Here is a 111,122-nt window from a genome sequence, read left to right as displayed (position 1 = left end):
ATTCTCGGACACGAAACTCACACAGACACTGGACTTCTACCTGGGGACCCAACCAACGGGTCTGCCAACTACCAAGGACACTCGGCTGCGGCCTTCGAGTCAGGCCCATCAACCTTGCCCCGCCTGACCATTACGTACACAACAGACGCCGTCATAACGCTTCAGAACATCGAGAGCGCTCCGCCTGAGTACATCTACAAAGTCAGCCGCAAAGACGGCTCATACATCGGCATATGGCCTGACGTGGTGGATGATCTGATGTTCACTCAGGCGATCAACACACCAGGAACGACTACGACAGTTCGACTATCACGCTCTGCCAACAACATGATCGAGACTCGCGACACGCTGGTCGACCACACAGGAGATCCCTACACGGACTCAACTGGCGATCCATATGTCGTTGTCGGCCGCACGTCGAACACCGTCGGACCGGATACCGATGTCGACTATGGGCTTATCGTCACGGTCGAGAAGGTCTATGGCGGCTTTGACTTCCTCGTAGACCAGAACGGTGAACAGTACGTAGATGAGAGTGGCGAACCCTACGTTGTGTCGACGGGTGCACCGCTGGGCCGGGTCGTCTTCACCGGCGAAATCTTGGACTACGAAGCTGTTTACGGAGACAACGAGGGGATCACGGTGACGCTGGCATCAGACGGTATCGAACTGACCACGGGTGAGCTGATCAAGTCAGGAACCGCAACGACCGTTACCTACGCCTCAACGTCCATCGAGGGCATCTGGAAGTCGATCCTCGACACGAACCCAGGTCGGATGGGCTATACGGCGGCGACAGTCGACAACACGGGTGTCACGATCACCTCGAAATTCCAGAACAACACGAAGCTTGAAGGGATGAAAAGCATCTTCGACCAAACGGATGCAGGCTGGTACTGGTACGGCCACGTAGGGGAGCGGCTGACCTACCTGAAGAAACACAACACCACTGCCGACCATGTTTTCGTCATGGGTGTGCACATCGGTGAGATCAAGGTGAAGAAGTCAGGCGAGAACCTGCGAAATCGGATCATCTTTGTGGGTGGCGAGAAGACAGATGGAACGGTGCTTTACAAAGTGTGGGAAGACACGGCTTCGATCGCACAGTACGGGCTGCATACCTATCGGATCACCGATCGTCGCTACACACTGGAAACCTCGGCCAAGCGTTACGCGGACAAAGTCATGTCCCGCTATGCACAGCCGATCTACACCTCGGAGATTGTCATACCATCGGCTGTCTACGACATTGAGACAGTGCAGCTTGGTCAAACGGTTGGTGTCAGTAATGCGGGCAACTTCATAGATGCGCTAGTGCTTCCGATCGTGAACCGGCAGTACACACCTTCTGGAGTGACGTTGCAGCTTGGAGAAGTACTCGAAGACCAGCGGTCCATCGTGGCGGATATCGATGAGTCATTGTCAAACGAGCAGTATCAAAACTTACCGATCGCGCCGACGTAACATGTTATATTGAGGGAAAGAAGGACAACTGAATATGGTAAAACAGATCATAGCTGGAGAAGACAAAGCGATTGCGGCTGCAAATGACCGCGTGCTTATTCGCGATACTACTGCAAACGTTGATAAAGACACTAGCGTCGCTGGTCTCGCTCCCGGAATTGCGACTACAATTCATCAATCGATCTCGCTAGGTCGAACATTCTATAAAGGCTATAGTAGCGTTTCGCAGGGTGGTTCGTCGGCAACGCCAGCTCTCTTGACCTTTCCGGCAGGTTTCACGGGTAGTCAGACTATAACGACTACAGGCAAGGACCTTGTGATCCATGCGTCCATAGCGGGTTACATGGCTACCAGTTCAGCAACCGGCGGTTTCGGGGTTCGGGTCAATGGAGTGTTCTATACGCTCTACGATATAACGTCTACGACTCTCATAAGCGAACCGGGCTTTGTGATTATCAAGGGCTCAACCCTTCCGGCAGGTACATACACAATCGAGTTCATGTCTTATGGATCGGGATCAGTGGCGCACATCGTGCTGGCTTTTAACTCAGCAACCCTGCTCGCTTATGAACTATTAACGGTGACTGCATAGTCATGGGTCGTCAGCTTGTACAACCAAACTATGACATAAACGAGAAAGCCGGCATGTGCTTGTCCTTCTCTCGCCGCGTCTTTGGTGCAGGGATCGTCGAGGCAACCGCTTGGGATGGCTGGAGTAAGGCCCAGTTTAGACACTTTGACCGGGACTTTCCGGCTGGCCTTGCAGTGCCTGTGTGGTTCGACTGGTGGGGGCAACTGCCTGGCGACAAGCAAAAGTACCAGTACGGCCACGTCGCGATCCGCGCAGCCGATGGAAAGGTCTGGTCATCTCCGCTGAGCGGTGTTGGCCGAACTTGGTTCAATACGGTAGACGAGCTTGTGCGCGCTTTCGGTAATGGTATGCGATATGTCGGATGGTCCGAAGATATATCTCGAGTTAAAGTAGTGGACCTTAAAGGAGTAGAGATGGAGAAGATTACCAAAGAGCTAGAGAATACGATGTCTTTTCTTGCGACCGGTGACTACCCTGGCGTGGGTTACGACTATCGGTTTACCGATCAGCCTATGACGCAAACAGTCATGAATCAGTTCGTGAACTTTTGGTTGGAGGCGAGTAGGAATTCCGGATTGGCCTCTCGCTTGAGGGCGTCGGAGGAAACGATTAGTGCGCTGCTGGCAGCAGGCGCAAATCGTGATACCGATTCGTCGAAATCAGAGTCAGAAGCGAAACTTGCAAACTTAAGGGGTGCGTTGAAGGACGTAATGACGGATTAACCGAATGGCGGATCGGAATGTTTCAGCCCAGTTGCTCAGTAAATTCTCGGATGATGTTTCTTCCCTGAAGACTGATGTCGCTGTTACCAAGCGCGACGTGGCCGAGACAAAGGAAGACGTCAGTGAAATCAAGACCAGCATCCAGGCAATCATGAACGGCTATGTGCCGACAACCCTGTACCTCGCCGATAAGGAAGCTGCGGAGCGAGTGCAGAACGATCTGACCGACCGACTGGTAGCGGTGGAAGGGCTGCTCGCGAAGTCTAAGCCGGGCATTGACCTGAGTAACGGGATCGTCCGACAGGTTCTCAACGCGTTTGTCATCGGCCTCGTCGGGGTCGTCCTCTACTACTTATATGCAAACCAGGGGGGTCAAAGATGAAGCTAACAACGAAGGAGACCATCTACTTCAAGTTGAGAGCGTTCAACCAGATTGCTGGTGCACTCGTCCTCATCGTGCTCGTCGGGTCCATGGTCGGTTTCGCGGTACGTGCAAACGAGGATGTCGCAACCTATAAGTCTCTTGCTGTGTCGCCTGTCGAAGCGCACGTGGGAAGCGAAGTGACGTATGTCTTCGACTGGTGCAAACACCTCGACCGGGTCGGAGACGTCACACGGGACTGGGTGCGGGTCAAGCGCGACAGCGGCAAGTGGGTAGACGACAAGTCATACGTTCCCATCTCGATATCAGGATCGTCCCGCGTTGGATCGGGGCCAGGGTGTTACGCGTCGAAGCCTAGGGGGATTCCAGCACCAACTGTGCCAGGCCACTACCTACTGCGGATACGTGGTGAGTATCCACGGGTGTACGGAGTAGACCCAAGCCGTGACGTCATAGACAGCAACGTCGTCGAGATCAGGTGATCGACGCGAACTAACAAACGAAGGAGACATATGGAATATCTATCAGCAGCAGCGCTGCAAGCAGGAGCAGTCGTACTATTGGTTCAGCAAATCTTGAAGCTTGAGATCGTCCCAGGATCGTGGGCAAACAAGTATCCGGTTCCTGTGAACTTGGTTCTCAGCGTCGTTGCGACGCTTGGCATCGTACGACCGGTCTTGAGCTGGGAGAACGTGCCGGAACTGCTTGTTCAAGTTGGGACCGTCGCTGTGATAGCCGCGATCGCTTACAACCAACTCGTGAAGAAGTGGCTGAAGCCGGTCGAAGGCCCGAACATGTAGCTTGCCGTATAAAGCATTTTGAAGAGCGCCTGACATGTCGTCGGGCGCTTTTGTGATGATCGACCCACATGAAAATCTTAGGTAAGTTGTATGGGCAGTCTTAACGTGGTTACTATGCGGTATCAGTCTTAATCTCAGCCATGGAAGGTTCTAACGTAATGGCGCGCAAAACCATAATCCAGCTTGTTGACGACATCGACGAGACGATGATCGCGGACGGTGAGGGTGAGTCCGTCGAGTTCAGCCTCAACGGCGCGACGTACAAATTGGACCTTACAAACGAGCACGTCGAAGAACTGCATGAGCAGTTGGCCTACTGGATCGAACACGCTGAGAGGGTCTCGGGACCCGGCAAGCGTAAGTCGCGTGGTGGCGGCAAGAAGGCAACATCTACGGGCACTGCGAATGTTGATCCCGGTGTCGTTCGTACGTGGGCCGCTGACAACGACATCGAAGTTTCGAGCCGCGGTCGGATACCGGCTTCGGTCGTCGAGCAGTACCTCGCTGCAAACTAAACCGCTCGTACTAGCAAGGAGTTTCACGTGGCACGGAAAGTAACGCAGCTCGTCGAAATCGTTGACGATCTTGACGGCAAGCCGATCGATGAAGGCATGGACCAGTCGGTCGAGTTCAGCTACGGCGGCAAGGATTACATCATCGATCTGCGCCCGACGAACGCCGAGAAGTTGGACAAGTTGATCAAGCCGTACGTCGAAGCCGCTGCTGAGGTCGGCAAGTCAACGCGACGCGGCAAGGCGTCGGCGAGTGGGTCGGGAACGCGTGCCCCCAGTGGGTCGGGACGGTCTAAAGAAGAGCTTCAGGCCGTTCGCGATTGGGCCAAGGGGCAGGGCATCGAGGTGTCGCCTCGTGGCCGCGTCAAGGCGGAGATCCTTCAGAAGTTTGACGAGGCGCACAAGTAAGTTGTTCACCTAAAAGTGGTTGTGGCTGATTAACTTTTACCCGACCCGACCACTTCTCCGGTGGTTTTACCCCACCCTACTTTTTTACAACGTTTGACAGGGGTGGGGGGAGTGACCACAGGCAGGGTAGGGGAGTCGGCCTTAGGTGTTGACCGCTTTAGTTGGTGAACTCCCGGGTAGTGGGGGAGTGTGGTCGCCACCCCCACCCATACACGTGAGACCCCCGCACCATGAAGGTCGGTGCGGGGGTCTCGTTAGTGACGGCGCGGTGTTCTACTTGAGCGTGCCGAGATGGTCGGAGAAGACGTCCGACATGTTCCCAACTTCCGCCAGTGCATCCCGCAAGATCTCGCGGATCTTCGAGTGCGAATCTGCCACGTGGGATCGTGCGCTACCCGCAGTTCTAATCACGTCATCGTCGTCTACGTCATCCCGCATCCGCTCGTACTTGATGCTCGCGATGTCACGCTCGGCATCCTCCAAAGCTTGGAGTACATCACGTGCGGCGTCCTGCAGAAGTCGTATGTCCTGGACTGCTTCATCGACTCTGCCCTGCCACACCGTCTGCCCGTAGTTGTCACTCATCACTGCCTCCAAGTTGAGTCTTCGTCGGGAATCGGGATCTCACTCTGCGGTGCTCGTGGAGCCCGCTGTCTACTAGTCCGCCTGCGTTCCTCGGTCTCGCTCCGAATGCCGATCGCCGGGCGACCGTACTTGCCACGACTTTTGAACTCGAGAATCGACGCGGTATTAAGTCCTGGTTCCGGTTCCGGTGGCTTGAGCGCGGCGAACGTCATCGGGCTGCTCTCACCAACCATCTTCGCGATCCCGTGATACGACGGCAGTCTTGATACGTCCGACTCTGAGACCACACCACGACCGAGTTGTTGCGCCCACAAGGAAGCTTCGCGACCTTCCGCCTTGAACACGACCTGGGTCCGTGCGTTCTGTAGAACGGTGTTCTGCAAGTCGCTGCTGATAGTTGGACGCGTGAGGTACTGGGTCGCCAGCACGACACCGAACTTCAACGCACGCCCGCGTGCCAGGATGTCAGCAAGAGTGCTTTGACCGGCGACTACCTGGAACTCGTCGACGAATAGGATGTTCGGCTTGTGTAGATCGTCACCGTTCTCTGCCAGAACTTGGGCGGATCTCCACAGCGCAGTGCTCAGTAGGTTGCCGAGCATCTTCGCGCTCTCGGGCGGCATCCCGCCGAAGCTCACAAGCACAACCTTGTGCTCAAGCAGAAGGTCTTTCAGTTTCACTGTGCTCTTGGTCTGTCCCAACAGGTTTCTGACCCCAGTGTCGTCGGTTAGCTGCCATATCTTGTTTAGTACGGTTTCGGCTTTTCGGTTCCAGTCGGAAGCGCCTTTATGTTTCGGATCAGTCGCGCCTGGGTTTCGACTCCAGAAGTCTCGGACGTCAGGATCGACGACACGCTCAATAAGATGCCTTTGCCAATTACGCTCATCGTCATTGCGCGGACTGAGCAATGCCGCAAGGTCGATGAGCGTGTGACCCCCGACTTCCAGAAGTGTCTTCAGTCCATATTTGAACAGCTCGCGGAAGTTGACCTGCTCCATGATCGTCGGGTACATCGATGCGAACGTATCCATGACGATGTCGATAGCCGCCGAACCCAGGTCTTGGTCGAGCAGGTTGATCGAGACAGCCGACGAAGAGTCGCCAGCTGGATTAATCAAGACCACGTCATCCCACCGGGATCTTGGCATGTTGTTGAGCACTCGGTAATACAGACGCTCTGACGAAATGTCGGTCCCTGCATCGAACACGATTACTCCAAGTCCCGCTTCCGCAAGCTGGAGAACACCGTTGGCCATGAAGCTTGTCTTACCGGTTCCTGATCCACCGGTCATCGCGACGTGGTAGGAGGCCCAGTCGAGGCCTAGTGCTATCGGTCGACGTCGGCCTGGAACGTCACTGTGACCAAATACCCAACCTTCACGTGCTACCGATTCTGTGGCTGGGAATCGACGTGCTGCACCCTGCCTAAGGCCGGGGATCGCAGGATCACCGATGGGCCACGCGAGAAGAGCTGTCATCTCGCTTACCGTGAAGAGATTGCCGAGTTTGGTGGTCGGGGTGCTACGGCGGTTGATCTCGGTAATGTCGCGCACCGGCTGCGCGTAAAGGTTGTTCGGGCCATTCTCGCTTTGGAGTGCACGAACGACCATCGCCACAAGTTGTTCGGCACGCTGTGGATCTGCAGCCACCGCTCCAACTCGACCGACCGCGACAAAGGACTGTTCAGGCGGATGGCTTCGCTTGGGCTGGTCTGGTGCTGTCGCGCCGGTGAGGAGGGCTCGTAGAAAAGACGGGGCTTCTGCGCGTGTCGCGCCTGGATGTTTGTCGACATCGGAGTGAGTCACTATCCACTGCAACGTAACGCGCTCTGCTGGATGGTCGGTCTGGATTGCTTTCAGGATTTTGGTCGAGTAGTCCTGTGTTCCACTGATGCGAAGTGAAGCAAGCGGATCAGTCGTGTAGATCCTCACCCCGAACGAGTAGGTCGGATCGTCCTCGTCTGGTGCAGGGTTCACCTCAATTCCCGGGATATGACCGTCGAGTTGCCCTTCGAGGAATTCGTTGTCGTATCCTGGGAAACCGACGCGGTGGGCAATTCCTCTCGCTGTACCGATGGTCTCGAAGACAACGGTCGGTCGACCCATTCCCTTCGGTCCACCTGTGGCAAGCGCACCATCTAATGCGTTGAGGAAAGCCTTCGGTCGGTCTTCTGTTAGGCCAGTGGGAAAGACGATGTCGAAGTAGGTGCGGTTATTATCAGCCTTACGTTGGTTACTGCGCATGGAGTGCCTCCAGTAGAAGTACGTGGGGGTTCCGAGTGCAGATGCCAGAAGGAGGCAGATGAGAGTGGTATCCATCTGCCTCCAACTGTCGCATCATCGACCCGTTTTGACTAGGGTTTGAACTTTCGCGATTCTCGACTTGCTCGGAGCACACGCGGGATCAACAGGAAAAAAGCAAGTAGCGCGAGCAGTAAAAGCAGAGTCCCGATGTGCGCGGCGATCAGTGTGAGCAACATGTCCAGAACGGCCATTCCGATACACATCGCGAACACAATTGCGACGAGGAAGCCAACTGGGTTCTTGCTGAACTTCATTGTCAGCTCCCTAAAGAATCCCGACGAACTTGTCGTCGCTCTTGAGGATCTTGCAGCTTCCCTGCCGGTACAAGAACCCAGGAAGCTGGATGGCGATCTGCATCACGTTGCCCATCCACATGTTGACGTCACGCTTAGGTCGATCCAAGACCATCTCGCCATGAGTCCCGCCCGTAGGTCGAGGCTCCAGCGTGATTGTGATGGACCAGTAAGTTGTCACCCTGTTGCCTGCGGTGATGACGATCTTTCGGTCCGACAACGTGCTGATGTAGACATCCGCCGAGATTGGTGGACTGTCGAGATATTCGAGCGTCGGTCGACCCAGATCGTCGTGGAAGAGTTCTCGTAGACCTTCCATGATCAGCTGGGCGGTTTCATTGGGGTTGTAGTTAGAGTCGAAACTTGCAAGGAATGGAGAGCGAGCGCTTCGCACGGAAGCTCCCTTCGATCGATGAGACGTATATGGGGCAGATACCGCCCCGGCTCATCCACCTACACTCCGGAGTGAAAACCGGAGTGTAGGTGGATGTACGCCTGAACCTTGATGGACAGACCAAGTAACGGGCGGTCTGGACTACTGGTCGACGGCACGTCCTGCTCGTCGTCCGACGTCACGTATGCGTTCTTCTAAATCCCGCTTGCGCATTGCGGCTTGGAGATCTTGTTCAACCGCTCTTGCGATAGTGCGTCCGATCTCAATGTCCGCTTTTCGATCGATATTGTCTAGCGTGCCCTCGATCCGATGAGGACCTGTGGGCGATGAGATGAAAGCCCCTGCGCAAAAAATAACGATGGCTACCGCTGCTACAACAGCCAGCGTGATCATCAGCGGAGCCCTGGTCGATGGTTGGCCCTGAAGATCTGACCCTCGACTTGCAGCCAATCCAGAATCATCGCTTGCATAACGGCAAGCGTTTGAGGATCGCCGTTTGAGTACCGCTCAGCAATTGCATTGACTTCTGTGAAGCTAACCAAGGTTCCCTCGACTTGCTTTTGGCGAATCATGGCCTTGAGCGCGTCGAGCTTAGCGTTGGTTATCTCCTTGTAGGCCTCGACCTGAGCCGCCCTGTCAATGGCGTTCATCTTGCGGCCGGACGATGAGAGCGGCGACAACTGGCCGTACTTCTTGTATCGATCGTCATCGCCTGGTTCGATCTGACCATATGTGGTCGTGATGGACATTCTTCTTCTCCTTGATCTGGTCTTCTGACGGTAAAGAAGTTGGACGTGCGGTTCGCTGTAGAGTTGTCAATGTGCTTTGTCGATCTGGTTTCAAGTTGTCTCCGCGAGACAACAGCGTCGGCGGAAAAAATTGAAACCTTCGCGACAAGTAAAGACGTAGACCCTTGTGGTATCTCACGTTGAGATTAGATTTTTGCTACCACTTAGCCGTCTGCAATTACCATTGCATCGTGCGAAGAGTTCAGTCAATCGTTAAGCATGAAGTCGACATGTAACTCGGCATAGGTACATGTAAGCCATGGTTGCTACATGTCGATGTGGGTGTTTGAAGTGTCCATTGGCTGACTCTTACGCTAGTGTCTGAAACATCCACCAAGAAGGAGATGAGTAGAAGTGAACGTGAGTAGATTTGACCTGACCAAAGCTCTACAGGACCTTACGAAAGAGAGCGGAGCGACTTCCGAACGCGTCCTGCGTTTTCCGGTCTTGTTCGAGGGCTTGGGGGCAGAGGCAGCGGAGGACGTAATTGCAGAATTAAAGTCACAGTTGGTGGATATCCAGGACTTCGAACGGCGTATCGCCTTATCTAATGCGTTGGGGTTTGAAGGCCCGCCGGCCAAGACGCTTGAAGAGAGACGCTATCGGATACTGGGTAAGCGTGATGTCCCAGCAGTTCTCTCTATGAGTATGAGCACGTTGATCAAGCGTGAGCGAGACGCCCTGAAGATTCTCGTCGATGGTGTACTTGGTGAATTTACTCTTGAAGAAGTGGCCGTCACCGCCGCTGACGATGGGGAAGACGATACAAACATCGACTCCATCGAAAGAGTGCTGTCCATGTTCAACGATACTTCTATTTCAGATGAAAGCTTTCGAAAGCTGGTGGGGGAATCCGTGCGCCTATTGTTGGATAACGCAGAACGGCAAGCTTTGGGTTCTCGGCTTGGCGCAGCGGCAGTGAAGATGGTCCTCGGCGATGTAGTATTTTTGCAAGAACGGGATGCGTTCATGACAAGTCTCGTAAGTCAACTGACCACTCTGTGTGTGAATATGACCTTAGAAATGAATTCACTAGCCAAAATGGTCGACGCGCCAGACGAAGCAATTGCGGAAGAATACTTGTCTCATCGCAAGGATCGGAACGCCGCTCGATCTGAGATCTTAAATATTGTGAGCAACTACGCGGAGAATCACGAGGAGGTCCACGCTGGTTCTACAAAAATCCGAAACGAAAAGCTTTCATCTGAAGATCGGGGCAAACTTAATAAGATGGTAAAAGAGATGGGTGACGTCGACTAATGTATCCAAACAATCTGTATTAGATCGGGATCGAACCGCCACTTATCTTTGTACTTGGGATAGGTGTATCCGTCTACACGTGGTCGGCGGTGGATGATAACTTTATCAACAAGTGCAGCAAGCAGTTCGCGCTTCCAGTGCAGTTCAGAGCTGTCCCATTTAGACCTGAAGTCGACACGTGCACTGGAAGTGATGCGATCCGAGGTTTGCTGATCTATCGCTAGCTGGACGTTCTTCAGTTCAAGATCGACAGACGCCTTCATGCGCTCGAACTGTTCGCGGGTGAGAACGTGGTTAACGTAGTAGTCGTCCTGAACCTCTGTACTGCGCTGCTCTAGGACGCGCTGACGTTCGTGAAGATCGCGGGTGGTCGATGCTTCGTCTCTACTCGCTTCGCCTACTTCGGCAAGCTCAGGCGTGTCGAGGCGGATCATGATGCAATCAGTCAGGAGGTCGATGATCGGATCAACCATGCGCGACACCTTGCCGCATCCGTGCTGTCGCCCGGTTTGTGAGTCCTTCTTTCCGCAAGCGGCGGTTGTCTTGTAGCTACCGTCTCGTTGCTGCTTGGACTTGTGGAAAAGCTTCTGACCACACTCACCACAGAAGAGGTAGCCCTGTAGTAAGTGCTTACGAGTACGACCCGGATGAGTGGAGTTGCGCTTGCTCATTGCCATGGCATCGTTGAGCTGAGACCAAATGTCAGGAGGCAAGATGGCGGGGGATTCTGCTGGGTACTCAACGCCTTTGTGTAACACGATCCCAGCGTTGATCGGTCGCCTTAGCAGGTTCCTAATTTTAAGAGCGTTCCAGTCTGCTCCGTTCTGAGTGAGGATTCCTCGCTGATTTAGATCGATTGCGAGGGACCAGAAGGATGCGCCGTGGATGAAACGATCTGCTAGTTCACGAATAATCGCAGCTTCTACTTCTCGGATGCCCTCACGCTTTGGCTCGAAGCCATACGGACGCTGACCACCGAGGTAAGCGCCTGCCCTAGCCGCTTGTAGCTTTGCTGCACGTTGTCGCTCGATCATGTGCTCGACTTCGTGACGTGCGACAGCCCCGTAGATTCGCGCTCCCATGCGCCCGGTGGCTGTGGACAAGTCCACGGGTCCAGCCTGCACCGTCTCAACGCGCACATTGTGTGCCTCGCAAATCGTGATGAAGGATTCCAGCTCAGTAGGGGAGCGATGGATGCGGTCGGTGTGGATCGCCGCGATGACGCGCACCTCGCCGGACTTCATCAGTTCGAGCAGCTGTTCGTAGCCGGGACGCCGCTTACCGCTGTACGCCGATATGTCGTTGTCGGAGAATACGTGAGTGACGTTCCAGCCACGCCGTGCTGCCATCTCCTGACAGGCTTCAAGTTGTCGTTCGACCCCCAGGGCGCGACCGGCGTGATCGGCAGAGATGCGGACATAGATTGCCGCAGATTCGTTGTGTTGCAGTGGTTTTGGCTGATCTTGCATAGTCGTTACTCCATCTAAGTATGTCAAAGTGTGGAGTACTTTGCAATCGTTCGACGAATGTGCCGAGATGGGCGTGAAAGCATTGGAGGCGTTGCGAACTCCTCTCGAAGACGGTGAGATCAGAATTGCTCGAAGAGACGGCGTCGCACGCTATCCGGCTCGATTTCAGCTGATCCTCGCCGCCAATCCATGTCCGTGCGCACCTGCCAGAAATGCCGATTGCGTGTGTGCTCCCACTGCCCGCAGAAAATATCTCGGAAGGCTGTCAGGGCCACTGCTCGATCGGGTCGATCTGCGTATCGCCATGCAGACAGTGGCAACGGGAGCTCTGGCCGACGAGGTAGGCGAAACGACGGCGGAGGTGCGCGCCAGGGTGACTGGTGCACGCGATGCTGCAGCAGCACGATGGCGCGAGTACGGCTGGCGTACCAACGCCGAGGTGCCCGGACCCGCGCTGCGGCAGAAATTTCGGCTGGGGAACGAGGCGTTGCGTCCACTCGAACGGTCGTTGCGAAACGGCTCGCTGACTGCACGTGGTGCAGACCGTGCACTGCGAGTGTCGTGGACACTCTCCGATCTGGCCGGTGGCGACATGCCAGGTCTCGACGAGGTCGGTGCAGCTCTCGACTTTCGAGACAGGGGGATGATGTGAGCGCACACGATCCGCGGCGTCTTGCGTGGGCGTACCTGTCTCGGGTCGCCCAGGGCCCACACCGCGCTCTTCTCGACTTCGCCGCTGCGGCGGGGCCCGAGGAAGCGCGGACCGCCGTCATCGGAGGAGGTCTCGGCGAACGGCTTCAGGTTCGGTCCCACATCGACACCGCAGCAGTCGATCTCGACCTCGTAGCAACCATGGGGGGTCGGTTGGTGACGCCGGACGACGAGGAATGGCCGATGTGGCGGTTTCTGGCCTTCCACGGTGCTGGGATGCCCGACGGGTCGGATCGGTGTGCGCCCTGTGCGTTGTGGGTGCTCGGCAGCCGTCCGGTGGCCGAGCTGGTCGACCGGGCCGTCTCGATCGTGGGGACGCGGGCCGCCAGTGCTTACGGTGAACATGTGACGGCAGAAATCGCCGGCGACCTGGCGGTGGACGGCTGGACGATCGTGTCGGGGGCGGCCTTCGGCATCGATGCAGCCGCCCACCGCGCAGCGCTCGGGGTTTCCGGAACGACTGTTGCGGTCCTGGCGTGTGGTGTGGACCGCGCGTATCCGTCCGGTCACTCGAGGCTCCTGCAGAGGATCGCCGGCAGTGGTGCGGTCATCAGTGAGTACAGCCCAGGGACCACGCCCGCGAAACACAGATTTCTGGCACGCAACCGAGTCGTCGCTGCATTCGGATCCGCAGTGGTGGTGGTCGAAGCCGGATGGAGAAGCGGAGCACGAAATACTGCGGCTTGGGCGCACAAGCTCGGCAGGCCAGTCCTGGCTGTGCCTGGGCCGGTGACATCGGCGTCGTCCAAGGGTTGCCACAGAATGATCAGAGAGGGTGAAGCTCGTCTCGTCGCGGATGCACACGATGTGGTCTCGGAGGCAGGTCCCTCGGGTGAGGTAGGCGAAGGTCGGCCGTCGATGTTCCGTGACATCGACGCTCTGTCCGACAACGCCTTGCTCGTCTACGAGGCTCTCCCCGCCACCGGCGCGCGATCACCTCGGGAGCTGTCCGAATTGTCATCGGTGCCGTTGACCAAGGTGCGTTCGGTACTTCCACTGCTCGAGCTCGAAGGGTTCGTGGCCAGCGACGAGACTGGCTGGTTCCGAGTGGTCGCGTCGTGAACCGGATACGATGCAAGCGAACAACCCACGCTGACATTGACTTCTGGGAGCCCAGTTGGCAGTAGATGAGGGTCCGCAGGCTGGTGCAGACGGCCGCGCCGCACACCTGACCACTTGGTTCACTCTCGTGATCTCGGTGGCGGCAATTGTCTCGGCGTCCGTTGTCGGAGTGATCACGAACAGCCGGGCAAACGACACCGCCATCACGACGGCACGTATCAATGCCGAAAATTACGACCGGAACCAGACTCGGTCTTTTCTTCGTGCGCAGCGTCAAGACGCGTACTCCAGGTTCGATACCGCCGCACAGCGCATGTTCCTCACCCAGAAGGACCATCTCGACACTTTCCGGGCAGACGGTGACGCATCGGCTCGAGACTCGGCGTCGGATGCCGCACATGACGCAGTGGTCGAGTACTACTCCGTGGTTCCACAGGTCGAGATGCTGGCGTCGCCGGAAATGTACGACTTCGTGCACGCCCTCGAGGCGTCGTTGCGAGAGTATCTTTCGTTGGTTGCCGACACGATCGCCTCGCTCGAGGCCAATCCTGGACAGAACGTCGACGACGTTCTGTCTCTCGTTCAGCGGGAGCGCTATCCCGACTCGGCCATCGATCCGAACGACAGTGAACCGGGGTATGTATCAAGCGACTTCTTGGATATCGCTCGGCGGGATATGGGGAACACGGAGGGTTTCTGAGCTGAGCGGCCCACCACTGCAGTCGGGATGCCGGTAGCCTATTTAGGTAACACTTACTGGGTGGCATCCAGCTCACTCTCAGTCGTGACAGCTCGGAAAGGCTGAACTACGTGGCACGAAGCACAACAACGCTGACCGTCCTCCGGACCGAGGAACTGACGCCTCATATGCAACGGGTGTACCTCGGAGGTCCGGGGTTCGCGGACTTCCAACCGACGGAGTACACCGATTCGTACGTAAAGCTGATCTTCGGTTCCGGCGACGATGAGATCAAGCGCACCTACACGGTCCGATCCGTCGATGCCGCAGCACGAGAAATCGCCATCGACTTCGTCGTCCACGGGGACGAAGGGGTCGCCGGACCGTGGGCTGCACGCGTCGAGCCGGGCGAGGAGATCAGTATGTACGGGCCGTCGGGGGCCTACTCTCCGCGACCGGATGCGGACTGGCACTTGTTCGCCGGTGACGAGTCCGCTATCCCGGCAATTGCCGCCGCAGTCGAGTCACTTCCCGAGGATGCGATAGCGAAGGTGTTCATCGAGATCTCGGACCGCAAGGACGAGATATACCTCGAGACCCTCGCCGTCGTGGACGTTCACTGGATTCATCGTGGGGCGCCGTCCAACACGATCGGCGAGGACAAAGCAGGAGACAATGCGCCGTTGATCGCGGCCGTTCGCGAGACAGAATGGCTGCCGGGCCAAGCTCAGGTTTTCATTCACGGCGAGGCTCAGGCCGTGATGCACAACCTCCGTGGCTACATCCGAAAGGAACGAGGCGTTCCGGCGGAATGGGCGTCGATCTCGGGGTACTGGCGTCGTGGCCGGACGGAGGAGAACTTCCGAGTGTGGAAGCGTGAGCTCGCCGAAGCCGAATCGGTCTCCGGGGCCTGATCGATCCCATTCCGAGTGCCGGTGTCGGGCGCGTCAGGCTTGCCGTTGCGTGTGCCGCGGGCAAGGCTGTGTGCATGGTCGACGCGCTTGAACCCACCGTGACGGTGCATCTCGAGGACTACTCCGAGCACCTCACCCTGGGGCGCGGATTCTCGGCGCACACTGTCCGCGCGTACCTGCGGGACGCGGAGTCGTTGCTCCGGCATCTCGCGGATACGAATGGCTCGGCGAGCCTCGATGCGCTCGACCTGCGTGTCCTCCGATCATGGCTGGCCAAGCAGGCACGCGATGGGTCGGCGCGAACATCGATGGCGCGTCGAACGTCGTCGGCACGGACATTCACCGCGTGGCTGCAGCGGAGCGGGCGGATCGCCACCGATCCGTCGCTTCGGCTGTCGGCCCCGCGAGCTCGGCGGACGTTGCCCGGGGTACTGAAACAGAACCAGGCGGCGGAGGCGATGTCGTGGGCGGAGCTGGGGGCGCGAGAACTCGATCCGATTGCGGTGCGAGACCGACTCGTGGTGGAGATGCTGTACGCAACCGGGATACGGGTGAGTGAGCTGTGTGGCCTCGACGTCGACGATGTCGACACCGAGAGGCGCGTGGTGCGCGTCGTCGGAAAGGGTGACAAAGAGAGGTCCTCTCCGTACGGCGGTCCTGCCGCACAGGCTCTGGACGTCTGGACGACATTCGGCCGTCCGAAGTTGGTGTGTGATCGGTCGGGGTCGGCCTTGTTCCTGGGACGGCGGGGTGGGCGCCTCGACCCGAGGCAGGCTCGCACCGCTGTGCACGAGGTGCTTGCCTCTGTTCCAGGCGCCCCGGACCTCGGTCCGCACGGACTTCGTCACTCGGCGGCAACCCATCTTCTAGAAGGCGGCGCCGACCTCCGCGTGGTCCAGGAATTGCTCGGTCACTCCTCGCTGGCGACAACCCAGATCTACACCCATGTCTCCGTAGATCGTTTGCGCGCTGTGCACGACCGCGCACATCCGCGGGCATGACCCGTGCCACGTGCTGATTCGCCAGTGTTTGGTAGCGTCGTGGGAAACAAACCGCATGCGAAGAATTTTGGGCTTCACGGGGAGTGAAGTCGAAGTTCGTCGCCGAAATCCGGATACGGGGGGACCGTGGGCCGCGAGCATCCGCACGGAACGTCGGCCGCGTGGTCGATCCGTGCCCAGCCCGGCTCGACTCAGCCGTCGCGTCCGAGCACAACGCCCATCGAACCTGTCAGGAACACCGGAGCATCGATGAACGGTGACCGTCAGTCTCCGCCTTGGCAAACCCCGCGGGGAACCGATCGTCAGCCCCCGCCGCGGTACACGCCCCCGGCAGAGCCAGGTCCACCGCCACCGGCGGAAGAGTGGACACCGCCGTGGGCGAGCGGCCCCGCGCAGCAACACCTGAACGACCCTCGCTACCAGCCCACAAGCCAGGATCTAGCGCCCGACAGCTTGCTTCGACGACCGAAGCGCGCATCGACGTCCGGGTGGCGTCGTGGCGTGCACCGGCTCACCGGGGGAGTCATCAATCCTGGTGAGTCGACGGCGGAGGAGCGGTATCGCAATCAGGTCGAGCGGATTCGTCAACCGGTCCTCGGCGACTACCGGATAGCGTTTCTGTCACTCAAAGGCGGCGTCGGCAAGACCACGACGACTCTGGGGCTCGGTTCGACCTTCGCATCGCTCCGCGGTGACTGTGTCATCGCCGTCGATGCGAACCCCGATTTCGGCACGCTGGGCGAGCGGGTCCCGAATCAGACTTCGTCCACTGTCCGCGACTTGCTGGCAGACGCCGACAACATTCGCCGATATTCCGACATCAGGGCGCATACCTCGCAGGCGCCGAGCAGGCTGGAAGTGCTTGCCGGGGAGCGGGATCCGGCGGCGTCGGAAATGTTCGGCGAGCAGGACTATCGCGCAGTCATCGAAATGCTGCAGGTCTACTACAACCTGATCCTGACCGACTGCGGCACCGGCATCATGCACTCGGCGATGAACGGCGTGCTGCAGTTGGCCAATGCTCTGGTGCTTGTCTCGTCGCCCGCGGTGGACGGCGCGCGGAGCGCGGCCGCGACTCTGGACTGGCTGCAGCTGCACGGGTACGGACACCTGGTCGAGCGGACGGTGGTCGTCATCAGCTCCGTCCGTCCGGGTTCGTCGGCAGTCGACATGAATCTGCTCACGCAGCACTTCCTCGAGCGCTGCAGGGCCGTGCTCGTCGTGCCCTTCGACGAGCACTTGGCAGAAGGAGCAGTCGTGGATCTCGAACTGCTGCGACCGCAGACGAGGGCGGCGTTCGTCGAGCTGGCTGCCATGGTCGCCGACGATTTCCCCGCAGCCTCGGGGCGCCACTCCGGGGCGAGCTGGCGCTAGGTCAACTGGGAGTCAGCGGCTTGAGCCGAATGGGCGTCGTCCGCATCAACGCCAAAGGGTCGAGATAGGTTCGGTCGCGCCGGACGCCCCAGTGCAGGCACGGCGTGGCACATCCCGTGTGACCGGGAGTCAGGGTGCCGATGAGGTCGCCTGCTCGGACTCGTGAGCCCGGCGCGACCGACCCGACGACAGGTTCGTACGTCGTGCGTAGTCCGTTCGGATGGTCCACGGACACAACAGGTTTGGTTGCGACAATTCCGGCGAAGACCACGACGCCGTCGCCTGCGGCTCGAATGCCTTGACCCTCGCGGCCCGCCAGGTCGACCCCTCGGTGCCCGGGCAGCCACTCGTGCTCGGGTGGATCGAAGGGCCGTACGACGAGCGGCCTCGGTTCGAGCGGCCATACGAACGGCGTCTGGGCACGGGCTGGGGGCGCGAGCAGAATCGCGACAGCGAGCGCACCGCACAGGCATGTGACGAGAAATCTCATCGTCTCAGCATCCCCGTGGACGGTCCGATTTCTTCCGCTTGAATCCGATCTGTGGAGAAAGATCGGATTCATCCACACGCGGCCCGAGGTCTTGACGGATGGGCCTGGTTATGTGCTGGGGAAGCAACGTCGTACACTGTTGGAGCGACCTGTGCCTGCACAGGTCGACTTCGCGCGTCCGCGTAACTGTGTGCCCGTCTTCGGATGGTACCGCTCGGTGACCGGTTGCCGGCGGTCCCATGTGCAGCTCATGTGGGTCCGGCAATCAGCGGACGCCAGGGCAGGGGTCATACGACACCCTGTGTCAACCGGCAATCGAAAGCGAGTTATTCAGCTATGGCTGTAGTAACCATGAAGCAGCTGCTCGACAGCGGCACCCACTTCGGACACCAGACTCGTCGCTGGAACCCGAAGATGAAGCGGTTCATCTTCACCGACCGCAACGGCATCTACATCATCGACTTGCAGCAGACTCTGACCTTCATCGACAAGGCATACGAGTTCGTCAAGGAGACCGTCGCCCACGGTGGCACGGTTCTGTTCGTCGGCACCAAGAAGCAGGCGCAGGAGTCCATCGCCGCTGAGGCAACTCGCGTGGGAATGCCCTACGTGAACCAGCGCTGGCTCGGTGGCATGCTCACCAACTTCCAGACGGTCCACAAGCGTCTGCTCCGCCTCAAGGAGCTCGAGGCAATGGAGCAGACCGGCGGCTTCGAGGGACGCACCAAGAAGGAAATCCTCATGCTCACGCGTGAGATGACCAAGCTGGACCGCACCCTCGGTGGTATCCGCGACATGGCCAAGGTTCCGTCGGCCATCTGGATCGTCGACACCAACAAAGAGCACATCGCCGTCGGCGAAGCTCGCAAGCTGAAGATCCCGGTCATCGCGATCCTCGACACCAACTGCGACCCCGATGTCGTCGACTACCCGATCCCGGGTAACGACGATGCAATCCGTTCGGCTGCACTGCTGACAAAGGTTGTCGCATCAGCCGTCGCCGAGGGCGTCCAGGCTCGTGCGGGTCTCAACACCGCGTCCGACGCCAAGCCCGAGGTCGGCGCAGGCGAGCCGCTCGCCGAATGGGAGCTCGAACAGCTCGCACAGGCGTCACCCGCTGCCGAGGCCACCACGGAAGCAGCAGCAGAAGCTCCCGCCACGGAGGCTCCCGCAGCAGAGGCTCCCGCTGCAGAAGACGCACCCGCCGCGGAAGCACCAGCAACGCAGGCTTGATTCAGGGGGTCCCGACCGGAGTGAATCGATCCGGTCGGGACCTTTCTGCGGCACCGACCTTTTTGCATGCTTTGCCCACCCACAGCATTTTCAGGAGGCTCGCACACCATGGCGAATTACACTGCCGCTGACGTCAAGCGGCTCCGGGAGCTCACCGGCTCCGGAATGATGGACTGCAAGAACGCACTCGCCGAATCCGACGGTGACTTCGACAAGGCCGTCGAGCAGCTTCGCATCAAGGGCGCGAAGGACGTCGGCAAGCGAGCCGAGCGGTCCACCGCCGAAGGCCTCGTCGTCGCCAAGGGTGGCGTTCTGGTCGAAATCAATTCCGAGACCGACTTCGTGGCCAAGAACGAAGAGTTTCAGACCTTCGCCGATTCGGTCGCAGCAGTTGCAGCCGAGGGCAAGCCTGCCGACGTCGACGCTCTCAAGGCGCTCGACCTGAACGGCAAGACTGTCGACACCGCACTGCAGGAGCTCTCGGCGAAGATCGGCGAAAAGCTCGAGATTCGTCGTGTCGTGTCCTTCGACGGACCCGTCGCCACGTACCTGCACAAGCGCAGCGCAGACCTTCCGCCCGCAGTCGGCGTGCTCGTCGAGTACACCGGTGACGGCGAGGCGGCTGCCGAGGCTGCTCGTGGCGCAGCAATGCAGGTTGCAGCGCTGAAGGCCAAGTACGTCACTCGTGACGAGGTTCCCGAGGATGTCGTCGCTTCCGAGCGTCGAATCGCCGAGGAAACTGCTCGCGAGGAAGGCAAGCCCGAGCAGGCATTGCCGAAGATCATCGAAGGCCGCGTCAACGGCTTCTTCAAGGATGTCGTGCTGACCGAGCAGTCGTCGGTGCAGGATTCCAAGAAGACCGTCAAGGCAATTCTGGACGAAGCAGGCGTGAAGCTGACCCGTTTCGCTCGCTTCGAGGTCGGCGCGAGCTGATCGCCCGCTACTGACTGCTGTACAAGATGCCGCCCGTCCGACGCGAGTCGAACGGGCGGCATCTTGCGTGTCGCAGGCGGTGTCGTCTGCGACGGCGTCGATAAGGCAGGATAAGGGTACGGGTGCTCAGCGCGCCCATTAATCGTGCGCATTCGAGACGGCGAGAACCGAGGAGAGCAATGACCGATCCCGCCACCGACCGCCCCGGGTTCAAGCGAGTGATGCTCAAGCTGGGTGGTGAGATGTTCGGAGGAGGCCAGGTCGGCCTCGATCCCGATGTCGTCAACAACGTAGCCGAGCAGATCGCCGAGGTTGTTGCCACCGGTGTTCAGGTGGCTGTGGTCATCGGCGGCGGCAACTTCTTTCGCGGGGCAGAACTGCAGCAGCGAGGCATGGACCGTTCACGTTCCGATTACATGGGAATGCTCGGAACGGTCATGAACTGTCTCGCCCTGCAGGACTTCCTGGAGAAACAAGGCGTCGCAACACGCGTGCAGACAGCCATCACCATGGGGCAGGTTGCCGAGCCGTATCTCCCGCTGCGTGCGCGTCGACACCTGGAGAAGGGGCGCGTCGTCATCTTCGGCGCAGGCATGGGAATGCCGTACTTCTCCACCGACACCACCGCCGCTCAGCGTGCGCTCGAGATCGGGGCCGAGGTGCTGCTCATGGCCAAGGCAGTCGACGGCGTGTACTCGGCCGATCCCAGGGAAGACCCGAACGCGACCATGTACGACACCATCACCCATCGTCAGGTGATCGAGAAGGGTCTGAAGGTTGCCGATGCGACAGCATTCAGCCTCTGCATGGACAATCAGATGCCGATCATGGTGTTCAACCTGTTGACCCAGGGGAACATTGCTCGTGCAGTGGCAGGTGAAAGCATCGGAACCCTGGTCACATCGTGAGCATGACGAAGAAACGAACGAGGACACGCCGGTGACACCGGCACGGACGATGGAGGACAGATCGTGATCGACGAAGCGCTCTTCGACGCAGAAGAAAAAATGGAGAAGGCGGTCACCGTCGCACGCGACGACTTGTCGTCCATTCGAACGGGTCGAGCGAATCCCGGCATGTTCAACCGCATCGTCGTCGAGTACTACGGTGCTCTCACCCCGATCACCCAGCTCGCGAGCATCAACGTCCCAGAAGCTCGCCTCGTCGTCATCAAGCCGTACGAGGCATCGCAACTGGGCCCCATCGAGACTGCGATTCGCAATTCCGATCTGGGCGTCAACCCGACCAACGACGGCAACCTGATTCGTATCGGCGTGCCACAGTTGACGGAGGAGCGACGTCGTGAGTTCGTGAAGCAGGCCAAGGGTAAGGGTGAGGACGCGAAAGTCTCCATCCGCAACGTTCGGCGTAAGACGATGGAAGAGCTCAAGCGGATCCAGAAGGACGGCGAGGCAGGCGAAGACGAGGTGGTGCGGGCCGAGAACGAGCTCGACAAGACCACTGCGAAGTACACGGCTTCCGTCGACGAGCTCGTCAAGCGCAAGGAAGCCGACTTGATGGAGGTCTGATCCTCCTGCGTAACCGAGTATGAACATCAAGCAAGGAGACAGCGTCGTGGTGGGTTCGGAACGACCACTGGGGTCTGCCGCACCCGACCCATCGGCGCCCGACGGGTCGGCCACCGTGAAGTCACAGGGAAAAGCCGGGCGTAACTTGCCCGCGGCGATCGCTGTGGGCGCAGGCCTTGGCGTATCCCTCATCCTCATCATGGTGTTCGCGCCGATGGTGTGGATCGGTGTCGTCGCGGTCGCGCTCGCCGTGGCGACGTACGAGGTATCGAAACGGCTCCGTGAAGCAGGAGTGCTCGTCCCGCGCATTCCGTTGATCGTCGGCGGGCAAGCGATCATCTGGTCCGGGTGGCCGTGGGGAACCACCGGTGTATTGAGCGCCACCGCAGGCACTGTTCTGGTCTGCATGGTCTGGCTGCTGCTGCAGCAGGGTCTCGGCTCGGCACCGAAGAACTATCTACGCGAACTGGCAGTCACGATCATGGTCGCGTGTTGGCTGCCCCTGCTCGCGTCGTTCGCCGTGCTGATGGTTCTCGACGACAACGGAGCCGGCCGGGTCCTCGTCTTCCTGATCGCGGTCGTATGTTCCGACATCGGTGGGTATATCGCCGGTGTGCTGTTCGGGAAGCACCCGATGGCTCCGGCAATCAGTCCGAAGAAGTCCTGGGAGGGACTCGCCGGATCTTTGCTGTTCTGCATCATCGGGTGCTTGCTGACGGTCACCTTGATCCTCGAAGCGAACTCGCTGATCGGGATTCTTCTCGGCGTAGTCCTCGTCGTGACCGGAACTCTGGGGGATCTCATCGAATCCCAGGTCAAGCGCGATCTGCGGATCAAGGACATGGGGACACTGCTTCCCGGTCACGGCGGCATCATGGATCGCCTCGACTCGCTGCTCCCGTCGGCGTTCGTCGCCTGGTTGGTCTTCGCAATCCTGCTGTGAGCGACCCCCACACGATCCCGAGTCCGAACATCTGGCACTGGCCACGGGTGTACGAGGCGGAGAATCGCGCGCAGGATCCCGACGGACGAATTCCTCGCGTTCTACGAGCAGTCGCTCCGTACCAGGACAAGACCATCGTCGACGTGGGCTGTGGCACTGGGTTTCATCTCCCGGATTTCGCGGTGACAGCGGAGCGGGTGATCGGCGTCGAACCGCACGAGCCATTGCGACGAGGCGCACTGAGGAGGGTCGCCGAACTCGACAATGTCGAAGTCCTGGCAGGGCACGCCGAGTCGTTGCCTCTGCCCGACGAGTCGGTCGACGTCGTCCACGCGAGAACTGCCTACTTCTTCGGTGCCGGGTGTGGCCCTGGGATCACCGAGGCCATGCGAGTGCTCCGTCCGGGAGGCTGCTTGGTCGTGGTGGATCTGGACGTGTCCGCGTCACCGTACGGAGACTGGATGCGATTGGACTTACCGAAGTACAACTGCGAGGCAGTGGAGTCGTTCTTCGAAGCGCAGGGTTTCGATCTCGAGCGCGTCGATACCCGGTGGAGTTTCCCGAATCGTCCGACATTGCGCTCGGTACTGGGCATCGAGTTCACCGAACGCACAGCGGCCAGGGCTGCGCGGAGCATCCCTGGCCTCGAGATCGATGTGCGGTACCGAGTCCACTGGCGTCGTAAGCCACTGGGACTCGAACTGAATTGACCTAGTCTGCGTGAATCCCGAACACTTCGGCTGCCTCGCGGATCTTCAGCGCCTTCGCCAGTCGGGGGAGGTCACTGCCATCTTTGACGTGTGCGCCGTCTGCGCCCAAAGCGTCGACGACTTCGTCGGCCCAGGTCACATCACTCGGAGCGGGAGCGAGTTCACGGTTGACTGTCGGGGCCTGTTCGGTGTGCATGCACAACTTGCCCGTCATCCCCATCGACAGAGTCAACGCCGAGTCGCGAGCAAGGATGCTCTCGTTGGCGGTGAGGGTCGGCCCGTCGATCGGGCCGGGCAGGCGGGCTGCCCGGGACGAGACGACCAGACGTGAACGCGGGTATGCCATGGCGAGGGGCTCGTCGCTCATGCCGGTATCGCGACGAAAGTCGCCGCTGCCGAAGGCGAGTCGGAACGTCGAGTCGGCTCGAGCAATCTCCGGTGCCGCTTCGAGCCCGACGGCAGATTCGACGAGGGCGAGAATGCGGGTACCGGGCGCGAGGCGCGCTGCGGTGGCTTCCACCTGGCTCCCGCTTTCGGTCTTGGCCAGCATTACGCCGGCGAGGCCACGAAGCCCCGACAACGCCGCGAGATCGTCGGCCCAGAAACTGGTGGTCGCGTCGTTGATCCGAACCCATGCCGAGTTGCCGGCTTCGAGCCAGGCCACGACCGCGTCGCGAGCGGCGGGCTTTGCTTTGGGCGCGACGGCGTCCTCGATGTCGAGAATCACAGCGTCGACCTCTGATTCGACGGCCGCAGCAAAGGTGTCCGGCTTGGATGCCGGTACCAACAGCCACGAGCGTGCGCGCTCGGGCGCCACGCCGGATGTCACTGGGGTTTCCATGAAAGTGGTCACGTCAGGCTCCTAGCGGTGAGATCGGGCACGCCCCGAAGCATTATCGATTCAGTTCGACGACGCCAGCTTGTGTGCATAGTGTTCACCCCGGTCGGTGTCTACTTTCGCTTCGCCGCGCGTCGGATCTGCAGGATCCGCACCCCGCCCGCAAGTGCCATGACCAGTGCGCCCGCGATAGCAGCGAGAAGCATCCCGACCCCGAGTGGCAGCTCGAAGGTCCACACGAAGATGCTGACCGGGACCGAGTCCAGGTTCTGCAGAATGAAGATCAACAGAATGATCAGCACGATCGCGCCGACGACCAATCCCGTCCAGGTGGCAGCGGCTCTGGTGTGGGCGATGCCGTCCGGCGACGTCCCAGCGGGAGGCCTGGTGTCACGCACCGCTTCGGGATCCGGCGCACTGTGATCGCTGGAATCGGGCGTCGTGATCGCGGGCGGTGCCGAATCCTCGTAGGTCGCGGGAACCCCGGTGGGATCGGCGAACGAGTCGTCGCGCTTGTCGCCTGCTGGTGTTGACATTGTCTGATCCTTTCGCACGCGGGACTCGAATGCACGCGTATCCGTTGTCGATTCGGTTACCCTTCCGATTCGAACTGGAAACAGCCGGTGGACTTCGGGGACGGTTGCTCCTGAATAGGAGAGATCGCTCGATAGTGGGACACTGGACGCACTATGAGTGACTCCGCTACTGCACCCGACGCCACCGCCGATGACACCACGGCGGAGAACCCTGCGCCGAAGAGTCGACCGTCGCTGCCGCTGGTGTTCGCGGATCGTAAGCGCGGCATGCCGCCGCGCCACCTCGCGGACCTCGACCGCGACGGTTTGAAGGCCGCCGTCAAGGCGCTCGGACTGCCTGCATACCGCGCGGATCAGCTGGCACGCCACTACTACGGTCGGCTCGAAGCCGACACCACGAACATGACGGATCTGCCTGCTTCGGTGCGCGAGAAGGTGGGCGCGGATCTCTTCCCGACGCTATTGACGCCGATCAAGCATCTGGCCTGCGATGACGGAGACACCCGAAAGACGCTCTGGAAGGCCAACGACGGCACGTTGCTCGAGAGCGTCTTGATGCGGTACCCCGACCGCGCGACGTTGTGCATCTCGAGCCAGGCGGGGTGCGGGATGGCTTGCCCGTTCTGTGCCACTGGCCAGGGCGGCCTCGACCGCAATCTCACGACCGCCGAGATCGTCGATCAGGTCCGGTCTGCGGCTGCCGACATGCGTGACGGTGCGGTGGCTGGAGGCGAGGGCCGGTTGTCCAACGTCGTGTTCATGGGTATGGGGGAGCCGCTGGCGAACTACAAACGGGTCGTCGCCGCGGTCCGAAAGATCGTCTCTCCTGCGCCCGACGGGCTCGGTTTGTCGCAACGATCGGTCACGGTCTCGACGGTCGGGTTGGCTCCGGCGATCCGCAAACTTGCCGACGAAGGTCTGTCGGTCACGTTGGCCGTGTCTCTTCACACACCGGACGACGAGCTCCGCGACACCCTGGTTCCAGTGAACAACCGGTGGTCCATTGCGGAAGTTCTGTCTGCCGCACGGTACTACGCGGATCAGACCGGTCGACGGGTCTCGATCGAGTACGCCATGATCAAGAACGTCAACGATCAACCGTGGCGCGCGGACCTGCTCGGAAAGAAATTGCTCAAGGCGCTCGGGTCGCGCGTGCACGTGAACTTGATTCCGCTGAACCCGACTCCGGGGAGCGAATGGGACGCGAGCCCGAAGGACGTCGAGCGGGAGTTCGTCAGAAGAGTGATCGCGCAGGGAGTTACGTGCACCGTCCGCGACACTCGTGGGCAGGAGATCGCCGCAGCCTGCGGCCAGCTGGCAGCCGAGAACTGACCTGCTGCCAGCAGGTGGCTAGCGGGGTTTGCGGCGCACGATCACGTCGCGCACCACGAGGCCGACGAGCGCGACTGCGAAGCCGACGAGCCACAGATCTTCCACCAGGCCGGTGTGATTGCCGTGAATCATGAAGAGCAGGAACGCGGCGATGACGATCGCTGCCACGCGCATTGCCTTGTTCGATTCACCGCTCCATCCCCACTCGGCGGACGGCACCTCGGCGATGTCCTCGTGGGTGTACTCGACCGGGTCGTACGAAGCGGGGTTCAGCTCGGCTTGTGCCACCGGTCGATCCTCTCGGGTAGTTCTCGCGCCGTCGGCTCGGCGCGCACGTAGGTGAGGACAATATTTGCATACGACCGCCCGTCGTAGCCACCAGGGTCCACCGGTCGCCGGCGAATCGGGCGCAGAATGCCGATTGCTGGGAGACTGTCGTTTCGTGACCCCGGAACGACTGTCTCATCCTCCCGTCCCGTACCCGCGCGACATGGTCGGGTACGGTGCGACACCGCCGGATCCGAAGTGGCCGGGCGGCGCCCATGTCGCCCTCCAGTTCGTTCTCAACTACGAGGAGGGCTCGGAGAACAACGTTCTCGACGGTGACACGAAGTCCGAGACGTTCTTGTCCGAGATGGTCGGAGCGCAGGCCTTCCCGAACCGACACATGAGCATGGAGTCGCTGTACGAGTACGGCTCTCGTGCCGGTGTGTGGCGCGTCCTTCGCGCCTTCGAGCGTCGTGGCCTTCCGCTGACCGTGTTCGCCGTCGCGCGCGCGATGCAGCGAAATCCGGAGGCCGTCGCGGCGTTCGTCGAGCAGGGCCACGAAATCGCGAGCCACGGTCTGCGGTGGCTAAGCTACCAGCTCATCGACGAGCACGTCGAACGTGAACACATGGCCGAAGCGATGCAGATCCTGACCGATTTGACCGGCAGCGCACCCCGTGGCTGGTACACCGGTCGCGACTCGCCCAACACTCGCTCGCTGGTAGTCGAGCATGGTGGGTTTCTCTACGATTCCGATTCCTACGCCGACGACTTGCCGTATTGGACGCGTGTGGAGCGCGGATCGGAGACGGTCGATCATCTCGTCGTTCCCTACACGCTCGACACCAACGACATGCGGTTCTCCTCACCCGGCGGGTTCTCGACCGGTGACGAGTTCTTCGCGCACCTCCGGGATGCGTTCGACGTGCTGTACGCGGAGGGTGCGGCCGGCGCGCCGAAGATGCTGTCGATAGGGCTGCACTGCCGCCTGGTCGGTCGTCCGGCGCGCATCGCTGCGCTGGAGAGATTCCTGGATCATGTGCAGTCTCACGAGAAGGTCTGGATCGCCAGACGCGTCGACATCGCACGTCATTGGATCGACAACCATCCGCCGCAACGCGGTTAGGTACGGGCGAGGTGCTTCAGCGCAGCGATGTACCGGTCGGTGAAAACGCGCTGAACACCGCGTCCCACTGGTCCACCGATTTTGGTGAACCATCTGCCGGGGCGTGAGAACGCACGGATGTGGGCGTATACGACGGCATCGTCCTCGTCGAACGCACTGTCTCCGTCGAATTCGACGAGGAAGCACTCTTCGCCCTGCTCGGGGTGTCCGGCGAGCGTTCCGTATGCGAACCCGGCTCGGTGATCCTCGTCGATCACATAGACAACCTGGCACGGGATTCGTACCGGACCGAGTTTCAGGACCACAGTCGAATCGGCTTCGGCCGTCCGGGTGTCGGATTCGACGCGAAGTCCGGCTCGTCGGTGCATGTCCCAGTTCATCAAACCGGTCACTGCTGCCGCGTATGCCCCCCGGCCGGTTCCGATCGGGATGCGTCGATCGATGTGATGAAAGCCGTCGGGCAGCCGGCCTCGGGTAGCGCCCACATCGTCGTACGAGAGGTTCATGACATCCGAGCCTGCCACGTAGGGCGTACGCATAGGAGACTCTCAGGCTCGATCAGGAACAATGGATGCCGTGCCAGAGCCTCGAACACCTGCCGAGCCGTCGTCCCACTCTCCCAAGCGCGTTCTCCTGCTCGGCAGTACCGGATCGATCGGTACTCAAGCGCTCGACGTCATCGGTGCCAATCCCGACTTGTTCGAGGTGGTGGGACTGGCTGCGGGTGGCGGAAATATCGAACTGCTCCGCCGGCAGATCAGAGAAACCGGAGTCGACGCGGTGGCGGTGGCAGATTCCGCCGCGGGGGCCGAGCTGAACCATCCGAACACACTGACCGGCGATCGGGCCGTCACCGAGTTGGTGGAGTCGACTTCTGCCGACATCGTGTTGAACGCCCTTGTCGGATCCCGCGGCCTCGAGCCGACTCTCGCTGCGTTGAAGACCGGCGCGACGTTGGCCCTCGCCAACAAGGAGTCGCTGGTGGCAGGTGGTGAGCTCGTGATGGCTGCAGCGGCACCTGGGCAGATCGTCCCGGTCGACTCGGAGCATTCGGCGTTGGCTCAGTGCCTGCGGGGAGGGCGCGCCGAAGAGGTCGAGCGGCTGATCCTCACCGCGTCGGGCGGGCCGTTCCGCGGGTGGTCGGAGGTCGAGTTGAAATCGGTGACACCGGCGCAGGCAGCTGCCCATCCGACGTGGTCGATGGGCCCGATGAATACTCTCAACTCCGCGACCTTGGTGAACAAGGGCCTCGAACTCATCGAAACGCACCTGCTTTTCGGAGTGCCGTACGACCGAATCGACGTGACGGTGCACCGTCAGTCGATCGTGCATTCCATGGTCACGTTCTTCGACGGCTCCACCATCGCGCAGGCCAGCCCGCCGGACATGCGTTTACCTATCGCGCTGGCTCTCGGCTGGCCGAACAGAGTTCGCGATGCAGCACGAGCGATCGACTTCACCACGTCGTTCACCTGGGATTTCGAGCCTCTCGACGACCGAGTGTTCCCGGCGGTTCAACTCGCACGTGAGGCGGGTATTCTCGGCGGCTGCATGACCGCGGTGTACAACGCGTCGAACGAAGTGGCGGCGGAAGCGTTCCTCGCCGGACGGATCGACTTTCCGCAGATCGTGGACACTGTCAGGAAGGTCGTCGACGATGGCAGTGGTGAGTGGGTCGCTACCCCCACCAGCGTCGACGAAGTATTGGCAGCCGACTCCTGGGCTCGCCGCCAGGCCCGCACGCTCTTGAACCAGAAGGACTGAACCAACGATGGTGTTCGCATTCGGCGTCCTCCTCTTCGCACTGGGCATCACTGTGTCGATCGCTCTGCACGAGGCGGGGCACATGTGGACCGCCCGCGCCACCGGGATGAAGGTCCGACGGTTCTTCATCGGGTTCGGACCCAAGGTCTTTTCGTTCCGCAGGGGCGAGACCGAGTACGGATTGAAAGCGATTCCGGCGGGCGGTTTCTGTGACATCGCAGGTATGACGGCGATCGACGAACTCGCGCCCGACGAAATCGAGCGCGCGATGTATCGGCAGAAGACGTGGAAACGCCTCGTGGTCATGATGGGCGGCATCGGGATGAATTTCGTCCTGGGCTTTCTGCTGATCTTCATCCTTGCGATCGGGTGGGGATTGCCGAACCTCAATCCGCCGACCACAGCGCTCGTCGGCGAGATGCCCTGCGTCACGGCAACCCAGAACGACGATCTGACGTACCCCGAATGTTCCGGTCCGAGTCCCGCGTATGTGGCCGGGATACGCGAAGGTGACGTCATCGTTTCGGTGGACGGAACCGCGACCGCGGACTTCACCGACGTCGTGAAGGCCACCCAACCGCTCTCCGGCACAGTTGATTTCGTCGTCGAGCGTGATGGATCCGAGCTGACGTTCCCGGTTCAGGTTCAGCAGGTGCAGCGTTGGGTGTCCGACGGCACCGAGACCGGTCGTGAGTCGGCCACGGTGGGCGCAGTCGGTGTTCAGCTCGCTCAGTTCTATCCGACCCAGTACAACCCGCTTGCCGCGGTTCCGGCGTCGTTCGCGTTCACCGGGGACATGTTCGTCGAGACCGCGCACCGGCTGGTGCAGATGCCGAGCAAGGTTGCCGATCTCTGGACCTCCGTCACCGGCGGTGAGCGCGATCCGGAAACTCCGATCAGTGTCGTCGGCGCCAGTGTCATCGGCGGGCAGTTGGTCGAGCGGTCCATGTGGCCGGTCTTCGTCTTGCTGTTGGCGAGTCTGAACTTCTTCCTCGGCATCTTCAATCTGCTGCCTTTGCTGCCTCTCGACGGCGGCCACATGGCGGTCACTCTGTACGAGCGAATCCGCAACTTCTTCCGCCACAAGCGGGGGCTGCCCAACGGTGGACCGGTGGATTACATGAAGCTCATGCCGGTTACCTACGTGGTGATCGTGATCGGCGGCGCATACATGTTGCTCACGCTCACAGCGGACATCGTGAACCCGATCCAGTTGTTCTAAGTAGACTCACCTGTAGAGCTCAGGGAAGAAGGCAACGAAGTGACTGTGTCAGTCGGATTGGGAATGCCGGCGCCGCCGGTTCCCGTACTCGCACCTCGCCGTAAGACGCGTCAACTGCAGGTCGGATCTGTTGGAGTAGGCAGCGACCACCCCATTTCCGTGCAGTCGATGTGCACGACCAAGACCCATGACATCAATGCGACTTTGCAGCAGATCGCCGAGTTGACGGCGTCCGGTTGCGACATCGTTCGTGTGGCATGTCCCACACAGGATGATGCGGACGCACTGTCCATCATCGCCAAGAAGAGCCAGATCCCGGTCATCGCAGACATCCACTTCCAGCCCAAGTACATCTTCGCCGCGATCGATGCGGGCTGCGCTGCCGTCCGGGTGAATCCGGGCAACATCAAGGAATTCGACGGCCGAGTCAAAGAGGTCGCGAAGGCAGCCGGCGATGCGAACATCCCGATCCGTATCGGCGTCAACGCGGGTTCGCTCGACAAGCGGATGATGGACAAGTACGGCAAAGCGACCCCGGAAGCGCTCGTCGAATCGGCCCTCTGGGAGGCCGGTCTGTTCGAAGAACACGGTTTCGGCGACATCAAGATCTCCGTCAAGCACAACGACCCCGTCGTCATGGTCGCCGCGTACGAGCAGTTGGCCGCGCAGTGCGACTATCCGCTGCACCTCGGTGTCACCGAGGCGGGTCCGGCGTTTCAAGGCACCATCAAGTCCGCGGTGGCGTTCGGCGCCCTGCTCGCCCAGGGGATCGGCGACACTATTCGGGTGTCGTTGTCTGCGCCGCCGGCCGAGGAGATCAAAGTCGGTACGCAGATCTTGCAGTCGCTCAATCTACGACCGCGCAAGCTCGAGATCGTGTCGTGCCCGTCCTGTGGTCGAGCGCAGGTCGACGTGTACAAGCTGGCCGACGAAGTCACTGCGGGCCTCGAGGGCATGGAGATTCCGTTGCGCGTGGCGGTGATGGGCTGCGTCGTGAATGGACCAGGTGAAGCCCGCGATGCCGATATCGGTGTGGCATCGGGCAACGGCAAGGGTCAGATCTTCGTCAAGGGAAAAGTCATCAAGACCGTTCCCGAGGCGCAGATCGTGGAGACCTTGATCGAGGAAGCGATGCGCATTGCCGAGGAGTTCGACAATGATGAAGCAGCGGACGCCGGAACGCCGGTGATCACGGTCGGCTAGGCGCGAGGTGGGACCGAATGTCCCACCGATTCGGCTTCATCTGGCAATCTGTCTCGATGAGGGTGGATGCGGACAACGGTGGATGTGTTGGTAGGAGGTGACACGAGGTGCTCAAACTCCTCGGCGCCAAGCCACTGAGTAGCAAGGACACGGCCAATGTCCTCCGCGTGCTCGATGCCGACCCCATCGCTACGTGCATGATCGCCGCGCGTGTGCAGGAATTCGGTCTCGACCCGCGCGTGTTCCACGGTGAGATGTGGAGCCGTGGCGGTCCGGACGAGTCCCTGTGCTTCTACGGTGCCAACCTCGTGCCGCTACTCGGATCCGTCGATGATCTACGTTCCTTCGCCGATCGTGCGTGTCGTGGTCCGCGGATGTGTTCCTCGCTCGTCGGTCGCGCCGAGTTGACGCTGCCGTTGTGGGAGATGCTCGAAGCGGACTGGGGCGCTGCTCGGGAGCTTCGATGCGAGCAGCCTCTCCTTGCCACCTCGCAGGTGTCCGATCACCCGGCCGATCCCGGTGTTCGGCTCGTGCGCGCCGACGAACTCGACGTCTATCTGACCGCGGCCGTAGCGATGTTCATCGAGGAGGTCGGAGTCGACCCGCGGGCGAACGACGGCGGCCGTGGATATCGACGTCGAATCGCCGGACTCATCGCCGCAGGCCGCGCCTGGGCGCGGTTCGCGGACGGCCAGGTGATCTACAAGGCCGAAATCGGCTCACAATCAGCCACAGTCGGCCAGATTCAGGGGGTGTGGGTGCATCCTCTGTATCGAGGCCACGGACTCGGATCTGCAGGCACTGCTGCGGTGGCGAATGCGGTGGTTCGTTCCGGCCGCATCGCCAGTCTGTACGTCAACAGCTTCAACTACCCAGCCCGCAGGGCGTATGCGCGCATCGGCCTGAAACAGGTGGCGACATTCACGACGGTTCTTCTGGACTGAGTGCGATTCGCTCAGCGTTGTCGCGTCGTGGTCGAACTACGATGAGCGCGATGAGATTCTCGGATGTGCGGCTTTCTCGACGTGTGGCTTCCGCTGCAGTGGTCTGTGTGGTGCTCGTAGGTTCGGCGACCGCATGCACTCCGAGCCCGGATGGTCCCGAACCGGCGGCCCAGGCGTTCCTTGCGGCGTTCTCGGCTCGCGACATCGGCGCCGCGTCCGCAGACACCGATCGGCCCGATTCGGCGGCCACGGCACTGAACGACGTGTGGGAGGACCTGCAAGCGGAATCCCTCGATGCCAGAACGACTTCGGTGCGCGTCGACGGTGACACCGCGACGGTCGGATACAGCTATCAGTGGCACCTGCCGAAAGATCGCGTGTGGACGTACGACGGCGAGTTGCAGATGGGCCGGACCGACGGCCAATGGGGAGTTCGCTGGACATCGACGGATATTCATCCTGGTCTCGGTGATACACAGACGATGGCCCTTCGGTCGACGGCGCCGCCGCGAGCGAGGGTCAACGAACGCTCGGGAACCGACGTCCTCGTCCCCGGTGTGGTGCATCGCGTCAAGATCGACGCCGACGAGTCGGAAGACATCGTGGCATCTGCTACGGGTCTGGCGCGGATACTCGGCCGGTTCGACCAGACGATTTCCGCGCAGAGCATCGTCGAGTCTGCGACGTCGATCGACGGGGACTACCCGGTTGCGCTCCTGCGTGACGACGATTACCAGACCGTGGCGGCGTCGCTGTCGGGACTGTCCGGGGTGACGGTGTCGGACGAGTCGGATCTCATTGCGACCGATCGGACCTTCGCACCCGACCTCGTGTCGCAGGTCAAGAAGTCGGTGATCGACGAGGTGGACGGCACAGCGGGGTGGAGTGTCGTCACGGTCAACCGCAACGGTGTCGACATCGATGTCTTGACCGATACGCCTCCCGAGCCGGCACCGTCGTTCTCCATCACCCTCGATCGCAACATTCAGGTGGCCGCACAGAACGCGGTGAACGTACGCGCCGAGCAGGCAATGATGGTGGTGATCCAACCGTCGAGCGGTGCGGTTCTGGCGGTCGCGCAGAACGAGGAAGCCGATCGTGACGGACCTGTTGCCTCGGCTGGGTTGTATCCGCCGGGATCGACGTTCAAGATCATCACCGCGGGTGCAGCGATCTCGACCGGCCTCGCCGGGCCCGAGACCACCGTGCCGTGTCCGGGCCGAATCGTGATCGGCGAGCGGAGCATTCCCAACTACAACGAATTCGCCCTCGGCAACGTCTCCATGAGTACGGCATTCACCCGCTCGTGCAATACGTCCTTCGCGAAGCTGGCCAGCGAGATGCCCGCGGACGCATTGACGATCGCGGCGTCGCAGTTCGGTGTCGGTCCGGAGTACGGCGTCGTCGGTCTACCCACCGATTCGGGGTCGGTTCCACCGGCCGAGGAACTGGTTCAGCGGACCGAAGACGGTTTCGGTCAGGGCAAGGTCGTCGTGTCGACGTTTGGAATGGCGCTCGCCGCAGCAACGGTCGCCAACGGTTCGACCCCTGTGCCCACACTGATCGTCGGGCGGGAAACGACCATCGAAGGTGAGCACCCGGTCATCGACCCCGCGATGGTCGACGGACTTCGAGGAATGATGCGCTCGGTGGTCACCAGCGGTACGGCAGAGCGCATCGCGGACCAGGGCGAGGTGTACGGCAAGACGGGTGAAGCCGAAGTCGAAGGCGGATCCCACGCATGGTTCGTGGGGTATCGGGGCGATCTTGCGTTCGCGACCCTCGTGGTTCGTGGCGGAAGCTCCGACAACGCCGTCGCGGTGACGCGCGAGATGTTCGAGCAATTGCCCGAGGGGTACTAGGGCAACAGGCCGAGCTTGCGCACGGCGACGACGGCTTCGTGACGCGTCCGGGTCCCTGTCTTGTTCATGACGCTGCGTAGGTAGGACTTCACGGTTTCCGGTTTCAACGACAATCGTGCCGCAGCGTCGGCATTGGTACACCCCAGCGCGACCTGAGCCAGAACGTCCAGTTCGCGTGCCGACACGGCGATGGTGTCGTCGCCGATTGCCGGGCTGAGTGCGAGCGCTATCCGTTCCGACAGGCGCGTCAACTTCGACTGCAACACGGGATCGTCGGCCGAGCCGGTCAGCGCCCGAATCTCGGCGTGGACCTCCCGTAGTGCTTCCGTGGCGGCTGCCGAATCGACGCTGTCGGGCCGTGCGCCGAGGAGCCGCACTCGACGGTCCACTTCGTCTCTGATCGCGATCTCCTGCGAAAGGCGCCGCGACGCGCGGACCATCGCGTCTGCCACGCGGTCGCCGATCGGTCCACGTTCTCGTATCGCCGCATACATGACTGCTCGCGATGCACCTTCGACGACGACGGGTACAGCCAGCACGGACCGTAGGCCTTCACCGAGGACCGGTCGGTCGTAGTCGTGGGTGATGTACTGCGAGTTGCCATAGTCGCTGACTGCTGCTGGTCGACGCTGATCCATGACTCGGCCGCCGAGACCGGATCGACTCGGGATCATCAACCCCTGCAGACCGCGGGTCCTGGTGCCGTGCAACTCGCTCAAGTGCAGAGTGTGAGCCGTCACCTCACCGCCGAACACCACTGGTATACCTGAGGACTTCATCACCTCACGAAGTTCTGCGCGCAGCGCATCGCCATCGCGTGGTCGTAGTAGATCGGTGGGCGGCACGAGTCGACCCCTTCGTCGGTTCTGTGAGCTGAATCATAGCCGCGTGCACGCAGGCGGTGACGTCGCATGCACAGCGACTAACCTGATGACCATGTCTGTGACCGCCGAGAGCAAGCCCCGTCAGCCACTCGTGCCGGGCGTAGTGTCGCCCGTTCGGTCCGTGCCGAAGTCGATCGAGCGACCGGAGTATGCATGGAAGCCGACGGCGAACGAAGGCCACGAACCGTGGGTGCAGACGCCGGAAGTGATCGAGAAGATGCGTGTTGCCTCGAAGATCGCAGCGCGGGCGTTGCAGGAAGCGGGCCGCGCGGTGGCGCCTGGTGTGACGACCGACGAATTGGACCGCATCGCACACGAGTACATGGTCGACCACGGGGCATACCCGTCGACGCTCGGCTACAAAGGATTCCAGAAGTCGTGCTGCACATCGCTCAACGAGGTCATCTGCCACGGCATTCCCGACTCGACCGTCATCGAAGACGGTGACATCGTCAACATCGACGTCACCGCGTACATCGACGGCGTCCACGGTGACACCAACGCTACGTTCCTCGCGGGCAACGTATCCGAGGAAGCACGCCTACTCGTCGAACGAACGCACGAAGCCACGATGCGGGCGATCAAGGCCGTCAAACCCGGTCGCGCGTTGAGCGTGATCGGTCGAGTCATCGAGTCGTACGCGCACCGTTTCGGTTACGGAGTCGTCGAGGATTTCACCGGCCACGGTATCGGAACCACGTTCCACAACGGACTTGTCGTTCTGCACTACGACCAGCCGTCCGTCGAGACCGTCATCGAACCGGGAATGACGTTCACGATCGAACCCATGATCAACCTGGGAAAGATCGACGGCGAGATGTGGGACGACGGGTGGACCGTGGTTACCCGAGACCGCAAGTGGACTGCGCAGTTCGAGCACACCCTCGTCGTCACGGAAACGGGTAGCGAGATTCTGACACTGCCGTGAGCGGAGCCTGCGGAGTGAAGTGTAGAAGGCTGCCGTGAGCGAAGTCCGCGGAGCGTTGCTGGTTGCCGGGACGACGTCGGATGCAGGTAAGAGTGTTCTGGTGGCGGGTCTGTGCCGGTTGCTTGCCCGCCGGGGTGTGTCGGTTGCGCCGTTCAAGGCGCAGAACATGTCCAACAACTCGGTGGTCACCCTCGACGGAGGTGAGATCGGCCGTGCGCAGGCGATGCAGGCAAGAGCATGCGGTCTCGAACCCAGTGTGAGGTTCAATCCGGTCTTGTTGAAGCCGGGAAGCGACCGTACGTCGCAACTGGTGGTGCGCGGCCGTGCGGTCGCGCAGGTGTCTGCGACGAACTACATCGAGCATCGGCATACGCTGCGTGCCGTCGTCGCGGAGGAGTTGCACTCACTACGCGAGGACTACTCGGTCGTGATCTGCGAAGGGGCAGGGTCACCTGCAGAGATCAATTTGCGGTCGACCGATCTTGCCAACATGGGCCTGGCTACTGCCGCGTCGATACCGGTGTTGATAGTCGGAGACATCGATCGTGGGGGAGTGCTGGCGCATCTCTACGGAACGGTTGCCGTGCTGTCCCCGGAGGATCAGGCGTTGATCAAAGGGTTCGTGATCAACAAGTTTCGCGGCGATCCCTCCCTGTTGGCACCCGGACTCGAACAGCTCGAAAGCCTCACCGGCAGGCCGACGTTCGGCGTCGTTCCGTACTCCGAGGATTTGTGGATGGATGCCGAGGACTCGTTGGGGACTGTCGCGGATGCGCCGGTCGGTCGACCTGCCCGCCCGGTCGGGTCGCAGTGGTTGCGGGTGATTGCGATCCGCTTACCGCGGATCTCGAACACCACCGACGTCGAAGCTCTGGCATGTGAGCCAGGCGTGTCGGTGCACTGGGTCACCGGGCCGTCACGACTGACCGACGCCGACCTCGTGGTCGTGCCGGGGAGCAAGGCGACTCTGTCGGACCTGGACTGGCTTCGTCGCACCGGGCTTGCGGACGCGATCGTCGAGCGGGCACGGCAGGGGCGCCCCACGTTCGGGATCTGCGGCGGCTATCAAATGCTCGGGCGCTCGATCTCCGACGGAATCGAGTCGGACTCGGCCGAGGCCGAGGGCCTGGGACTTCTCGACCTTGTCATCGAATTCGCGCCGGACAAGGTCCTCGACAGCGTGGTCGGCTCGTCCCCGAGGTTTGCCGATGCGGACGTAGCCGGGTACGAGATTCACCACGGTCGCGTGGTCCACAACGGCGACGATCCGCTGCTGCGTTACTCCGACGGTCGTAACGAAGGCAGTGTTTCCGGTTCTGTTCTCGGCACGCATTGGCACGGTCTTCTCGAATCGGACGGGTTCCGACGGCACGTGTTGCGTTGGGCCGCGGACCGTTCCGGGCGTCTCGGATTCGCAGTCGCGCCCGGGGTGTCCGTGGCGGCGATGCGCGAGCAGCAACTCGATCTGCTGGCCGATCTTGTCGAGAACAACGTCGATGTCGACGCCGTGCTCGACGTGATCGAGCACGGCGTCGACTCGCATCGGGGTGTGCAGTAGCGTCGTATCCCATGGATTACAAGTTGCGAATCGGCGGACCGGATTCGCGGCATGCGGTGTTACTGCTGCCCGGCGTCGGCGACCCTCCGGACGTGTTCGACGCCGTGGTCGAGCGGTTGCACAACTCGGACCTGAAAACTGTTGCGGTGGAAGATGGTAGCGGCCTCGACCACGATGCGGTGCTCGAGATACTGAACGAAGTGGCGCTGCCGTGGGTGCATTTGGTCGGCAACCGGGAAGGTGCCGAGTTGGCATGGGGGTTGGCAGCACGAACCTTCGGCAAATTCGCGAGCCTCGTGGTGTGTGATCGGATGCATCCGGCCGTAGCCGACGACACAGGTACTGTGCTGGCTGCCGATTGCCCGCCCGTCGAATTGCCGACGACGTTGGTGATCGGTAGTTCACTGCGTCGCGCCGGGGCCGACAGCAGCGGGAGGCTTGTCTACGGGGACTTCCGCGTCGTTCAACTCGATGGGGTCGACAACATTCCGTCGGATGCCCCCGCCGCGCTTGCAACCGAGATAGTGCTGCGCACCAGTCCCTGGTAGCCCCCGTAGACAGTGTCAGATATCGAGCCCGAGTAGCGCGTTTTCGACGACCTCGGGCAGCCCGGGATGGATCCAGTACTGGCCATGCGCCATCTCGGTGACCGTCGTACCGAAACTCATCGCCTGGATCAGCGGCTGGATGACGGTGGGCGCCTGGGCGCCGATCACATGCGCGCCCAGAATTCTGCCGGTCCCCTTCTCGGCGACGATCTTGCAGAAGCCTTCCTGGTCTTCCATAGCCCAGCCGTAGGCGACGTCACCGTAATTCTGAACCTTCACGGAGGTATCGAATCCGGCTTCGCGCGCCTCGGCCTCGGTCAGCCCGACTGCGGCGATCTGAGGATGAGTGAACACCGCGGCGGGCACGAATCGATGGTCGAACGCGCGGAAGCTCGACGTGTCCTCCCACGCATGCTGCAGGAGGTTGTGCGAGACGACCCGAGCTTCGTGGTTCGCGACGTGTTTGAGCTGGTACTCCGAGGACACGTCGCCGATCGCGAAGACGCCGTCGGCAGTGGTGCGACCGAACTCGTCGACGACGATTCTGCCTTCGTCGTCCAGTTCGATTCCGGCCGCGTCGGCGCCGATACGGTCACCGTTCGGCTCGCGGCCGATCGCGACGAGCAAGGCGTCACCGAGCACCGCGGTCCCGTCGGGAAGTTCGAGTCCGACGAGACCATCCTTGGACACCGCCTCGGATTCTCCCGAGTTCAGATGAATTTCCCAGTTCTTCTGCGCTATCTCGGTGAATCGCGCCGATACATCGGTATCGAGCCCGCGCAGCAACGTGTCCTTCCGCGCCACGATCGATACTCTCGATCCGAGAGCACCGAATACGTGCGCGAATTCCGTTGCTATGTAGCCGGATCCGAGGATGACGAGATGCTCGGGTAGCTCGGAAAGGCGCATCACGTCGTCGTTGGTGTGGAACGGCACGCCCGATCGACGCACTTGCTCGGGAACCACGGGTCGCGAACCGGCGGCAACCACCACTTGGTCTGCTGTGATGACACGACCGGTGCCGGTGTCGATCGTCCGAGGTCCGGTGAACGTCGCGTGACCGGAGAACAGTGTCACGTTGGGACTGCCGCTCTCGCGGTAGCGCTTGCCGCCGGCAGCGATGGGATCGATGCGACCGAACACGCGATCGACGATGTCGGGCCATCGCACAGCGTCCAGCGTGGAGTCGACACCATAACGAGAAGAGTCGCGGATCGTCCGAGCCACTTCCGCGGCGTAGACGAACATCTTCGTCGGGATACAGCCGACATTGAGGCACGTGCCGCCGAACGGGGAACGCTCCTCGAGGAGCGCGATCTTCAGGTCGGCGAATCGGTCGTCGGCGATCGAGTTGCCCGAACCGGAGCCGATGATCGCGATATCGAAATGATCAGTGTCGAAATGGTCGGTGTCGTCATGGCTCATGAGATGGTTCCGATCTCGGAGTGGTCCTTGCCCGACTCATGTTCGATGTGCGCACTTCGGTACAGCCAGTCGAGCCATTCGTCCACTTCGTCGAAGGCACGTGTCCGTACCTCTTCACGGGAGAGAAACACGTCGTGGCGAGCGCCTTCGATGGGGACGATCGTGGTGCGGTCACCCAGACACCCGGCCCATCGCGCGATCTGCCGTACGTCGAGCACTGCGTCGGCGACATCGATCTCGGAGCTGTATTTGCGCGAGAAGTGTGTGACCTTCGAGCGCAGAATCAGCGATGGGATTCCGATGTCGAGACCGCGATGCAGCTTCGCGTGGCCGTGCCTGATTGCGCGGATCCACCCGAATGTGATCGGGAAACCCGACAGTGGCTTCCAGTCGAGGTTGTACTCCCACTCACCATGGTGGTCCTTGGAGAGGGACAGCCCGTACGTGTCCAGTCCTTGGCCAGGAACGGCCGTCTTGGACTTGACCCTGCCGATCACATCGATCGCGGCCGTGCCCACGCTGCGCACGGCCGCGGGGCCCTGCAGATCGAACCAGGGGCTGTTCAGAATCACACCGTCGATGCCGAGGCCGGCTGTCCCGCCTTCTCGACGATTGAGCCGGTCCAGCCACAGGGGCAGAATCAGTCCGCCGGTGGAGTGGGCCAGCAGTACGACGGAACCGTCCGTCGCCTCGCGAACCAATGCCAGCGCCCGGTTCAGTTCTTCGTCGTAGAACGCCAGATCGGTTACGAAGTGCGGAGTCTGACCCTCGCGCAGAGACCGGCCACACTTGCGCAGATCGAGTGCGTAGAAGGCAAAGCCGTCGGCCGCGAAGTGCTCGGCCAGGTGCTGTTGAAAGAAATAGTCGGTGAACCCGTGCACGTAGATCACCGCCCGGCCCGTCGATGCGGACTCGACGGGTTGGTACCGGACGAGGGTGGCCTCGACCTGCCCTTCTCCGTCCGGGTCTTCGCCCAGGTCGATAGTGGTCTGTTCGTAGCCGTCGCCGAGGACATCGGGCACCCAGGTAGTCACAGATCACAACTGTAGTGGGCACTGCCGGCGGCGCATCAGGAGCACAATCGAGGAAGCGCTTTTCGTGTGTGTCGGAATGGGTACATACGGGCGGGTAACGTAACCGCCACCTGAAGCAGATTTGCCAGAGAACTCACGGACAAGGAAGTCGATTCTCCAGTGTCGAATGAACAGCGGTCGAACGAAGAGCAGGTCAAGCAAGTGAAGACCGACGTGGTTCTCGTCGGCGCCGGGATCATGAGCGCCACCCTCGGCGCATTGCTGAAGCAGCTGGAGCCCGAATGGTCGATCGACGTGTACGAGCGACTCGATGCCGCAGCTGCCGAGAGCAGTGACGCATGGAACAACGCAGGTACCGGACACTCCGCGCTGTGTGAGTTGAACTACACCCCGCAGAACAAAGACGGGTCCGTCGACATTGCCAAGGCGCTCAACGTCAACGAGCAGTTTCAGGTCTCACGTCAGTTCTGGGCGCACAGCGTCGAGTCGGGAGTGCTCAGCGACCCCAAGAACTTCATCAACCCGATTCCACACGTCAGCTTCGTGCACGGCGAGTCCAATGCGAAGTACCTGCGCGCCCGCTACGACGCACTTGCCTCCAACCCGTTGTTCGAAGGCATGGAGTACATCGACAGTCCGGACGAGTTCACCAGGCGGCTCCCATTGATGGGCGCGGGGCGAGACTTCTCGGACCCGATCGCGCTCAACTGGAGTGATGCGGGAACCGACGTCGACTTCGGTGCCCTCACCCGTCAGCTGCTGAACTACATCTCCGGCTCCGGTAGCACCGTCCACTTCGGCAGCGACGTCAGGAACATCACCAAGCAGTCCGACGGCACGTGGAACCTCAAGATCGCCAACCTGCGGACCGGCACGAAGAAGACCGTCAACGCCAAGTTCGTCTTCGTCGGCGCAGGCGGCGGTGCGCTTCACCTGCTGCAGAAGTCCGGAATCAAGGAGATCAAGGGCTTCGGCGGCTTCCCGGTCAGCGGCGAATGGCTGCGGTGCACCAATCCTGATCTCATCTCGCAGCATTCGGCCAAGGTGTACGGCAAAGCGTCCGTCGGCGCCCCTCCGATGTCCGTTCCCCATCTCGACACCCGCGTCATCGGAGGCAAGGCCGGCTTGCTCTTCGGGCCGTACGCCGGATGGTCACCCAAGTTCCTCAAGCAGGGCAAGCTCACCGATCTACCCAGCTCGGTCAAGCCCGGAAACTTGATGTCGATGCTCGGCGTCGGTGTCACCGAGTTGGGATTGGTCAAGTACCTCGTCAGTGAGCTCGCGCAGTCCGAATCCGACCGTGTCGAGACACTTCGCGAGTTTGCGCCGAACGTGGTGGGCAAAGACTGGGAGCTCGTCACCGCCGGCCAGCGCGTGCAGGTGATCCGGAAGAAGGGCCGTGGTGGCGTCTTGGAGTTCGGGACGGCAGTCGTCAACGCGGCAGACGGCACCATCGCGGGTCTGCTCGGCGCGTCGCCCGGAGCCTCGACGGCCGTGCCGGCAATGCTCGACGTTCTGCAGCGTTGCTTCGGTGACAAGTACGCAGGATGGCAGCCGAAACTCGAGCAGATGGTTCCGTCGCTCGGCCGAAAGCTGGCCGAGGATCGGTCGCTGTTCCGCGAAATCTTCGACTGGACCTCGCAGAGGCTGGAGCTCGAACAGACCTCCCGATTCGCACAGCCCAGCGGCGTGTGATAGCAACAGCTGATGACTACGCAAGCTGCCGCCCTCAAGCGATCCTGGGCCTTGGACCTGTCCAACAACACCTTGTACGACCTGTTGAAGCTGCGTGTCGAGGTCTTCGTCGTCGAGCAGGCGTGCGCCTACCCTGAGCTCGATGGCCGCGATCTATTGACCGAAACACGGCATTTCTGGCTCGAACGCGACGGTGAGGTCGTATGCACCTTGCGTCTGTTGGAAGAGCACGACGACGGCGAGAAGGCGTTCCGAATCGGACGGCTGTGCACGCAGCGCTCCGCCCGCGGACAGGGCCACACGACGCGAATCCTGCGCGCCGCGCTCGCGGAGGTCGGTTCCTCGCCGTGTCGAATCAACGCGCAGAGCTACCTCGTCGACATGTACGCCAAGCACGGGTTCCTGCCCGACGGCGAGGAGGTACTCGAGGACGGCATCCCACACACGCCGATGCGCCGCGGCGGCGGTACGCCGTGGAGTGAGACGTAGATTCGAATCGGTAGAAGAACGACACCGGAGCTGGTGCGGGGAAGTCCTGTGCGAATCAGGCGCGGTCCCGCCACTGTGTAGGTGCCGGGCACACTGCTCGGCACCGAAGTCAGATCACCGCACAGCTTCGTAGTACGGCCCGTCTGTCCGGCGGGTCATTCATATCCGGCGGCGCGGAGTCCGTCGGGACGAAGGAGAACACAAGTGCAGCAGCCCGGCTATCCGTTCAGTGCGATCGTCGGTCAGGATCAGCTGCGCCTGTCCCTGGTCCTGTGCGCAGTTCACCCCGGTATCGGGGGAGTGCTCGTGCGCGGCGAAAAGGGCACTGCCAAGTCGACGGTGGTTCGAGCGCTCGCAGCGCTGCTGCCCGAGGTGGAAGACGACGGCGTCGTGCGGCCGGCCCGGCTGGTCGAACTCCCCGTCGGGGCGACCGAGGATCGCGTCGTCGGCTCGCTCGACCTGGAGAAAGTGCTGCGCGACGGTGAGCGCGCGTTCCAGCCCGGTTTGCTCGCCGCCGCGCACCGCGGAGTCCTGTACGTCGACGAAGTCAATCTGCTCCACGATCATCTCGTCGACGTGCTTCTCGACGCTGCCGCGATGGGCCGAGTGCACATCGAGCGCGACGGTGTATCCCACTCGCACCCGGCGCAGTTCGTTCTCGTCGGGACGATGAATCCAGAGGAGGGCGAATTGCGCCCCCAGCTCCTGGACCGGTTCGGACTCGCGGTCGACGTCAAAGCCTCGCGTGACGTCGACACTCGAATGGAGGTAGTTCGGCGGCGCCTGAACTACGAACGCAACCCGCAGGTGTTCGCGGCCGCATACTCGGCCGAGGACGCCGAGGTCGCCGATCGAATCCGTCGCGCGCGAGCCGTCGTCGACGATGTCGTGCTCGACGACACCGAACTGCGACGAATCGCGGCGCTCTGCGCGTCGTTCGACGTCGACGGTATGCGAGCTGATCTCGTGGTGGCTCGGACCGCTACCGCACATGCGGCGTGGCGCGGCTCGGCTGTGGTCGAGGAAGCCGATGTGCGCGTCGCTGCGGAACTTGCTCTGCCGCACCGACGTCGGCGTGATCCCTTCGACGAACCGGGGATCGACGACGGAGCACTGGACGAGAAGATGCGCGATGCCGCCGAGCAGGCCGACGCGCACCGCCCGGAACCCGACGCGCCCGACCCCGACACCGACCCCGACCCCGACCCCGACGACGATGGAGGCGGAGCTCAGGCTCCGGAATCGGGTGAGGAACCGAACTCGGACTCACCGCCGCACGGCGGCGGTTCGCGTGAACGGGAGGCGGCGGCACCGGGTGCGCAGTTTCGTGCCCGCACGATGGAGCTGACGGGTATCGGCGAGGGGGCCCCCGGGCGTAGGTCTCGCTCACGTTCGGCGCAGGGGCGTGCGGTTCGGCCGACGACGGAGCCCGGCAACGGCATCCACGTGATCGGGACACTCTTCGCGGCCGCGGAAGAACAGGTGAGCCGCGGGCGTACCTCGGGTCGTTTCAAGCTCGAACCGGCCGATCTCAGGGGTGCGTTGCGCGAGGGCCGCGAAGGCAACCTGATCGTCTTCGTCGTCGACGCGTCCGGGTCGATGGCCGCGCGTGATCGATTGTCCGCGGTCACCGGCGCTGTTCTCTCCCTGCTCAAGGATGCCTACCAACGCCGCGACAAGGTCGCGGTCATCACCGTTCGTGGACGCGATGCCGAGCTGGTGCTTCCACCCACGTCGAGCGTCGATGTGGCGGTCACGCGGCTTCGTCGAATGAAGACAGGCGGCAAATCGCCTCTTGCGCAGGGCTTCCTGAAAGCACGCGAGGTGGTGCTTCGTGAAAAGGTCCGCGATCCACTGCGGCGGGCGCTCGTAGTCGCCATGACGGATGGTCGCGCCACCGGCGGGATCGATCCCGTCGGGCGCGCACGCATTGCGGCCAACCGCGTGGCCGGCGACGGAATCGCATCGGTGGTCGTCGACTGCGAAACAGGTCTTGTGCGACTGGGTCTCGCCGCCGACTTCGCCAAGCATCTGGGGGCGGGATACGTCCGATTGGCCGATCTGTCGGCGGAGCAGGTCGCCGCAGTCGTCCGCGCGGCCGCGTGAGGAGCGGGTCATGCCACAGGGAGTCCCACTCGCAGGGTCGGTTCCGGAAGACGGACTGACAACACGCCAGCGGCGCAACCAGCCGGTTCTGGCGGTGCACACCGGGCCAGGCAAAGGAAAATCGACGGCAGCATTCGGCATGGCGCTTCGGGCCTGGAACCAGGGATTCGATGTCGGAGTCTTCCAGTTCGTGAAGAGCGCGAAGTGGAAGGTCGGCGAGGAAGCCACGTTCAAGATGCTCGGCGAACTGCACGAGTCCACCGGTACCGGTGGCGCCGTGGAGTGGCACAAGATGGGCGAAGGCTGGTCCTGGACGCGTAAGAAGGGTTCCGAGGTCGATCACGCCGCAGCGGCGGCCGACGGGTGGACCGAAATTGCTCGCCGGTTGTCGGAGGAGACCCACCGCTTCTACGTCCTGGACGAGTTCACCTACCCACTCAAGTGGGGATGGGTCGACGTCGACGAGGTCGTGGAAGTCCTGACGAACCGCCCGGGCAACCAGCACGTCGTCGTCACCGGGCGCGACGCGCCTCAGGCGCTGATCGACGCCGCCGATCTCGTTACCGAGATGACCAAGGTCAAGCACCCGATGGATGCGGGCCGCAAGGGTCAACGCGGCATCGAATGGTGACCGCCTCCGTTCCGGCAGTCGTCATCGCCGCTCCGGCATCCGGCAGCGGCAAGACGACGGTAGCCACCGGTCTGATGGGCGCCCTGCGCGCGGCCGGACGTCGGGTCGCCCCGTTCAAGGTAGGTCCGGACTACATCGATCCCGGCTACCACGCGCTGGCGACGGGACTACCCGGTCGCAATCTCGATGCCGTCATGGTCGGCGCACGGCGAATCGGACCGCTGTTCGGTCATGGCACCGCCGGGTGCGACATCGCGATCGTCGAAGGTGTCATGGGCCTGTTCGACGGAAAGATCGACATGTCGGGTGCCGCTGCCGCGTCTGCGGAAGGGTCGACGGCCGCCGTCGCTGCCATGCTCGGTGCGCCGGTCGTGCTCGTCGTGGACGCGCGCGGACACAGTCAGAGTCTGGCGGCGGTGCTGCACGGATTCTCGACGTTCGACTCGTCGGTCCGGATCGGCGGCGTCATCCTCAATCGAGTCGGGAGTCCTCGCCACGAGGAAGTACTTCGACAGGCCTGCGAACGTGTGGGAGTTCCGGTGCTCGGTTCACTTCCCCGGACGGCCGAACTCGCCGTTCCGTCACGCCATCTCGGGCTGATCACCGCACTCGAGCACGGCGGGCGCGCACGCAGTGCAGTCGATGCCATGGCTGAACTTGTCCGAACCCATGTCGACCTGGGTGCGATCGAGGCTCTGGCGCGTTCCGCGGTCACCGACACCGCGTGGGACGCGGAAGACGAAGTCGGCGGGCGTCACGACGGTTCGCCTGTCGTCGCGATTGCGGGCGGGCCTGCGTTCACGTTCGGATACGCCGAGCACGTCGAGTTGCTACGAGCGTCGGGGGCCGAGGTCGCAGTGTTCGACCCGCTCACCGATGCGCTGCCCGAGCACACTGCGGGAGTGGTGATTCCAGGCGGATTTCCCGAAGAGCACGCGGAGGCCCTTGCGGCGAACACTGCCTTGCTGAGTGGCGTGCGGGACGCTGCCTCCCGCGGCATTCCGATCCACGCCGAATGTGCCGGTCTGCTCTACCTGGCTCGGAACCTGGACGGGCACGCGATGGCCGGCGTGATCGACGCCGACGCTCGTTTCGGATCCGTTCTGACTCTCGGGTATCGCGACGCGGTCGCACTGGAGACTTCTGTGCTCTTCGAAGCAGGCCAACGGGTGACTGGCCACGAATTCCACCGAACGATGCTGGTCGACAGCGATGGTGCGCACAGTGCTCCGGCATGGGGATGGCGACGAACGGGTCCGGGCGCTGGCGTCGTTCGCGAAGGTTTCGTGCAGGGCGGCGTCCATGCGTCGTACCTGCACACCCACCCCGCCGGAAATCCTCGTTCGATCGGGCGATTCGTGAGTGCGTGCGCGCGCTATTGCAGCCTCGATGCCTGAACGGGTGGTGCTCGGCCTCGGTATGACGAGTTCGGCCACGTCGGGTGACTGCCTCGCCGTGTTCGACGAATTGTCGTCTCGGGACTGGGCGGTGGTTGCGGTCTCGACCCTCGAAGGGAAACAACCACAGGCGCAGTCGGTCGCCGACGCGCTCGGCGTCCCGTTGCACGTATGGTCGGCCGAGCGATTGAGTCGGGTGAACGTACCTCATCCCTCGGACCGAGCGCGGGCCGAAACAGGCACCTCCAGCGTCGCCGAGGCCGCGGCCATTCTCGCGAGCGGCGGCGGTGAGCTGATACTGGGTAAGACGAGTTCGCGAGGTGTGACGCTCGCCGTTGCTTGCGTCGTAGACTAGAACACGTTCTAATATTGCATGCGCTTCGGACTGGTCCTGTTCACCTCGGATCGTGGAATCACACCCGCCGCTGCCGCTGCTGCGGGTGAACGGCTCGGCTTCGCGTCGTTCTACGTTCCCGAGCACACCCACATCCCGGTCCGGCGCGAGGCCGCGCATCCTCAGACCGGTGATGCATCCTTGCCTGACGATCGCTACGCGAGAACCCTCGACCCCTGGGTGTCGCTGTCGACTGCGGCCGCAGTCACCTCGACCATCCGCCTCGGCACGGCCGTCGCCATTCCCGTCGAGCATGATCCGATCACGTTGGCGAAGTCGATCGCCTCGCTCGATCACCTCAGTGGCGGCAGGGTCAACTTCGGCGTCGGGTTCGGTTGGAACACTGACGAACTGGCCGATCACGGTGTCCCGGCGGGGCGTCGACGTACCATGCTGCGCGAGTATCTGGAAGCCATGCGTTCGTTGTGGTCGAACGAGGAAGCTCGGTATCACGGCGAGTTCGTGAACTTCGGTGCCAGTTGGGCGTGGCCGAAACCTGTTCAGGGCGGTGCGATTCCCACACTCGTCGGCGCAGCGGGAACAGACAAGAACTTCGCATGGATCGTGCGTTCGGCGGACGGCTGGATCACCACGCCGGGGGAGCGGGACATCGAGTCGAGGGTGTCCACACTGCACTGTCTGTGGGAGGAGGCCGGCCGCGACGGGAAGCCGCAGATCGTTGTGCTCGATTTCAAGCCCGACGATGCCAAACTCGACCGTTGGCGTGAGCTGGGCGTCACCGAAGTGGTGTATGGGATGCCCGACAAATCGGAGGACGAGGTTCTTGCGTATCTGGAGCGGCTTGCAGGCAAGCTGCTCGCACGTCTGTGACCACCGACAGTAGCGCGCCGGCCCTCGGTAGGGGCATCGTGTGAACAATGACGTCGTCCATGCCCTTGGTTCTCGGTCCGCTCGTGCGTTACGTCGGCGCACACGACGCAACGTTCTGGTTCGAGTTCGACGGGCCGGGAACAGTGCAGGTCACCACAGACGCGGGCGTCCACGCTGAAGCGCCGACGTGGGGAGTTCACGGGCACCACTACGCGCTCGTTGCGTTGACCGATCTGCCCGAAAACACCGCAATCACCTACGATGTGGCATTCGACGCTCAGGTGGTGTGGCCGGAGGCGGGCAAGACTGCCGCAATTCACACCATCGACCGCGACGGCCCGGTCACCTTCGCTTTCGGCTCGTGCCGACGCGGAGACAACTACGGTGACGAGTCACTGCAACGAATCGGTGCGGACGCGTTGGCCGGGCTCGGAACGAGAATGGCCCACCAGGATCCGAGCGAGTGGCCACAGGCCTTGCTGCTGCTCGGTGATCAGGTGTACGCCGACGACCCGTCACCGGAGATCATCGAGCGTGTGCGGGCGCGCAGGGCGTCGGGCGCCGGGCCGGCCAGCGCCCGTGGCACCGATGCGGAAGACGAGATCTGCGACTTCGAGGAGTACTCGTGGCTCTACCACGAGTCCTGGGGGGTCGAACCGGTACGAACGTTGCTGGCCAGCGTGCCCTCGTGCATGATCCTCGATGACCACGACCTGCGCGACGACTGGAACTCGTCGGCGTCGTGGCGCAGGGACATCGAGACGAGGCCGTGGTGGAAGGACCGAGTCGTCGGTGCCTTCTCGTCGTACTGGGTCTATCAGCATCTCGGTAACCTGTCGCCGGACGAACTTGCCAGTGACGGGTTGTACGAGGCAGTTCGCACGGCAGCGTCGGATTCCGATCGCGAAAGTGTGCTTGCCGACTTCTCGCTGCGCGTCGACGCCGTTCCCGACACCGGACGGTGGAGCTTCTACCGGGACTTCGGCGATACCCGTCTGGTCATGATCGACTCGCGTTGCTCACGGGAACTCGATCCGGCCAATCGCGCGATGGTCGACGACGTCGAGTGGGCATGGGTGCGGGAGCGAGCGCTGGAGGCATCGCCGCGGCACTTGCTTTTCGGCTCCTCGCTCCCGTACCTGATGCTCCCTGCGCTGCACCACCTCGAGCAGTGGAACGAGGCGGTGGCACAGGGGAGTTGGGGCAAGCGCGCGGCGAAAGTAGGGGAGAAGCTCCGCATCGAGCTCGATCTGGAACACTGGGCCGCCTTTGGAAAGTCGTTCGCGGACATGGCAACCCTGACGCGGGAATTGTCCCGGAGTGACACCGCACCGGCAACCATCATGTGGCTTTCGGGTGACGTGCATTGCTCGTACGTCGCCCGAGCGGAGTTCGGCGTCGGCGGGCAAGTGCCGGCGACATATCAGCTCACGATGTCACCGTTCCGCAATCCCCTGAACCTGCCGATCCGCGCCGTGAACCGTCTGGCGATCAAGAAGCCCGTCGCGTGGATGCTCGCTCGGCTCGCGCGGGCGGCGAAAGTGGCACCGCCGGACGTGACGTGGGGTGCCGAGGCGGGCCCATGGTTCGACAACGGAGTCATGCTGTTGACCACGGATGGCGATACCGCGCGTCTGCGCGTCGAGCACGCGCACGTCGACGCAGGGGGTACGCAGACACTGAACACCACTCATGCGATGACGCTGGCATAGATTCGTAGTTGTGGCCCACCTCGAATTGACCGACATCGACTACTTCCTGCCCGACGGCAGGCAGCTCCTCAGCGGGGTCGGTTTCCGCGTCGGTGACGGTGCGAAGACCGCACTGATCGGACCGAACGGAACCGGCAAGACCACGTTGACGCGGATCATCGCCGGCGACGTCTCGCCCGAAGACGGTGGCGTGACGCACTCCGGTGCCCTTGGGGTGATGCGGCAATTCGTCGGACAACTTCGCGACGATTCGACGGTTCTCGATCTGCTGCTGTCGGTGTCTGGACCTGCCGTTCGCAGGGCCGCGAGGGCTCTCGACGATGCCGAGAACGCGATGATCGAGACGGACGACGAGAAGACGCAGCTCAAATATGCAGCGGCACTGTCCGACTGGGGAGATGTCGGCGGCTACGACCTCGAGCCGTTCTGGGACAAGGTCACGATGTCCGCGCTCGGCACGCCGTTCGACTCGGCGAAGTGGCGTGCAGCGGCGACGCTGAGCGGCGGCGAACAAAAGCGTCTGGTGCTCGAAGCGTTGTTCGCCGGTAGCGATCAGCTCCTCCTGTTGGACGAGCCCGACAATTACCTGGACGTCCCGGGAAAGCGGTGGTTGGAGAAAACGATTCGTGAGTCGGACAAGTCTGTTCTGTTCATCAGTCACGACCGCGAATTGATTGCCAACGCTGCCACCCGAATCGTGACTCTCGAGCCGGGCATCAACGGCGCGACGTCGTGGGTGCACGGCGCTGGATTCGATACCTATTACGACGCGCGCGACGATCGGAACGCTCGCCTCGACGAACTGCGAAGACGATGGGACGAAGAGCGCGTGAAGCTCCGTGCGCTCGTGCTTCGTCTGCGTGAGAAGGCTAAGTTCAACGACGGTGTCGCGGCGCGCTACCACGCTGCCCAGACGCGCCTCGCTCGGTTCGAGGACGCGGGCCCACCTGAAGCAGTGCCGCTGAAGCAGAACGTGACCGTACGACTGCACGGAGGCCGGACTGCCAAGCGCGCACTCGTGTGTACCGGGCTCGAGATGACCGGCCTGATGAAGCCTTTCGACGCCGAGATCTGGTTCGGAGACCGTGTCGCCGTGCTCGGTTCCAACGGCTCGGGCAAGTCGCATTTTCTCCGCCTCCTCGCCTCGGGCGGTACCGATCCGGAACGCGAGCACGAGCCGGTCCAAGAACTCGCGCTCGCCCCGGTTCCGCACACCGGTACCGCTGTCCTCGGTGCCCGTGTTCGTCCTGGACTGTTCGCACAGACTCATACCCGTCCCGATCTGACCGGAAAGACCTTGCTCGACATCCTTCATCTCGGCAATGAGCACCGCGACGGGATGGGACGGGAAGCTGCAAGCCGAGCCCTCGACCGCTACGGCCTCTCGCGTGCCGCGGAACAGCTGTACGACAACCTCTCGGGTGGGCAGCAGGCTCGCGTGCAGATCCTTCTCCTCGAGCTCTCGGGAGCAACCTTGCTGTTGCTCGACGAGCCGACCGACAACCTCGACCTGTTGTCGGCTGATGCACTGCAGGATGCGATCGCTGCGTTCGAGGGGACCGTGATCGCGGTGACGCACGATCGGTGGTTCGCGCGCAGTTTCGAACGGTTTCTCGTATTCGGGTCCGATGGACGCGTCTACGAATCCGATGAGCCCGTATGGGACGAAACACGTGTAATGCGCGAGCGCAGCCTGCGGTAGCGTTTGCGCCGTGCATTCCCCTGACTCCGATCCGACCGACTCCGATCCGACCGACTCCGATGCGACCGATTCGCCCTATCTCGTCGGCCTGAATCTGTCGGGTAAGCGTGTCGTCGTGCTCGGTGGTGGCACGGTCGCGCAGCGACGCCTGCCGTTGTTGATCGGTTCCGGCGCGCTGGTGCACGTCATCACGAGGGAAGCAACGCCTGCTGTAGAGGCGATGGCTACCGGCGAGCAGGTGACGCTCGAGCTGCGCGACTATCGCAGCGGCGACCTGGACGGAGCGTGGTACGCGATCGCCTGCACCGACGAGGCGGACACCAACGCGGCCATCGTCGCCGAGGCCGCGCGTTCCAGAATCTTCTGCGTTCGCGCCGATGTCGCTCGCGATGGCACTGCAGTCACCCCCGCTTCGGCGGACTACGACGGACTGACGCTGGGTGTTCTCGCAGGAGGCGAGCATCGGCGATCGGCGGCCGTCCGCAATGCAGTCTTGGAAGCGCTGCAGTCAGGTGTGATCACCGATACTGCCCATGTTCCGCACACCGGCGTCGCCCTTGTCGGTGGAGGCCCCGGTGACCCGGATCTGATCACCGTGCGCGGCAGGCGACTGCTTGCCTACGCCGACGTGGTCGTCACCGATCGTCTCGCGCCACCCGAACTGCTCGCTGAGCTGGGACCGCACGTCGAGGTGATCGATGCGTCCAAGATTCCCTACGGGCGCGCCATGGCTCAGGAGGCGATCAATCAAGCGCTCATCGACCGCGCGCGGGCAGGAAAGTTCGTCGTTCGACTCAAGGGCGGCGACCCGTACGTGTTCGGCCGTGGGTACGAGGAGCTCGAGGCCCTGACCGACGCCGGGATTGCAGTGACGGTGGTGCCTGGAATCACGAGTGCGATCTCGGTACCGTCCGCCGCGGGCGTCCCTGTGACCCATCGCGGTGTCACTCACGAGTTCGTCGTGGTGAGCGGGCACGTCGCGCCCGATCATCCCGACTCTCTCGTCGACTGGGATGCACTTGCGCGGTTGAAGGGCACGATCGTGCTGCTGATGGCTGTGGAGAGAATCGACAAGTTCGCGGAAGTTCTGATCCAGGGGGGCCGCCCGGCGACGACGCCGGTACTCGTCGTCCAGGAAGGAACGATGCGCACCCAGCGTGAAGTGCGCGCGGATCTGTCCACGGTTGCGCAGCGAGTGAAGGACGAGGCGATACGTCCGCCCGCGATCGTCGTGATCGGAACCGTTGCTGGTTTTTCCGTGGACTCTCGGTAACGTGAACTCCCGTGCCTGACCACTCGCAGCCCGCAGCGCCGTCCACTCAGATCGTCTATCCGGTGACGACCCGGGCATTCGGCCTGGCAATCATCGTGCTCAGCGGTTTGCAGTTGATGGTGGTGCTCGATGGAACGGTAGCCAACCTTGCGCTTGCGCCTTTGCAAGCCGACCTCGGTTTGAGCGACGCAGGGCGCAACTGGGTGCTGACCTCGTATGCGTTGGCGTTCGGTGGACTCATGCTGCTCGGTGGGCGATTGGGCGACGCCTTCGGTCGAAAGAAGATGTTTCTCGGCGGCGTCATCCTGTTCACCATCGCGTCGCTGCTCTGTGGTCTGGCAGTGAACGAGGCGACACTTGTGGCGGCGCGGGCCTTGCAGGGCGTCGGTGCCGCGGTGGCGTCCCCGACGGCTTTTGCGCTGGTGGCAACAACGTTCGCACCAGGTCCAGTGCGCAATCAGGCCATAGCGATCTACGCCGCGATGACCGGTGTCGGCTCGATCGCAGGTCTGATCATCGGCGGAGCTTTGACTCAGGTGTCGTGGCGCTGGATCTTCCTCATCAACGTGCCGATCGGGATCATCATCGTCATCCTGGCTGTGGTGTCGCTCCGAGAGACTGCAGGTGTTCGGCTCACCCTCGACTTCCCCGGCGCAATACTCGGCACACTCGGATGCACGGGTGTCGTGCTCGCGTTGAGCGAGGGAACCGAACTGGGGTGGCTCAGTCCCCTGGTGCTCGGATCTCTCGTTGCAGGTGTGGTGTTGCTCGGGCTGTTCCTCGTCGTCGAACGCCGGGCCGACAACCCGTTGCTGCCGTTCTCTCTGTTCGCGGACAGGAATCGCGTCGCCACGTTCGTTGCAATCTTCTTCGCCGGCGGCGTGATGTTCTGCCTCGCCGCGTTCGTCGCACTGTTCGTTCAGGACATTCTCGGTTACAGCCCGCTGTCCGCCGGCCTCGCGTTCGTGCCGTTCGCTTTCGGCCTCGGGGCGGCGGCGTTCATCACCTCGCAACTCGCCGTACGGGTGCAGCCGCGCTGGTTGGTGATGGCAGGCGCGGCGATCATGGTCGGATGGCTGCTGTTCTCGGTGGCGACCATGAATGCAGATTCGTCGTACTTCCCGGGCATATTCTTCCCGGTCATCGGTATCGGATTCGGTGTCGGCATGGCATCGATACCACTTCCGCTGTGCGCTATCGCAGGGGTCCCGGCTACCGAGATCGGGCCGCTGACGGCCATCGCACTCGTCGCCCAGACTCTCGGTGGACCGGTTGCACTGGCGATCGTCGGCGCGCTGACCACCTCACGCACACTGTCCCTCGGCGGGACGACCGGACCAGCCACCCTGATGAACGATGTCCAGTTGGACGCTCTGAGCTCGGGCTACATGTTCGCGCTCTTCTGCTGCGCGGTCTGCGCTGTCGTTGCAGGCCTCGCGGCCTTCTTCATCCGGTTCACTCCGCAGCAGGTAGCCCAGGCGCAGGCCGCCCAGGAAGACGCGCAGTCGTCCTAGGGCTCGACCGTGTCGCCCAGCGAGATCAGAAGTTTGCGTAGCAGTCGGTCCAGCTCGGTGCGTTCTGCAGGTTCGAGACCGGCGACTAGACGCGCCGCGTTCGCCACGTGGCCGTCGACTACTCGCTCCACCAGTTCGTGACCTGTCGCGGTCAGGGTGATCAAGACGCTGCGGCGGTTGTTCGAATCGGTTTCGCGGGTTACCAGTTTCTTGTCCACGAGCCGGTCCACGCGGTTGGTCATGGCAGCGGAGCCGACCATCGTCCGCGCAACGAGGTGTTTCGGAGTGAGCGTGTAGGGAGCGCCGGAACGGCGCAGTGTCGCGAGCACGTCGAATTCCCAGGGCTCCATGCCCTGGGCTACGAAGTACTCGCCGATATCGTGCCCTACCAGGCTCGACGCTCGTGAGAGTCGTCCGACCACGCCCATGGGGGATGCATCCATCTCGGGCCGTTCGCGCTGCCATTGCGCCAGGAACGAATCGACTGCGTCGGTCACCGGTCCTCCAGAAAAGATTCGACGTCGAACTGTTTGACGAACCGTAGCACCTGTCTTACTCTCTCGATGTCATATTATTCGATATCGAAATATTCGGAGCAAGCATGGACTTGTCATCATCTGTTCGCAATTCGTTGATCACTGTCGTCGCGCCGGCCGTCTGGGGGAGTACCTATCTCGTGACGACCGAGCTATTGCCGCCGGATCGACCGCTGTTGGCTTCCGTGGTACGTGCGCTGCCCGCGGGGCTGATCCTGGTCGCCCTCGGGCGCGCGCTACCTCGCGGACACTGGTGGTGGCGCGCCCTGGTGCTCGGGATCCTCAATATCGGCGCCTTCTTCTACTTCTTGTTCGTTGCTGCCTACCATCTGCCGGGTGGTGTCGCAGCGCTCGTCATGAGTGTCCAGCCGATGATCGTGCTTTTCATGGGAGCCGGACTGCTCGGTGCGCGAATACGGGCTGTGCATATCTACTCGTGCATCCTCGGCGCCGTCGGTGTCGGACTCCTCGTAGTACAGCCGGGCGCAGGCCTCGATCACGTCGGCGTGTTCGCCGGTCTGGCGGGCGCTGCAAGTATGGCTTCGGGCATCGTGCTCACCAAGCGATGGGGCAGGCCCGACGGTGTGGGCGTGCTGACATTCACCGGCTGGCAGCTCACTGTGGGCGGCGCAGTCCTGTTGCCGTTCATGGCGATAGGCGAAGGTCTTCCCAGAGTCGTTACAGCAGAAAACTTCTCGGGGTTTCTGTATCTCAGTGTGATCGGTGCGTTGCTTGCGTACGCAGTGTGGTTTCGTGGAATCGAGAAGCTTCCTGCCCTCGCCGTATCGTTTCTGTCTTTCGCCAGCCCGCTTGCCGCAGCGCTGCTGGGCTATCTGGTTCTGGGCCAGTCGCTCTCGACGGTTCAGCTGATCGGCGCTGCCATCGTCGTCGGGGCCGTGATCATCGTGGTGGCAGCAGGTTCGCATCCGTCGAAAGGAGGACGCGGCACAGTGGGGATCGCCACTAGCGTCGAGGTGTGACGGCCGATGCGCGCTACCGATCTCTCGATGTCCTTCGCGGAATTGCGATACTAGGCACGCTGGGAACCAACGTATGGATCTTCACCAGTGGCTCCGGGCTGGTCGGCTACCTCGATACGCTGGGAACTGCGCAGGGCGGCTGGGGCACTGCCGAGCGGGTGCTTCAACAACTGGCGCAGGGCAAGTTTCTGGGCCTGCTGACGATCATGTTCGGAGTCGGTTTGGCTATCCAGCAACGGTCGGCACTGCGAAACGATCTGCGGTGGCCAGGGCGCTATCCGCTCCGAGCTGGACTGTTGTTCGTGGACGGGCTGCTGCATTTCGTTCTGTTCACCGAGTTCGACGTGTTGATGGGATATGCGATCACCGGCCTCGTCGTGGCATACGTGCTCGTGACAAACGAACGAGCACAACGGAGATGGATGATATCTGCGGCGGTGGTCCATGTGCTGCTCGTTACCGCAGTCGCCGCCGCAATCCCGACGCCGGCGCCCGGTACGTCAGGCGCGTCTTTGTCTCCGAACCTGTACGCAGACGGTTCCTTCTGGGAACTGATGGTCTTTCGCCTCGACAACGCGCTGGCGTTCCGGGCCGAGACCATTCTGATCCTGCCGATGTCGATCGCCCTCTTTCTGCTGGGCGCGAGGTTGTTTCGAGCAGGTGTTCTCGGCGAGGAGGGGGCCGATCTCCGCAGGCGCCTTGTCCTCGTCGGTCTCGTCGCTGTACCGGCGGACTTCGTCGTGGGAATGTTCGGCTCCAGCGCGGGAATCATCGTGTCCCGCTACCTTCTCGCCCCATTGGTGTCGCTGGGAATTCTTGCCCTCGTCGCACAGCACTACATCGGGCGCTCGCGCGTGAGCGTGATGACCGGACGGCTGTCGGAGATCGGCCGGATGGCATTGTCCTGCTACGTTCTTCAGAACGTCGTGGCGTCGATTCTGTGCTACGGCTGGGGTTTCGGCCTCGCGATCAGGCTCGACACCGGTTTGCTGCGGGTTCTGGGAACTATCTCGGTCTACATCGTCGCCGTCGGCTGTGTCAGCGCCTTCGCGCATGTATGGCTGCGCCGGTATCAGCGCGGCCCGATCGAGTGGTTGTGGAACTACTCGTTCGAGAGGATTCCGCTACGTACTTCGTAGGTCGGCTTCGTCGGCGGCCGCGTGGCCGGACTCCCATCCCTCGGCGTCGAGCCTCGGTCCTCGCATCGTTCTGACCCGGGGAAACAGTCGGTCGAACTCTTCTTCCACTGCCACGGTCTGGGCTGCAAGCATCGGCAGCAACTGCTCCGACCGCGTCGACGCCTCCTCCAGTGCATTCGCGTCCACCTCGGCGAGCCGTTCACCGATCCTGATCGCGTACGCATACAGAAAGGCCTTGCCGAATGCGGCAGAGGCAGAGCCTTTACGGTGCTTGGCCTTCGGTGAGTGCGCGAGAGCGCGGGTTGCCTGGATGAGCAATGACGTGAATAGAACTTCGGTCTGCTCCACGTCGACGGGTGAACCTACGAGTGTGGCAACCGCGAACCCTGGATCCCAGATGGTCTTCACTCGATTGACCGTGCTGACCCCATGCAGCAGCTGTGCTTTCGGTGGGGCGTGGGGATTGTCCACATGCAGTCTTCGGCTGACGACATCGACGTTTCCCTCCGCCAGCAGTAGGGAATCGATGGAGTATCTCGTCATCAACTCCTGGGCCTTGGCGGTGAGTGTTTCGGCCTCTTCGTCGAAGTCGGTGGCGTCGGCTTTCGCGAGCAATCCGCGTATGCGGACCAGCACCTTGTCGTTCGGCGATCGAGCACCTGGAACGTGTCGGTCGGTTCGGGGCGCTCGCCGTGTCGGCCATTGCGAGGGAAGAGGACCGATCTGCGGCCACCGGGGTAACGACTGCCACTGGCCGAGCAGAGTGAGAACGGTGACCCATTGATTGCTGGCGGCGATGTAGTCCCACCGCCGATCCGGCCTCGGCAACGCAGCAAGAAAGCTGGGGGAGGTGTCCACGGTGGCCGCCGCTGCGGGATACAGAGCGCAGATCTCCGACAGCTGACCGACCCAGTACTCGGGCGCCCGGTCGTTCGCGGCCGTCAGGTCGGATTCGTGCAGGATCGCTGCGGCGGCAAGCGAGGACACGGACGTGGTGTTCTGTCGCCGAACGACGTGCAGGAGATCGAACGGTTGCCAGCCGTTCTCGTACATTGTGGTGATCATGTTCGTCAACGCGAGGGAACCCAACGCCTGGGCGTCGAACTCTTCGAGTCCGACAAGCTGGTCGGCGACCTCGTCGACGAGTCGGTGATCCTTGCTGCGGCCGCTCGCAGCGTCTGCGCCCTGACGTAGCAGACCCGGTACCGGATTCATTCGGTCAGCACGATCAATTCGGTGGGGGAGGCGGCTTCGACCCGCAGCCCTGCCTTCGACGCAATCCGCGCCAGGGCTCGCACATCCTTCGGCTCGGCCGTCGTCAAGGTCAGAGCGCGTGCGAGCAGCCCCTTGTGGTGTTTGTTGAAGTGACTGACCACGGACCTGCTTCCGTCCGGCTTTTCGGTCAGAACAGTTGCGGAGATGGCGCCAGGGACGGGACCGAGTTGTTGGTAGGTCCCCGACCTCAGATCGACGACGAGTCCATCCGCCTCACCGGTCAGTGCTTCCGTCAGCTCCGGCTTCCAATGGGATCGGAGGGTTCCGAAGCCGGGGATTTTCGACGTGCCGGACAGACGATACGACGGAATGGGGTCATAGGCGCGCACGGCGCCGAACAACGCCGAACCGATCCACAGGCGCTCCGCAGCGCGGGCGCGGCCGGCTTTGGTGAACGCACGGGCGTCGAGCGCGTCGTAGAGCACCCCGGTGTAGCGGCTCAGCGCAGGAGTGGTGGGCGAGGTCCACAGCGCCACGTTGCGTTCGATCTCGTCGGCCTGCGTCGGCCCGAGCCCCAGGGCCGCACTCGATGCGTCGACGTCACCGGCGAGTTCGACGAGCGCATCTGCCAGCTTCTGCCGAAGTGGAGTCAGCGCGGAAAGTGACAGACCGTGCAGATCGAGAGGAGAGCCGTCGCCGCCGTCGGACTTCGTTTCGGAGGGAGGAAGCAGGATCAGCACGGGGAGCAACGTTACCGTTCCGTTGGACACCGACTACGCTCGTACCCCGTGATCACCCGTCTCTCGCAGCTGTTCCTCCGTACCCTTCGCGACGATCCGGCCGACGCCGAAGTCGACAGCCACAAGCTGTTGGTGCGCGCAGGCTACGTCCGTCGCATAGCGCCGGGCGTGTACTCGTGGCTGCCGCTCGGTCTCCGAGTGCTTCGGCAGGTCGAGAAGGTGGTTCGTGAGGAGATGAATGCAATCGGAGCGCAGGAGATCTCGCTCCCCGCGTTGCTGCCCCGCGACCCGTACGAGGTCACCAATCGGTGGACCGAATACGGCGACGCACTGTTCCGCCTTCAGGATCGCAAGGGCACCGACATGCTCCTCGGACCCACGCACGAGGAGCTGTTCGCGCTCACGGTGAAGGGTGAGTACAACTCCTACAAGGACTTGCCGGTCACCCTGTACCAGATCCAGACCAAGTATCGCGACGAGGAACGTCCTCGCGCCGGCATCCTGCGCGGACGCGAATTCGTCATGAAGGATTCGTACTCATTCGACCTGGACGAGGACGGGCTCAAAGCGTCGTACCACGCCCACCGCGAGGCCTACCAGCGCATATTCGCTCGCCTCGGCGTCAAGTACGTCATCGTCGCGGCAACGTCGGGAGCCATGGGCGGCAGCGCGTCGGAGGAGTTCCTGGCCGAAAGCGACATCGGCGAGGACACTTACGTCCGGTGCATCGAGTCGGGCTACGCAGCCAACGTCGAAGCCGTCACCACCGCTGCTCCTGACTCGCTCCCGATCGAGGGGCAGCCGGCCGCTGTCGAGTACGACACCGGCGACACTCCGACCATCGCGACACTCGTCGACTGGGCCGAATCCGCGGATCTCGGCCGTACCGTCACCGCGGCGGACACATTGAAGAACATTCTGCTCAAGGTGCGGCAACCGCGGGGCGAGTGGGAACTGCTCGCGATCGGCATTCCCGGAGATCGCGAAGTGGACGAGAAGCGTCTGGAGGCATCGCTCGAGCCGGCCGAGTTCGAACTCCTCACCGATGCCGACTTCGAAGCGAATCCTTTCCTGGTGAAGGGCTACATAGGTCCACGAGCCCTGCAGGCCAACGGGGTTCGCTACCTCGTGGATCCTCGAATCGTCGACGGCACGTCCTGGATCACCGGGGCCGATGCCAAGGGCAAGCACGTGGTGAACCTCGTCGCAGGCCGTGACTTCACGCCGGACGGCACGATCGAAGCGGCGCGAGTGCGCGACGGCGACATGTCGCCCGACGGTCGAGGGCCGCTGGTCAGCGCCCGCGGAATCGAAATCGGCCACATTTTCCAACTCGGTTACAAGTACACCGACGCGTTCGCCGTCGACGTCCTCGGGGAAAACGGCAAGCCGGTTCGGCTCGTGCAGGGCTCCTACGGCGTCGGTGTCTCTCGTCTCGTCGCCGTGATCGCCGAGCAGATGCACGACGACAAAGGTCTGCGCTGGCCGGCCGCGGTTGCTCCGTTCGATGTCCACCTCGTCATCGCCAACAAGGACGATGCCGCCCGCGCGGGTGCCGAGGCGATCGCTGCCGAGCTGGACGTCCAAGGATTGGATGTGCTTCTCGACGACCGCAAGGCTTCGCCCGGGGTGAAGTTCAAGGACTCCGAGCTGATCGGAATGCCTCTCGTAGTCGTCGTCGGACGCGGGTGGGCAGACGGCAAAGTCGAAATTCGTGACCGGTTCACCGGGGAAAGCCGAGAACTGGACAAGGAGACGGCGACCGCCGAGATCGTGAAGGCCGCGCGCACGAGGAACTGATTTCACAGTCCCGGTCGGTTACTCGCTGGTAGCTTCGAGTAACCGACTAGGAGAGGTGACAGCGTGGCGCACGTTGCTTTGTTCGATCCCACAAAATTCGACACGACCCGATTCGACGACGAGACCGCCCGACAGCTGCGCGCGCTGATCGACTGGTTCGAAGGGCGGGGCAAAGCGCGATTGCTCGCCGATGATCTGGGTGCAGTCTGGACCAGTGACTTTCTCGAGTTCGTCGCGAAGGAAAAGCTGTTCGCGAACTTCTGCACGCCCGCCGCGTATTCCGACGGCGACCCGAACAAGCGCTGGGATGCTTTCCGCAATGCCGCGCTGAGCGAGATTCTCGGGTTCTACGGGTTGTCCTACTGGTATGCCTGGCAGGTCACCGTGCTCGGTCTCGGACCGATCTGGATGAGCTCGAACGACGCAGCAAAGTCCCGCGCCGCCCGCCTCCTGGACGACGGCGGTGTCACGGCGTTCGGATTGTCCGAGCGAGCACACGGTGCCGATGTCTACTCCACCGACATGCTGCTCGAGCCGACGGGCGAGAGTGGCGTCGAGTTCACCGCAGCGGGGGAGAAGTACTACATCGGCAACGGCAACATCGCAGGCATGGTGTCGGTCTTCGGTCGGCGTAGCGACATGGACGGTGCACCGGCCTACGTCTTCTTCGTCGCAGACAGCGGCCACGAGAAATACTCGTTGCGAGACAACGTCGTTCACGGTCAGATGTTCGTCAGTACGTTCGTGCTGGAGGACTACCCGGTTCGCGCCGAGGACATTCTGCACTCCGGCGCGGACGCGTTTTCGGCGGCACTGAACACCGTCAACGTCGGGAAGTTCAATCTGTGCACCGGATCCATCGGAATCGCCGAGCATGGGTTCCACGAGGCGATCACGCACGCGCACAACAGAATCTTGTACGGAAATCGCGTTACCGAATTCCCGCATGTCCGGGCAAGTTTCGTAGATGCCTACTCGCGCTTGATCGCGATGAAACTGTTCAGTGCACGGGCACTCGACTACTTCCGAACGGCAGGTCCCGATGACCGCCGCTATCTGCTCTTCAATCCGATGACGAAGGCGAAGGTCACCTCGGAGGGTGAGATCGTGGTGCGGACACTGCACGACGTGATTGCTGCAAAGGGATACGAGAAGGACACGTACTTCCGCGAGGCGGCGCAACTGATCGGGACGCTTCCGAAGCTCGAGGGCACCGTCCATGTCAACGTCGCGCTGATGCTGAAGTTCATGCCCGCGTACATGTTTGCGCCCGTCGAGTTTCCCTCGGTCGCAACGCGCGACGACGCCTCCGACGATACGTTCTTCTTCGCGCAAGGCCCGGCTCGTGGGTCGGGGAAAGTGCGCTTCCACGATTGGGCGCCGATGTACGAGAAGTATTCCGCTGTACCGAACGTCGCGCGCTTCTACGAACAGGCGCTGGCCTTCAAGAAATTCCTGGCCGATGCGGCGCCCGACGAAGGTCAGCAGAAGGATCTCGACTTCCTGCTGAACGTCGGGCACCTGTTTTCGTTGGTCGTCTACGGGCATCTGATCCTCGAGAGCGCGGATGCGGTGTCCACCGAGGTGTTGGATCAGATCTTCGACTTCCAGATCCGCGACTTCTCGGCGTATGCCGTTGCGTTGCACGGCAAGCCGTCGTCGACCGAGGATCAGCAATCGTGGGCGCTGGGTGCGATTCGCAAGCCGGTCGTCGACAGGGGGCGGTTCGACGCCGTATGGGCTGAGGTCCTCGGCTACGACGGTGCGTACGAGATGAACCCCTAGGGCGCGGTTTCGAGCTGGTCCAGATCCGGACCGAATGCGCAGCTCGCCAGTTCGCCGAGGGCGGAGTCGTCCTCGGCGTGCTCGGGTGCCTGCATGGCGAGAAGGCAGTTCAGTAGCATGCCGTTCGCGATGAAGTCGCGGGCTTCCTCGGGCGTGCATCCGGTGCTGTCCTTGATCTGGGTGTAGATTGCGGCCATGCCTGCGCGGCCCTGTGCCCCGATCTCGGGAGTGCTGCCTGCCGTGAACCCGTGCATCATCACCAACAACAGGTCTCGGTCGGCGACGAGTTCGGTGTAGGCCCCGCCGAGTGCTGCCCATACGTCGCCGTCCGGATACGGCTCGGTTCCGTTCAGTACGTCGTCGAAGGCCCTCATGATTCCGTCGATGGCTCGTTGAAATGCCAGTCTGAACAGCTCGCTCTTGGTGCCGAACATGCGCACGACGTAAGGCTGAGACACGCCTGCCTCTTTGGCCACGGCGTCCGTGCTGGTGCCGGCGTACCCGCCCTTGGCGAAAGCGCGGGTGGCCGCGTCGAGCACCAGCTCACGCCGATCGGATGCGTCCATGCGGGTGGTCTTCGTCGGAGCTGCCATGTTGACAGGTTATCAGTCGATAACTAGCGTCTGTCGTTGTAAGTAATCATTCGATGCTTACTACGGCAATTTGCATCACGCGAAAGGATCGACGATGGCCGTTACCACCGAAACGCAGCACTCACCGTCGCGCACTGTCCCCATCTGGGTCGGGATCGTCGCGGCTTCGCTTCCGATGTTCATGGCAACACTCGACAACCTCGTGATGACCAGTGCGTTGCCGGTGATTCAGGCTGATCTGTCGGCTTCGGTCGGCGAACTGCAGTGGTTCCTCAATGCATACACACTCAGTTTCGCGACATTGATGCTTGCGGCGGCCACGCTGGGCGATCGGTGGGGTAGGCGGAACGTCTTCCTCGGCGGCATCGCAATCTTCACCCTCGCCTCCATTGCCTCGGCTCTCGCGACCACCCCTGCGATGCTGATCGCCGCACGGGCGATTCAAGGCGCCGGAGCAGCGGCGATCATGCCTCTGTCGCTCACGCTGCTCGCCGGGGTGGTTCCGGCGGCGAAACGCGCACTGGCCATAGGCATCTGGGGAGGGGTGTCCGGACTCGGGGTCGCGCTGGGGCCGGTGGTCGGCGGTGCGGTCGTCGACGGCATCTCGTGGGAGGCCATCTTCTGGATCAACGTGCCGGTCGCCCTGATCGCGGTGCCACTCGCGCTCGTCGCGCTGAAGGAATCGTTCGGCCGCAAGCAACCTCTCGACTATCTCGGGATCGTCCTCGCAGGCGCCAGCGTCTTCCTGCTCGTCTGGGCCGTCGTTCACGGCAACGACGATGGTTGGACCTCCGGCTCGGTGCTTCTGTCGTTCCTGGTGTCGGCTCTCGCGCTGGTGGGCTTCGTCGTTCGGCAACGGCGCGGCGCATTCCCCGTCGTCCCACTCAGACTGTTCCGCTCACGCAGCTTCTCGATCGCGAACATCATCGGCGTCACCTTCACGCTCGGAATGTTCGGGGCTGTGTTCCTGCTGTCGCAGTATCTGCAGATCGTCATGGGGTACTCCCCGTTCCAGGCGGGACTGCGCACGTTGCCGTGGACGGCGGCGCCCATGATCGTGGCGCCGCTCGCAGGTCTTCTCGCGCCGAGGCTCGGTCTTCGCGCACTACTCGTGGGTGGACTCACGCTGCAAGCCGGCGCGCTGGTCTGGATGGCCGCGATACTGCAGCCCGGGGCGTCGTACGCGAGTATGGTCCCTGCTCTGGCGATGGCGGGCATCGGAATGGGCCTGACCTTCGCGCCATCGGCAACGGCGGTACTGACCGACATGGCCGAGGTCGATCACGCCACGGCGAGCAGTACCAACTCCACTATCCGCGAGATCGGTGTTGCGCTCGGAATCGCGGTGCTGACGGCAGTGTTCCTCGGTGCGGGCGGCTCGTTGACACCGACCGGTTACACCGATGCGCTTGCCCCTGCACTCCTCGTCGGTGCCGGAGCCGTCGCGGTGGGAATTCTCGCCGCGCTGTTCATGCCGACCGGAATCAGGGCTGCCCGGGAAACGGAGTCGAGGACGGAACCACTCCCAGGATCTCTCGCCAGTTCGCCAGTCGCAGTGCAGCTTCCGTGAGTGCAGTGATTCCGGTCTCCCTGGTGGGGCCGGAATTACTGCGTTCGATCACAGACCGCCACGCGATCGACGTGTCGACCTCCGCTTGCGCGGCCAACTGGGCCGCCGTGATCGGATCGGTGACCGGGAACGGCGTCGTATAGGCCGTGGCAGGTTGGGGTGCGGTGACGCTTGCCGCCTTCAGCGCGTCGATCGTCGCGTCCCGCCGGGCCCGGTGCGCTGCGGCGTTGGCCGCCACGACGTCGGCCCGCGCTGGATTCGAGAATGCCCCGACGATTCCGTACGCGAAGACGGCGGCGTACTCCGCGTTCAGTGCGTCGACCAGGGCTTGCTGTTCCTCCCCGAGTTCGTTCATGCCAGCACCACGATCGATTGAACGGTGCATGCTGCGCTGATCGAACCGAGAAGTCCGGCTCGATATCCCGACTCGTTCCGGGCCGAGTCCGCGGCGCTACGACCCGATTCGGACAGGCTGGTCATCAGCTCCTCCAGTGACGGTGGTGGGTTCTGCGCAGTCGTGGTCGTGGGCGGGGTGGCGGGGAGGGTGCTCTCGTCGGCGACCCCCGCGACGCGGTCGATCTCCGCGGCCAAGGAATCGGCGTGTGCGCCTCGCTCCGACTGAATCACGGAGAGTGCGCCCGCACGTTCGGGAAGAGTCGCGATCAACGCTGCGGCCATGTCCGCGTCCTTCCGGGCCCGCCGAAGGTGCGTCGTCAAAGTGTCGACTGTCGCGGCAGTGTCCTCGTCGGAGGAGCATCCGGCGGTCGCGACGAGGCCGACGGTCGCGAGCGCTGCGGCCGCCGCCAGCCGGATCGCCGAGCGGCGACTGAGGGATGGGGCGATTGCGGGCGTCGGCACGTTCACATGGTGCCAGGTACGCCCTCGATCGTGCGCACCCGCTCCTGGTCACAGACACCTCTCGATGGCGCTAGGCTGTACGTTCACCGTCTGACGATGATTCGCCCACAACTTCACGAGGAGTGCACACCACGATGCCTGTTCCGTCCAAGGAGAGGGTCATCGCGCTCCTGTCCGATCTGATCCACGCTCAGGGCTTCGACCTCGAGGACGTCAACGTCGTGTCGGCGGGCAAGCACAGCGCTGTTCGGATCATGGTCGATCGCGAGCAGGGGATCGACCTGGACGCCCTGCCGATTCTCAGTCGCGAGATTTCGGAGGTGTTCGACGGCGTGTCGGACTTCGGCGAAGCGCCGTACACCCTCGAAGTCACTACGCCCGGCATCGACCGACCATTGACGGAAGAGCGGCATTGGCGCCGCGCTCGTGGTCGATCGGTGCGGATCGAGTTGGCCGAGGAGAAGTTCGACGGGCGGGTCGGAGTCCTCGACGGCGGCGTCGTGACCATTGTCACGCGTACGAAGGGCGTCCTGGCCACTCGGGCCGTCGAACTGTCCAGCGTCGTCAAGGCTGTTGTGCAAGTAGAGTTCTCGCGGCCCAAGGCCGAGGAGATGGAGTTGGCGGGCGGTGTCGTGGACGGTCGGCCCGCGCCTGCGGACTCCGACGAGATCGTGAATGTGGAAGCACCGGAAGAAGGGTCCGACAAGTGAATATCGACATAGCTGCATTGCGCGCGATCGAGGCCGAAAAAGGGGTCTCGATCGACACCGTCATCTCGACGATTCAAACTGCACTGTTGACCGCGTACCGGCACACCGAGGGCCATCAACAGCATGCGTGGATCGATGTCGATCGCAAGAGCGGTTCGGTCAAGGTTATGGCCAAGGAGATCGACGAGGACGGCAACACCATCTCGGAGTGGGACGACACTCCGGAGGGATTCGGTCGTATCGCCGCGACGACAGCGCGCCAGGTCATTCTGCAGCGCCTGCGCGACGCCGAGCACGAGCGTTCCTTCGGCGAGTACTCCACGCACGAAGGTGAGATCGTCAATGGGGTCATCCAGCGCGATACGAGAGCAAACGCCAAGGGCACCGTCATCGTCCGTATCGGCAGTGAAGCCAACGGGGCGGACGGTCTGCTCCCGCCGGCCGAGCAGGTTCCGGGCGAAAGCTACGAGCACGGCGAGAGAATCAAGTGCTACGTCGTCGGAGTCGCGCGTGGTCAGCGTGGGCCGCAGATCACGCTGTCCCGGACTCACCCGAACCTCGTTCGGAAGCTGTTCGCGCTCGAAGTGCCCGAGATTGCCGACGGGTCGGTGGAGATCATGGCTGTGGCTCGTGAGTCCGGCCATCGCTCCAAGATCGCCGTGACTTCCACCGTCTCCGGTCTCAACGCCAAAGGCGCGTGCATCGGACCCATGGGACAACGCGTGCGCAACGTCATGAGCGAACTCGCGGGGGAGAAGATCGACATCATCGACTTCGACGAGGATCCGGCCACCTTCGTCGGGAATGCGCTGTCGCCGTCGAAGGTTGTGTCGGTGACCGTCGTCGATGCGGCTGCCCGCGCTGCTCGTGTCATCGTCCCCGACTATCAGCTGTCCCTGGCCATCGGCAAGGAGGGACAGAACGCGCGGTTGGCTGCTCGGCTGACCGGTTGGCGGATCGATATCCGAAGCGACGCGGCCGCGGCACCCGAGTCCACCAGCGGGTAAGTGCAGAATGCGGAGTTCGGAGCAATACAGCGGTAGAGTGGGAGTTGGTTCGGAATTGAACTCCATGCCCCGTAGTCATGTGAGCACCGGTTCGACGCCTTTACGTCTACCGGTGCGAACTTGTGTCGGGTGCAAGGAGAAAGCTCCGACCGCCGACCTGCTGCGTGTCGTGGTCAGTCGTTCGGACGGTGAATCGCAATCTTCCGATTGCATCATCGTCCCGGATGTCGAGCATCGACTTCCCGGTCGAGGCGCATGGTTGCACCTCGATCGGAATTGTCTCCACAACGCGGAGCGGCGCCGAGCCTTCGGCAGAGCACTACGAATACCTGGAGCGATCGACATTTCCGCAGTCGACGCCTTCGTAGAGCGCAGAGTTCTACCCGACGAGAAGAACAGGCAACAGCACTGATGAGCACACCGTGAAGCACCGACGATGAACGTCCATCGGAATTAACCCGAGGTCGTGCAGGCACCAATGCCTCGCTCGGCCTCTCAGTGAGGAGAGCAGTGGCAGGCAAGGCCCGCGTGCACGAGTTGGCAAAAGAACTCGGTGTCACCAGTAAGGAACTACTCGCACGGCTCAAAGAGCAAGGCGAGTTCGTCAAATCAGCTTCGTCCACCGTCGAGGCGCCTGTGGCGCGTCGTCTACGTGAATCGTTCCCGTCCGAGAAGTCGGACTCGCCGTCCGAGAACGGCAGCGCGACCGCGAGCGCACCCAAGCCGAGCATGGGCGCCAAGCCCGGCGGTCCGCGTCCGGGCCCCAAGCCTGCCGCGCGTCCGACGCCCGCAGCGCCCGCAGCCGCGAAACCTGAAACTCCGGCAGCACCCGTACCAGCACCGGCGACTCCGGCACCAGCAGCTCCGGCCCCCGCCGCACCTGCCGCGCAGGTAGAGTCGGCGGCCCCAGCGGCCGCGACCCCGGCTCCGGCTCCGGCGCAGCAGGCGCCGACGGCCGCAGAGACGGAATCGGCACCTGCCGGACCCAAGCCGGGCGCACCGGGACCGAAGCCAGGTCCCAAGGCGCCTCGGGTCGGCAACAACCCGTACTCCTCGGCGCCCGTGGAGCGTCCTGCTCCACGCCCAGCTCCCGGCAGTCCCCGCCCCGGCGGGGCACGTCCGACGCCGGGTCAGGGCGGAGCTCGTCCAGCCGCTGCGCAGGGTGGAAGCCGCCCGGCTCCCGGACAGGGCGGTCCCCGTCCGGCTCCGGGCCAGGCTGGACCTCGTCCGAGCCCCGGTTCGATGCCTCCCCGTCCGAATCCAGGTGCAATGCCGACACGTTCGGCACGACCGAGTCCGGCAGCAGGCCGCCCGGGACGCCCAGGTGGCGCGCCGGGTGGACGTCCGGGTGGCGGTGCAGGCGGCGGCGGATACCGCGGCGGTGGCGCACCGGGTGCTCCCGGTGGAGCACCCGCAGGTGGAGCTCCCGCAGGCGGTTTCCGCGGTCGTCCAGGTGGCGGTGGCCGTCCCGGTCAGCGCGGAGCGGCTGCAGGTGCATTCGGTCGTCCAGGTGGAGCTGTCCGTCGCGGTCGCAAGTCGAAGCGGGCGAAACGCGCCGAGTACGAAAGCATGCAGGCTCCCGCAGTCGGCGGCGTCAGGCTGCCTCGCGGCAACGGTGAGACCATCCGTCTCGCTCGCGGCGCATCGCTGTCGGACTTCGCTGACAAGATCGACGCGAACCCCGCAGCGCTCGTGCAGGCCCTGTTCAACCTCGGCGAGATGGTGACGGCAACTCAGTCGGTCAACGACGAGACGCTCGAACTGCTCGGCGGCGAAATGAACTACGTCGTCCAGGTCGTCAGCCCCGAGGACGAGGATCGCGAACTGCTCGACAGTTTCGACCTCACCTACGGCGAGGACGCGGGTGGCGAGGACGACCTCGAGCAGCGTCCGCCGGTCGTCACGGTCATGGGCCACGTCGACCACGGCAAGACGCGACTGCTGGACTCGATCCGTAACACCGCCGTTCGCGAAGGCGAAGCCGGTGGTATCACGCAGCACATCGGTGCTTACCAGGTGCTGACCGAACTCGAAGGCAACGAGCGTCTCGTAACGTTCATCGACACCCCCGGTCACGAGGCCTTCACGGCCATGCGTGCTCGTGGTGCCAAGGCCACGGACCTCGCGATCCTGGTCGTCGCTGCCGACGACGGCGTCATGCCTCAGACGGTGGAAGCGATCAACCACGCGCAGGCAGCAGATGTGCCCATCGTGGTTGCGGTCAACAAGATCGACAAGGAAGGCGCGAACCCGGACAAGATCCGTCAGCAGCTGACCGAGTACGGCCTGGTAGCCGAGGAATACGGCGGCGACACCATGTTCGTCGACATCTCTGCGAAGCAGGGCACCAATATCGATGCCCTTCTCGAAGCGGTGCTGTTGACTGCCGATGCGTCGCTCGACCTGCGTGCGAACCCGGACATGGATGCTCAGGGTGTTGCGATCGAGGCGCACCTCGACCGTGGACGCGGACCGGTTGCCACGGTCCTCATCGCTCGCGGAACGCTCCGCGTCGGCGACTCGATCGTGGCGGGAGACGCCTACGGACGCGTCCGCCGCATGGTCGACGAGCACGGCGAAGACGTCACCGAGGCGCTGCCGTCACGTCCTGTCCAGGTCATCGGCTTCACGTCGGTGCCAGGTGCAGGCGACAACCTCCTGGTCGTCGACGAGGACCGAATCGCCCGTCAGATCGCCGATCGACGAAATGCACGCAAGCGCAACGCGCTGGCAGCCAAGAGTCGTAAGCGCATCAGCCTGGACGATCTCGATGCAGCTCTGAAGGAGACCTCACAGCTCAACTTGATCCTCAAGGGTGACAACTCGGGAACCGTCGAGGCGCTGGAAGAGGCCTTGCTGGGTATCGAGATCGACGACGAGGTCGAGTTGCGCGTCATCGACCGCGGTGTCGGTGGCGTCACGGAGACCAACGTCAACCTGGCGTCGGCGTCGAACGCGATCATCATCGGCTTCAACGTTCGTGCGGAGGGCAAAGCCACCGAGCTAGCCAACCGCGAGGGTGTGGACATCCGGTACTACTCGGTTATCTACCAAGCGATCGACGAGATCGAGAAGGCCCTCAAGGGCATGCTCAAGCCCGTCTACGAAGAGGTTGCTCTCGGTCAGGCCGAGATACGCGCGCTGTTCCGTTCGTCCAAGGTCGGAAACATCGCAGGTTGCCTCGTCACCTCCGGTACGATCCGTCGCAATGCCAAGGCACGACTGTTGCGCGACAGCACAGTGGTCGCCGAGACCGTCACGATCTCCTCGCTTCGCCGCGAGAAGGACGATGCGGTCGAGGTGCGCGAGGGCTACGAATGTGGTCTCACGGTCACGTACTCGGACATCAAGGTCGGCGATGTCATCGAGGCGTACGAGCTGCGTGAGAAGCCGCGCGACTAGCACGTGCTCGGCTGTAGTGGATCAAGGGGAGTGACACTGCACTGATTCGAACGAGGCCTGGCGGCGGTACTGATCGGTACCGCCGCCGGCATCGTTCGAGTCTTTCCGATTCGAAGGATGGCCGCGTGTACCTGGGTGCTCTCGAGCTGGACGTGTTGTTGGGGGATATCCGTTCGCTCGCCGACAAGCGTTCGACCGTGTTGCCGGTTCTGTCGGAGCTGCAACGGTTCGGGGTGTCGGCGGCGGAGACGGGGGAACGAGATCGTTTTCGGCGTTCACTGTTCGGCATCGCCGCCGTCGGCTCCGATGTCGAAGGTCTGCACGACAAGCTGGACGAATGCGAGCGACACGTCGCCGAGCGTCACGATCTGGAATTGTTGGCAGTCAGAAGAAGAATTTTCGGTCCCGAGGACTGACTCGGTACCGCGTGTGAGGAGCGTGAAAGTTCATGGTGGATCAGGCAAGAGCTCGCAGGCTCTCGAAGCGAATTGCCGCCATCGTTGCGACGGCCATCGACCACGAGATCAAGGATCCGCGGCTGGCGTTCGTGACGATCACCGATTGCAAGGTCACAGCGGACTTGCACGATGCGACGATCTATTACACGGTGATGGGTGAGGATCTGGACACGCCTCCTGATCTTCAAGCCGCATCCGCAGGTCTCGAGAAGGCCAAGGGTGTTCTCAGGTCCAAGGTGGGTGCGGGGACGGGCGTCAGGTTCACCCCGACGTTGACGTTCATGACGGACACCGTTCCCGATACGGCCCGGCACATGGAAGAGCTGCTGGAACGAGCTCGGCAAGCCGACAGCGAAGTTGCACGGGTCGCCGCCTCGGCCAAGCCCGCGGGCGACCCCGACCCGTACAAAGCTCCACGCGAGTCCGTCGAGGATTCCGAGTCCACCGACGTGGACTGACCGAGTGGACGAGTTGTTCGCGTCTGCCATCTCGCTGCTCGAGACTGCGCAGAGTGCGACGGTGCTGTGCCACGTCCAGCCGGACGCCGACACGATCGGCAGCGGACTTGCGATCGGAACAGTGTTGGCTCGGCGTGGCGTCGAGGTGCAGGTTGCGTTCGCCAGCCCCCGTGAGCTTCCCGAGTCGATGAACGAACTGCCCGGCCGTGACATGTTGACCGCGCCCGAGGACGTTCGATCCCGGGTCGATCTGGTCGTCACGGTCGACGCGGGCAGTCGCGGCCGACTGGGCGCACTCGCCGACCGAATCGACACGGCCGACGCGTCTCTGGTCATCGACCACCACCGGTCCAACACGAGATTCGGCACGCTGAACGTGGTCGACGACGGTGCGGAGTCCACGACGGCTGTCATCACGCGTCTGCTCGACGCCTGGAACGTTGCCATCGACGCCGACCTGGCCCACTGTCTGTTCGCCGGCCTGGTCACCGACACCGGATCCTTCCGGTGGGTTCGTCCGGGATCCCACCTGCTTGCCGAACGGCTACTCGCCACCGGCATCGACGGTGCTGCGATCGCGCGCAAGCTGCTCGACAATCACCCGTTCGGTTGGCTTCCGATGCTTGGTTCCGTTCTCGGTTCGGCAGCTCTCGTACAGGATGCCGTCGGGGGGCTCGGCCTCGTCTATGCGGTGATTCTGCGTGAAAATTCCGAGGGTATGCGATCCGAGGAGATCGAGAGCGTCATCGACATCGTTCGGACAACCTCCGAGGCGGAGGTGGCTGCGGTGTTCAAACAGCAATCCGGTGACGAGTGGACCGTGTCGCTGAGGTCGAAGACCGCCGTGGACGTCTCGACGGTGGCTGCGACGCTCGGGGGCGGTGGTCACCGCAATGCGGCAGGCTTCACCGCTCACGGTACGAAGGCCGACGTGATCGACTCACTGGTCGATGCGCTCGGTTGAGACGAGCGCAGCCGGAGATGCATCGCCGCGTCGAATACTCGGTCTTGCGCTGCCGGCCCTCGGAGTGTTGGCGGCCGAGCCGATCTACCTGCTCTTCGACGCAGCTGTGGTCGGACGCCTCGGTGCGCTCCCACTTGCGGGTCTGGCGGTAGGCGGCCTCGTTCTTGCGCAGGTCAGCACTCTGACGTTTCTCTCCTACGGCACGACGGCGAGAGCAGCCCGCTTGCACGGGGCCGGTCGTGATCGGGACGCGATCGGAGAGGGCGTCCAGGCGACCTGGCTCGCGCTGGCACTCGGTCTGATCATCGTCGGTGTGATGCAAGTGCTGTGCGTACCGATTCTTACGCTCATAGGTGGCGGTGGCGAGATTACGACCGAGGCCACCGCGTGGTTGAGGGTCGCGATACTCGGTGTGCCGTTCATCCTCGTGTCGCTGGCGGGTAACGGTTGGATGCGAGGACTTCAAGACACCGTACGGCCCCTCCGTTTCGTGCTTGCAGGGCTTGGTCTGTCTGCGATTCTGTGTCCGGTGCTGGTCCACGGTCTGCTGGGTGTCCCGCGTCTCGGCCTGGTCGGTTCGGCCGTTGCGAACGTCCTCGGGCAAGCCGTGGCCGGCGCGTTCTTCATGGTCGCGATCGTGCGCGCAGGTGTGCCGCTGCGTCCGTCGTGGTCGATCATGCGAGCACAGTTGATACTCGGCCGAGATTTGATCATTCGAACGCTTGCGTTCCAAGCGTGTTTTCTGTCGGCCGCTGCGGTGGCATCGCGATTCGGTGCGGCGTCGGTTGCCGCGAATCAGGTCGTCCTGCACATGTGGAATCTCGTGGCGCTCACGCTCGACTCCTTGGCGATCGCAGCGCAGTCACTGGTCGGCGCGGCTCTCGGTCGATCCGACGCGAGCGGCGCAACTCGGCTCGGCTGGCGCCTGACCGTATGGTCCACGGTGTTCGCAATCGCGCTTGCAGCGTTGTTCGCGGCCGGGTACACCGTGATTCCCGGGCTGTTCACCACGGACCTCTCGGTCGTCGCGGCGATGCACTCCATCTGGTGGATCTTCGTGGCGATCGTTCCGATCGCGGGAGTGGTGTTCGCCCTCGATGGGGTGTTGCTCGGGGCGGGAGATGCTGCGTTCCTGCGCTCGGCGACGCTCGGGTGCGCACTCGTCGGCTTCCTGCCGTCGATCTGGATGGCGTTGGCCTTCGATTGGGGTGTTCGCGGCATTTGGTTCGGGCTGGGCATTTTCGTGGTTCTCCGCATGATCGCCGTCGTCCTGCGAATGATGTCCGGCCGCTGGGCGCTGGTCGGTGCGGACATTCAGCGCGTCGCGGAGTGAAGCGCTACCTCTTGGCTCTTGACGACGAAGAAGACGGCTAGACCGGGTTCGAGATCGAGTTCGGCGACGGCAGCGGGCGTGACGTCCGCTGCGATTCCGGGGCTCCCATCCGGATGCTGATCCGCCCTGAGGCGGACCGTTGCACCGTGGACGTCCATCGATGCGATGGTCACCGGGAAGACGTTTCGCGGGCTGGCGTGTGGGGGTTCGAGGTGCACCGCGACGGCAGCGGGAGCGAAGATCGCGACACTGCTGCCCCCGGTGTCGGTCCCGCTGAGCCCCGAAACGGTCAGCCCCCACGACGTGGTCAGCGAATCGGCGCCGTCCATGGTGCCCGACACGAGGTTGACGCCCGCGATCCGCGCAGCGAACGCGCTGCGAGGAGCCGTGAGTACCTCGGTGGTCGGCCCGCGCTCGACGACTCGTCCGCTCTCGACGACCACGACTGTGTCCGCAAGTGCCAACGCGTCGAGAAGATCATGAGTGACGACGACGGCTGTGCGTCGTTGGTCGCGCAGGACCCTCCGCAGCAGGCGCCGCACGGCAGGTGCGGTGTCGACGTCGAGGGCCGACATCGGCTCGTCGAGGAGGAGGACCCGAGGATCGGCTGCCAGGGCACGTGCGATGGCGACGCGTTGCGCTTGGCCCCCGGAGAGTTCACCGGGCTTGCGGTCGGCGAGTTCGATCGCGTCGACGGACTCCAACCATTGCCGGGCTCTCTCGTGTGCCGCGCGTTTGCGCAGTCCGCGACTGCGGGGCCCGAACGCGACGTTCGCTTCGACCGAGAGGTGCGGAAACAGAAGGGCGTTCTGCGTCAGGCTTGCGACCCCACGGGCATGGGCAGGGACGAAGGTACCGCTGGAGGTGTCGGTGACCACGTCGTCCCCGAGCAGCACGCGTCCAGTGTCCGGCCGGATCAATCCTGCGATCACGGACAGCAAGGTCGACTTTCCAGCACCGTTCGGACCGAGGACCGCCACGACCTCGCCGTCGGCGCAGTCGAACTCGAAGGACACGCCGCGACCGACAATTCCGGCTGTGAGCGATATCGAACTCACAGTGCGCCCGCCACGCGTCGACCGCGAGCAGCGACGACGACGACGGCCGCAACGACGATGAGCAACAGCGACAGTGCGACGGCAGCGTCGGCGTCGGTCTCGCGCTGAAGGTAGATCTCCAGTGGGAGGGTCCGAGTCACCCCTTCGAGCGAACCGGCAAAGGTCAAGGTCGCGCCGAACTCGCCGAGAGCGCGCGCGAAGGCGAGGACCGATCCGGACACGAGGCCGGGCAGGACGAGTGGAATGGTGACACGTCGGAGAACGGTGGTGGGACGAGCGCCGAGTGTGGACGCGACCGTCTCGTACTCGCGACCGGAACTGCGCAGTGCGCCTTCGAGACTGACGACGAGAAACGGCAGTGAAACGAACGTCTGGGCAAGCACCACCGCTGTGGTGGAGAACGCAATGGACAGCCCCCACCCCTCGAGGTATCCGCCGAGCAGACCGAGCCGACCGAACGTGTACAGCAACGCGATACCTCCCACCACGGGCGGCAGGACGAGGGGCAGCAGAACGAGCGTTCGCAGCATCGACAATCCAGGAAAATTCGTGCGGGACAACACCATCGCCATCGGAACGCCGAAGACTATGCACATCAGGGTGCTGATTGCAGCGGTTCGTAGGCTGAGCATCAAGGCGGTGCGAGCGGATTCGGACGTCACGAGCGGAACGAAGTTCGTCCAGTCGATCTTCAGCAGGATCGCGAGAAGTGGCGTGACCACGAACAACCCGCCTAGCGCTGCGGGAACGAACATCCACCGCGGGAGCCCCGGGTTCACGGTGCCGCGAACCCGGCTTCGGTCAATACTCGGCGGCCGGTCGCACCGGTGACCAGTGCTTCGAATGCCGTCGCCGCGGCCGCATTTCGACTGCTCTTCAGTACTGCAACGGGATAGGTGTTGACGGCTTCTCGGGCTTCGGGGAAGTCGACGGTCGTCACCTGGTTGCCGGCTCCTGCTGCATCGGTGACGTAGACCAGGCCTGCATCCGCCTGCCCCGACGTGACCTTGCCCAGTACGTCGGTCACCGAAGCCTCCTCGCTGACCGCGGGAACGATTGTGCCGGTTGTTCTCTCGACTGTGGTGGTTGCGTTGCCGCACGGAACCTGCGGTGCGCAGACCACTGTCAGGATGTCGGGGTCGGCCAGGTCGGCAAACGACGTCACGTCCTTGGGATTGCCGAGTGCGGTGACGATCGTAAGGGTGTTGGTTGCGAAGTCCACCGGCTCGCCATCGACGAGATTTGCCTCGACTGCCTTGGTCATGTTCGCGGTGTCCGCCGAGGCGAAGACGTCTGCCGGTGCGCCCTGCGCAAGCGCAGTGACGAGGTCCGAGGATCCGGCGAAGTTGAACTCCACGGTCACTGCGGGATTCTCGGCCTCGAAGGTCGCACCCAGTTCGGTGAACGTCGATTTCAGCGATGCGGCAGCGAAGACGGTGATGGTGTCGGTCGCGGAGCCGGTGTCCGCGGGATTTCCGCATCCCGCCAGCACGGTGACAGCTCCGCCGAGGGCGAGAAGGGTGATCGGTGTTCGCATCACGAGGCAGTTGCTTCGACGATGACGGTGGTTGCTTTGACGACGGCGACGGAGATCTTCCCCGGCTCCAGGCCGAGGTGTCGTACCGATTCGGTGCTCATGAGCGACACGACGGTGAAGGGACCACACTGCATCTCGACCTCGCTCATGACGGTGTCCGAGGTCACCTTCGTGATCAGTCCGACGAAACGGTTGCGTGCCGAGCTGCCGGTCCCGGTCGGATCCGGTGGTGGTGCTGCGTGCTGACGGGCAAACCTGGCGAGTTCGGCGCCGTCGATGACCTTGCGTCCGGCGTCGTCCTTCTGAGCGGTCAGTGCACCGCTGTCGATCCATCGACGGACGGTGTCGTCACTGACTCCGAGTAGTTCGGCGGCGTCCTTGACGCGTATCCGTGGATGCGGCACAAACGAAACTCTAGACCAGCAAGTGCGTATGTTCTAACGGTTTCGACGTGAAATAACTGCACGCGCTAGGAAGTGGGCGGCAGCCAGCGCCACGCTGCAGACGACCGCGGTAATCGCGAAACCGGCCACGAAGTTGTCGGAGGCGATTCCCGCCAGAAATGCGGCCATGACGGTGAGCAACACGCCTGCCGGAAGAATTCCCATGGCCCGATTGTCGCACTGCCCGGAATCGCAGGAGACAATGAAGCGTTGGTAGTGATTCGGGAAGCACGCACACTCACAATCGGAAGGACTGTGGCCTGTGACAGCCAAGCTCTGGGCAGTCAGTGACATTCACGTCGGTCACCGCGGCAATCGTCCGGTCACCGAGGATATTCACCCTGAATCCCCCGAAGACTGGCTGATCGTCGCAGGCGACGTCTCCGAGAAGACCGACGACATCAAATGGGCCCTCGAGTTGCTGCGCAGCAGGTTCGCGAAAGTGATCTGGGTGCCCGGCAACCACGAGCTGTGGACCACCGCCAAGGATCCTGTCCAGATTCATGGTGTCGCGCGCTACGAGTACCTGGTGAACCTCTGTCGAGAGATCGACGTCGTGACGCCGGAAGATCCCTATCTCGTCTGGGAAGGCGAAGGTGGCCCAGCCACCCTCGTACCGATGTTTCTGCTGTACGACTATTCGTTCCTGCCGCGAGGTGCTCTCGACAAGGAACACGGACTGAAGATCGCCCGGGACAAGAACGTGGTCGCAACGGATGAGTTCCTGCTCTCACCGCAGCCCTACGCGACCCGAGATGCGTGGTGCCGCGCGAGGATTTCGGCCACTGCGGAACGACTCGACGGGCTCGATCTTTCGATCCCGACGGTACTGATCAATCACTTTCCGATGGTTCGCCAACCGACCGACGTGCTGTTCTACCCGGAATTCGCGTTGTGGTGCGGCTCGACGCTCACGGCCGATTGGCACACTAGGTACAACGCAGTGTGTTCGGTGTACGGGCATCTCCATATTCCGCGGACCACGTACTACGACGGTGTGCGCTTCGAAGAGGTTTCGGTCGGCTATCCGCGCGAGTGGCAGCGTCGCGGTTTGCCGAGCAACGTACTTCGCCAGATACTTCCGGTGCCCGAGTACCCCGAGGGAACGCTGAACAAATGGGGCGGACACTTCACCGTCACGCCCGAGATGGAAGCCGAGGTCGAGAAGATGAGGGCGAACAAGTGATCGAGTCGATCCTGCCGAACGGCGTCGTCGCTGCCGAACTCTTCGAGGATCCTCCCGGCCTGGAGCCGCACCCGCTGGAAGCGCCTCTCATCGCCAAAGCAGTCGACAAGCGCAAGCGCGAGTTCACGTCGGCGCGGCACTGTGCGCGGGTGGCGATGGACAAGCTCGGGGTCGAGCCGGCTCCGATCATGAGGGGCAAGTCGGGCGCTCCACAGTGGCCGAAGGGTGTCGTCGGCTCGTTGACCCATTGCGACGGCTATCGCGGCGCAGTCCTCGGATACGCGCTGCAGGTTCGGTCCGTCGGCATCGACGCCGAGCCACATGGGCCGCTGCCCGACGGCGTCCTGGACGCCGTGAGTCTGCAATCCGAACGTGACTGGCTCGCCACTACCGATTCCGACATGCACTGGGACCGCCTGCTGTTCTGCGCCAAGGAAGCGACGTACAAAGCGTGGGAGCCGCTGACCGGACGCTGGCTCGGGTTCGAGGACGCCCACATCACCTTCGAGCGGACGTCCACCGGAAGCGATTTTTCGGGGACTTTCCACTCCGACCTTCTGGTGCCCGGGCACACCGAATCGGGTGCTCCCTTGTCCTCGTTCGACGGCCGTTGGCTGATCGCCGACGGGCTGATCGTCACGGCGATTGCAGTGATGTGAATCCGCGCCTGGCAGAATGATCTCTCGTGTCTGCACGCGGAAAGTTGTCCTCCGGCCTCGTCGGCGCCGGGTTGTTGATCGTGGACAAGGGTCCCGGGGTGACGAGCCACGACGTCGTGGCCTCGTGTCGAAAGCTGCTGGGCACCCGGAAGGTCGGGCATGCCGGGACTCTCGACCCGATGGCGACCGGGGTGCTCGTTCTCGGCATCGAACGCGCGACGAAGATGTTGGGTCTGTTGGCGCTGACCACGAAGGCGTACACCGCAACGATTCGGCTCGGCCGAACCACATCGACGGACGACGCAGAGGGCGAGACCGTCGCCGACGCCTCCGCATCGGCGGTCGAGGATGCGGACATTGCCCGTCAGGTCGCGCTGCTCACGGGCGATATCGAGCAGGTTCCCTCCAGCGTCAGCGCCATCAAAGTGGACGGACAGCGCGCACACAAGCTGGTGCGCGCCGGCGAGGAGTTCACGATCCCGGCGCGACGGGTGAGCGTCACCCGCTTCGATGTGCTTGCTCGGCGCAACGTCCCCGGGACGGGGTTCGTCGACCTCGATGTCGAGGTCGAGTGTTCGTCGGGGACCTATGTACGAGCGTTGGCTCGCGATCTCGGCGCTGCGCTCGAGGTCGGTGGTCATCTGACGGTCTTGCGCCGCACGCGCGTCGGACCGTTCACACTCGACCACGCGCGGACGCTCGAGCAACTTGCGGATGAACCCGGTGTCAGTCTCGACATCGACGAGGCGGCTCGCACCGCGTTCCCACACCGGCAGGTCGACGCGGACGAGGCCGAAGCCATCAGTCAGGGACGGTGGCTCGATCCGATCGGGCTGCCCGGGGTGTATGCGGCACTAGACCCGACCGGACACACCATCGCGCTCCTGCAGGAGAAGGGCAAGCGGGCCAGTTCGGTCATGGTTGTCAGGCCGGCGACGCTGCGGGGTTTGTAGCTAAGCGAGGTCTGTAGCTACGCGGGGATCATCCAGATGGCTTCGGCGGCGCGCTGGCCGAGGTCGATCGAACTTCGTTCGCTCAGCCCGAGCTCGATGGCCACCGTGCCGGCGTAATCGCGCCGTTCGACGACCCTGATCGGAAGGTCGAGCGAGATCCCGACGGAGTCGAAGTATCTGAGCATGGCGGGATCGGAGTCCGAGATCCGCGCGACTCGTCCGCATTGACCGTCGATGTAGTCGCTCAGGCGTGTCGCTTCGGGTGAGGCGATCGCGCCGTCGACGGAGGGGATCGGGTCGCCGTGTGGATCACGTTCCGGGAAGCCGAGTTTCGCGTCGATACGCGACATCATGAGGTCGGAGACGGCGTGCTCGAGTATCTCCGCTTCGTCATGCACCTCGTCCCATCCGTAGCCGAGTTCGCGCACCAGATACGTTTCGATGAGCCGGTGTCGGCGAACCATGGCGATGGCCGCGGCACGCCCGCGATCGGTCAGCGAAATCGCCCCGTAGCGCGCATGATCGACCATTCCTTGATCGGCGAGCTTGCGGATCGCCTCGGAAACCGTCGAGGCGGAGACACCGATGCGCTCGGACAGCATCTTGGTGCTGACCGAATCCTCGCTCCACTCGCTGGCAGTCCAGATGACCTTCAGATAGTCCTGCGCGACAGCCGACAGCTGTACTTCGTCGGCAGTGGACGGGTCCCCGGTGCGTTCAACCACGCAATGGAGCTTAGGCAATCCATCCAGAAATGACACGTCAGCGTGGCCGACGCTCACACGGTGGCCGCCTCGCGGCGTCGGAGTGCTCGCGTCACCATGCCTTGCGTCGGACTGAACAGGTACGCAAGTGTGAACACCGATCCCTGCGCCAGTACGACGGTTCCGCCGGAAGACACGTCGAGATAGAAGCTGACGTAGATCCCGACAACGGCGCAGCCGACGCCGATAGCCGGTGCCAGCAGGAGCATGCGCCCGAAACGCTGCGTGAGCAGATACGCCGTCGCACCGGGCGTGATGAGCATCGCGACGACCAGAATGACGCCCACTGCTTGCAGCGCGACCACCGTCGTCAGCGCCAGGAGCGTCAGCATCAGCCCGGAGAGGAATGCCGGGGAGATACCGACTGCTCGCGCCTGTGTGCGATCGAACGCGAACAACGTGAAATCTCGTCGCTTGACGATCATCACCACGAACGCGAATCCGCCCAACACGACGACCTGCCACATATCGCCCTGCGATACGCCGAGAAGGTTCCCGAACAGGATGTGATTGAGGTCGATCTGACTGGGAAATTTCGAGATGAGTACGACGCCGAGTGCGAACAGCGTGGTGAAGACAACCCCGATGGCCGCGTCCTCTTTGACCTGAGTTGTGTTGCGCACGACTCCGATGGCACCGACCGCGACGAGTGCGAACAGCAGGGCGCCGATGGCGAACGGAGCACCGAGCAGGTAGGACAGCGCTACGCCCGGCAAGACCGCGTGTGAGACGGCGTCGCCCATCAGGGACCAGCCGATCAACACGAGCCAGCAACTCAGCACCGCGCACACGATGGATGCGACGATCGTGACCAGCAGAGCACGCTGCATGAAGGTGTACTGCAACGGTTCGACGAAGAAATCCACGAGATACACGGTTCAGCTCGCTTCCGAGGTACGCAGGGGGTCGACGCCGAAGGCCATTGCGAGATTTTCCGGACGTAGTACGTCCAGTGGCGTGCCGTGCATCAGCACACGTTGCTGCAGAAGCACTGCTTCGTCGCACAAGTCGGGCAGAGCGTGCAGGTCGTGAGTGGACACCAGGACCGAAGCGCCTGCTGCGGTCAGTTCGCGGAGCAACCGCGTGATCGTGGACTCGGTCCGCTTGTCGACGCCTGCGAACGGCTCGTCGAGCAGAAGCAGCGACGCCTCCTGTGCGATCGCGCGGGCCACGAACGCGCGCTTGCGCTGTCCACCGGACAGTTGGCCGATCTGTCGACCGGCCAATTCGGTCAGGTCGACCCGTTCGATCGCTGCGGCGACGGCATCGCGGTCCCGGGCACGGGGGGTGCGCATCCAGTTCTGTTTGCCGTAGCGCCCCATCATCACTACCTCGCGCACGCTGATCGGGAAGGTCCAGTCGACCGACTCGCTCTGCGGGACGTAGCTCACGGTCCCGTCCTTACGCGCCTTGGACGGGAGCCCGCCGAAGATGCTGATCGATCCGGTGTCCGGCCGAACGACGCCCATGATTGCTTTGAACAGGGTGGATTTGCCGGAGCCGTTCATGCCGACCAGACCGCATACCCGGCCCGGTTCGAGTGTGAGCGAGGCGTCGATGAGGGCGGTGACGTCGCGATAGGCGACGCTTACTCCGGATACGTGCAGGGCGGGTGTCATCTCGTTCATTCCGGCTTTCGCAGTAGAGCGTCGGTGATGGTGCGGGCGTCGTAGGTCAACAGGTCGAGGTAGGTCGGGACGGGTCCACCTTCTTCGCTGAGCGAATCCACGAAGAGCTTTCCGCCGAACCGAGCCCCGGTGTCTTCGGCGACCTGGAGTTGGGCCTTGTCCGACACGGTGGACTCGCAGAACACAGCTGGTACGTCGTTGTCTTTCACGAAATCGATTGCTGCGACGACCTGCTTGGGAGTGCCCTCCTGCTCGGCATTGACCGGCCAGAGGTACATCTCCTGCAGGTCGAAGTCCCGGGCCAGGTAGCTGAATGCGCCTTCGCACGAGACGAGTGCGCGCTGGTTCGGCGGCAGCATGTCCAGATCGGTCTTCAATTCGGCACTCACGGCGCGGATTCGGGTCTTGTAGTTCTCCGCATTGGCGCGGTAGTCCGCCTCGTGGTTCGGATCGAGGCGAACGAACGCCTCGGCGATGTTGTCGACGTAGGTCTCCGCAACCACCGGTGACATCCAGGCGTGCGGATTGGTCTTTCCTGCGTAGGCATCCCCACGTATGAACACCGGTTCCACGTTCTCGCTGACGACGGCGTGCGGGGCGGGGACGCGTTCGACGAACTTCTCGAACCATGCCTCCAGGCCGAGCCCGTTGTCGAGGATGAGGTCCGCCTGCTCTGCGGTGCGAAGATCTCCGGGAGTCGGCTCGTATCCGTGAATCTCGGCTCCGGCCTTGGTGATCGATTGCACCGTCAAGTGCTCGCCCGCGACGTTGCGTGCCATATCCGCCAGGACCGTGAACGTGGTGAGCACGAGGGGCTTGGATTGGTCGATCTGTCCGACGTCGTCCTCGCCGACCGCACGGGCGCACCCGCTCGACGCGGCGGCGCACACCAGCATTACTGCGACGACGCGAAAAAATAAGTTCGGCACACCGAAATATTGGCAGAGTGTTCGAGGGTTTGTCCACAGGTGTTTGCCGAGACACACCGATCCGGAAGTGACCGCTCGAGATATGGGCCGTAGGCTTCGTCTGTGCTGAGATGGCGAGGTCTCGACGATGTACCTGCAGACTGGGGTCGCTGCGTTCTCACGATCGGCGTGTTCGATGGCGTTCACCGCGGTCATGCCCAGCTGATCACCCGCGCGGTGACATCGGCCCGGGAGCGTGGGGTACCGAGTGTGCTGATGACGTTCGATCCGCATCCCATGGAAGTAGTTCGTCCTGGAAGCCATCCGGCCCAACTGACTACGCTCACGCGCCGAGCCGAGTTGGCCGAGGATCTCGGCATCGATGTCTTCTGTGTGATGCCGTTCACGCCCGAGCTGATGAAGCTGACACCCGAACGCTACGTGCACGAGATTCTGGTGGAGCGGCTTCACGTGGCGGAGGTAGTCGTGGGGGAGAACTTCACCTACGGCAAGAAAGCTCTCGGCAACGTCGCCCTACTGCGCAAGATCGGTGAACGATCAGGGTTCGCCGTGGACGGTGTCAACCTTCTGGCCGAGCATGCCGTGACGTTCTCCTCGACCTACATTCGTTCGTGCGTCGACGCCGGTGACGTCGCAGCTGCCGCTGCAGCTCTCGGGCGCCCGCATCGGGTCGAGGGCGTCGTGGTGCACGGTGACGGCCGGGGTCGACAGCTGGGATATCCCACTGCCAACGTCGCTCCGCCGATGTACTCCGCCATTCCTGCCGACGGCGTGTACGCCGCGTGGTTCACCGTGCTCGGCCCAGGGCCGATCATGGGCACGGTCACTCCGGGCGAGAGGCATCGCGCCGCAGTATCGGTCGGAACCAATCCGACATTCTCCGGGCGGACTCGCACTGTGGAGGCGTTCGTTCTGGACAGTGACGGCGACCTGTACGGCCAGCATGTGGCGGTGGACTTCGTCGAGCGCCTACGCGGTATGGAGAAGTTCGACTCCATCGACGACCTGATCGAGGAGATGGGCAGAGATTCGGAACGGGCACGCACGGTCCTGGCCCAGCAATCCTCCTGATAGGCTGTCTCCTCGGTGCACGCTGCGGTCCGTGGTGGCTGCGCCGCTTTCCTTTCCCGCGGACGTCAGTGATCAGGAGTAGTACCAGTGGCATTGACCACCGAACAGAAGAAGACGGTCCTCGGCGAGTACGGCTTGCACCCGACCGACACCGGTTCACCCGAGGCTCAGGTCGCGATGCTCACCAAGCGCATCGTCGATCTCACCGAGCACCTCAAGAAGCACAAGCACGACCACCACTCCCGCCGCGGCCTCCTGCTGCTGGTCGGACGTCGTCGTCGCTTGCTGAAGTACATCGCCAAGGTCGACGTCACGCGGTACCGTTCGCTCATCGAGCGTCTGGGACTGCGTCGCTAGTTTCCAGGTTCGAAATATGCAGTAGCCAACGAGGCAGTGCTTAGACTGTTCCTCGTTGGCTTTCTGTGTTTGCACGCCAGCAGGACATCGCGAGCACATGGGTGCTCGCGCATCGCCGTGCCCACCCGACGCTGTCGCAGTGTCGGTCGTAACTGCTGGTTCGGGCGCGGCAAAGACGAGAGGACGAGAAGAAGAGTATGACGGAAACAACAACGATAGAAGCCGAAGAGGGCGTCTACGAAGCAACCGCCGTGATCGACAACGGCACCTACGGCAAGCGCAGCATCCGTTTCGAGACCGGCCGCCTCGCGCAGCAGGCCGCCGGCGCTGTCGCCGCTTACCTCGACGAAGACACCATGCTGCTGTCGGCCACGACGGCAGGCAAGCACCCCCGCGAAGGATTCGACTTCTTCCCACTGACGGTCGACGTCGAAGAGCGGATGTACGCCGCAGGACGCATTCCCGGATCGTTCTTCCGCCGTGAAGGCCGTCCGTCCACCGACGCCATTCTGACCTGCCGCTTGATCGACCGGCCGTTGCGCCCGACGTTCGTCGACGGACTCCGCAACGAGATCCAGGTCGTCATCACCGTCCTGAGCCTCAACCCCGCAGACCTGTACGACGTCGTCGCGATCAACGCGGCTTCGGCATCGACGCAGATCGCCGGCCTGCCGTTCTCCGGCCCGATCGGTGGCGTTCGCGTCGCACTGATCGACAAGCAGTGGGTCGCGTTCCCGACCAACGAGCAGCTCGAGAAGGCTGTGTTCAACATGGTCGTCGCCGGCCGCATCGTCTCCGGATCCGGTGCCGACGCAGACGTCGCAATCATGATGGTCGAAGCCGAGGCGACCGAGAACGTCATCGAGCTCATCGAGGGTGGCGCCACTGCTCCCAACGAGGCCATCGTCGCCGAGGGGCTCGAAGCGTCGAAGCCGTTCATCGCAGCGCTGTGCACCGCACAGCAGGAACTGGCCGCCAAGGCTGCAAAGCCCACCGGCGACTACCCGGTGTTCCCGGCGTACCAGACCGATGTGTTCGACGCCGTCGAGAATGCCGCGAAGATCCCGCTGAACGAGGCGCTGACGATCGCTGGCAAGGCCGAGCGTGAGGCCAAGCTCGACGAGGTCAAGGCTCAGGTCCTCGCCTCGGTCGGAGACAGCTTCGTCGGCCGCGAGAAAGAGATCGGCGCCGCATTCCGCGCACTCACCAAGAAGTCGGTTCGCCAGCGCATCCTCACCGATCACTTCCGCATCGACGGCCGCGGCATCACCGACATCCGTTCGCTGTCTGCCGAGGTCGCGATCATTCCGCGGACACATGGATCAGCTCTGTTCGAGCGCGGCGAGACCCAGATCCTGGGTGTCACCACACTGGACATGGTGAAGATGGCGCAGCAGGTCGACTCGCTCGGGCCCGAGACGAGCAAGCGATACATGCACCATTACAACTTCCCGCCGTACTCCACCGGTGAGACCGGTCGCGTCGGATCGCCCAAGCGTCGCGAGATCGGCCACGGCGCCCTCGCCGAGCGCGCTCTGTTGCCGGTTCTGCCGAGCCAGGCAGAGTTCCCGTACGCCATCCGTCAGGTTTCCGAAGCGCTCAGCTCCAACGGCTCGACGTCGATGGGTTCGGTCTGTGCTTCGACTCTGTCGCTGCTCAACGCCGGTGTGCCGCTGCGCGCGCCGGTGGCGGGCATCGCCATGGGCCTCGTGTCCGACGAGGTGGACGGTGAGACGCGCTACGTCGCTCTGACCGACATCCTCGGCGCCGAAGATGCGTTCGGTGACATGGACTTCAAGGTCGCGGGCACGAAGGACTTCGTCACGGCCCTGCAGCTCGACACCAAGCTCGACGGCATTCCTTCCAAGGTGCTCGCCGGTGCGCTGGCACAGGCAAAGGACGCGCGCGCCACGATCCTCGAGGTCATGGCCGAGGCCATCGACACCCCGGACGAGATGAGCCCCTATGCACCTCGCGTCACCGCGATCAAGGTGCCCGTCGACAAGATCGGCGAGGTCATCGGGCCCAAGGGCAAGATGATCAACTCCATCACCGAGCAGACCGGTGCCAACATCTCGATCGAAGATGACGGCACTGTCTACGTCGGTGCAGCGGACGGCCCGTCCGCACAGGCTGCGATCGACATGATCAACGCCATCGCCAACCCACAGTTGCCGAAGGTCGGCGAGCGTTTCCTGGGAACTGTTGTCAAGACAACGGCTTTCGGTGCATTCGTCTCGCTGCTCCCGGGCCGCGACGGGTTGGTGCACATCTCCAAGCTCGGTAACGGCAAGCGCATCAACAAGGTCGAGGACGTCGTGAGCGTCGGATCCAAGTTGCGCGTCGAGATCGCCGATATCGACAACCGTGGCAAGATCAGCCTCGTCCCCGTCGAGGACGACTCTGCCGCTGCGGCAGCAGATGCTCCGGCCGACGTTCCTGTCGAGGCAAACGCTGAGTAACACGACTCACGGCAGAACGGTACGTCCCTATGGGACGTACCGTTCTGCCGTTTCGGATCCCACCGGCCAGAACCTTGGCGTTCGGCGCACAACTCTGCCCGGTGGTCTTCGCGTCGTCACCGAGTTCGTACCTGGAGTTCGGTCGGCGTCGGTGGGCGTGTGGGTAGCAGTGGGCTCCCGTGACGAGGGACCGAGTGTTGCCGGCGCCGCGCACTTTCTCGAACATCTCCTGTTCAAGTCCACGCCGACACGAAGCGCGCTCGAAATCGCTCAGGTCATGGACGGTGTCGGTGGCGAGTTGAACGCCTTCACGTCCAAGGAAAGTACGTGCTTCTACGCACACGTCTTGGACGACGACATCGAATTGGCCATCGACCTGGTCAGTGATGTGGTTCTGCGGGGTCGTTGCCGGTCTGCCGACGTCGACGTCGAGCGTCAGGTAGTGCTCGAGGAAATATCGATGCGGGACGACGATCCCGAGGATCTGCTGGGCGATCTGTTCCTCGAAGCCATGTTCGGCGATCATCCCGTCGGCAGACCCGTCATCGGCACGGTCGAATCGATCGAATCGATGACGCGCGCCCAACTTCGCTCGTTCCACAGCCGGCGCTACACCCCGGATCGGATGGTCGTGGCGGTTGCAGGCAACGTGGACCATCGACGAACCGTCGCGCTGGTCAAACGGGCCTTCGCGCAGCATCTGCACAAGGGTGTGCACCCGGTCCCGCGTCGTGAAGGCGCTGTGCGGTTGCGTGATCAGCCCGAGCTTCGGTTCGTCCGTCGCGACAGCGAGCAGGCTCATCTGGCCCTCGGCGTCCGCGCGTTCGGGAGGCACGAAGGACATCGGTGGGCACTGTCGATCCTCAATGCGGCGGTCGGTGGGGGACTGTCCTCTCGGTTGTTCCAGGAGATCCGTGAGGAGCGCGGATTGGCCTACTCGGTGTACTCCTCGGTGGACACGTTCGCCGATTCCGGCGCGTTCTCCGTGTACGCGGGATGTCAGCCGGAGAACCTGGCCGAGGTGACCACCGTGATCCGGGAAGTCCTGGCTCAGGTCGCCTCCGACGGCATCACCGACGACGAGTGCGCGCGAGCCAAGGGATCCCTTCGTGGAGGGCTCGTCCTCGGGCTCGAGGACACAGGTTCGCGAATGAACCGTATCGGTCGGAGCGAACTGAACTACGCCAACCACCGGGATATTTCCGACACGCTGTCTCGAATCGATCAGGTGACGGTCGAGGAGGTACGGGATGTGGCAAGGGTGCTACTGACCCGTCAATTCGGCGCAGCTGTCGTCGGTCCGTACAAGAACGCCCGCCAGTTGCCTGCGTCGGTCAAGTTGATCGTAGGTTGAGGTCCCGGGCGACTACAGTTGAAGAGACGTACGCCATACATCTCTTCTGAAGTGGGGTTCCACATGTGGTACTGGATATTCAAGTACGTGCTCATCGGACCCATACTTCGCGTTCTGGGTAGACCCCGTGTCGAAGGCGCACACCACCTACCCGCGTCGGGGCCGATCGTTCTGGCAGGCAACCACCTGACCGTGGTCGATTCGTTCTTCCTGGTCCTCGTGGTCAAGCGCCGGATCAGGTTCGTGGCGAAGAGCGAGTACTTCGAAGGCGGAGGAATCAAGGGGCGGTTCATTCGCTGGTTCTACACCAGCGCCGGGCAGGTTCCGGTGGACCGATCCGGCGGTGGTGCCGGAGACGCAGCACTGGATGCGGCGCGGAAGATACTAGCCGACAACGGAATCTGGGCGATCTACCCGGAGGGAACACGGTCGCCTGACGGTCGCCTGTACAAGGGCAAGACCGGAATGGCGCGGGTCGCCCTCGAATCAGGGGCACCCGTTGTTCCGGTCGTGATGTTCGGTACCGAGAAGTTCAACCCGGTCGGCACTCGTATCTGGCGTCCATCGAAGATCGTCGTGAGATTCGGTCCCGCGCTCGACTTCTCACGCTACCGCGAGTTGTCCGCACATCACGCCGTCGTGCGCTCGGCAACGGACCAGGTCATGTCAGCCCTGATGGATCTGTCCGGGCAAGAGTATGTCGATACCTACGCGGCAAAGGCGAAGGCCGCCTGATCAGCGCTTGCGGCTCATCAACAACTTCCACGGCACGAGTGCCGACTCGAGTTGAACCGACAGGCTCATTTTCGACTCGCCATCGTTGCGTTCCTCGAAGCGAATCGGCACCTCGGCGATTTCGAGACCCCGGCGGACCGTTCGGTAGTTCATCTCGACCTGGAACGCATAGCCGTTGCTCTCGACCGAGGTGACGTCGATAGCGCGCAGCGTGGAGGCATGCCACGCCTTGAAGCCTGCAGTCGCATCCTTGACCCTCAGCCGAAGAATGGTGTTGACGTAGAAGTTGGCCCAGGCGGACAGCGCTTTCCGATGCCAGGGCCAGTCGCTTGCCACTGCGCCACCCGGCACGTAGCGCGAGCCGAGCACCACAGCGGCGTCGGTCTCGGTGAGCGTCCGGATCATCAGGGGAATGACGTCGGCTGGATGTGACAGGTCGGCGTCCATTTGCACGACGATGTCGGCGCCGTCGTCGAGGGCGCGGGTCATCCCCGCCACGTAGGCCCGGCCGAGGCCGTTCTTCTCGGTGCGGTGCAGCACGCTTACCGGCGGAGTCGAACCTGTCTCCGCCATCTCGTCGGCGATTTTTCCGGTGCCGTCAGGAGAGTTGTCGTCCACGACGAGAACATGGAGGTTGTCCAGTTTCAAGTCCGCGAGCATGTCCACGAGCTTGGGGAGGTTCTCGCGTTCGTTGTACGTGGGCACGACAACGGTCGTCTTCGGAGCGCCGCTGGGATAAGTCACGCTCGTATGATCCGTGATCGAGGTAGCTAGAACCAAATAACGGACATCTCGACCGTGACCAGTTCAGCGTTTTCCCAGGTCGAAGCAACCTAGATCGACACCGGAGTTGTGTAGGTCACACTGCTCGATGTCGACTCGTACGGCGACTGGCCTTCCGGTGGGCCCAGTAGATGGCGCACGAGGAGTGTGGCGAGTGCGGCCAGAACTGCTACGACTACGATCACGGCGACAACTGACAGAATTCTCTTCGGACCTCCGAAGAGTTCGTTCGAACTCATTTCTCCATCATGGGCCATCACGAGGTGAAACGTACCTCGTCGTCAGTGCTGTCGATCACTACGGAGTTCCCGCCGCGGCGCTTGGCCTCGTACATCGCTGCATCTGCGCTGTCGAGCAGCTCGTCGAGTAGAGCGCTGACCGGCGGAGTGCCCACCCTTCGATAGTGAATACCGATGCTCGTCGTCGTGCGCCCGGCGGCATTGCACCCGGGTATTTCTTGCCTGAGTTGCTCGGCAGCGCTCGAAGCGGCGTCGAGAGAATCGGTGGTCACGACGACGAATTCTTCGCCGCCGGTTCGTGCAGTGATTGCGGGTGCAGGGAAGACCAGATTCAACGTTTCTGCGGTTCGCCGAAGTACGTCGTCGCCGAAACTGTGTCCGTGGTTGTCGTTGACCGACTTGAAGTTGTCGAGGTCGGCGACGAGTACCGCGACGGCCGATACATCGTCGAACAGAGCGTCGACCGCGGATTCGAGCCCGCGACGGTTACGGAGTCCGGTCAACGGATCGAAATGCGCAACGGCGGCATCCCGCCTCAGGAACGTCAGGTATGCCTGCGTCAGGACCGGCGAGGAGACGAGGACCATCACGAGAACGATGAGGTACGCCGTGCTCTGGCGCGCTGGAACATCGGTGTACAGAAGCAATTGGGCGTACAGGACGCCGCAAGTTGCCAATGCCCACACTTGATGAGCCACGAATACGATCGTGTTGTGGAAACCCGCGAGGTAGTTGCCCACGACGCCGAGAAGTGCCGCGCACATCATCGCGACCTGAGGATCCTCGAGAGCGATCAGCACGCTCGTGACGCCGACTTCGGCGTACGCGATGAACATGAGCGAGCCCCGGTACGTGGGCCAAGGGCCACGAACCCACCTGAACCCGACAACGGCGGTGCTGACGGCGAAGACTCCGACGACTGTGGGCGGCAGCCAGCCCGGTGACAGGACGGGAGTGGAGAGCGCAAGTACGCAGATGAGGCCGTAGGCCCAACAGCACACTCCGATTGCGAGCCTTGTTCGGCGGAGTACTGGATGTGACTGGGCATAGGTGACGTTCCACGCGTAGTCCGTCGGCTGCGACCACCACTCGCGCAACGCAATCATCGATGGACCTTTGCAATCGGAAGTTTGCTGTTGGATCGGCTACGACACGGGCGTCGTCAACGGACGAACACGGCAGCGCTCTCCGCCATGCTCAGCAATGGCTGCGGAAATACACCGAATGCGACGGTAGTGAGGACACCGAGTCCGATGGCGAGCGACGTTGCCGGCCCTGGGGTGACCACCGTCGGACTGTCATCGGCGTCCGAGAAGAACATCAGCACGACCACGCGCACGTAGAAGACAGCGGCGATTGCACTGCTCAGCACGCCGACGATGACGAGCGCGGTAGCGCCGTTCTCCGCCGCCGCCTGGAATACGGCGAGCTTGCCGATGAATCCGCCCGTCAACGGTATTCCGGCGAAGGACAGCAGAATCACAGCGAATGCGGCGCCGATCACAGGTGATCGGCGTCCGATCCCGGCCCAGCGCGCAAGCTCGGTAACTTCGCCGTCGTCGTCGCGCACCACGGTCACGATCGCGAACGCGGACACCGTGGTGCACCCGTATACGAACAGGTAGAACAGGATTGCAGCAAGGCCCTGCGTGTCCAACGCGATGAGTCCGGTCAGTATGAACCCCGCGTGCGTAATCGAGGAGTAGGCGAGCATGCGTTTGATGTCGGTCTGGGTGACGGCGAGGATGGCACCGACCAGCATCGTGGCGATGGCCACTGCCCACAATGCCGGGCGCCAGTCGTCTCGTAACCCGGGCAGAGCCACGTAGAACAGACGCACCATTGCTCCGAAGGCGGCGATCTTCGTTGCGGCGGCCATGAACGCCGTGATCGGCGTCGGCGCGCCCTGATAGACGTCGGGAATCCAGGAGTGGAACGGTATGGCCCCCACTTTGAACAGCAGGCCGACACCGACGAGCGCCGTGCCCAGGACAGCCAGTGCGTCGTTGCCTGCACCGATCGCGATGGCGTCGCCGATGGCGCCGAATTCGAGCGTGCCCGCATACCCGTAGAGCATCGCGGTGCCGAAGAGGAAGAACGCCGAGGAGAATGCGCCGAGGAGGAAGTACTTCATCGCGGCTTCCTGCGACAACAGTCTGCGCCTCCGTGCCAGTCCGCACAGCAGGTACAGCGGGAGAGAGAACACTTCCAGTGCGACGAACATCGTCAGAAGGTCGTTCGATGCGGGGAAGAGGAGAAGCCCGCCGAGCGCGAACATCGTCAGGGGAAACACTTCCGTCAGTGCTGCCCCCGCCTGCGACGCTTGACGCTCTGCGAGGCTGCCGGGCACGGCCGATGCCTGCGGCGCGAAGGAATCGGCATGCGTTCGTTCCAACGAGCGCTCACCGACCATCAGCAGCGACGGCACCGCGACGAGCAGCAGAGTTCCCTGAAGAAACAACGTCGGCTTGTCGACAGCCACTGCGCCCATGACTGCGCGTGTTCCCGGAGATCCGGACTCGGCCACCGCAACTGCCACGACCGCCACCAGCGCACCGACGGTTCCACAGAGGGCGAGTGTCATCTGGGCTCGGTAGCGAATCGAGGACGGCGCGAACGCTTCGATCAGAACTCCGATCAACCCGACAGCGAACACGATCAGCATCGGTGACAACAGTCCGTACTCGATGCTCGGGGCGGTGAGGATGCCGTCGTTCATCGTTGGCCTCCGGTCTCGACTGCGGTGATCGTGGTCTCCACGGCGGGCGAAACGATGTCCAGCAAGGGCTTGGGGTAGACGCCGAGGATGATCAACAGGGCGATCAACGGCGCCATGACCGCAAGCTCACGGGGAACAAGGTCTTTCATGCCGTCGTTCTCGGCGCGCCGTGGGCCCGTCATCACCCGCTGATAGAGCCACAGAACATAGATCGCGGACAGTACGAGCGCGGACGACGCCACCACCGCAGCGACGTGGTACTTGGCGAATGTCCCGATCAGCACCAGGAATTCGCTGACGAATGGTGCCAGGCCAGGTAGTGAAAGTGTGGCCAGGCCGGCGACGAGGAACGTACCGGCGAGGACGGGCGCAACCTTTTGGACGCCGCCGTAGTGCGCGATGACGCGGGTGCCTCGACGAGACACCAGGAAGCCGGCAACCAGGAAGAGTGCAGCGGTCGAGATCCCGTGGTTCACCATGTAGAGAGCCGAGCCTGCCTGACCTTGACTCGTCATGGCGAAGATGCCGAGGATGATGAATCCGAAGTGCGAGATCGACGTATATGCGATGAGTCTCATGACGTCTGTCTGCGCGATCGCGAGAACGGCACCGTAGACGATGCCGATCACGGCGAGCGTGACGATCACCGGCGCGAACTGACGTGAGGAGTCGGGGAACAGTTGCAGACAGTATCGGAGCATGGCGAACGTTCCGACCTTGTCGACCACCGCCATCATCAGGACCGCGGTCGCTGGTGTCGACTCGACAGCGGCATCGGGAAGCCACGAATGGAACGGCCACAGTGGAGCTTTGACGGCGAATGCGAACATGAAGCCGAGGAACAGGGCATTGAGCACACCTGGACTGACGTCGAGTCCCTCGTTCGCTGCCATGACTGCGATGTCCCGGAACGAGAAGGTTCCGGCGACGACGTACAACCCGATCACGGCAGCGAGCATGACCAGTCCACCGACGAGGTTGTAGAGCAGGAACTTCACCGCAGCTGCTGCTCGCCCCGGGCCGCCGAACCCACCGATCAGGAAATACATCGGAATGAGCATCGCTTCGAAGAACACGTAGAACAGCAATACGTCGAGAGCGCAGAAAGACATCAATACCATCGATTCGACGATCAGTATCGATGCGACGTACACGTGCGCCGACTCGCCCAATCGTGGATCGTTCCATCCGGCCACCAGCAGCAGCGGAAGGAGCACCGCGGTCAGCAGGACCAGAACCAACGCAATGCCGTCGACGCCGAGTTCGTATCGAGCTCCGAAAGACTCGATCCACCAATGCGATTCGATGAACTGATAGTTCTCCCCGCCAGGATCGAACTGTACGACGAGAACGACAGCCACGGCCAGTGTCACCAACGATGCCGTGAGTGCGCATGTCTTCGCGAGCTGGGGGCGTGACCGCGGGGTCACGAGCGTCAGCACGGCGCCGATCACCGGCAACAACCACAGCGTCGTCAACCACGGAAAGTTGGTCACCACACCATCACCGCCACCATCATGGCGAGGACGATTGCCGTACCCGCGAGCATCGTGAGTGCGTACGAACGGACGTAGCCCGTCTGTAGCCTCCGGATTCGTATGGACAACCCAGCGAGACCTGTTGTCACACCGCGAGTGACACCTGAAACGGCGACTTCGTCGAATCGTTCAGTTGCACGGGTCAGCTGCATCCCCGGCCGCATCAGTAGAGCTTCGTTGACGGCGTCACCGTAGAGATCCGCTCGTGCCGCAGACGTGAGCGCCGACACCGATTCCGGCGCGACAGCAGGCACCGGAGTGCGCGCGTATCGGTTGTACGCGAACGCAACTCCGATGGCGACGACGGAGAGCGCCAGTACCGTCACCACCCACGCCGGAATTGCATGTGCCTCTTCGGCCTCACCGACAACGGGCTCCAACCACTGCGTCAACGAGCCGCCGACAGTGAACAATGCTCCCGCAGCGACCGAACCCACGGCGAGAACCATCATCGGACCGGTCATGATCGACGGCGATTCGTGTGGATGCACATCGGATTCCCACCGCGGCGCACCGAAGAAGGTCATCAGCATCACGCGCGTCATGTAGAACGCGGTGAGTCCGGCACCGGCCAATGTGATGACACCGAGCGCGGCGCCCTGCACGCCACCCGCACCGAATGCGACCTCGATGATCTTGTCCTTGGCGAAGAAGCCCGAGAACGGTGGTACGCCGATGATCGCCAGATACCCGAGCCCGAAAGTCACGAAGGTGATCGGCATCGCGGTTCGCAGGCCACCGTACTTGCGCATGTCTACTTCGTCGTTCATACCGTGCATTACCGAGCCTGCCCCGAGGAAGAGGCCGGCCTTGAAGAAGCCGTGCGCGAGCAGCAGCATTATCGCGAACGTGTATCCGGCGGGACCTAACCCGGCTGCGAGGACCATGTAACCGATCTGGCTCATCGTCGACGCAGCGAGGGCCTTCTTGATGTCGTCCTTGGCGCAGCCGATGATCGCGCCGAACAGCAGGGTGACGGCGCCGACGATCACGACGGCTGTCTGCGCCGCTGGAGCTGCCTCGAAGATCGGACCCGATCGCACGATCAGGTAGACACCGGCGGTGACCATGGTGGCGGCGTGGATGAGCGCCGAGACAGGCGTCGGTCCTTCCATGGCGTCGCCGAGCCAGCTCTGCAGGGGAACCTGCGCCGACTTACCGCATGCCGCGAGGAGGAGAACAAATCCGAGCGCGGTGAGCGTGCCGGTGGAGGCGCCGTCCACCCCGGCGAAGACGTCGGTGAAGGAGACACTCCCGAAGTTCGCGAACATGATCATCAGCGCGATCATCAGTCCGATGTCACCGACGCGGTTGACGACAAACGCCTTTTTCGCGGCAGTGGCGGCGGACGGCTTGTGCTGCCAAAACCCGATGAGCAGGTACGAGGCCAGGCCGACACCCTCCCAGCCGACGTACAAGCCGAGGAAGTTGTCTGCGGTGACCAGCAGGAGCATTGCTGCGAGGAACAGATTGAGGTACGCGAAGAACTTGCGCCGATCGGGATCTGTGGACATGTATCCGATCGCGTACACATGGATCAACGTGCCGACGCCGGTGATCAGCAATACGAAACACATCGACAGCTGGTCGAGTCGAAAACCGAAGTCCACCTGCAGCTCGGCGACCGGAACCCAGCTGTACAGGGTGTCCGACACTGCGCGGTCGTCGGCGTCACGAGAGAGCATGTCGAGGAACAGCATCACCGCGAACACGAAGGCTGCTCCCGACATCACCGTGCCGAGAACGTGGCCGAAGCGATCGGATCGCCGGCCTGCGAGGAGGAGTACTACGGCCCCGACGAGCGGCAGCCCGGGGAGAATCCAGATGGCGTTCATGTCAGTTCTTCAGCAGGTTGGCGTCGTCGACCGAAGCCGAGCGGCGCGTACGGAAGATGGTCATGATGATGGCTAGGCCCACAACGACTTCGGCGGCCGCGACAACCATCGTGAAGAACGCGAACACCTGTCCTTCGAGGTTTCCGTGCATGCGGGCGAACGTCACGAAAGCGAGGTTCGCCGCGTTGAGCATCAGCTCGATGCACATGAACACCACGATGGCGTTGCGGCGGAGAAGAACCCCGGCCGCGCCGATCGAGAACAGCAGTACCGACAGGTAGAGATAGTTCTCCGGATTCACATCTCACCGTCCCGGTGTCCTCGGTGCATCGGATTCACCGACAGTTCCGACGGCGACCCGTCGGGCAAGCGCGCAGGCCAGTCGACGGCGTTGTGGCGCGCGTACACGCCGGGGCTCGGCATCGGTGTGACGTGGGTGCCGTCCTTGAAGCGTTGTATCGACAACTCACGCTGGCCCTGTCGTTCCTCGAACCGTTCGCGATGGGCCAGAACCATTGCTCCGACTGTCGCGATGATGAGCAGTGCGCCGGTGAGCTCGAAGGCCCACAAGTACTTGATGAAGATGAGTTCGGCGAGGCCTTCGACGTTTCCGCCTGCGTTCGCCTCGTCGAGACCGACGAACTCCGGTCGGCCGGATTGGACCGATGCGTTGCCGATTGCTCCGATGACGACGAGACCGAATCCGACCCCGGCGGCGACAGCCGCAGACCGCTGGCCTTTCAGCGTCTCGGTCAGCGAATCCGCGGAATCGACACCGACGAGCATCAGAACGAACAGGAACAGCATCATGACTGCACCCGTATAGACGACGACCTGCACTACGCCGAGGAAAACGGCGCCCTGCGCAATGTAGAAGACCGCGAGGATGATCATCGTGACCGCGAGGAACAGCGCCGAGTAGACGGCCTTCGTCGCGCAGACCATCGCGACGGCACCGATCACTGCGAGCCCACCGAGCAGCCAAAACTGGACTGCCTCGGCCGTCGAGGTGGTCACTGAACCGTCCCTCGGTAGTAGTCCGCCGCCGTTGCATTCTCGGCCATGTCGTGTGGTGCGGGTTCCATGCCGGGTTCCAGCGGAGCGAGTAGCCGGTCCTTCTCGTAGATGAGGTCGGCGCGGTTGTCGTCGGCGAGTTCGTACTCGTTGGTCATCGTCAGTGCGCGTGTCGGGCACGCCTCGATGCACAATCCGCAGCCGATGCACCGAAGGTAGTTGATTTGATAGACCTGGCCGTAGCGCTCACCTGGGGAGAATCGTTCCTCCTCGGTGTTGTCGGCGCCCTCGACGTAGATGGCATCGGCGGGACACGCCCAGGCGCACAGTTCACAGCCGATGCACTTCTCCAGACCATCGGCGTATCGATTGAGCTGGTGTCGCCCGTGATACCGCGCGGCCGTCGGTGTCTTCTGCTCCGGGTAGTACTCGGTAACCGGCTTCTTGAACATCGTTGCGAACGTGACCCCGAAACCTGCTACCGGGCCTAGAAATTCAGGCATCGCTGCGCTCCTTCTCGGGTTTCGGCACGGTCTGTCCTGGAAGAGGCGGAACTGGGAACCCGCCCGCCATCGGATCGAACGGTGGACGCTCGGTCGGTGGACCTACCGGCCCGTCCGGGTCGCGCTCACGATGAAGTCGACGCCAGGCGAGGACTGCCACCAGCAGTGCGACGAGCGCGCTGACCACCACCAGCGTTATGGCGAGCGAACCGTATCCCTCGATGCGGAAAGCGCGCACCGCGGCGACGAGAACGATCCACACCAGGGATACCGGGATGAGCACCTTCCATCCCAGATTCATGAACTGGTCGTAACGCAGACGGGGGAGTGTCGCCCGCAACCAGATGAACACGAACAAGAACACCCACACCTTGAGCGTGAACCACAGAACCGGCCACCACCCGGCATTGGCGCCCTCCCACAGGCTGATCGGGAACGGTGCGTGCCAACCGCCGAGGAACAGCGTCGTGGCCAGAGCCGACACCGTCACCATGTTGACGTATTCCGCGAGCATGAACATCGCGAAATTCAGCGATGAATACTCGGTGTGGAAGCCTCCGACCAATTCGCCCTCCGCCTCGGGGAGGTCGAAAGGTGCGCGGTTGGTTTCACCGACCATCGAGGTCAGATAGATCAGAAATGACGGGAACAGAAGGAAGACGTACCAGGTGCTCGACTGCGCAGCAACGATTCCCGATGTCGACATGGTTCCCGCGTGCAGGAACACCGCTGTGAACGAGAGTCCCATCGCGATCTCGTACGAGATCACCTGCGCGGTGGAGCGGAGGCCACCCAGTAGCGGGTAGGTCGAGCCCGAAGCCCACCCGGCAAGCACGATTCCGTACACCCCGACCGAGGTGACCGCCAGGATATAGAGCACTCCGACGGGAAAGTCGGTCAACTGCAATGGAGTTCGCTGACCGAAGATCGACACCTCTGGACCGAAGGGAATCACCGCGAATGCCATGAACGCGGGAACTGCTGCGATCACCGGTGCCAGAAGATAGATCGGCTTGTCGACCCCCTTGGGGACGATGCCTTCTTTCAGCGCCAGTTTCACACCGTCGGCGAGGCTCTGCAGCATCCCGGCCGGACCGACTCGATTGGGGCCGACGCGCATCTGCATTCGGGCCATGACTTTGCGCTCGGCAAGAATCGCGACGAGTGGTGTCAAGATGAGGAAGACGAAGATCGCGACCGCTTTGCCGACGACGAGCCACCACGGATCGGTACCGAAGCCGGGAATCACGACGCCACTCCTGCGATACGGACTATCGCACCATTTCCGACGCCGAGTGCGGCGTTCACTTCGGAACCGGGTGATCGTTGTGGTAGCCATACGACTCGGTCGGGAAGATCGGTGACCGTCAGCGGCAACGTGATCGAGCCCCTGTCCGACGTCACCGTTACCCAGTCGCCGTTCGAGACTCCGATCTCGAGGGCGGTCGCGTCGGAGAGCCGAACAACCGGAGTGCGAGCCGTACCCGCGAGGTGCGGTTCGCCGTCCTGCATACGCCCTGAATCGAGCAGCATCCGCCAGGTCGCAAGCAGTGCTTCACCTGCTGCAGGCGTCGGGACCGGCACGGACGACCATGTCGGTACCGTAGTTGCGGCGCCGCTCCAGGTCAGGAGCGAGGAGATCTCATCCTGCGCCGACTTCACGTCGGGAAGTCCGATGGGGCGACCCATGTCGGCGGCGAGTGCATGCAACACGCGACCGTCGGTCAACGAACGCGTACCGCGTACCGCCGAGTCGAAGGATCGTGGACGACCCTCCCAGTCGACGAAGGTTCCCGCCTTCTCCGTCACCGGCGCGACGGGAAAAACGACGTCCGCGCGATCGGTGATGCCGCTGTGTCGTATCTCGAGGCTGACGACGAACGAGGAGCTGTCGATGGCAGCGGCCGCTCCAGCGGGATCGGGAAGATCGGCGAGTTCGACGCCGCCGATGAGCAGGGCCGATCCCGACCGTGCGGCCTCGAGAATCTCCGACGTGCCGAGACCATCGGTGGCAGGTAGGGGGCCGATGCTCCAGTGGTTCTCGAGTTCGGCCCGCGCGCCGACGTCCGAGACCGGACGCCCACCTGGCAGCAGGTTCGGCAGGGCGCCTACGTCGAGCGCGCCGCGGTCGCCTGCTCGACGGGGAATCCATGCAATGCGCGCACCGAGCTTTGCGGCCGATCTCGCGACCGCCGAGAATCCGCCTGGCGTCTCGGCAAGGCGTTCGCCGACGAGGATCACCGTGCCCGGTTCGAGGTCGGTCAGCTCGTCGAGGACCGCGGCTTCGCCGGTCGGATCACACCGAAGCAGTGTGGCACCGAGTTTGGTGACGCCGGGAGACGCCCACGGTGCGATGGCCAGGACCTTCTGGCCTCTCGTACGGACGGCCTTGCGAAGTCGAAGGAAGACGATCGGAGATTCCTCTTCGGGCTCGAAGCCGACCAGTACCACCGTCGGAGCCTGTTCCAGGCTGTTGTAGGTGACGTCCATGTCGCGGCCGGCCACGCACGAGGCAAGGAACTCTGCCTCCTCTGCGCTGTGTGCCCGGGCTCGGAAGTCGATGTTGTTGCTGTTGAGTGCTACTCGCGCGAACTTGGAGTATGCGTATGCGTCTTCCAGTGTCGACCGCCCACCGACCATGACGCCGATGTCAGCTCCTGCAGCTTTCAGGCCGTCGGCAGCGACAGCGATTGCCTCGGACCAGGACGCCGGCTGAAGCGATCCGTCCGCTGCCCGAACGAGGGGGGTGTCGAGTCGGTCGCGTTCGGTGACGTATGCGAACGCCCAGCGACCCTTGTCGCAGTTCCATTCCTCGTTGACCGCCGGATCGTCTCCGGCCAACCTACGCAACACTTTTCCGCGACGATGATCGGTGCGTTGAGCACACCCACTCGCACAGTGCTCGCACGCGCTCGGCGTCGACACGAGGTCGTACGGACGTGCGCGGAACCGATACGCCGCGCCGGTCAGTGCGCCGACCGGGCATATCTGGACGGTGTTTCCGGAGAAGTACGACTCGAAGGGCTCGTTCTCGTAGATCCCCACTTGTTGCAATGCGCCACGTTCGATCAACTCGATGAACGGGTCTCCGGCGATCTGCTGCGAGAAGCGTGTGCACCGGGCGCACAGCACACAGCGCTCCCGGTCGAGGAGAACCTCCGAGGACAGCGGGACAGGCTTGGGGTACGTGCGCTTGATGTCGGTGAAGCGTGTGTCCGATCGACCCGATGACATCGCCTGGTTCTGCAATGGGCATTCACCGCCCTTGTCGCACACCGGGCAGTCCAGCGGATGATTGATCAGAAGGAGCTCCATGACGCCGTCCTGTGCTTTTGCGGCGACCGGCGAACTGACCTGGGTGCGAATGACCATGCCGTCGGTCACCGTCGTGGTACATGACGCCAATGGCTTGCGCTGGCCCTCCACTTCGACGAGGCATTGCCTGCACGCGCCGACCGGATCGAGAAGGGGATGATCGCAGAACCGGGGAATCTCGATACCGCTCAGCTCGGCGGCTCTGATCACGAGCGTCCCGGGCGGGACCTGGAGCTCGTTGCCGTCGATGCTGACGGTCACGGTCTGGGCTTCGACGCTCATGAGGTCAGCTCTCCCGCCATCAGCGTGGCGCGGTGTGGATCGAACGGGCACGGCGCGCCGATGTGCCCCCGGTATTCGTCGCGAAAGTACTTCAGCGACGACGTGATCGGGCTGACGGCACCATCGCCGAGAGCGCAGAACGATTTTCCGAGAATGCTGTCGGCGATGTCGAGGAGGGTGTCGAGATCCGCTTCGGTGCCGCGGCCTGTTTCGAGCCGTTCGTAGATCTGGACGAGCCAGTAGGTGCCTTCGCGACACGGCGTGCACTTGCCGCAGGACTCGTGAGCGTAGAACTCCGTCCATCTGCGCACGGCTCGGACGACGCACGTGGTGTCGTCGAATATTTGAAGTGCCTTGGTCCCGAGCATTGAACCTGCCGCGGCGACGCCCTCGTAGTCGAGCGGCACATCGAGGTGTTCCTCGGTGAAGATCGGGGTCGACGAGCCACCGGGGGTCCAGAACTTGAGGGAGTGACCTGCCCTGACGCCGCCCGCGTACTCCAGCAGTTCGCGCAGCGTGATGCCGAGCGGCGCCTCGTACTGACCGGGTGTGGTGACGTGACCGGACAACGAGTACAGCGTGAAACCGGGCGACTTCTCGCTACCCATCGAGCGGAACCAATCGACACCGTTGCGCAGGATTGCCGGAACACTCGCAATCGATTCGACATTGTTGACCACCGTCGGACAGGCGTAGAGCCCGGCGACAGCAGGAAACGGAGGGCGCAGCCGTGGTTGTCCGCGGCGGCCTTCGAGCGAGTCGAGTTGCGCCGTTTCCTCCCCGCAGATGTACGCGCCCGCACCCGCATGCACGACGACTTCGAGATCGAATCCGCTACCCATGATGTCCGTGCCGAGGTAGCCCGCGGCATATGCTTCGGCGACTGCCGCATGTACGCGGCGCAGTACCGGGACAACTTCCCCGCGGAGGTAGATGTACGCGCGATGCGCTCGAATGGCGTACGCGGCGATGATGATTCCTTCGAGAAGAACCTGTGGGGTGGCGAGCAGGAGCGGCATGTCCTTGCAGGTTCCCGGCTCGGACTCGTCGGCATTGACCACAAGGTAGTGCGGCTTGTCCCCGCCCTTCTTGTCACCACCCTGCGGGATGAAGCTCCACTTCATACCGGTCGGAAAACCTGCCCCGCCGCGACCGCGGAGCCCTGCGTCCTTCACCAGCGCGATGACGTCGTCCTCGGGCATGTCGAATGCGCGCCGAAGTCCTTCGTAACCCCCGTGGCGCTCGTATGTTTCGAGGGTCCACGATTCGGGATCGTCCCAATAGCTGCTCAGCACCGGAGTCAATGGCACGTCAGTGTCCCTTTCCACGTCAGTGTCCCTTCTCGGGTGGAACCGATTCCCCGGGAGCGGGCGCTGGCTTGTCCTTTGCGAATGCCGCCGCATTGGCCGCTTCCGAGCCGATGGGTGCCGCGCCGCTGTCGTCGGGTTCCGACGCCGCGGGCGCTGTCATTCCCGCTCGACGTGCGATACGTAATCCTGCGAGAGTCGGTTCCCCAGCCGTTCCACCGGTTTCGACGGCGCCGAGACGGTCGTCGGGGAAGCCGGCCAGGATACGTTCGGTCTCTCTGAAGGTGCACAACGAGGCACCGCGGGTGGGAACGACCTCCTCGTCCGAGCGCAACGCATCGACCAGGTTCCGAGCGGATTCCGGCGTCTGATTGTCGAAGAACTCCCAATTGACCATCACGACGGGTGCGTAGTCGCACGCCGCATTGCATTCGACGTGCGTCAGCGTCACCGTGTCGTCGGACGGCCCGAGATGTTCGCGCAGCGATTCGAGAATGGCGTCGCCACCCATGATCGCGCACAACGTGTTGGTGCACACCCCGACGAGGTAGTCCCGGGTCGGTTCACGTCGGTACATCGAGTAGAACGTGGACACTGCAGTGACCTCGGCCCCGGTAAGACCCAGTATCTGCGCACAGAACTCGATTCCGGTCGGGGAGACGTACCCGTCCTCGGACTGAACCAGATGCAGCAGCGGCAACAGAGCCGAGCGCGCCATCTGCGGGTCGGGTGCCTCGGGCGGGGAGTAGCGCGCGACGATAGCGGCTGCGTCTTTCTCCAGTCGTGCGCGGACACTTTCCGGGTACGGGGCAGCACGGGTACCGAGTCGAAGGTAGACCTTCTCGCTCATCGATCGACCTCGTTCATCGATCGACCCCGCCCATGACGGGGTCGATACTGGCGACCGCGGCAATGACGTCGGCGACCATTCCGCCTTCGCACGTGGCCGCCACGGCTTGGAGATTGGTGAACGACGGGTCTCGATAATGCACCCGGAACGGTCTGGTGCCGCCGTCGCTGACCATATGGACGCCCAGTTCTCCACGCGGGGATTCCACTGCGATGTATACCTGCCCCGCAGGCACTCGGAACCCCTCGGTCACCAATTTGAAGTGGTGAATGAGAGACTCCATCGACGTGTTCATGATGTCGCGGACGTGCTCTGTGGAATTCCCCATGCCGTCGGGACCGACCGTGAGATCTGCAGGCCACGCAATCTTCTTGTCGTCGACCATCACAGGCCCCGGACGCAGCCTGTCGAGGCACTGTTCGACGATCTTCAGTGACTCCTTCATCTCCGCGACACGGATGACGTAGCGGCCGTACGCGTCGCAACCGGTGTCGGTGCAGACGTCGAATTCGTAGTTCTCGTAGCCGCAATAGGGTTGAGACACGCGGAGGTCGTGCGGGAGACCGGTGGATCGGAGCATGGGTCCGGTGATGCCGAGTGCCATACATCCGGTCAGGTCGAGGTAGCCGATCCCCTTGGTGCGTGCCTTCCAGATTCGGTTGTCGTCCAACAGATTCGACATGTCGCGAAGTCTGCCGGGAAGGGTCGTCAGAAGCTCGCGGATCTTCTCGATCGCGCCGTCTGGTAGGTCCTGAGCCAACCCGCCCGGCCGGATGTAGGCGTGATTCATACGCAGACCGGTGATCGTTTCGAACACGTCGAGTATCAGTTCACGCTCGCGGAACCCGAAGAGCATCGCAGTCACTGCTCCCAATTCCATGCCGCCGGTGGCCAGCGCGACGAGGTGGGAGGAGATGCGGTTGAGTTCCATCAGCATCACGCGTACGACGCTCGCGCGTTCCGGGATATCGTCCGTGATGTCGAGGAGCTTTTCGACGCCCAGGCAGTACGCGGTCTCGTTGAAGAACGGCGACAGGTAGTCCATCCGAGTGACGAACGTGACGCCCTGGGTCCAGTTGCGGAATTCGAGATTCTTCTCGATGCCTGTGTGCAAGTAGCCGATTCCGCATCTGGCCTCGGTGACGGTCTCGGCTTCGATCTCGAGAATGAGACGGAGCACCCCGTGTGTCGAGGGATGCTGAGGTCCCATGTTGACGACGATTCGTTCCTCGGAGGACGCCGCAGACGATACGGCAGCGGCCGTCACGATGTCGTCCCAATCCTGTCCGGACACCGTGAACGACTTCTCGTGGCCTGCTGTGTCGGTCATCAGTTGTACTCCCGCCGTCGATCTGGGGGAGGAATACTGGCGCCCTTGTATTCGACAGGGATTCCGCCCAGTGGATAGTCCTTGCGTTGGGGATGACCGACCCAGTCGTCCGGCATCTGGATGCGCGTCAACGACGGGTGCCCGTCGAACTGGATACCGAAGAAGTCGTAGGTCTCACGTTCGTGCCAGTCGTTCGTGGGGTAGATGCCGACAAGGCTGGGAATGTGCGGGTCGGACTCGGGGACCGATACTTCCAGCCGCACCCGTCGGTTGTGTGTGATCGACAGAAGCGGATACGACGCGTGCAGTTCGCGACCGGTGTTCTGCGGGTAGTGGACACCGTTGACGCCGAGGCACATCTCGAACCGAAGTTCGGGCTCGTTGCGTAGATCTGTCGCGACCTGAAGCAGGTGCTCCCGCCGAACATGCAACGTCATTTCCCCGCGGAACACGACGGCGGATTCGATTGCATCGTCGAATGCTGTGCCGGCTGCGGCGAGTGTTGCCGTCAGTTCGTCCGCGATGGAGTCGAAGTAGCCACCGTAGGGCCGCTCCGAACTGACCTGGGCAAGAACCGGAACGACCAATCGACCGTAACCCGATGTGTCGCCGGAACCGTAGACGCCGAACATCCCGCGTCGATCGGCGGTCACCGCAGCAAGCCCTTCAGCTCGATCGTCGGCCTCGATTGCAACGCAGCCTCTTCGGCGGCGCGAGCGACCTTCTCCCGATCGGCGCCGAGCGGCATCTCTTGAATCTTCTCGTGCAGCTTCAGAATCGCGTCGAGCAGCATCTCGGGGCGCGGCGGACAACCTGGCAGGTAGATATCGACGGGCACTACGTGGTCTACACCTTGAACGATCGCGTAGTTGTTGAACATCCCGCCCGAGGAGGCGCATACCCCCATCGCCAGAACCCATTTCGGCTCTGCCATCTGGTCGTATATCTGACGGAGAACCGGTGCCATCTTCTGGCTGACTCGGCCTGCGACGATCATCAGATCGGCCTGCCTGGGTGACGCCCGGAACGCCTCCATTCCGAACCTTGCGATGTCGAACCGGCCGGAGCTGGTAGCCATCATCTCGATGGCGCAGCACGCCAGTCCGAACGTTGCAGGCCACAGCGAGCCCTTACGGACATAGCCGGCAAGACCCTCCACCGTGCTCAGCAGGAAGCCGCTCGGCAGCTTCTCCTCGAGACCCATGTCAGACCCTTCTCGTTGTATGCGACTCGTTGTGTGCGACGCAGGTAGCTACGGGATCTAGTCCCAGCTCAGTCCGCCGCGTCGCCACTCGTAGGCGTAGGCAACTGCGGCACTGACGATGAACATCATCATGGCGAGCAGTCCGAAGATCCCCAGCGCATCGAAGTGCACCGCCCAGGGATAGAGAAATACGATTTCGATGTCGAAGATGATGAACAGCATCGCTGTCAGGTAGAACTTCACCGGGTATCGCCCGGCCCCCATGGGTTGAGCCGTGGGTTCGATGCCGCATTCGTAGGCATCCAGCTTGGCGCGGTTGTAGCGCTTGGGGCCGATGACTGCGGCGATGACGACGGACACGAGGGCGAAGGCGACTGCGACAGCGCCGAGGACGAAAACGGGGATGTACTCGTTCAACCTGTTCAGCCTCTCCGTACCTGCCTCGTGAGCATCTGGGGAGCTCCGTCGGCCAAGAGGTCCTTAGCCGAGAGAAAAATGTGAGCTGAAACACAGCCTACCGGTGTGATGCCCCGACTTGTCTCGGTTTTCGACCAGCGAGCTTGGCGTGTCGGCAATAAAGTTGATCTTGCACCGAGCGTTGGCCGTCGTGCCGGTCCAACGGTGGAATCACTTGTGACCGATGGAATTCGATCGGTTCGACAGCAAGTCCGTGACCGCACGGGTGAGGACGAACGGATCGATGGGATGGGACACGGCGGCCTCCGCCCCGGACCAATCGGCGAGCCATCGGTCGTCCGGCCTGCCGGTGAGTACGACAAGAGGAGGGCAATGCTCGATTTCGTCCTTCAATTGCTTCGCGACACCCATCCCGCCTGCCGGTGTGGCCTCGCCGTCGAGGATCGCGAGGTCGATTCCGCCAGCGTCGAGATAGTGCACCACCATGGGCTCGCTTGCGACTTCGAGGTACTCGAATGCAGGCAATGCGGAGTCGGGGTGCGTGCCGATCGCAGTTGTCACCGCGGTACGCGTGTTGGTGTTGCTGCTGTAGACGAGGATGCGCAGCGAGGCGGTCACGCATGCGATGCTACGTCCGAATTTTCGGCGCGGCAGTCGTTTCGGCCAACGGAACCCTCACAGTTCGGGTGGGCTGAAGTAGTGGTTTCCGTGTGGGTCGGTGATGTGCAGGACGTCGTCGGGGAGCTTCTCGGTCGGCCACAGCTTGCTGGTCTTCAAGTTGTGGTGAGTCCGGCAGAAGGGGGCCAGATTGCTGCTGATGGTCCAGCCTCCTTGTTCGGGGTTCTGGTGGTCGAACCCGATGATGTGGTCGAGGTCGCAGCGACTCGACCGAACAGCGTAGCCAGGGAATCGGCAGGTGGGGTACTGCGCTCGGACCCACTGAGCAAGAGCCGCGCTGGGCGTGTATCGCAGGGCGCCCGGGGGTGGCGTCGTGTGTCCTCCGTGACCGTCCGAGTATTCGGCGTTGGTGCGTGCAGGGTCGGTCTCCATCAGCTTCTTGTCGTGGTCGGCGAGAATGCCTGCGGTCATCGGCGACGGGGCATCAGGATCAGGTGACGGCGGCGCAGGGACATGCCCCGCAGCAAGAGGGCGAGTGCGCCCGACTGTGAGGTCTGGAGAGTCCGAGTGTGCGCGTCGGCGGCGGTCGTCGGCGCGCTGTTCGGGAGTCGGGGTCGTCATACGGGAGGGCAGCATCGAGGCTACGGCGTCGTGCTCGGCCGCTGCACGGTTCAGGAGGTCGGCCGTCGCGGCTGGGCGCGGTGGGGCGCCGCAGGTGCACGAACACGTGCAGTGCGGTGAGTGTGCGCTCTCTGTGCCCGTCGGAGGGTCGGGGACGCTGCATCGGGCGCTCGTGGTGAGGGCGTCGAGATATTTCCGACCGACCGTGAAGATGACCTGCCAGGTGGCGTCCTGGGCACGGGTGCGCAGGGTGGTGGGGTCGAGGTGTCCGTAGCCGTGAAGATACGCAGCCCGACTCTGGAGGCCGAGGATGATCTCCGGTGGTGCGCCCAGCGTGTGGTCACGGATGGTCCGTAGAACCTTCAGGTCGATCAGCCCGTCGGTGAAAAGTTGGCGATAGCACTCACGGCTGCCCCACCACACTTCGAGTGGCTCTTCGACGGCGCCAGCTGTCGAGTTCATCGCGCATGCGAGTTCGTTCGATGCGGAGGTATGGGCGATACGGTCTGCGTCCAAGGTGATGGACACGGCGACTGCGGAGTTCGCGGCTCGCGTCGCGGCGACGGCAGCATCGAGCAGCCCGGGCACGTCGTGAGAGCTGGCGTCATCGGCCGACCTGGCGTCATCGGAGTGGCCCTTGTCGATGCGGTCCTGGCCGGACTCGTCGTCCACGGTGCTCATGTGCAATCCTCCTCTCCGATACTCTCCGGTTAGAACAAACGTTCGACTTCAAGTCGTGGCCGACTCGGCGCGAGAAGTCACCAATTGTCAACAGCCGCACCTCTATTGGGGAAACGAACTCCGTTCGAGAGATTGCGGAGAGAAGGAGAGCTCGCTTCAGGCCTAGCGAGCGATGGCAAGTACTGCAGGGGTCGACTGCCCCGGCCAGACGCGTCTCGAACGGTACCGCGCGTTCCACTCGCAACCGATGTGTAACGAATCGGGCGGTACAGTTGATTAAGCTTTCAACTCCGGTGCGGTCCCCGACCCCGACTCGGGACTGCCCCGGAGTCCGACGATCGATGGCACTCGGAGGAAACCATGCGTGATCACCCGGCAGTCCAGTTTCCGCGCGGCAGCGGACCGGGCGAGGACGTGCTCACCGACTTCGGCGTCAGTCGTCCGGCGTTCGTGGGGCGCCTTCGCGAAATCATGATGAACAATCCGCCCGTAGGACTGGACGACGTCGATGTTGCCCGACTTCTCGCTGCGTGCTCCTGACCTCACTTGATTCCGTAGGTCACTATCGCGTTCCCCGCGCTGGTGACCCGCGATGCCTGCAGCTCCAGCCTTGTCAATGGATCCTGCGGCTCGAACAATCGGCGGCCGGATCCCACGATCACCGGGTGGGTCATCAACGTCAGGGAGTCGAGGAGCCCGGCGAAGAATAGGCTTCGAACGATCGAGATTCCAGCACACACCGCGATCTCGCCGCCCTCGGTGTCCTTCATCGCGGCGATGAACTGATGGGCGTCGCCAGGGATAAGCGACGTGTTCTCCCACTCCAAAGTGCTCCTCAGTGTCGTGGAGGCCACATGTTTGGAGACCCCGTTGATGAATGCGCCGAACCCGTCGTCGTTTGCCGTCGGCCAATACTTCGACCAGTCCTGGTAGCCGACGCGACCGAGAACGACCGCGTCCACGCGGGCCATCATCGCGCCGAGTTCCTCGCTCATCTCGGGGTCGAAACTATCGAACTGCCACTCGTCCGGAGCTTCGACTACTCCGTCGACGGAATGAAAGAGCCCTGCTGTCACTTTTCTCATGCCGAATTCGACCCGTGACATTCGGAAAACTCATCGCGGGCATACGGTTGATCACGAATCTTCCGGTCAGCAGCGAGAAGGAGTGCCACGTGTCCACGTCCGGCAACACAGCAATCGAACCAGGAAACCTGCGGCCCTCGCTGCTGATCGATGGAGAATGGGTTGAAGCTTCCGATGGGGGCACCCGTGAGGTCATCGATCCGGCTACCGGGGGTGTAGTGCTCGTCGTGGACGAAGCGACCCCGGACGACGCCCGACGAGCTGTCGCGACCGCGCGCAGAACGTTCGACGAGGGTACATGGGCGTCGACGCCCGTATCTGACCGGACCGCACTGCTGTCCAAGATCGCGGATCTTCTGCAGCGCGACAAAGAGCAACTTGCGCGAATCGAGACACTCGACACTGGAAAAACGTTGGCCGAGAGTCGAATCGACATCGACGACGTCACCTCGGTGTTCCGTTACTACGCCGAGCTCGCGGCAGTGCACGCAGATCGATTGGTCGATGTGGGGCGTCCCGAAATCATCAGTCGCGTCGTGCACGAACCCATCGGTGTATGCGTGATGATCGCCCCGTGGAACTATCCACTGCTGCAGATCTCGTGGAAGATCGCGCCTGCCCTCGCGGCTGGGTGCACGATGGTTCTCAAGCCCAGCGAGGTCACGCCGCTGAGCACCATCGCATTCGCCAAGCTTGCTGAGGAGGCAGGCGTGCCCCCGGGGGTCCTGAGCCTCCTTCAGGGGAGCGGCGCCGTGCTCGGCGAAGCACTGACTGCGAACCCCGAGGTCGACTTCATCTCCTTCACCGGCGGACTGGCGACCGGACGGACGATCCTTGGTGCTGCCGCAGCCAACGTCACGAAAGTGGCCGTCGAGCTGGGCGGGAAGAATCCGCACATCGTGTTCGCCGATGCCGTCGCAGATCCCACGGACTTCGAGAATTCGGTCGACCACGTGCTCACTGGTGTGTTCCTGCACTCCGGTCAGGTGTGTTCGGCAGGAACACGCCTCATCGTCGAAGAATCGATCGCCGACCGGTTCGTGGACGCAATCGCCGAGCGTGCGCGTGGAATACGAATGGGATCCGGGCTGGACGAGAAGAGCGAAACCGGACCGCTCGTGTCTCACGCGCAGCGCACCAAGATCGAAGGATTCGTCGCCCTCGGCATCGAAGAGGGCGCCGAATTGGTGATCGGTGGCACCAGGCCGGAGGATCCGCGCCTTGCCGATGGAAGCTTCTTCCTCCCGACGATCTTCGACAAATGCGACCGCTCCATGAAAATCGTGCAAGAGGAGACGTTCGGCCCCATACTCACTGTTGAGCGTTTCACA

113 protein-coding genes, 1 pseudogene and 1 riboswitch (1 of these 115 running past the window's edge) are annotated in these 111,122 nt (G+C 62.7%); of the genes and pseudogenes, 65 read left to right on the top strand and 49 right to left on the bottom strand.

From position 1 onward, the window contains the following. The 8 genes from ACODSO_RS07515 to ACODSO_RS07480 form a co-directional block, all read left to right on the top strand. Positions 1 to 1,464: XkdQ/YqbQ family protein (locus ACODSO_RS07515; RefSeq protein WP_489036159.1), on the top strand; the 1,464-nt coding region annotated here is incomplete at its 5' end. A gap of 34 nt (positions 1,465 to 1,498) precedes the next feature. Continuing rightward, on the top strand, positions 1,499 to 2,056 hold the full coding sequence (locus ACODSO_RS07510) for a hypothetical protein (protein WP_489036158.1): 558 nt from the start codon (positions 1,499 to 1,501) through the stop codon (positions 2,054 to 2,056). A gap of 2 nt (positions 2,057 to 2,058) precedes the next feature. Continuing rightward, complete coding sequence (locus ACODSO_RS07505; protein ID WP_489036156.1) at positions 2,059 to 2,778, top strand: hypothetical protein; 720 nt, start codon at positions 2,059 to 2,061, stop codon at positions 2,776 to 2,778. A gap of 4 nt (positions 2,779 to 2,782) precedes the next feature. Further along, positions 2,783 to 3,160: a hypothetical protein gene (locus ACODSO_RS07500; protein WP_489036155.1), complete on the top strand. Its 378-nt coding sequence runs from the start codon at positions 2,783 to 2,785 to the stop codon at positions 3,158 to 3,160. Further along, on the top strand, positions 3,157 to 3,642 hold the full coding sequence (locus ACODSO_RS07495) for a hypothetical protein (RefSeq protein WP_489036154.1): 486 nt from the start codon (positions 3,157 to 3,159) through the stop codon (positions 3,640 to 3,642). The genes ACODSO_RS07500 and ACODSO_RS07495 overlap by 4 nt, the downstream gene beginning before the upstream one ends. Before the next feature lie 30 nt (positions 3,643 to 3,672). After that, positions 3,673 to 3,960 (top strand): hypothetical protein, encoded by a 288-nt coding sequence (locus tag ACODSO_RS07490; protein ID WP_489036152.1) that lies wholly within the window; start codon positions 3,673 to 3,675, stop codon positions 3,958 to 3,960. 158 nt (positions 3,961 to 4,118) lie between these two features. Further along, complete coding sequence (locus ACODSO_RS07485; protein WP_489036150.1) at positions 4,119 to 4,475, top strand: histone-like nucleoid-structuring protein Lsr2; 357 nt, start codon at positions 4,119 to 4,121, stop codon at positions 4,473 to 4,475. A 27-nt stretch (positions 4,476 to 4,502) separates the two neighbouring features. Next, positions 4,503 to 4,880 carry a histone-like nucleoid-structuring protein Lsr2 gene (locus ACODSO_RS07480; RefSeq protein WP_489036149.1) on the top strand — a complete coding sequence of 126 codons (378 nt, stop codon included), beginning with the start codon at positions 4,503 to 4,505 and terminating at the stop codon, positions 4,878 to 4,880. 273 nt (positions 4,881 to 5,153) lie between these two features. On the opposite strand, the gene ACODSO_RS07475 is transcribed toward ACODSO_RS07480, so the two are convergent. From ACODSO_RS07475 to ACODSO_RS07455, 5 genes are all read right to left on the bottom strand, one after another. Next, positions 5,154 to 5,465 carry a hypothetical protein gene (locus ACODSO_RS07475; protein WP_489036147.1) on the bottom strand — a complete coding sequence of 104 codons (312 nt, stop codon included), beginning with the start codon at positions 5,463 to 5,465 and terminating at the stop codon, positions 5,154 to 5,156. Next, positions 5,465 to 7,708: a type IV secretory system conjugative DNA transfer family protein gene (locus ACODSO_RS07470; RefSeq protein ID WP_489036146.1), complete on the bottom strand. Its 2,244-nt coding sequence runs from the start codon at positions 7,706 to 7,708 to the stop codon at positions 5,465 to 5,467. The genes ACODSO_RS07475 and ACODSO_RS07470 overlap by 1 nt, the downstream gene beginning before the upstream one ends. Before the next feature lie 110 nt (positions 7,709 to 7,818). After that, positions 7,819 to 8,022: a hypothetical protein gene (locus ACODSO_RS07465; RefSeq protein WP_489036144.1), complete on the bottom strand. Its 204-nt coding sequence runs from the start codon at positions 8,020 to 8,022 to the stop codon at positions 7,819 to 7,821. 10 nt (positions 8,023 to 8,032) lie between these two features. Beyond that, on the bottom strand, positions 8,033 to 8,380 hold the full coding sequence (locus ACODSO_RS07460) for a hypothetical protein (RefSeq protein WP_489036143.1): 348 nt from the start codon (positions 8,378 to 8,380) through the stop codon (positions 8,033 to 8,035). A 467-nt stretch (positions 8,381 to 8,847) separates the two neighbouring features. Next, on the bottom strand, positions 8,848 to 9,204 hold the full coding sequence (locus tag ACODSO_RS07455; RefSeq protein ID WP_489036141.1) for a hypothetical protein: 357 nt from the start codon (positions 9,202 to 9,204) through the stop codon (positions 8,848 to 8,850). A gap of 393 nt (positions 9,205 to 9,597) precedes the next feature. Between ACODSO_RS07455 and ACODSO_RS07450 the strand changes: the two genes are divergently transcribed. Further along, positions 9,598 to 10,503, top strand: coding sequence for a hypothetical protein (locus ACODSO_RS07450; RefSeq protein ID WP_489036140.1), 906 nt, complete (start codon positions 9,598 to 9,600; stop codon positions 10,501 to 10,503). Here ACODSO_RS07450 and ACODSO_RS07445 read toward each other — a convergent pair. Further along, on the bottom strand, positions 10,500 to 11,972 hold the full coding sequence (locus ACODSO_RS07445; protein ID WP_489036138.1) for a recombinase family protein: 1,473 nt from the start codon (positions 11,970 to 11,972) through the stop codon (positions 10,500 to 10,502). The genes ACODSO_RS07450 and ACODSO_RS07445 overlap by 4 nt on opposite strands. Before the next feature lie 52 nt (positions 11,973 to 12,024). Between ACODSO_RS07445 and ACODSO_RS07440 the strand changes: the two are divergent. The 6 genes and pseudogenes from ACODSO_RS07440 to ACODSO_RS07415 form a co-directional block, all read left to right on the top strand. Then, positions 12,025 to 12,624 (top strand): annotated as a pseudogene (locus tag ACODSO_RS07440) (ATP-binding protein); the annotation flags it as partial. Continuing rightward, on the top strand, positions 12,621 to 13,745 hold the full coding sequence (gene dprA, locus ACODSO_RS07435; RefSeq protein WP_489036137.1) for a DNA-processing protein DprA: 1,125 nt from the start codon (positions 12,621 to 12,623) through the stop codon (positions 13,743 to 13,745). The pseudogene ACODSO_RS07440 and the gene dprA, both read left to right, overlap by 4 nt. Positions 13,746 to 13,800: 55 nt before the next feature. After that, entirely contained in the window at positions 13,801 to 14,445 is a 645-nt protein-coding gene (locus tag ACODSO_RS07430; RefSeq protein WP_489036135.1) for a hypothetical protein, read from the top strand. 110 nt (positions 14,446 to 14,555) lie between these two features. Continuing rightward, the gene (locus ACODSO_RS07425; protein ID WP_489036134.1) at positions 14,556 to 15,338 is read left to right on the top strand and encodes a siderophore-interacting protein; all 783 of its coding nucleotides are present in this window, start codon (positions 14,556 to 14,558) and stop codon (positions 15,336 to 15,338) included. A gap of 74 nt (positions 15,339 to 15,412) precedes the next feature. Beyond that, a complete protein-coding gene (locus tag ACODSO_RS07420) occupies positions 15,413 to 16,339 on the top strand; it encodes a tyrosine recombinase XerC (RefSeq protein WP_489036132.1) in 927 nt (308 codons plus the stop codon). Positions 16,340 to 16,465: 126 nt separating this feature from the next. Beyond that, the gene (locus tag ACODSO_RS07415) at positions 16,466 to 17,713 is read left to right on the top strand and encodes a MinD/ParA family ATP-binding protein (RefSeq protein ID WP_489036131.1); all 1,248 of its coding nucleotides are present in this window, start codon (positions 16,466 to 16,468) and stop codon (positions 17,711 to 17,713) included. A 1-nt stretch (position 17,714) separates the two neighbouring features. Here ACODSO_RS07415 and ACODSO_RS07410 read toward each other — a convergent pair whose 3' ends face one another. Next, a complete protein-coding gene (locus ACODSO_RS07410) occupies positions 17,715 to 18,203 on the bottom strand; it encodes a M23 family metallopeptidase (RefSeq protein WP_489036129.1) in 489 nt (162 codons plus the stop codon). A gap of 336 nt (positions 18,204 to 18,539) precedes the next feature. Here ACODSO_RS07410 and rpsB point away from each other — a divergent pair, with 336 nt between their 5' ends. From rpsB to ACODSO_RS07380, 6 genes are all read left to right on the top strand, one after another. After that, positions 18,540 to 19,436, top strand: a complete 897-nt coding sequence (gene rpsB, locus ACODSO_RS07405; protein WP_489036127.1) for a 30S ribosomal protein S2 — start codon at positions 18,540 to 18,542, stop codon at positions 19,434 to 19,436. Positions 19,437 to 19,544: 108 nt separating this feature from the next. Further along, complete coding sequence (gene tsf / locus ACODSO_RS07400) at positions 19,545 to 20,369, top strand: translation elongation factor Ts (RefSeq protein ID WP_068375481.1); 825 nt, start codon at positions 19,545 to 19,547, stop codon at positions 20,367 to 20,369. 179 nt (positions 20,370 to 20,548) lie between these two features. Further along, positions 20,549 to 21,277 (top strand): UMP kinase, encoded by a 729-nt coding sequence (gene pyrH, locus ACODSO_RS07395; RefSeq protein WP_068375483.1) that lies wholly within the window; start codon positions 20,549 to 20,551, stop codon positions 21,275 to 21,277. Between the two features lie 63 nt (positions 21,278 to 21,340). Next, positions 21,341 to 21,898 carry a ribosome recycling factor gene (frr, locus tag ACODSO_RS07390; RefSeq protein WP_068375486.1) on the top strand — a complete coding sequence of 186 codons (558 nt, stop codon included), beginning with the start codon at positions 21,341 to 21,343 and terminating at the stop codon, positions 21,896 to 21,898. Between the two features lie 19 nt (positions 21,899 to 21,917). Next, a complete protein-coding gene (locus ACODSO_RS07385; RefSeq protein ID WP_489036125.1) occupies positions 21,918 to 22,841 on the top strand; it encodes a phosphatidate cytidylyltransferase in 924 nt (307 codons plus the stop codon). After that, complete coding sequence (locus ACODSO_RS07380; RefSeq protein WP_489036124.1) at positions 22,838 to 23,551, top strand: class I SAM-dependent methyltransferase; 714 nt, start codon at positions 22,838 to 22,840, stop codon at positions 23,549 to 23,551. Before ACODSO_RS07385 ends, ACODSO_RS07380 begins: the two co-directional genes overlap by 4 nt. A 1-nt stretch (position 23,552) precedes the next feature. Here ACODSO_RS07380 and ACODSO_RS07375 read toward each other — a convergent pair whose 3' ends face one another. Beyond that, positions 23,553 to 24,404, bottom strand: a complete 852-nt coding sequence (locus ACODSO_RS07375; protein WP_489036123.1) for an HpcH/HpaI aldolase/citrate lyase family protein — start codon at positions 24,402 to 24,404, stop codon at positions 23,553 to 23,555. Positions 24,405 to 24,502: 98 nt separating this feature from the next. After that, positions 24,503 to 24,925 (bottom strand): LapA family protein, encoded by a 423-nt coding sequence (locus ACODSO_RS07370; protein WP_489036122.1) that lies wholly within the window; start codon positions 24,923 to 24,925, stop codon positions 24,503 to 24,505. A gap of 267 nt (positions 24,926 to 25,192) precedes the next feature. Here ACODSO_RS07370 and rlmN point away from each other — a divergent pair, with 267 nt between their 5' ends. After that, entirely contained in the window at positions 25,193 to 26,257 is a 1,065-nt protein-coding gene (rlmN, locus tag ACODSO_RS07365; protein ID WP_068375519.1) for a dual-specificity RNA methyltransferase RlmN, read from the top strand. An 18-nt stretch (positions 26,258 to 26,275) separates the two neighbouring features. Here the strand turns inward: rlmN and ACODSO_RS07360 are convergent, their stop codons facing one another. Further along, a complete protein-coding gene (locus tag ACODSO_RS07360) occupies positions 26,276 to 26,545 on the bottom strand; it encodes a DUF2631 domain-containing protein (RefSeq protein ID WP_489036121.1) in 270 nt (89 codons plus the stop codon). Between the two features lie 202 nt (positions 26,546 to 26,747). Here ACODSO_RS07360 and puuE point away from each other — a divergent pair, with 202 nt between their 5' ends. Further along, entirely contained in the window at positions 26,748 to 27,650 is a 903-nt protein-coding gene (gene puuE, locus ACODSO_RS07355; RefSeq protein ID WP_489036179.1) for an allantoinase PuuE, read from the top strand. On the opposite strand, the gene ACODSO_RS07350 is transcribed toward puuE, so the two are convergent. Further along, positions 27,647 to 28,189, bottom strand: a complete 543-nt coding sequence (locus ACODSO_RS07350) for a DUF1990 domain-containing protein (protein WP_489036119.1) — start codon at positions 28,187 to 28,189, stop codon at positions 27,647 to 27,649. The two genes, puuE and ACODSO_RS07350, sit on opposite strands and share 4 nt — an antisense overlap. A gap of 28 nt (positions 28,190 to 28,217) precedes the next feature. Here ACODSO_RS07350 and dxr point away from each other — a divergent pair, with 28 nt between their 5' ends. The 5 genes from dxr (at position 28,218) to ACODSO_RS07325 (ending at position 34,645) form a co-directional block, all read left to right on the top strand. Beyond that, positions 28,218 to 29,414, top strand: a complete 1,197-nt coding sequence (dxr, locus tag ACODSO_RS07345; protein WP_489036117.1) for a 1-deoxy-D-xylulose-5-phosphate reductoisomerase — start codon at positions 28,218 to 28,220, stop codon at positions 29,412 to 29,414. Between the two features lie 7 nt (positions 29,415 to 29,421). After that, the gene (locus tag ACODSO_RS07340; protein WP_489036116.1) at positions 29,422 to 30,636 is read left to right on the top strand and encodes a M50 family metallopeptidase; all 1,215 of its coding nucleotides are present in this window, start codon (positions 29,422 to 29,424) and stop codon (positions 30,634 to 30,636) included. A gap of 39 nt (positions 30,637 to 30,675) precedes the next feature. Further along, positions 30,676 to 31,839, top strand: a complete 1,164-nt coding sequence (ispG, locus tag ACODSO_RS07335; protein ID WP_489036115.1) for a flavodoxin-dependent (E)-4-hydroxy-3-methylbut-2-enyl-diphosphate synthase — start codon at positions 30,676 to 30,678, stop codon at positions 31,837 to 31,839. Positions 31,840 to 31,946: 107 nt separating this feature from the next. Continuing rightward, complete coding sequence (locus ACODSO_RS07330; RefSeq protein ID WP_489036114.1) at positions 31,947 to 32,783, top strand: GNAT family N-acetyltransferase; 837 nt, start codon at positions 31,947 to 31,949, stop codon at positions 32,781 to 32,783. Positions 32,784 to 32,833: 50 nt separating this feature from the next. Beyond that, positions 32,834 to 34,645: a penicillin-binding transpeptidase domain-containing protein gene (locus ACODSO_RS07325; protein ID WP_489036112.1), complete on the top strand. Its 1,812-nt coding sequence runs from the start codon at positions 32,834 to 32,836 to the stop codon at positions 34,643 to 34,645. Here the strand turns inward: ACODSO_RS07325 and ACODSO_RS07320 are convergent. Further along, positions 34,642 to 35,490 carry a helix-turn-helix transcriptional regulator gene (locus ACODSO_RS07320; protein WP_489036111.1) on the bottom strand — a complete coding sequence of 283 codons (849 nt, stop codon included), beginning with the start codon at positions 35,488 to 35,490 and terminating at the stop codon, positions 34,642 to 34,644. The genes ACODSO_RS07325 and ACODSO_RS07320 overlap by 4 nt on opposite strands. Before the next feature lie 91 nt (positions 35,491 to 35,581). Here ACODSO_RS07320 and map point away from each other — a divergent pair, with 91 nt between their 5' ends. The 3 genes from map to ACODSO_RS07305 are packed head-to-tail and all read left to right on the top strand — an operon-like array spanning position 35,582 to position 38,563. Next, entirely contained in the window at positions 35,582 to 36,457 is an 876-nt protein-coding gene (gene map, locus ACODSO_RS07315; RefSeq protein ID WP_068375538.1) for a type I methionyl aminopeptidase, read from the top strand. Between the two features lie 34 nt (positions 36,458 to 36,491). Further along, on the top strand, positions 36,492 to 38,015 hold the full coding sequence (locus ACODSO_RS07310; RefSeq protein WP_489036110.1) for a cobyric acid synthase: 1,524 nt from the start codon (positions 36,492 to 36,494) through the stop codon (positions 38,013 to 38,015). An 11-nt stretch (positions 38,016 to 38,026) separates the two neighbouring features. Next, complete coding sequence (locus tag ACODSO_RS07305) at positions 38,027 to 38,563, top strand: alpha/beta hydrolase (protein ID WP_489036109.1); 537 nt, start codon at positions 38,027 to 38,029, stop codon at positions 38,561 to 38,563. Between the two features lie 15 nt (positions 38,564 to 38,578). Here ACODSO_RS07305 and mtr read toward each other — a convergent pair whose 3' ends face one another. Continuing rightward, complete coding sequence (gene mtr, locus ACODSO_RS07300) at positions 38,579 to 39,988, bottom strand: mycothione reductase (RefSeq protein WP_489036107.1); 1,410 nt, start codon at positions 39,986 to 39,988, stop codon at positions 38,579 to 38,581. Then, a complete protein-coding gene (locus tag ACODSO_RS07295) occupies positions 39,985 to 41,022 on the bottom strand; it encodes an alpha/beta hydrolase (RefSeq protein WP_489036106.1) in 1,038 nt (345 codons plus the stop codon). Before ACODSO_RS07295 ends, mtr begins: the two co-directional genes overlap by 4 nt. A 159-nt stretch (positions 41,023 to 41,181) precedes the next feature. On the opposite strand from ACODSO_RS07295, the gene mqo reads away from it, so the two are divergent. From mqo to ACODSO_RS07240, 11 genes are all read left to right on the top strand, one after another. After that, positions 41,182 to 42,717: a malate dehydrogenase (quinone) gene (mqo, locus tag ACODSO_RS07290; RefSeq protein ID WP_082897857.1), complete on the top strand. Its 1,536-nt coding sequence runs from the start codon at positions 41,182 to 41,184 to the stop codon at positions 42,715 to 42,717. Positions 42,718 to 42,729: 12 nt separating this feature from the next. Further along, on the top strand, positions 42,730 to 43,206 hold the full coding sequence (locus ACODSO_RS07285) for a GNAT family N-acetyltransferase (protein WP_489036104.1): 477 nt from the start codon (positions 42,730 to 42,732) through the stop codon (positions 43,204 to 43,206). A 12-nt stretch (positions 43,207 to 43,218) separates the two neighbouring features. Next, a riboswitch (adenosylcobalamin (AdoCbl) riboswitch) is annotated at positions 43,219 to 43,366 on the top strand. A 44-nt stretch (positions 43,367 to 43,410) separates the two neighbouring features. Further along, positions 43,411 to 45,312 carry a magnesium chelatase subunit D family protein gene (locus ACODSO_RS07280; protein ID WP_489036103.1) on the top strand — a complete coding sequence of 634 codons (1,902 nt, stop codon included), beginning with the start codon at positions 43,411 to 43,413 and terminating at the stop codon, positions 45,310 to 45,312. 10 nt (positions 45,313 to 45,322) lie between these two features. Beyond that, positions 45,323 to 45,943 (top strand): cob(I)yrinic acid a,c-diamide adenosyltransferase, encoded by a 621-nt coding sequence (cobO, locus tag ACODSO_RS07275; protein ID WP_068375553.1) that lies wholly within the window; start codon positions 45,323 to 45,325, stop codon positions 45,941 to 45,943. Next, positions 45,937 to 47,340 (top strand): cobyrinic acid a,c-diamide synthase CobB, encoded by a 1,404-nt coding sequence (locus ACODSO_RS07270; RefSeq protein WP_489036102.1) that lies wholly within the window; start codon positions 45,937 to 45,939, stop codon positions 47,338 to 47,340. The genes cobO and ACODSO_RS07270 overlap by 7 nt, the downstream gene beginning before the upstream one ends. After that, complete coding sequence (locus ACODSO_RS07265) at positions 47,333 to 47,695, top strand: cobalamin biosynthesis protein (protein WP_489036100.1); 363 nt, start codon at positions 47,333 to 47,335, stop codon at positions 47,693 to 47,695. The genes ACODSO_RS07270 and ACODSO_RS07265 overlap by 8 nt, the downstream gene beginning before the upstream one ends. An 18-nt stretch (positions 47,696 to 47,713) precedes the next feature. After that, positions 47,714 to 48,565 (top strand): LLM class F420-dependent oxidoreductase, encoded by an 852-nt coding sequence (locus tag ACODSO_RS07260; protein ID WP_489036098.1) that lies wholly within the window; start codon positions 47,714 to 47,716, stop codon positions 48,563 to 48,565. 47 nt (positions 48,566 to 48,612) lie between these two features. After that, the gene (locus ACODSO_RS07255; protein ID WP_489036096.1) at positions 48,613 to 50,277 is read left to right on the top strand and encodes a DUF7800 domain-containing protein; all 1,665 of its coding nucleotides are present in this window, start codon (positions 48,613 to 48,615) and stop codon (positions 50,275 to 50,277) included. 10 nt (positions 50,278 to 50,287) lie between these two features. Beyond that, on the top strand, positions 50,288 to 51,979 hold the full coding sequence (locus ACODSO_RS07250; protein ID WP_489036094.1) for an ABC-F family ATP-binding cassette domain-containing protein: 1,692 nt from the start codon (positions 50,288 to 50,290) through the stop codon (positions 51,977 to 51,979). 88 nt (positions 51,980 to 52,067) lie between these two features. After that, complete coding sequence (gene cobA, locus ACODSO_RS07245) at positions 52,068 to 53,252, top strand: uroporphyrinogen-III C-methyltransferase (protein WP_197480796.1); 1,185 nt, start codon at positions 52,068 to 52,070, stop codon at positions 53,250 to 53,252. Positions 53,253 to 53,263: 11 nt separating this feature from the next. Then, positions 53,264 to 54,766, top strand: coding sequence for an MFS transporter (locus tag ACODSO_RS07240; protein WP_489036092.1), 1,503 nt, complete (start codon positions 53,264 to 53,266; stop codon positions 54,764 to 54,766). On the opposite strand, the gene ACODSO_RS07235 is transcribed toward ACODSO_RS07240, so the two are convergent. Continuing rightward, a complete protein-coding gene (locus tag ACODSO_RS07235) occupies positions 54,763 to 55,263 on the bottom strand; it encodes a MarR family winged helix-turn-helix transcriptional regulator (protein WP_489036091.1) in 501 nt (166 codons plus the stop codon). The genes ACODSO_RS07240 and ACODSO_RS07235 overlap by 4 nt on opposite strands. Positions 55,264 to 55,367: 104 nt before the next feature. On the opposite strand from ACODSO_RS07235, the gene ACODSO_RS07230 reads away from it, so the two are divergent. Next, entirely contained in the window at positions 55,368 to 56,282 is a 915-nt protein-coding gene (locus ACODSO_RS07230; RefSeq protein ID WP_489036089.1) for an EamA family transporter, read from the top strand. Further along, on the top strand, positions 56,279 to 57,421 hold the full coding sequence (locus ACODSO_RS07225) for a DUF418 domain-containing protein (RefSeq protein ID WP_489036087.1): 1,143 nt from the start codon (positions 56,279 to 56,281) through the stop codon (positions 57,419 to 57,421). The genes ACODSO_RS07230 and ACODSO_RS07225 overlap by 4 nt, the downstream gene beginning before the upstream one ends. On the opposite strand, the gene ACODSO_RS07220 is transcribed toward ACODSO_RS07225, so the two are convergent. Both ACODSO_RS07220 and yaaA read right to left on the bottom strand, forming a co-directional pair. Beyond that, entirely contained in the window at positions 57,407 to 58,636 is a 1,230-nt protein-coding gene (locus ACODSO_RS07220) for a DUF2786 domain-containing protein (protein WP_489036086.1), read from the bottom strand. The genes ACODSO_RS07225 and ACODSO_RS07220 overlap by 15 nt on opposite strands. Continuing rightward, a complete protein-coding gene (gene yaaA, locus ACODSO_RS07215) occupies positions 58,633 to 59,376 on the bottom strand; it encodes a peroxide stress protein YaaA (protein ID WP_489036177.1) in 744 nt (247 codons plus the stop codon). The genes ACODSO_RS07220 and yaaA overlap by 4 nt, the downstream gene beginning before the upstream one ends. Before the next feature lie 48 nt (positions 59,377 to 59,424). Here yaaA and ACODSO_RS07210 point away from each other — a divergent pair, with 48 nt between their 5' ends. Next, a complete protein-coding gene (locus tag ACODSO_RS07210; RefSeq protein ID WP_489036084.1) occupies positions 59,425 to 61,176 on the top strand; it encodes a proline--tRNA ligase in 1,752 nt (583 codons plus the stop codon). Positions 61,177 to 61,239: 63 nt separating this feature from the next. After that, on the top strand, positions 61,240 to 62,961 hold the full coding sequence (locus tag ACODSO_RS07205) for an acyl-CoA dehydrogenase family protein (RefSeq protein WP_489036082.1): 1,722 nt from the start codon (positions 61,240 to 61,242) through the stop codon (positions 62,959 to 62,961). On the opposite strand, the gene ACODSO_RS07200 is transcribed toward ACODSO_RS07205, so the two are convergent. Beyond that, the gene (locus ACODSO_RS07200; RefSeq protein ID WP_489036081.1) at positions 62,958 to 63,554 is read right to left on the bottom strand and encodes a TetR/AcrR family transcriptional regulator; all 597 of its coding nucleotides are present in this window, start codon (positions 63,552 to 63,554) and stop codon (positions 62,958 to 62,960) included. The two genes, ACODSO_RS07205 and ACODSO_RS07200, sit on opposite strands and share 4 nt — an antisense overlap. Positions 63,555 to 63,648: 94 nt before the next feature. On the opposite strand from ACODSO_RS07200, the gene ACODSO_RS07195 reads away from it, so the two are divergent. After that, entirely contained in the window at positions 63,649 to 65,124 is a 1,476-nt protein-coding gene (locus tag ACODSO_RS07195) for a DHA2 family efflux MFS transporter permease subunit (protein WP_489036080.1), read from the top strand. Here the strand turns inward: ACODSO_RS07195 and ACODSO_RS07190 are convergent. Together ACODSO_RS07190 and ACODSO_RS07185 are read right to left on the bottom strand one after the other, a co-directional pair. Next, positions 65,039 to 65,479 (bottom strand): ferritin-like domain-containing protein, encoded by a 441-nt coding sequence (locus ACODSO_RS07190; RefSeq protein WP_068375583.1) that lies wholly within the window; start codon positions 65,477 to 65,479, stop codon positions 65,039 to 65,041. The two genes, ACODSO_RS07195 and ACODSO_RS07190, sit on opposite strands and share 86 nt — an antisense overlap. Next, positions 65,476 to 65,982, bottom strand: coding sequence for a hypothetical protein (locus tag ACODSO_RS07185; RefSeq protein ID WP_489036079.1), 507 nt, complete (start codon positions 65,980 to 65,982; stop codon positions 65,476 to 65,478). The genes ACODSO_RS07190 and ACODSO_RS07185 overlap by 4 nt, the downstream gene beginning before the upstream one ends. 134 nt (positions 65,983 to 66,116) lie before the next feature. Between ACODSO_RS07185 and rimP the strand changes: the two genes are divergently transcribed. From rimP to ACODSO_RS07145, 8 genes are all read left to right on the top strand, one after another. Then, entirely contained in the window at positions 66,117 to 66,692 is a 576-nt protein-coding gene (gene rimP, locus ACODSO_RS07180; RefSeq protein WP_489036077.1) for a ribosome maturation factor RimP, read from the top strand. Next, a complete protein-coding gene (gene nusA, locus ACODSO_RS07175; protein ID WP_489036076.1) occupies positions 66,689 to 67,699 on the top strand; it encodes a transcription termination factor NusA in 1,011 nt (336 codons plus the stop codon). The genes rimP and nusA overlap by 4 nt, the downstream gene beginning before the upstream one ends. Before the next feature lie 7 nt (positions 67,700 to 67,706). Then, positions 67,707 to 68,111, top strand: a complete 405-nt coding sequence (locus tag ACODSO_RS07170; RefSeq protein ID WP_489036075.1) for a YlxR family protein — start codon at positions 67,707 to 67,709, stop codon at positions 68,109 to 68,111. 98 nt (positions 68,112 to 68,209) lie between these two features. After that, positions 68,210 to 71,101 (top strand): translation initiation factor IF-2, encoded by a 2,892-nt coding sequence (gene infB, locus ACODSO_RS07165; protein ID WP_489036074.1) that lies wholly within the window; start codon positions 68,210 to 68,212, stop codon positions 71,099 to 71,101. A gap of 125 nt (positions 71,102 to 71,226) precedes the next feature. After that, the gene (locus ACODSO_RS07160) at positions 71,227 to 71,517 is read left to right on the top strand and encodes a DUF503 domain-containing protein (protein WP_489036073.1); all 291 of its coding nucleotides are present in this window, start codon (positions 71,227 to 71,229) and stop codon (positions 71,515 to 71,517) included. Between the two features lie 32 nt (positions 71,518 to 71,549). Further along, positions 71,550 to 72,017 (top strand): 30S ribosome-binding factor RbfA, encoded by a 468-nt coding sequence (gene rbfA / locus ACODSO_RS07155; protein ID WP_068375595.1) that lies wholly within the window; start codon positions 71,550 to 71,552, stop codon positions 72,015 to 72,017. 4 nt (positions 72,018 to 72,021) lie between these two features. After that, positions 72,022 to 72,981, top strand: a complete 960-nt coding sequence (locus ACODSO_RS07150; RefSeq protein WP_489036072.1) for a DHH family phosphoesterase — start codon at positions 72,022 to 72,024, stop codon at positions 72,979 to 72,981. After that, a complete protein-coding gene (locus tag ACODSO_RS07145; protein ID WP_489036071.1) occupies positions 72,968 to 74,314 on the top strand; it encodes an MATE family efflux transporter in 1,347 nt (448 codons plus the stop codon). The genes ACODSO_RS07150 and ACODSO_RS07145 overlap by 14 nt, the downstream gene beginning before the upstream one ends. Here ACODSO_RS07145 and ACODSO_RS07140 read toward each other — a convergent pair. From ACODSO_RS07140 to ACODSO_RS07120, 5 genes are read right to left on the bottom strand one after another with little or no spacing between them, the layout of a single operon-like run. Continuing rightward, positions 74,296 to 75,372 (bottom strand): sulfate/molybdate ABC transporter ATP-binding protein, encoded by a 1,077-nt coding sequence (locus ACODSO_RS07140; protein WP_489036069.1) that lies wholly within the window; start codon positions 75,370 to 75,372, stop codon positions 74,296 to 74,298. The genes ACODSO_RS07145 and ACODSO_RS07140 overlap by 19 nt on opposite strands. Continuing rightward, positions 75,369 to 76,127, bottom strand: a complete 759-nt coding sequence (locus tag ACODSO_RS07135; RefSeq protein ID WP_489036176.1) for an ABC transporter permease — start codon at positions 76,125 to 76,127, stop codon at positions 75,369 to 75,371. Before ACODSO_RS07135 ends, ACODSO_RS07140 begins: the two co-directional genes overlap by 4 nt. A gap of 20 nt (positions 76,128 to 76,147) precedes the next feature. Further along, entirely contained in the window at positions 76,148 to 76,909 is a 762-nt protein-coding gene (gene modA, locus ACODSO_RS07130) for a molybdate ABC transporter substrate-binding protein (protein ID WP_489036174.1), read from the bottom strand. Next, positions 76,909 to 77,313: a TOBE domain-containing protein gene (locus tag ACODSO_RS07125; RefSeq protein WP_068375605.1), complete on the bottom strand. Its 405-nt coding sequence runs from the start codon at positions 77,311 to 77,313 to the stop codon at positions 76,909 to 76,911. Before ACODSO_RS07125 ends, modA begins: the two co-directional genes overlap by 1 nt. 33 nt (positions 77,314 to 77,346) lie before the next feature. Beyond that, entirely contained in the window at positions 77,347 to 77,517 is a 171-nt protein-coding gene (locus ACODSO_RS07120; protein ID WP_197480799.1) for a hypothetical protein, read from the bottom strand. Positions 77,518 to 77,614: 97 nt separating this feature from the next. Here ACODSO_RS07120 and ACODSO_RS07115 point away from each other — a divergent pair, with 97 nt between their 5' ends. The 3 genes from ACODSO_RS07115 to truB are packed head-to-tail and all read left to right on the top strand — an operon-like array spanning position 77,615 to position 80,150. Further along, positions 77,615 to 78,538 (top strand): metallophosphoesterase family protein, encoded by a 924-nt coding sequence (locus ACODSO_RS07115; protein ID WP_068375607.1) that lies wholly within the window; start codon positions 77,615 to 77,617, stop codon positions 78,536 to 78,538. Beyond that, positions 78,535 to 79,197, top strand: a complete 663-nt coding sequence (gene npt, locus ACODSO_RS07110; RefSeq protein ID WP_068375610.1) for a 4'-phosphopantetheinyl transferase Npt — start codon at positions 78,535 to 78,537, stop codon at positions 79,195 to 79,197. The genes ACODSO_RS07115 and npt overlap by 4 nt, the downstream gene beginning before the upstream one ends. 26 nt (positions 79,198 to 79,223) lie before the next feature. After that, positions 79,224 to 80,150, top strand: a complete 927-nt coding sequence (gene truB / locus ACODSO_RS07105) for a tRNA pseudouridine(55) synthase TruB (RefSeq protein ID WP_489036067.1) — start codon at positions 79,224 to 79,226, stop codon at positions 80,148 to 80,150. A gap of 17 nt (positions 80,151 to 80,167) precedes the next feature. Here truB and ACODSO_RS07100 read toward each other — a convergent pair whose 3' ends face one another. The 4 genes from ACODSO_RS07100 to ACODSO_RS07085 are packed head-to-tail and all read right to left on the bottom strand — an operon-like array spanning position 80,168 to position 83,471. Beyond that, a complete protein-coding gene (locus tag ACODSO_RS07100) occupies positions 80,168 to 80,875 on the bottom strand; it encodes a metal-dependent transcriptional regulator (protein ID WP_489036065.1) in 708 nt (235 codons plus the stop codon). A gap of 53 nt (positions 80,876 to 80,928) precedes the next feature. Continuing rightward, positions 80,929 to 81,744 carry a metal ABC transporter permease gene (locus ACODSO_RS07095; protein ID WP_489036173.1) on the bottom strand — a complete coding sequence of 272 codons (816 nt, stop codon included), beginning with the start codon at positions 81,742 to 81,744 and terminating at the stop codon, positions 80,929 to 80,931. Between the two features lie 48 nt (positions 81,745 to 81,792). Next, a complete protein-coding gene (locus ACODSO_RS07090; RefSeq protein ID WP_489036171.1) occupies positions 81,793 to 82,533 on the bottom strand; it encodes a metal ABC transporter ATP-binding protein in 741 nt (246 codons plus the stop codon). A 5-nt stretch (positions 82,534 to 82,538) separates the two neighbouring features. Next, the gene (locus ACODSO_RS07085; protein ID WP_489036063.1) at positions 82,539 to 83,471 is read right to left on the bottom strand and encodes a metal ABC transporter substrate-binding protein; all 933 of its coding nucleotides are present in this window, start codon (positions 83,469 to 83,471) and stop codon (positions 82,539 to 82,541) included. Between the two features lie 102 nt (positions 83,472 to 83,573). Here ACODSO_RS07085 and ACODSO_RS07080 point away from each other — a divergent pair, with 102 nt between their 5' ends. From ACODSO_RS07080 to ACODSO_RS07060, 5 genes are all read left to right on the top strand, one after another. Then, positions 83,574 to 84,542, top strand: coding sequence for a bifunctional riboflavin kinase/FAD synthetase (locus ACODSO_RS07080; protein WP_068375620.1), 969 nt, complete (start codon positions 83,574 to 83,576; stop codon positions 84,540 to 84,542). A gap of 87 nt (positions 84,543 to 84,629) precedes the next feature. Then, positions 84,630 to 84,899 carry a 30S ribosomal protein S15 gene (gene rpsO / locus ACODSO_RS07075; protein ID WP_068375622.1) on the top strand — a complete coding sequence of 90 codons (270 nt, stop codon included), beginning with the start codon at positions 84,630 to 84,632 and terminating at the stop codon, positions 84,897 to 84,899. A 197-nt stretch (positions 84,900 to 85,096) separates the two neighbouring features. Beyond that, on the top strand, positions 85,097 to 87,361 hold the full coding sequence (locus tag ACODSO_RS07070; RefSeq protein ID WP_068375625.1) for a polyribonucleotide nucleotidyltransferase: 2,265 nt from the start codon (positions 85,097 to 85,099) through the stop codon (positions 87,359 to 87,361). Next, the gene (locus ACODSO_RS07065; RefSeq protein ID WP_489036170.1) at positions 87,321 to 88,715 is read left to right on the top strand and encodes a M16 family metallopeptidase; all 1,395 of its coding nucleotides are present in this window, start codon (positions 87,321 to 87,323) and stop codon (positions 88,713 to 88,715) included. Before ACODSO_RS07070 ends, ACODSO_RS07065 begins: the two co-directional genes overlap by 41 nt. Before the next feature lie 63 nt (positions 88,716 to 88,778). Continuing rightward, positions 88,779 to 89,450, top strand: coding sequence for a lysophospholipid acyltransferase family protein (locus ACODSO_RS07060; RefSeq protein ID WP_489036061.1), 672 nt, complete (start codon positions 88,779 to 88,781; stop codon positions 89,448 to 89,450). Here ACODSO_RS07060 and ACODSO_RS07055 read toward each other — a convergent pair whose 3' ends face one another. The 19 genes from ACODSO_RS07055 to ACODSO_RS06965 form a co-directional block, all read right to left on the bottom strand. After that, positions 89,451 to 90,194, bottom strand: coding sequence for a polyprenol monophosphomannose synthase (locus ACODSO_RS07055; RefSeq protein ID WP_489036059.1), 744 nt, complete (start codon positions 90,192 to 90,194; stop codon positions 89,451 to 89,453). Between the two features lie 89 nt (positions 90,195 to 90,283). Next, the gene (locus ACODSO_RS07050) at positions 90,284 to 90,472 is read right to left on the bottom strand and encodes a hypothetical protein (RefSeq protein WP_489036057.1); all 189 of its coding nucleotides are present in this window, start codon (positions 90,470 to 90,472) and stop codon (positions 90,284 to 90,286) included. Positions 90,473 to 90,489: 17 nt separating this feature from the next. After that, entirely contained in the window at positions 90,490 to 91,578 is a 1,089-nt protein-coding gene (locus ACODSO_RS07045) for a GGDEF domain-containing protein (RefSeq protein WP_489036055.1), read from the bottom strand. Positions 91,579 to 91,634: 56 nt separating this feature from the next. Further along, entirely contained in the window at positions 91,635 to 93,191 is a 1,557-nt protein-coding gene (nuoN, locus tag ACODSO_RS07040) for an NADH-quinone oxidoreductase subunit NuoN (protein WP_489036053.1), read from the bottom strand. Further along, positions 93,188 to 94,690 carry an NADH-quinone oxidoreductase subunit M gene (locus ACODSO_RS07035; protein ID WP_489036052.1) on the bottom strand — a complete coding sequence of 501 codons (1,503 nt, stop codon included), beginning with the start codon at positions 94,688 to 94,690 and terminating at the stop codon, positions 93,188 to 93,190. Before ACODSO_RS07035 ends, nuoN begins: the two co-directional genes overlap by 4 nt. Next, positions 94,684 to 96,564 carry an NADH-quinone oxidoreductase subunit L gene (gene nuoL, locus ACODSO_RS07030; RefSeq protein WP_489036051.1) on the bottom strand — a complete coding sequence of 627 codons (1,881 nt, stop codon included), beginning with the start codon at positions 96,562 to 96,564 and terminating at the stop codon, positions 94,684 to 94,686. Before nuoL ends, ACODSO_RS07035 begins: the two co-directional genes overlap by 7 nt. Position 96,565: 1 nt before the next feature. Further along, positions 96,566 to 96,865, bottom strand: coding sequence for an NADH-quinone oxidoreductase subunit NuoK (nuoK, locus tag ACODSO_RS07025; protein ID WP_068375643.1), 300 nt, complete (start codon positions 96,863 to 96,865; stop codon positions 96,566 to 96,568). Further along, entirely contained in the window at positions 96,862 to 97,581 is a 720-nt protein-coding gene (locus tag ACODSO_RS07020) for an NADH-quinone oxidoreductase subunit J (protein ID WP_068375646.1), read from the bottom strand. The genes nuoK and ACODSO_RS07020 overlap by 4 nt, the downstream gene beginning before the upstream one ends. Beyond that, complete coding sequence (gene nuoI, locus ACODSO_RS07015) at positions 97,578 to 98,081, bottom strand: NADH-quinone oxidoreductase subunit NuoI (protein WP_489036050.1); 504 nt, start codon at positions 98,079 to 98,081, stop codon at positions 97,578 to 97,580. The genes ACODSO_RS07020 and nuoI overlap by 4 nt, the downstream gene beginning before the upstream one ends. Continuing rightward, entirely contained in the window at positions 98,074 to 99,330 is a 1,257-nt protein-coding gene (nuoH, locus tag ACODSO_RS07010; RefSeq protein WP_489036049.1) for an NADH-quinone oxidoreductase subunit NuoH, read from the bottom strand. The genes nuoI and nuoH overlap by 8 nt, the downstream gene beginning before the upstream one ends. Further along, entirely contained in the window at positions 99,327 to 101,678 is a 2,352-nt protein-coding gene (locus tag ACODSO_RS07005) for an NADH-quinone oxidoreductase subunit G (protein ID WP_489036047.1), read from the bottom strand. The genes nuoH and ACODSO_RS07005 overlap by 4 nt, the downstream gene beginning before the upstream one ends. Next, positions 101,675 to 102,988 (bottom strand): NADH-quinone oxidoreductase subunit NuoF, encoded by a 1,314-nt coding sequence (nuoF, locus tag ACODSO_RS07000; RefSeq protein WP_489036168.1) that lies wholly within the window; start codon positions 102,986 to 102,988, stop codon positions 101,675 to 101,677. The genes ACODSO_RS07005 and nuoF overlap by 4 nt, the downstream gene beginning before the upstream one ends. Before the next feature lie 19 nt (positions 102,989 to 103,007). Beyond that, complete coding sequence (nuoE, locus tag ACODSO_RS06995; RefSeq protein ID WP_489036045.1) at positions 103,008 to 103,835, bottom strand: NADH-quinone oxidoreductase subunit NuoE; 828 nt, start codon at positions 103,833 to 103,835, stop codon at positions 103,008 to 103,010. Between the two features lie 13 nt (positions 103,836 to 103,848). Then, positions 103,849 to 105,165 (bottom strand): NADH dehydrogenase (quinone) subunit D, encoded by a 1,317-nt coding sequence (nuoD, locus tag ACODSO_RS06990; protein ID WP_489036044.1) that lies wholly within the window; start codon positions 105,163 to 105,165, stop codon positions 103,849 to 103,851. Then, positions 105,165 to 105,797 carry an NADH-quinone oxidoreductase subunit C gene (locus ACODSO_RS06985; RefSeq protein WP_489036166.1) on the bottom strand — a complete coding sequence of 211 codons (633 nt, stop codon included), beginning with the start codon at positions 105,795 to 105,797 and terminating at the stop codon, positions 105,165 to 105,167. The genes nuoD and ACODSO_RS06985 overlap by 1 nt, the downstream gene beginning before the upstream one ends. Positions 105,798 to 105,814: 17 nt before the next feature. Continuing rightward, complete coding sequence (locus ACODSO_RS06980; RefSeq protein ID WP_068375664.1) at positions 105,815 to 106,369, bottom strand: NuoB/complex I 20 kDa subunit family protein; 555 nt, start codon at positions 106,367 to 106,369, stop codon at positions 105,815 to 105,817. Between the two features lie 57 nt (positions 106,370 to 106,426). After that, positions 106,427 to 106,786 (bottom strand): NADH-quinone oxidoreductase subunit A, encoded by a 360-nt coding sequence (locus ACODSO_RS06975; protein ID WP_068375666.1) that lies wholly within the window; start codon positions 106,784 to 106,786, stop codon positions 106,427 to 106,429. Between the two features lie 210 nt (positions 106,787 to 106,996). Further along, complete coding sequence (locus tag ACODSO_RS06970) at positions 106,997 to 107,404, bottom strand: hypothetical protein (RefSeq protein ID WP_489036041.1); 408 nt, start codon at positions 107,402 to 107,404, stop codon at positions 106,997 to 106,999. Between the two features lie 57 nt (positions 107,405 to 107,461). Beyond that, the gene (locus ACODSO_RS06965) at positions 107,462 to 108,706 is read right to left on the bottom strand and encodes an HNH endonuclease signature motif containing protein (protein WP_489036039.1); all 1,245 of its coding nucleotides are present in this window, start codon (positions 108,704 to 108,706) and stop codon (positions 107,462 to 107,464) included. Positions 108,707 to 109,066: 360 nt separating this feature from the next. On the opposite strand from ACODSO_RS06965, the gene ACODSO_RS06960 reads away from it, so the two are divergent. After that, positions 109,067 to 109,246, top strand: coding sequence for a hypothetical protein (locus ACODSO_RS06960; RefSeq protein ID WP_068375691.1), 180 nt, complete (start codon positions 109,067 to 109,069; stop codon positions 109,244 to 109,246). 2 nt (positions 109,247 to 109,248) lie between these two features. Here ACODSO_RS06960 and ACODSO_RS06955 read toward each other — a convergent pair whose 3' ends face one another. Then, on the bottom strand, positions 109,249 to 109,791 hold the full coding sequence (locus ACODSO_RS06955) for a dihydrofolate reductase family protein (protein ID WP_489036037.1): 543 nt from the start codon (positions 109,789 to 109,791) through the stop codon (positions 109,249 to 109,251). 89 nt (positions 109,792 to 109,880) lie between these two features. On the opposite strand from ACODSO_RS06955, the gene ACODSO_RS06950 reads away from it, so the two are divergent. Then, on the top strand, positions 109,881 to 111,122 hold the 5' portion of the coding sequence (locus ACODSO_RS06950; protein WP_489036165.1) for an aldehyde dehydrogenase family protein. 288 nt of this gene lie beyond the right edge of the window; only the first 1,242 of its 1,530 coding nucleotides appear in the window; the start codon lies at positions 109,881 to 109,883; the stop codon falls past the right edge of the window.

Source organism: Rhodococcus sp. FG69, from assembly GCF_057808915.1.
This window is presented reverse-complemented; position numbering and strand designations above follow the sequence as displayed.

Excerpts from the sequence above, each read along its gene's own strand:
- ACODSO_RS07510 (WP_489036158.1), top strand. The coding sequence starts at position 1,499 with ATGGTAAAACAGATCATAGCTGGAGAAGACAAAGCGATTGCGGCTGCA.
- ACODSO_RS07505 (WP_489036156.1), top strand. The coding sequence starts at position 2,059 with ATGGGTCGTCAGCTTGTACAACCAAACTATGACATAAACGAGAAAGCC.
- ACODSO_RS07500 (WP_489036155.1), top strand. The coding sequence starts at position 2,783 with ATGGCGGATCGGAATGTTTCAGCCCAGTTGCTCAGTAAATTCTCGGAT.
- ACODSO_RS07495 (WP_489036154.1), top strand. The coding sequence starts at position 3,157 with ATGAAGCTAACAACGAAGGAGACCATCTACTTCAAGTTGAGAGCGTTC.
- ACODSO_RS07490 (WP_489036152.1), top strand. The coding sequence starts at position 3,673 with ATGGAATATCTATCAGCAGCAGCGCTGCAAGCAGGAGCAGTCGTACTA.
- ACODSO_RS07485 (WP_489036150.1), top strand. The coding sequence starts at position 4,119 with ATGGCGCGCAAAACCATAATCCAGCTTGTTGACGACATCGACGAGACG.
- ACODSO_RS07475 (WP_489036147.1), bottom strand. The coding sequence starts at position 5,465 with ATGAGTGACAACTACGGGCAGACGGTGTGGCAGGGCAGAGTCGATGAA.
- ACODSO_RS07470 (WP_489036146.1), bottom strand. The coding sequence starts at position 7,708 with ATGCGCAGTAACCAACGTAAGGCTGATAATAACCGCACCTACTTCGAC.
- ACODSO_RS07465 (WP_489036144.1), bottom strand. The coding sequence starts at position 8,022 with ATGAAGTTCAGCAAGAACCCAGTTGGCTTCCTCGTCGCAATTGTGTTC.
- ACODSO_RS07460 (WP_489036143.1), bottom strand. The coding sequence starts at position 8,380 with ATGGAAGGTCTACGAGAACTCTTCCACGACGATCTGGGTCGACCGACG.
- ACODSO_RS07455 (WP_489036141.1), bottom strand. The coding sequence starts at position 9,204 with ATGTCCATCACGACCACATATGGTCAGATCGAACCAGGCGATGACGAT.
- ACODSO_RS07445 (WP_489036138.1), bottom strand. The coding sequence starts at position 11,972 with ATGCAAGATCAGCCAAAACCACTGCAACACAACGAATCTGCGGCAATC.
- ACODSO_RS07420 (WP_489036132.1), top strand. The coding sequence starts at position 15,413 with ATGGTCGACGCGCTTGAACCCACCGTGACGGTGCATCTCGAGGACTAC.
- ACODSO_RS07410 (WP_489036129.1), bottom strand. The coding sequence starts at position 18,203 with ATGAGATTTCTCGTCACATGCCTGTGCGGTGCGCTCGCTGTCGCGATT.
- rpsB (WP_489036127.1), top strand. The coding sequence starts at position 18,540 with ATGGCTGTAGTAACCATGAAGCAGCTGCTCGACAGCGGCACCCACTTC.
- tsf (WP_068375481.1), top strand. The coding sequence starts at position 19,545 with ATGGCGAATTACACTGCCGCTGACGTCAAGCGGCTCCGGGAGCTCACC.
- pyrH (WP_068375483.1), top strand. The coding sequence starts at position 20,549 with ATGACCGATCCCGCCACCGACCGCCCCGGGTTCAAGCGAGTGATGCTC.
- ACODSO_RS07385 (WP_489036125.1), top strand. The coding sequence starts at position 21,918 with ATGAACATCAAGCAAGGAGACAGCGTCGTGGTGGGTTCGGAACGACCA.
- ACODSO_RS07370 (WP_489036122.1), bottom strand. The coding sequence starts at position 24,925 with ATGTCAACACCAGCAGGCGACAAGCGCGACGACTCGTTCGCCGATCCC.
- rlmN (WP_068375519.1), top strand. The coding sequence starts at position 25,193 with ATGCCGCCGCGCCACCTCGCGGACCTCGACCGCGACGGTTTGAAGGCC.
- puuE (WP_489036179.1), top strand. The coding sequence starts at position 26,748 with ATGGTCGGGTACGGTGCGACACCGCCGGATCCGAAGTGGCCGGGCGGC.
- ACODSO_RS07350 (WP_489036119.1), bottom strand. The coding sequence starts at position 28,189 with ATGCGTACGCCCTACGTGGCAGGCTCGGATGTCATGAACCTCTCGTAC.
- dxr (WP_489036117.1), top strand. The coding sequence starts at position 28,218 with ATGGATGCCGTGCCAGAGCCTCGAACACCTGCCGAGCCGTCGTCCCAC.
- ACODSO_RS07340 (WP_489036116.1), top strand. The coding sequence starts at position 29,422 with ATGGTGTTCGCATTCGGCGTCCTCCTCTTCGCACTGGGCATCACTGTG.
- ACODSO_RS07325 (WP_489036112.1), top strand. The coding sequence starts at position 32,834 with ATGAGATTCTCGGATGTGCGGCTTTCTCGACGTGTGGCTTCCGCTGCA.
- map (WP_068375538.1), top strand. The coding sequence starts at position 35,582 with ATGTCTGTGACCGCCGAGAGCAAGCCCCGTCAGCCACTCGTGCCGGGC.
- ACODSO_RS07305 (WP_489036109.1), top strand. The coding sequence starts at position 38,027 with ATGGATTACAAGTTGCGAATCGGCGGACCGGATTCGCGGCATGCGGTG.
- mtr (WP_489036107.1), bottom strand. The coding sequence starts at position 39,988 with ATGAGCCATGACGACACCGACCATTTCGACACTGATCATTTCGATATC.
- ACODSO_RS07285 (WP_489036104.1), top strand. The coding sequence starts at position 42,730 with ATGACTACGCAAGCTGCCGCCCTCAAGCGATCCTGGGCCTTGGACCTG.
- cobO (WP_068375553.1), top strand. The coding sequence starts at position 45,323 with ATGCCACAGGGAGTCCCACTCGCAGGGTCGGTTCCGGAAGACGGACTG.
- ACODSO_RS07270 (WP_489036102.1), top strand. The coding sequence starts at position 45,937 with ATGGTGACCGCCTCCGTTCCGGCAGTCGTCATCGCCGCTCCGGCATCC.
- ACODSO_RS07265 (WP_489036100.1), top strand. The coding sequence starts at position 47,333 with ATGCCTGAACGGGTGGTGCTCGGCCTCGGTATGACGAGTTCGGCCACG.
- ACODSO_RS07260 (WP_489036098.1), top strand. The coding sequence starts at position 47,714 with ATGCGCTTCGGACTGGTCCTGTTCACCTCGGATCGTGGAATCACACCC.
- ACODSO_RS07255 (WP_489036096.1), top strand. The coding sequence starts at position 48,613 with ATGACGTCGTCCATGCCCTTGGTTCTCGGTCCGCTCGTGCGTTACGTC.
- ACODSO_RS07230 (WP_489036089.1), top strand. The coding sequence starts at position 55,368 with ATGGACTTGTCATCATCTGTTCGCAATTCGTTGATCACTGTCGTCGCG.
- ACODSO_RS07220 (WP_489036086.1), bottom strand. The coding sequence starts at position 58,636 with ATGAATCCGGTACCGGGTCTGCTACGTCAGGGCGCAGACGCTGCGAGC.
- ACODSO_RS07200 (WP_489036081.1), bottom strand. The coding sequence starts at position 63,554 with ATGGCAGCTCCGACGAAGACCACCCGCATGGACGCATCCGATCGGCGT.
- ACODSO_RS07195 (WP_489036080.1), top strand. The coding sequence starts at position 63,649 with ATGGCCGTTACCACCGAAACGCAGCACTCACCGTCGCGCACTGTCCCC.
- ACODSO_RS07190 (WP_068375583.1), bottom strand. The coding sequence starts at position 65,479 with ATGAACGAACTCGGGGAGGAACAGCAAGCCCTGGTCGACGCACTGAAC.
- rimP (WP_489036077.1), top strand. The coding sequence starts at position 66,117 with ATGCCTGTTCCGTCCAAGGAGAGGGTCATCGCGCTCCTGTCCGATCTG.
- ACODSO_RS07170 (WP_489036075.1), top strand. The coding sequence starts at position 67,707 with ATGCGGAGTTCGGAGCAATACAGCGGTAGAGTGGGAGTTGGTTCGGAA.
- rbfA (WP_068375595.1), top strand. The coding sequence starts at position 71,550 with ATGGTGGATCAGGCAAGAGCTCGCAGGCTCTCGAAGCGAATTGCCGCC.
- ACODSO_RS07145 (WP_489036071.1), top strand. The coding sequence starts at position 72,968 with ATGCGCTCGGTTGAGACGAGCGCAGCCGGAGATGCATCGCCGCGTCGA.
- ACODSO_RS07135 (WP_489036176.1), bottom strand. The coding sequence starts at position 76,127 with ATGTTCGTTCCCGCAGCGCTAGGCGGGTTGTTCGTGGTCACGCCACTT.
- modA (WP_489036174.1), bottom strand. The coding sequence starts at position 76,909 with ATGCGAACACCGATCACCCTTCTCGCCCTCGGCGGAGCTGTCACCGTG.
- ACODSO_RS07120 (WP_197480799.1), bottom strand. The coding sequence starts at position 77,517 with ATGGGAATTCTTCCGGCAGGCGTGTTGCTCACCGTCATGGCCGCATTT.
- ACODSO_RS07095 (WP_489036173.1), bottom strand. The coding sequence starts at position 81,744 with ATGCAGCGTGCTCTGCTGGTCACGATCGTCGCATCCATCGTGTGCGCG.
- ACODSO_RS07090 (WP_489036171.1), bottom strand. The coding sequence starts at position 82,533 with ATGACACCCGCCCTGCACGTATCCGGAGTAAGCGTCGCCTATCGCGAC.
- ACODSO_RS07070 (WP_068375625.1), top strand. The coding sequence starts at position 85,097 with ATGACGGAAACAACAACGATAGAAGCCGAAGAGGGCGTCTACGAAGCA.
- ACODSO_RS07065 (WP_489036170.1), top strand. The coding sequence starts at position 87,321 with ATGCTCCGGCCGACGTTCCTGTCGAGGCAAACGCTGAGTAACACGACT.
- ACODSO_RS07060 (WP_489036061.1), top strand. The coding sequence starts at position 88,779 with ATGTGGTACTGGATATTCAAGTACGTGCTCATCGGACCCATACTTCGC.
- ACODSO_RS07050 (WP_489036057.1), bottom strand. The coding sequence starts at position 90,472 with ATGAGTTCGAACGAACTCTTCGGAGGTCCGAAGAGAATTCTGTCAGTT.
- ACODSO_RS07045 (WP_489036055.1), bottom strand. The coding sequence starts at position 91,578 with ATGATTGCGTTGCGCGAGTGGTGGTCGCAGCCGACGGACTACGCGTGG.
- nuoN (WP_489036053.1), bottom strand. The coding sequence starts at position 93,191 with ATGAACGACGGCATCCTCACCGCCCCGAGCATCGAGTACGGACTGTTG.
- nuoL (WP_489036051.1), bottom strand. The coding sequence starts at position 96,564 with ATGAACGCCATCTGGATTCTCCCCGGGCTGCCGCTCGTCGGGGCCGTA.
- nuoI (WP_489036050.1), bottom strand. The coding sequence starts at position 98,081 with ATGCCTGAATTTCTAGGCCCGGTAGCAGGTTTCGGGGTCACGTTCGCA.
- ACODSO_RS07005 (WP_489036047.1), bottom strand. The coding sequence starts at position 101,678 with ATGAGCGTCGAAGCCCAGACCGTGACCGTCAGCATCGACGGCAACGAG.
- nuoE (WP_489036045.1), bottom strand. The coding sequence starts at position 103,835 with ATGAGCGAGAAGGTCTACCTTCGACTCGGTACCCGTGCTGCCCCGTAC.
- nuoD (WP_489036044.1), bottom strand. The coding sequence starts at position 105,165 with ATGACCGACACAGCAGGCCACGAGAAGTCGTTCACGGTGTCCGGACAG.
- ACODSO_RS06985 (WP_489036166.1), bottom strand. The coding sequence starts at position 105,797 with ATGTTCGGCGTCTACGGTTCCGGCGACACATCGGGTTACGGTCGATTG.
- ACODSO_RS06980 (WP_068375664.1), bottom strand. The coding sequence starts at position 106,369 with ATGGGTCTCGAGGAGAAGCTGCCGAGCGGCTTCCTGCTGAGCACGGTG.
- ACODSO_RS06965 (WP_489036039.1), bottom strand. The coding sequence starts at position 108,706 with ATGAGCACCGTGGACGACGAGTCCGGCCAGGACCGCATCGACAAGGGC.
- ACODSO_RS06960 (WP_068375691.1), top strand. The coding sequence starts at position 109,067 with ATGCGTGATCACCCGGCAGTCCAGTTTCCGCGCGGCAGCGGACCGGGC.
- ACODSO_RS06955 (WP_489036037.1), bottom strand. The coding sequence starts at position 109,791 with ATGAGAAAAGTGACAGCAGGGCTCTTTCATTCCGTCGACGGAGTAGTC.